Annotated in this window: 107 protein-coding genes and 2 tRNA genes (2 of these 109 cut by a window edge); 64 read left to right on the plus strand and 45 right to left on the minus strand. The window is 60.3% G+C overall.

Going from position 1 to position 115,343, the window contains the following annotated elements; genetic code table 11:
* Positions 1–1,283, plus strand: the 3' portion of a protein-coding gene (gene rlmD / locus MAIT1_RS05385; protein WP_085441283.1) for a 23S rRNA (uracil(1939)-C(5))-methyltransferase RlmD. It extends 61 nt beyond the left edge of the window; only the last 1,283 of its 1,344 coding nucleotides appear in the window; its start codon lies beyond the left edge, outside the window; its stop codon occupies positions 1,281–1,283.
* Positions 1,284–1,718: 435 nt separating this feature from the next.
* Here rlmD and MAIT1_RS05390 read toward each other — a convergent pair whose 3' ends face one another.
* Positions 1,719–2,549: a ferredoxin--NADP reductase gene (locus tag MAIT1_RS05390; protein WP_085441284.1), complete on the minus strand. Its 831-nt coding sequence runs from the start codon at positions 2,547–2,549 to the stop codon at positions 1,719–1,721.
* 103 nt (positions 2,550–2,652) lie between these two features.
* Here MAIT1_RS05390 and MAIT1_RS05395 point away from each other — a divergent pair, with 103 nt between their 5' ends.
* Positions 2,653–3,252, plus strand: a complete 600-nt coding sequence (locus MAIT1_RS05395) for a ClpXP protease specificity-enhancing factor SspB (protein ID WP_085441285.1) — start codon at positions 2,653–2,655, stop codon at positions 3,250–3,252.
* A 35-nt stretch (positions 3,253–3,287) separates the two neighbouring features.
* Here MAIT1_RS05395 and MAIT1_RS05400 read toward each other — a convergent pair whose 3' ends face one another.
* Both MAIT1_RS05400 and hemL read right to left on the minus strand, forming a co-directional pair.
* Entirely contained in the window at positions 3,288–5,219 is a 1,932-nt protein-coding gene (locus MAIT1_RS05400; protein ID WP_085441286.1) for a hypothetical protein, read from the minus strand.
* A gap of 12 nt (positions 5,220–5,231) precedes the next feature.
* Positions 5,232–6,512: a glutamate-1-semialdehyde 2,1-aminomutase gene (gene hemL, locus MAIT1_RS05405; RefSeq protein WP_085441287.1), complete on the minus strand. Its 1,281-nt coding sequence runs from the start codon at positions 6,510–6,512 to the stop codon at positions 5,232–5,234.
* Between the two features lie 254 nt (positions 6,513–6,766).
* Between hemL and MAIT1_RS05410 the strand changes: the two genes are divergently transcribed.
* Entirely contained in the window at positions 6,767–7,057 is a 291-nt protein-coding gene (locus MAIT1_RS05410) for an integration host factor subunit alpha (protein WP_085441415.1), read from the plus strand.
* 311 nt (positions 7,058–7,368) lie between these two features.
* Here the strand turns inward: MAIT1_RS05410 and MAIT1_RS21780 are convergent, their stop codons facing one another.
* A complete protein-coding gene (locus tag MAIT1_RS21780; protein WP_158089327.1) occupies positions 7,369–7,521 on the minus strand; it encodes a hypothetical protein in 153 nt (50 codons plus the stop codon).
* A gap of 783 nt (positions 7,522–8,304) precedes the next feature.
* On the opposite strand from MAIT1_RS21780, the gene MAIT1_RS05420 reads away from it, so the two are divergent.
* The 8 genes from MAIT1_RS05420 to MAIT1_RS05455 all read left to right on the plus strand — a co-directional run bounded on the left by MAIT1_RS05420 (position 8,305) and on the right by MAIT1_RS05455 (position 15,160).
* Positions 8,305–9,876 carry an AMP-binding protein gene (locus MAIT1_RS05420; RefSeq protein ID WP_158089328.1) on the plus strand — a complete coding sequence of 524 codons (1,572 nt, stop codon included), beginning with the start codon at positions 8,305–8,307 and terminating at the stop codon, positions 9,874–9,876.
* Between the two features lie 172 nt (positions 9,877–10,048).
* Positions 10,049–10,729: an ABC transporter ATP-binding protein gene (locus MAIT1_RS05425; protein WP_085441290.1), complete on the plus strand. Its 681-nt coding sequence runs from the start codon at positions 10,049–10,051 to the stop codon at positions 10,727–10,729.
* Between the two features lie 17 nt (positions 10,730–10,746).
* Positions 10,747–11,517 carry a TerC family protein gene (locus MAIT1_RS05430; RefSeq protein WP_085441291.1) on the plus strand — a complete coding sequence of 257 codons (771 nt, stop codon included), beginning with the start codon at positions 10,747–10,749 and terminating at the stop codon, positions 11,515–11,517.
* A 30-nt stretch (positions 11,518–11,547) separates the two neighbouring features.
* Positions 11,548–12,183 (plus strand): MarC family protein, encoded by a 636-nt coding sequence (locus tag MAIT1_RS05435; RefSeq protein WP_085441292.1) that lies wholly within the window; start codon positions 11,548–11,550, stop codon positions 12,181–12,183.
* Between the two features lie 513 nt (positions 12,184–12,696).
* Entirely contained in the window at positions 12,697–12,918 is a 222-nt protein-coding gene (locus MAIT1_RS05440; RefSeq protein ID WP_085441293.1) for a hypothetical protein, read from the plus strand.
* Between the two features lie 19 nt (positions 12,919–12,937).
* A complete protein-coding gene (locus MAIT1_RS05445) occupies positions 12,938–13,234 on the plus strand; it encodes a transposase (protein WP_085440023.1) in 297 nt (98 codons plus the stop codon).
* Between the two features lie 16 nt (positions 13,235–13,250).
* Positions 13,251–14,234 (plus strand): IS3 family transposase, encoded by a 984-nt coding sequence (locus MAIT1_RS05450; protein ID WP_085441294.1) that lies wholly within the window; start codon positions 13,251–13,253, stop codon positions 14,232–14,234.
* A gap of 26 nt (positions 14,235–14,260) precedes the next feature.
* Positions 14,261–15,160: a GGDEF domain-containing protein gene (locus tag MAIT1_RS05455; RefSeq protein ID WP_085441295.1), complete on the plus strand. Its 900-nt coding sequence runs from the start codon at positions 14,261–14,263 to the stop codon at positions 15,158–15,160.
* A gap of 322 nt (positions 15,161–15,482) precedes the next feature.
* Here the strand turns inward: MAIT1_RS05455 and MAIT1_RS05465 are convergent, their stop codons facing one another.
* The 7 genes from MAIT1_RS05465 to hslV all read right to left on the minus strand — a co-directional run bounded on the left by MAIT1_RS05465 (position 15,483) and on the right by hslV (position 22,762).
* Positions 15,483–15,722 (minus strand): phosphopantetheine-binding protein, encoded by a 240-nt coding sequence (locus tag MAIT1_RS05465; protein ID WP_085441297.1) that lies wholly within the window; start codon positions 15,720–15,722, stop codon positions 15,483–15,485.
* 243 nt (positions 15,723–15,965) lie between these two features.
* Positions 15,966–17,207 (minus strand): type III PLP-dependent enzyme domain-containing protein, encoded by a 1,242-nt coding sequence (locus MAIT1_RS05470; protein ID WP_085441298.1) that lies wholly within the window; start codon positions 17,205–17,207, stop codon positions 15,966–15,968.
* A gap of 504 nt (positions 17,208–17,711) precedes the next feature.
* Positions 17,712–18,587: a hypothetical protein gene (locus MAIT1_RS05475; protein WP_085441299.1), complete on the minus strand. Its 876-nt coding sequence runs from the start codon at positions 18,585–18,587 to the stop codon at positions 17,712–17,714.
* Between the two features lie 110 nt (positions 18,588–18,697).
* On the minus strand, positions 18,698–19,900 hold the full coding sequence (locus tag MAIT1_RS05480) for an NAD(P)/FAD-dependent oxidoreductase (RefSeq protein ID WP_085441300.1): 1,203 nt from the start codon (positions 19,898–19,900) through the stop codon (positions 18,698–18,700).
* A gap of 25 nt (positions 19,901–19,925) precedes the next feature.
* Positions 19,926–20,564, minus strand: coding sequence for a c-type cytochrome (locus MAIT1_RS05485; protein ID WP_143814674.1), 639 nt, complete (start codon positions 20,562–20,564; stop codon positions 19,926–19,928).
* A gap of 20 nt (positions 20,565–20,584) precedes the next feature.
* Positions 20,585–21,988: an ATP-dependent protease ATPase subunit HslU gene (hslU, locus tag MAIT1_RS05490; RefSeq protein WP_085441302.1), complete on the minus strand. Its 1,404-nt coding sequence runs from the start codon at positions 21,986–21,988 to the stop codon at positions 20,585–20,587.
* A gap of 228 nt (positions 21,989–22,216) precedes the next feature.
* Positions 22,217–22,762: an ATP-dependent protease subunit HslV gene (gene hslV, locus MAIT1_RS05495; RefSeq protein WP_085441303.1), complete on the minus strand. Its 546-nt coding sequence runs from the start codon at positions 22,760–22,762 to the stop codon at positions 22,217–22,219.
* 173 nt (positions 22,763–22,935) lie between these two features.
* On the opposite strand from hslV, the gene MAIT1_RS05500 reads away from it, so the two are divergent.
* From MAIT1_RS05500 to MAIT1_RS05550, 11 genes are all read left to right on the plus strand, one after another.
* The gene (locus MAIT1_RS05500; RefSeq protein ID WP_085441304.1) at positions 22,936–23,202 is read left to right on the plus strand and encodes a hypothetical protein; all 267 of its coding nucleotides are present in this window, start codon (positions 22,936–22,938) and stop codon (positions 23,200–23,202) included.
* Positions 23,203–23,395: 193 nt separating this feature from the next.
* Positions 23,396–24,163 (plus strand): arginyltransferase, encoded by a 768-nt coding sequence (locus MAIT1_RS05505; RefSeq protein WP_085441305.1) that lies wholly within the window; start codon positions 23,396–23,398, stop codon positions 24,161–24,163.
* A 44-nt stretch (positions 24,164–24,207) separates the two neighbouring features.
* Positions 24,208–24,768 carry a DUF302 domain-containing protein gene (locus MAIT1_RS05510; RefSeq protein ID WP_085441306.1) on the plus strand — a complete coding sequence of 187 codons (561 nt, stop codon included), beginning with the start codon at positions 24,208–24,210 and terminating at the stop codon, positions 24,766–24,768.
* 485 nt (positions 24,769–25,253) lie between these two features.
* Entirely contained in the window at positions 25,254–26,594 is a 1,341-nt protein-coding gene (locus tag MAIT1_RS05515) for a M16 family metallopeptidase (protein ID WP_085441307.1), read from the plus strand.
* A 785-nt stretch (positions 26,595–27,379) separates the two neighbouring features.
* Positions 27,380–28,495, plus strand: coding sequence for a hypothetical protein (locus tag MAIT1_RS05520; protein WP_085441308.1), 1,116 nt, complete (start codon positions 27,380–27,382; stop codon positions 28,493–28,495).
* A 41-nt stretch (positions 28,496–28,536) separates the two neighbouring features.
* Entirely contained in the window at positions 28,537–28,866 is a 330-nt protein-coding gene (locus tag MAIT1_RS05525; protein WP_085441309.1) for a (2Fe-2S) ferredoxin domain-containing protein, read from the plus strand.
* A gap of 127 nt (positions 28,867–28,993) precedes the next feature.
* Positions 28,994–32,272 (plus strand): AsmA family protein, encoded by a 3,279-nt coding sequence (locus MAIT1_RS05530; protein ID WP_085441310.1) that lies wholly within the window; start codon positions 28,994–28,996, stop codon positions 32,270–32,272.
* A 261-nt stretch (positions 32,273–32,533) separates the two neighbouring features.
* Positions 32,534–32,854: a TFIIB-type zinc ribbon-containing protein gene (locus tag MAIT1_RS05535; protein ID WP_085441311.1), complete on the plus strand. Its 321-nt coding sequence runs from the start codon at positions 32,534–32,536 to the stop codon at positions 32,852–32,854.
* A 188-nt stretch (positions 32,855–33,042) separates the two neighbouring features.
* Complete coding sequence (locus MAIT1_RS05540) at positions 33,043–33,690, plus strand: TetR/AcrR family transcriptional regulator (RefSeq protein WP_158089329.1); 648 nt, start codon at positions 33,043–33,045, stop codon at positions 33,688–33,690.
* A 129-nt stretch (positions 33,691–33,819) separates the two neighbouring features.
* Positions 33,820–34,464, plus strand: a complete 645-nt coding sequence (locus MAIT1_RS05545) for a DsrE/DsrF/DrsH-like family protein (protein WP_198947807.1) — start codon at positions 33,820–33,822, stop codon at positions 34,462–34,464.
* Between the two features lie 356 nt (positions 34,465–34,820).
* A complete protein-coding gene (locus MAIT1_RS05550; protein WP_085441313.1) occupies positions 34,821–35,048 on the plus strand; it encodes a sulfurtransferase TusA family protein in 228 nt (75 codons plus the stop codon).
* Between the two features lie 47 nt (positions 35,049–35,095).
* On the opposite strand, the gene MAIT1_RS05555 is transcribed toward MAIT1_RS05550, so the two are convergent.
* Together MAIT1_RS05555 and MAIT1_RS05560 are read right to left on the minus strand one after the other, a co-directional pair.
* Positions 35,096–35,953, minus strand: coding sequence for a hypothetical protein (locus tag MAIT1_RS05555; protein ID WP_085441314.1), 858 nt, complete (start codon positions 35,951–35,953; stop codon positions 35,096–35,098).
* 55 nt (positions 35,954–36,008) lie between these two features.
* A complete protein-coding gene (locus tag MAIT1_RS05560) occupies positions 36,009–36,341 on the minus strand; it encodes a hypothetical protein (RefSeq protein WP_085441315.1) in 333 nt (110 codons plus the stop codon).
* A 47-nt stretch (positions 36,342–36,388) separates the two neighbouring features.
* Here MAIT1_RS05560 and napF point away from each other — a divergent pair, with 47 nt between their 5' ends.
* The 7 genes from napF (at position 36,389) to MAIT1_RS05595 (ending at position 43,271) form a co-directional block, all read left to right on the plus strand.
* Positions 36,389–36,928, plus strand: a complete 540-nt coding sequence (gene napF / locus MAIT1_RS05565; RefSeq protein ID WP_085441316.1) for a ferredoxin-type protein NapF — start codon at positions 36,389–36,391, stop codon at positions 36,926–36,928.
* On the plus strand, positions 36,928–37,251 hold the full coding sequence (locus tag MAIT1_RS05570; protein ID WP_085441317.1) for a chaperone NapD: 324 nt from the start codon (positions 36,928–36,930) through the stop codon (positions 37,249–37,251). The genes napF and MAIT1_RS05570 overlap by 1 nt, the downstream gene beginning before the upstream one ends.
* Positions 37,248–39,794 (plus strand): nitrate reductase catalytic subunit NapA, encoded by a 2,547-nt coding sequence (napA, locus tag MAIT1_RS05575; protein ID WP_085441318.1) that lies wholly within the window; start codon positions 37,248–37,250, stop codon positions 39,792–39,794. The genes MAIT1_RS05570 and napA overlap by 4 nt, the downstream gene beginning before the upstream one ends.
* A gap of 352 nt (positions 39,795–40,146) precedes the next feature.
* On the plus strand, positions 40,147–41,049 hold the full coding sequence (napG, locus tag MAIT1_RS05580) for a ferredoxin-type protein NapG (protein WP_085441319.1): 903 nt from the start codon (positions 40,147–40,149) through the stop codon (positions 41,047–41,049).
* Positions 41,049–41,945, plus strand: coding sequence for a quinol dehydrogenase ferredoxin subunit NapH (gene napH, locus MAIT1_RS05585; RefSeq protein WP_085441320.1), 897 nt, complete (start codon positions 41,049–41,051; stop codon positions 41,943–41,945). Before napG ends, napH begins: the two co-directional genes overlap by 1 nt.
* A gap of 227 nt (positions 41,946–42,172) precedes the next feature.
* Complete coding sequence (locus tag MAIT1_RS05590; RefSeq protein ID WP_085441321.1) at positions 42,173–42,625, plus strand: nitrate reductase cytochrome c-type subunit; 453 nt, start codon at positions 42,173–42,175, stop codon at positions 42,623–42,625.
* 55 nt (positions 42,626–42,680) lie between these two features.
* Positions 42,681–43,271, plus strand: a complete 591-nt coding sequence (locus MAIT1_RS05595; RefSeq protein WP_085441322.1) for a NapC/NirT family cytochrome c — start codon at positions 42,681–42,683, stop codon at positions 43,269–43,271.
* Positions 43,272–43,785: 514 nt separating this feature from the next.
* Here the strand turns inward: MAIT1_RS05595 and hisS are convergent.
* From hisS to yihA, 11 genes are all read right to left on the minus strand, one after another.
* Complete coding sequence (gene hisS / locus MAIT1_RS05600; RefSeq protein ID WP_085441323.1) at positions 43,786–45,036, minus strand: histidine--tRNA ligase; 1,251 nt, start codon at positions 45,034–45,036, stop codon at positions 43,786–43,788.
* Between the two features lie 221 nt (positions 45,037–45,257).
* Positions 45,258–46,148, minus strand: a complete 891-nt coding sequence (locus MAIT1_RS05605) for a prephenate dehydrogenase (protein WP_085441324.1) — start codon at positions 46,146–46,148, stop codon at positions 45,258–45,260.
* Between the two features lie 426 nt (positions 46,149–46,574).
* A complete protein-coding gene (locus MAIT1_RS21470) occupies positions 46,575–47,531 on the minus strand; it encodes a hypothetical protein (RefSeq protein ID WP_143814676.1) in 957 nt (318 codons plus the stop codon).
* 437 nt (positions 47,532–47,968) lie between these two features.
* Positions 47,969–49,075, minus strand: coding sequence for a prephenate dehydratase (pheA, locus tag MAIT1_RS05610; RefSeq protein WP_085441325.1), 1,107 nt, complete (start codon positions 49,073–49,075; stop codon positions 47,969–47,971).
* Positions 49,076–49,177: 102 nt separating this feature from the next.
* Complete coding sequence (locus MAIT1_RS05615; RefSeq protein WP_085441326.1) at positions 49,178–49,504, minus strand: hypothetical protein; 327 nt, start codon at positions 49,502–49,504, stop codon at positions 49,178–49,180.
* 28 nt (positions 49,505–49,532) lie between these two features.
* Entirely contained in the window at positions 49,533–49,910 is a 378-nt protein-coding gene (locus MAIT1_RS05620) for a NifB/NifX family molybdenum-iron cluster-binding protein (protein ID WP_085441327.1), read from the minus strand.
* Positions 49,911–50,126: 216 nt separating this feature from the next.
* The gene (locus MAIT1_RS05625) at positions 50,127–51,122 is read right to left on the minus strand and encodes a DUF364 domain-containing protein (RefSeq protein ID WP_085441328.1); all 996 of its coding nucleotides are present in this window, start codon (positions 51,120–51,122) and stop codon (positions 50,127–50,129) included.
* A 202-nt stretch (positions 51,123–51,324) separates the two neighbouring features.
* Entirely contained in the window at positions 51,325–51,747 is a 423-nt protein-coding gene (locus tag MAIT1_RS05630) for a hypothetical protein (RefSeq protein WP_085441329.1), read from the minus strand.
* Between the two features lie 195 nt (positions 51,748–51,942).
* Positions 51,943–52,101, minus strand: a complete 159-nt coding sequence (locus tag MAIT1_RS21785; protein ID WP_158089330.1) for a hypothetical protein — start codon at positions 52,099–52,101, stop codon at positions 51,943–51,945.
* Between the two features lie 199 nt (positions 52,102–52,300).
* Positions 52,301–52,465: a helix-turn-helix domain-containing protein gene (locus tag MAIT1_RS21475; protein ID WP_143814677.1), complete on the minus strand. Its 165-nt coding sequence runs from the start codon at positions 52,463–52,465 to the stop codon at positions 52,301–52,303.
* Between the two features lie 372 nt (positions 52,466–52,837).
* On the minus strand, positions 52,838–53,479 hold the full coding sequence (gene yihA, locus MAIT1_RS05640; protein ID WP_085441331.1) for a ribosome biogenesis GTP-binding protein YihA/YsxC: 642 nt from the start codon (positions 53,477–53,479) through the stop codon (positions 52,838–52,840).
* 81 nt (positions 53,480–53,560) lie between these two features.
* Here yihA and dusB point away from each other — a divergent pair, with 81 nt between their 5' ends.
* The 8 genes from dusB to MAIT1_RS05680 all read left to right on the plus strand — a co-directional run bounded on the left by dusB (position 53,561) and on the right by MAIT1_RS05680 (position 62,359).
* Positions 53,561–54,577 (plus strand): tRNA dihydrouridine synthase DusB, encoded by a 1,017-nt coding sequence (gene dusB / locus MAIT1_RS05645; protein WP_085441332.1) that lies wholly within the window; start codon positions 53,561–53,563, stop codon positions 54,575–54,577.
* Between the two features lie 26 nt (positions 54,578–54,603).
* Entirely contained in the window at positions 54,604–55,677 is a 1,074-nt protein-coding gene (locus MAIT1_RS05650) for a two-component system sensor histidine kinase NtrB (protein WP_158089331.1), read from the plus strand.
* A gap of 59 nt (positions 55,678–55,736) precedes the next feature.
* On the plus strand, positions 55,737–57,257 hold the full coding sequence (ntrC, locus tag MAIT1_RS05655) for a nitrogen regulation protein NR(I) (RefSeq protein WP_085441334.1): 1,521 nt from the start codon (positions 55,737–55,739) through the stop codon (positions 57,255–57,257).
* A 260-nt stretch (positions 57,258–57,517) separates the two neighbouring features.
* Positions 57,518–57,985, plus strand: coding sequence for an AtpZ/AtpI family protein (locus tag MAIT1_RS05660; RefSeq protein WP_085441335.1), 468 nt, complete (start codon positions 57,518–57,520; stop codon positions 57,983–57,985).
* Between the two features lie 145 nt (positions 57,986–58,130).
* Positions 58,131–58,868: a F0F1 ATP synthase subunit A gene (locus MAIT1_RS05665; protein WP_085441417.1), complete on the plus strand. Its 738-nt coding sequence runs from the start codon at positions 58,131–58,133 to the stop codon at positions 58,866–58,868.
* A gap of 75 nt (positions 58,869–58,943) precedes the next feature.
* Positions 58,944–59,165: an ATP synthase F0 subunit C gene (gene atpE, locus MAIT1_RS22420; RefSeq protein ID WP_085441336.1), complete on the plus strand. Its 222-nt coding sequence runs from the start codon at positions 58,944–58,946 to the stop codon at positions 59,163–59,165.
* Between the two features lie 10 nt (positions 59,166–59,175).
* Positions 59,176–59,751, plus strand: coding sequence for a F0F1 ATP synthase subunit B (gene atpF, locus MAIT1_RS05675; RefSeq protein ID WP_085441337.1), 576 nt, complete (start codon positions 59,176–59,178; stop codon positions 59,749–59,751).
* Positions 59,752–60,142: 391 nt separating this feature from the next.
* Positions 60,143–62,359, plus strand: coding sequence for a CHASE2 domain-containing protein (locus MAIT1_RS05680; RefSeq protein WP_085441338.1), 2,217 nt, complete (start codon positions 60,143–60,145; stop codon positions 62,357–62,359).
* Positions 62,360–62,367: 8 nt separating this feature from the next.
* Here MAIT1_RS05680 and MAIT1_RS05685 read toward each other — a convergent pair whose 3' ends face one another.
* From MAIT1_RS05685 to MAIT1_RS05700, 4 genes are all read right to left on the minus strand, one after another.
* Entirely contained in the window at positions 62,368–63,177 is an 810-nt protein-coding gene (locus MAIT1_RS05685) for an AAC(3) family N-acetyltransferase (RefSeq protein ID WP_158089332.1), read from the minus strand.
* 142 nt (positions 63,178–63,319) lie between these two features.
* Positions 63,320–63,550, minus strand: coding sequence for a hypothetical protein (locus MAIT1_RS05690; RefSeq protein WP_085441340.1), 231 nt, complete (start codon positions 63,548–63,550; stop codon positions 63,320–63,322).
* A 213-nt stretch (positions 63,551–63,763) separates the two neighbouring features.
* On the minus strand, positions 63,764–64,333 hold the full coding sequence (locus MAIT1_RS05695) for a shikimate kinase (protein ID WP_085441341.1): 570 nt from the start codon (positions 64,331–64,333) through the stop codon (positions 63,764–63,766).
* Complete coding sequence (locus tag MAIT1_RS05700) at positions 64,330–64,590, minus strand: hypothetical protein (RefSeq protein WP_085441342.1); 261 nt, start codon at positions 64,588–64,590, stop codon at positions 64,330–64,332. Before MAIT1_RS05700 ends, MAIT1_RS05695 begins: the two co-directional genes overlap by 4 nt.
* Positions 64,591–64,903: 313 nt before the next feature.
* Between MAIT1_RS05700 and MAIT1_RS05705 the strand changes: the two genes are divergently transcribed.
* The 3 genes from MAIT1_RS05705 to MAIT1_RS05715 all read left to right on the plus strand — a co-directional run bounded on the left by MAIT1_RS05705 (position 64,904) and on the right by MAIT1_RS05715 (position 66,563).
* Positions 64,904–65,557 (plus strand): hypothetical protein, encoded by a 654-nt coding sequence (locus MAIT1_RS05705; RefSeq protein WP_085441343.1) that lies wholly within the window; start codon positions 64,904–64,906, stop codon positions 65,555–65,557.
* 54 nt (positions 65,558–65,611) lie between these two features.
* Positions 65,612–65,685: transfer RNA gene (locus MAIT1_RS05710), tRNA-Gly, on the plus strand.
* A 503-nt stretch (positions 65,686–66,188) separates the two neighbouring features.
* Positions 66,189–66,563, plus strand: coding sequence for a hypothetical protein (locus MAIT1_RS05715; RefSeq protein WP_085441344.1), 375 nt, complete (start codon positions 66,189–66,191; stop codon positions 66,561–66,563).
* Between the two features lie 106 nt (positions 66,564–66,669).
* On the opposite strand, the gene MAIT1_RS05720 is transcribed toward MAIT1_RS05715, so the two are convergent.
* The 7 genes from MAIT1_RS05720 to MAIT1_RS22425 form a co-directional block, all read right to left on the minus strand.
* A complete protein-coding gene (locus MAIT1_RS05720; RefSeq protein WP_085441418.1) occupies positions 66,670–69,387 on the minus strand; it encodes a CoA-binding protein in 2,718 nt (905 codons plus the stop codon).
* 109 nt (positions 69,388–69,496) lie between these two features.
* Positions 69,497–70,771: an ATP-grasp domain-containing protein gene (locus MAIT1_RS05725; RefSeq protein WP_085441345.1), complete on the minus strand. Its 1,275-nt coding sequence runs from the start codon at positions 70,769–70,771 to the stop codon at positions 69,497–69,499.
* Positions 70,772–71,093: 322 nt separating this feature from the next.
* Positions 71,094–71,570, minus strand: a complete 477-nt coding sequence (locus MAIT1_RS05730) for a ferritin-like domain-containing protein (RefSeq protein ID WP_085441346.1) — start codon at positions 71,568–71,570, stop codon at positions 71,094–71,096.
* 255 nt (positions 71,571–71,825) lie between these two features.
* Positions 71,826–73,787, minus strand: a complete 1,962-nt coding sequence (locus MAIT1_RS05735; protein ID WP_085441347.1) for an amylosucrase — start codon at positions 73,785–73,787, stop codon at positions 71,826–71,828.
* Between the two features lie 13 nt (positions 73,788–73,800).
* Positions 73,801–74,172 (minus strand): transposase, encoded by a 372-nt coding sequence (locus MAIT1_RS05740; RefSeq protein WP_085441348.1) that lies wholly within the window; start codon positions 74,170–74,172, stop codon positions 73,801–73,803.
* A gap of 129 nt (positions 74,173–74,301) precedes the next feature.
* A tRNA-Asp gene (locus MAIT1_RS05745) sits at positions 74,302–74,378 on the minus strand.
* Positions 74,379–74,533: 155 nt separating this feature from the next.
* Positions 74,534–75,616 (minus strand): hypothetical protein, encoded by a 1,083-nt coding sequence (locus MAIT1_RS22425; protein ID WP_143814678.1) that lies wholly within the window; start codon positions 75,614–75,616, stop codon positions 74,534–74,536.
* A 514-nt stretch (positions 75,617–76,130) separates the two neighbouring features.
* Here MAIT1_RS22425 and ndhC point away from each other — a divergent pair.
* The 19 genes from ndhC to MAIT1_RS05855 all read left to right on the plus strand — a co-directional run bounded on the left by ndhC (position 76,131) and on the right by MAIT1_RS05855 (position 96,935).
* Positions 76,131–76,487 (plus strand): NADH-quinone oxidoreductase subunit A, encoded by a 357-nt coding sequence (gene ndhC / locus MAIT1_RS05755; RefSeq protein WP_085441350.1) that lies wholly within the window; start codon positions 76,131–76,133, stop codon positions 76,485–76,487.
* Positions 76,478–76,987 (plus strand): NADH-quinone oxidoreductase subunit NuoB, encoded by a 510-nt coding sequence (locus MAIT1_RS05760; RefSeq protein ID WP_085441351.1) that lies wholly within the window; start codon positions 76,478–76,480, stop codon positions 76,985–76,987. Before ndhC ends, MAIT1_RS05760 begins: the two co-directional genes overlap by 10 nt.
* Complete coding sequence (locus tag MAIT1_RS05765) at positions 76,984–77,541, plus strand: complex I 30 kDa subunit family protein (protein ID WP_143814679.1); 558 nt, start codon at positions 76,984–76,986, stop codon at positions 77,539–77,541. The genes MAIT1_RS05760 and MAIT1_RS05765 overlap by 4 nt, the downstream gene beginning before the upstream one ends.
* Before the next feature lie 54 nt (positions 77,542–77,595).
* A complete protein-coding gene (locus tag MAIT1_RS05770; RefSeq protein WP_085441352.1) occupies positions 77,596–78,810 on the plus strand; it encodes an NADH-quinone oxidoreductase subunit D in 1,215 nt (404 codons plus the stop codon).
* A gap of 147 nt (positions 78,811–78,957) precedes the next feature.
* Positions 78,958–79,467, plus strand: coding sequence for an NADH-quinone oxidoreductase subunit NuoE (gene nuoE / locus MAIT1_RS05775; protein WP_085441353.1), 510 nt, complete (start codon positions 78,958–78,960; stop codon positions 79,465–79,467).
* An 88-nt stretch (positions 79,468–79,555) separates the two neighbouring features.
* On the plus strand, positions 79,556–80,836 hold the full coding sequence (nuoF, locus tag MAIT1_RS05780; protein WP_085441354.1) for an NADH-quinone oxidoreductase subunit NuoF: 1,281 nt from the start codon (positions 79,556–79,558) through the stop codon (positions 80,834–80,836).
* 25 nt (positions 80,837–80,861) lie between these two features.
* The gene (gene nuoG, locus MAIT1_RS05785; protein WP_158089333.1) at positions 80,862–83,246 is read left to right on the plus strand and encodes an NADH-quinone oxidoreductase subunit NuoG; all 2,385 of its coding nucleotides are present in this window, start codon (positions 80,862–80,864) and stop codon (positions 83,244–83,246) included.
* A gap of 83 nt (positions 83,247–83,329) precedes the next feature.
* Entirely contained in the window at positions 83,330–84,358 is a 1,029-nt protein-coding gene (nuoH, locus tag MAIT1_RS05790) for an NADH-quinone oxidoreductase subunit NuoH (RefSeq protein ID WP_085441356.1), read from the plus strand.
* A 13-nt stretch (positions 84,359–84,371) separates the two neighbouring features.
* Complete coding sequence (gene nuoI / locus MAIT1_RS05795; RefSeq protein WP_085441357.1) at positions 84,372–84,869, plus strand: NADH-quinone oxidoreductase subunit NuoI; 498 nt, start codon at positions 84,372–84,374, stop codon at positions 84,867–84,869.
* Positions 84,870–84,883: 14 nt separating this feature from the next.
* The gene (locus MAIT1_RS05800; protein ID WP_085441358.1) at positions 84,884–85,474 is read left to right on the plus strand and encodes an NADH-quinone oxidoreductase subunit J; all 591 of its coding nucleotides are present in this window, start codon (positions 84,884–84,886) and stop codon (positions 85,472–85,474) included.
* Position 85,475: 1 nt separating this feature from the next.
* Positions 85,476–85,781 (plus strand): NADH-quinone oxidoreductase subunit NuoK, encoded by a 306-nt coding sequence (gene nuoK, locus MAIT1_RS05805; protein ID WP_085441359.1) that lies wholly within the window; start codon positions 85,476–85,478, stop codon positions 85,779–85,781.
* A gap of 81 nt (positions 85,782–85,862) precedes the next feature.
* The gene (nuoL, locus tag MAIT1_RS05810) at positions 85,863–87,785 is read left to right on the plus strand and encodes an NADH-quinone oxidoreductase subunit L (RefSeq protein WP_085441360.1); all 1,923 of its coding nucleotides are present in this window, start codon (positions 85,863–85,865) and stop codon (positions 87,783–87,785) included.
* A gap of 42 nt (positions 87,786–87,827) precedes the next feature.
* Positions 87,828–89,321: an NADH-quinone oxidoreductase subunit M gene (locus MAIT1_RS05815; RefSeq protein ID WP_085441361.1), complete on the plus strand. Its 1,494-nt coding sequence runs from the start codon at positions 87,828–87,830 to the stop codon at positions 89,319–89,321.
* 290 nt (positions 89,322–89,611) lie between these two features.
* A complete protein-coding gene (gene nuoN / locus MAIT1_RS05825; RefSeq protein ID WP_085441363.1) occupies positions 89,612–91,057 on the plus strand; it encodes an NADH-quinone oxidoreductase subunit NuoN in 1,446 nt (481 codons plus the stop codon).
* Positions 91,058–91,569: 512 nt separating this feature from the next.
* On the plus strand, positions 91,570–92,745 hold the full coding sequence (locus MAIT1_RS05830; RefSeq protein WP_085441364.1) for a class I SAM-dependent methyltransferase: 1,176 nt from the start codon (positions 91,570–91,572) through the stop codon (positions 92,743–92,745).
* 115 nt (positions 92,746–92,860) lie between these two features.
* Positions 92,861–93,649 carry an enoyl-ACP reductase FabI gene (locus MAIT1_RS05835; RefSeq protein ID WP_085441365.1) on the plus strand — a complete coding sequence of 263 codons (789 nt, stop codon included), beginning with the start codon at positions 92,861–92,863 and terminating at the stop codon, positions 93,647–93,649.
* A 258-nt stretch (positions 93,650–93,907) separates the two neighbouring features.
* The gene (gene aroC, locus MAIT1_RS05845) at positions 93,908–94,996 is read left to right on the plus strand and encodes a chorismate synthase (protein WP_085441367.1); all 1,089 of its coding nucleotides are present in this window, start codon (positions 93,908–93,910) and stop codon (positions 94,994–94,996) included.
* A 218-nt stretch (positions 94,997–95,214) separates the two neighbouring features.
* Positions 95,215–95,724, plus strand: coding sequence for a Ros/MucR family transcriptional regulator (locus MAIT1_RS05850; RefSeq protein ID WP_085441368.1), 510 nt, complete (start codon positions 95,215–95,217; stop codon positions 95,722–95,724).
* A gap of 887 nt (positions 95,725–96,611) precedes the next feature.
* Positions 96,612–96,935 (plus strand): hypothetical protein, encoded by a 324-nt coding sequence (locus tag MAIT1_RS05855; RefSeq protein WP_085441369.1) that lies wholly within the window; start codon positions 96,612–96,614, stop codon positions 96,933–96,935.
* A gap of 104 nt (positions 96,936–97,039) precedes the next feature.
* Here MAIT1_RS05855 and MAIT1_RS05860 read toward each other — a convergent pair whose 3' ends face one another.
* Positions 97,040–97,204, minus strand: a complete 165-nt coding sequence (locus MAIT1_RS05860; RefSeq protein WP_085441370.1) for a rubredoxin — start codon at positions 97,202–97,204, stop codon at positions 97,040–97,042.
* Positions 97,205–97,287: 83 nt separating this feature from the next.
* Positions 97,288–97,767 carry a rubrerythrin family protein gene (locus MAIT1_RS05865; protein WP_085441371.1) on the minus strand — a complete coding sequence of 160 codons (480 nt, stop codon included), beginning with the start codon at positions 97,765–97,767 and terminating at the stop codon, positions 97,288–97,290.
* Positions 97,768–97,975: 208 nt separating this feature from the next.
* Here MAIT1_RS05865 and aroA point away from each other — a divergent pair, with 208 nt between their 5' ends.
* The 4 genes from aroA to MAIT1_RS05885 all read left to right on the plus strand — a co-directional run bounded on the left by aroA (position 97,976) and on the right by MAIT1_RS05885 (position 104,761).
* The gene (gene aroA / locus MAIT1_RS05870) at positions 97,976–99,304 is read left to right on the plus strand and encodes a 3-phosphoshikimate 1-carboxyvinyltransferase (protein WP_085441420.1); all 1,329 of its coding nucleotides are present in this window, start codon (positions 97,976–97,978) and stop codon (positions 99,302–99,304) included.
* Positions 99,301–99,984, plus strand: coding sequence for a (d)CMP kinase (gene cmk / locus MAIT1_RS05875; protein WP_085441372.1), 684 nt, complete (start codon positions 99,301–99,303; stop codon positions 99,982–99,984). Before aroA ends, cmk begins: the two co-directional genes overlap by 4 nt.
* 180 nt (positions 99,985–100,164) lie before the next feature.
* Entirely contained in the window at positions 100,165–101,892 is a 1,728-nt protein-coding gene (gene rpsA, locus MAIT1_RS05880) for a 30S ribosomal protein S1 (RefSeq protein ID WP_085441373.1), read from the plus strand.
* A gap of 631 nt (positions 101,893–102,523) precedes the next feature.
* Entirely contained in the window at positions 102,524–104,761 is a 2,238-nt protein-coding gene (locus MAIT1_RS05885; protein WP_085441374.1) for a hybrid sensor histidine kinase/response regulator, read from the plus strand.
* Positions 104,762–105,035: 274 nt separating this feature from the next.
* Here the strand turns inward: MAIT1_RS05885 and MAIT1_RS05890 are convergent, their stop codons facing one another.
* From MAIT1_RS05890 to MAIT1_RS05910, 6 genes are all read right to left on the minus strand, one after another.
* Positions 105,036–106,877: a methyl-accepting chemotaxis protein gene (locus tag MAIT1_RS05890; RefSeq protein WP_085441375.1), complete on the minus strand. Its 1,842-nt coding sequence runs from the start codon at positions 106,875–106,877 to the stop codon at positions 105,036–105,038.
* Positions 106,878–107,041: 164 nt separating this feature from the next.
* A complete protein-coding gene (locus tag MAIT1_RS05895) occupies positions 107,042–108,139 on the minus strand; it encodes a glycoside hydrolase family 3 protein (RefSeq protein ID WP_085441376.1) in 1,098 nt (365 codons plus the stop codon).
* A 319-nt stretch (positions 108,140–108,458) separates the two neighbouring features.
* A complete protein-coding gene (locus tag MAIT1_RS22430) occupies positions 108,459–108,584 on the minus strand; it encodes a hypothetical protein (protein ID WP_275531622.1) in 126 nt (41 codons plus the stop codon).
* A gap of 55 nt (positions 108,585–108,639) precedes the next feature.
* Complete coding sequence (locus MAIT1_RS05900; protein WP_085441377.1) at positions 108,640–109,173, minus strand: thioredoxin family protein; 534 nt, start codon at positions 109,171–109,173, stop codon at positions 108,640–108,642.
* A 1-nt stretch (position 109,174) separates the two neighbouring features.
* Positions 109,175–109,645 carry an NfeD family protein gene (locus tag MAIT1_RS05905; RefSeq protein ID WP_085441378.1) on the minus strand — a complete coding sequence of 157 codons (471 nt, stop codon included), beginning with the start codon at positions 109,643–109,645 and terminating at the stop codon, positions 109,175–109,177.
* Complete coding sequence (locus tag MAIT1_RS05910; protein ID WP_085441379.1) at positions 109,645–110,580, minus strand: SPFH domain-containing protein; 936 nt, start codon at positions 110,578–110,580, stop codon at positions 109,645–109,647. Before MAIT1_RS05910 ends, MAIT1_RS05905 begins: the two co-directional genes overlap by 1 nt.
* Positions 110,581–110,764: 184 nt before the next feature.
* On the opposite strand from MAIT1_RS05910, the gene MAIT1_RS05915 reads away from it, so the two are divergent.
* Entirely contained in the window at positions 110,765–112,288 is a 1,524-nt protein-coding gene (locus MAIT1_RS05915; protein ID WP_085441380.1) for an ion transporter, read from the plus strand.
* Between the two features lie 4 nt (positions 112,289–112,292).
* On the opposite strand, the gene mutY is transcribed toward MAIT1_RS05915, so the two are convergent.
* Complete coding sequence (gene mutY / locus MAIT1_RS05920; protein ID WP_085441381.1) at positions 112,293–113,375, minus strand: A/G-specific adenine glycosylase; 1,083 nt, start codon at positions 113,373–113,375, stop codon at positions 112,293–112,295.
* A gap of 331 nt (positions 113,376–113,706) precedes the next feature.
* Positions 113,707–115,343, minus strand: the 3' portion of a protein-coding gene (locus tag MAIT1_RS05925) for an SIR2 family protein (RefSeq protein ID WP_143814680.1). It continues 940 nt past the right edge of the window; only the last 1,637 of its 2,577 coding nucleotides appear in the window; the start codon falls outside the window, past its right edge — the gene reads right to left on this strand; the stop codon is at positions 113,707–113,709.

Consider the following 115,343-nt stretch of genomic DNA (forward strand, 5'->3'; position numbering starts at 1 on the left):
TGGCCGATGGCGGACGCGGACTGACATTTCATGATGGCCGGGTGGTGTTTATCCCCTACACCACGCCCGGCGACGTCATCGATGCGCGTCTGGTCACCATCAAAAAGCGCCACGCCATCGGTGAACTGGTCACATTGCGCGAGCCGGGCCCCCATCGCGTCGAGCCGCTCTGTCGTCACTACGGCGCCTGTGGCGGCTGCCAGATGCAGCATCTGGATGAAACCACCCAGCACGACGCCAAACGGCAATATGTGATCGACCCGCTCACCCGCATCGGCGGCGTGGCGCGGGATCAGGCCGAAGCGTGTGTTGAGCAAACCTGCATCGCTTCACCCGCCACCGGCTATCGCTGTCGCGCCAGTCTCAAAATCCGCTGGGTGCGCGACCGCGCATTGGTGGGTTTTTTCGCCCCCAACAGCCACCGGGTGACCGATCTCAAACAGTGTCCGGTGCTGGATCCAAAGCTGTTTGCGCTCATCGACCCTCTGCGGCGACTGATTGGCGAACTCTCCTTGCGCGAACGTCTGCCTCAGGCAGACCTGACGTGCGGCGACGGCGCCGATGAGGTTGCGGTGATTCTGCATGTGCTGCGCACGCCCAATGGACGCGATCGCGCCGCGCTGGAGCGGTTCGCCGAGCGCACGGGAATTGCGCAATTGTGGTTACAGACGGGGCGCAAAGAGGGGATGCAGGCGCTGATCAACCACCGCCCATTGCGTTATGGGGTAACGGATCTGCAGCTGACGTTCCAGCCCGGCGACTTCACCCAGGCCAACCCGGCGGTGAATCGTTGGATGGTGGCCAAAGCCATGGAGTGGGCGGGACGCGGCAAACGCGCATTGGATCTGTTCTGTGGATTGGGCAACTTCACCCTGCCGCTGGCGCAGCAGTTCGAGCAGGTGTTGGGGTTGGAGAGCTACGCCCCGGCGGTGGCGCGGGGCAAGGAGAACGCGCGGGCGCTGAATCTGACCAATGCGCGCTTTGAAGAGGCGGATCTGTTCAATGCGCAGCGGGTGTCTGGCATGAAGCTGGACGAGTGGGATCTGATTGTGTGCGATCCGCCGCGCGATGGAGCGACGTTGATTGCGCAGCGCTTGGTCGAGGCTGGGCCGGAGCGGTTGATCTGGATTGCGTGCGATCCGGCGGCGTTTGCGCGGGATGCGCGCACGCTGATAGGGGGGGGCTATACGCTGGAGGAGGCGATTCCGCTGGAGATGTTCCCGCAAACCGGCCATGTGGAGCTGATGGCGCGGTTTACAAAATGTTTGCGTGACGTAGATTGAGCTTGCGCTGACTATTGGCCGCCGACTGGTCGGCGGCGGGGCCTGGGGGCCGCGCCCCCAGCGGGGTGTGGGGCGGCGCCCCACGGTTTGGTTGTTGGGAGCTCGAGGGCAAAGCCCTCGATATCTTTCATTATCCAAAACCCGAACATGTCCGATTCTCGGTTTGACTTACTATATTGGCCGCCGACCAGTCGGCGGCGGGGTGATTCGGGCCATCCATGGCCCTCACCCTACGGGCTCGCTTACGCGAGTCCGATTCGGCAATCCTGCCGAATCGTCTGGGGGCCGCGCCCCCAGCGCCAATGGTGTGCAATCCAGGGCGGAGCCCACGGTGTAGAAGTTGGGAGCTCGAGGGCGAAGCCCTCGATATCTTCCATCGCCAAAATCACCAATGGCTAATTTTGAATTTGACTGACTGTCACTTCCAATCTCAGCTTACCAATACTTCTCCAAATGCAGTGAACCGGACTCCTTAGCGCTGCTCTTGACGTAGCCATATTGCTGAGTGAACACCGCTTCGGCGCTCTCCACCATGCCGGGATTACCACACAGGAAGATGTGGGTCTGACTGGGATCCAGCGGTAACTGCGCCACTTCACGCAATTTCTCTGGATCCTCAAACCAGGTGTTCAACCGCCCGGTGCGTCCGCTCCAGTCTGGGTCCTTCTCCGGGCGCGAGATGATGGGCGCATAGTGGAAATTGGGGCACTTCTCCGCCAACGACTGCAATTCGTTGCGATAGCCCAGATCCCACGAATAGCTGGCGCCGTGAACAATGGCCAACTGGGAGGCCGGACACCCCACGCCCATGGCCATGGTGCGCACCATGCTGATGTAGGGCGCCAAACCGGTGCCGGTGGCGATCATCAGAATCGATTTGCCCGGCGGGGTCTGATCCAGGGTGAACATGCCGCTGGCTTTGGGACCCAGCCACAGACGATCACCCGGCTGCAAAGCAAACAGACGCGGCGTGAGTTGGCCGCTCTGCACCATGGAGATATAGAACTCCAGGAACTCATTCTCATGACTGCCGGAGCTGATGGAGTAGGCGCGGCGAATCAAGCGCTCGGCCTTGGCCTCATCCACCGGCTCCTCCTCATCAGAGTCGGCGGCGCGCGGTGCGTTGTATTTCATCCCCAGCACGGCGAATTGCCCGGCGGTGAAGGCGAAATCCCCATCATCGGGTTTGACGCGAAAGATCGCCAAATGCGGGGTAATGTCCACCCGTTGAACCAAAGTGGCGTTGTACTCTTTGGATGCAGCCATGCCGAGCGCTCCTTTCCATTCACGGGTTTACTGAAATTTGGTTGGCTGATTGCGTTCAGGCAACCTTGCCCACGGGGCGATATCCTGTGCTAGAGTAGCCGCCATGGACGCCATGGAACAACCCGATAAACCCGATGTGATCCGTTATCTGCTTGAAGAGGAGGGGCGGGTCATGCTGTGCTTGGACGCCACCCGCGCCGGGGTGGAGACGCCGAGCCGTTTTCATAACGATCCCGGGCTGCGTCTGGTGCTCAACCGCAACATGCCGCAGCCGATTCACATCGGTCCCGATGGGGTGGAATCGGAGTTGCGTTTTGGCGGTATTCCGCACTACTGCATCATCCCCTATGACGCGCTGTGGGGCGCCTTCAATCCCGATACCGGCCACGGCATGTTGTGGCCCGAATCGATGCCCGATGAGATCCGCCAGAGCTACTGGCTCTCTCACTCGTTGCAGAACAAAGGCATCGACATGCCCGAAGAGGCGCGTCAGAAGGCGGTGCAGAGCGCCAAGAAAGCCAGCGAAGAGCCGACCCCCACGCCTGCGCCGGAACCGCGTCCCGCATTTCGCGTCATCGACGGCGCCACGCCCGCTGCGCCCGATTCCACCGCAGACGAAAAATCGCCGACGCCCCCCGATGGCGATGGTCCGCCCAGCGATCCCCCCCAACGCGGCAAACCAAACCTGCGCTTAATCAAATAGATTGCAAAACTCTATCGGACGTTTCCAAGGCTACATCACGACATCAAACGGGTGATGAGATAACGCGCGCCATCGCCCAGCGATGAGAAGTAGAGCAACGCCGCCGTCACCACAGTACTCAAGCGTTCGCCCCAAATGCGCGCTCCGCGCAGATAGACGGGACAGCTCACGCCAGAATCCACACTCCAAACGTAGCGACGCAGCGCCCAAACCCACACATCGCGCCACACACCGATAAACAGACGCCAGCCCGCAATCAGCAGGGCAAACAGCGGAACCAGTTCGCGCAGATCGCGCCAGATCATCTCCGGTTCAAACATCATGGCCAACGCCAATAGCGTGAATACGCCCGCCGCCAATCCCTGCACGGCAGCGGAAGATGCGGAGGGGGCAAACGTCGCCAATGCGCGGCGCGCCAGGGGAATCAGAGCCAATAACGCGCCCGCACCCGCCAGACGCTCCAGCGGAGCCGCCCACGCCACCGGCAACAGATCGCTCATAGCCAAACCGAACAGGGCGCCGCCCACGGCGACCAGGGCGATCCAACCGCTGTGCGGAATGAAATCCGGGAACAGGAAGGGGTCGCCCAACACCCGCGCGGCGCTCCACACCACGGCAAACCACAACATCACGGTGAGAATCGGGTTTTGAGGCGCCGGAAAGTAGAGGATGAACAGAATGACGCCCCAGGCGCTCCAGAAGCGGAAGTGCCGCTGCGCCAGACGTTGAAAGGCGTGGCCCAGGAGATCCACAAACCAACGTCGTCCCCTATACCCGCGCAGGTGTGGAATCCGCAGTCCAAACTGACGCACCGCCTCCCACACCGCCACCCACGCCAGCAGCAGAAACAGCACGCCCAGACTCAAACCCACGCCGCCGTTGATCCACCCTTTGGCCCAGTTGCGCGCACTCTGCATAACGCGATGGGGCAGAGTGGCGACGGTGGAGCGCAATTGCGCTCCCCACTGCGTCCACTGCTCCATCGAACGCGGCCAGCGCCACTGGGCGCGGGTATGATGCATCGCGCCGCGCTGCGCCGATTGCACAATCTGCGCGCGTGTCTGTGCGATCTGCGCAATCTGTCCACTGAGCGCCAGCAGATGCATCCTGTGGCCGTTATAGAGCGTATCCAAAAGACGCCGCGCGCGATCCACTTTATTCTGCAACTGCTTGTTTTGGGTTCTGTTCTGCTGTGTGTCGTTGCGCAAACCCTGACTCACCAATTGTGCGGAGAGCCCCCCCATCATACGCCGCTGCTGCGCCACCAGTTGCTGCTGTTTGCGCAACAACAGACGCTGCATGGAGAGCTGACTGGTCCACTGACTCAGGCGCGCCAGACGCTGATCCGCCTGTTCAGGATTGAGTGATGTGACATCAAACGCTTGCAGCTCGGTGGTCAAATGCGAACGGGCCAGATTCCACTGCCGCAAATTGGCCTGGAACAGACGCGTCATCTCCCGCGCCCGCATCACCCACACATCGGCCAAATCCGCGTCATCCTTGGGCAGCAACATCATGGATGGCGTGGTCACCGTGGGTGGGGCGTCCTCCGCCAAAGCGGCGTCATCAAACGCCATCACACGCCCACGGGCGCGCACCTGCTCACTCACAGCGAAGCGTTGCGAGAGCGCATCGGCCCAGCGTTGCGACTGCTGCAACGCCTGCTGCGCCTTGTGCGCTTGCGCGCGAAAACGGGTCACAGCGGCGTCATCGCCCTGCAGTTGCGCCTGGGAGACGCGCCACTGGGCGATCTCCCACTGCAGTTGCGCCCAATCCACCGCCAGCGCCGCGTTCTGCACATCCATGGCCATGGGGATGGCGCGTTGGAGCTGCGCCAACTTCTGCGTCAACGCCGCGTCGTCAGCGCTCTGCCCCCACGCGGGCGCAGTCCACAGCCACACAAAAGTCGCCAGCGCCATCCACACGCAGGTGGCGCGATTGCTGATCGCTCGCCTGTTGTCCACCATCGGCTCGATTCGTTACAGCGTTTTGGCCACCCGTTCCGCAGCCGCCAGGGTCTGTTCAATCAGGTCATCATCATGCACGGCGGAGACAAAGCCCGCTTCATAGCCGCTGGGCGCCAGATAGACGCCCTCATCCAGCATACCATGGAACCAGGTTTTGAACCGCTCATGGTCCGCCTTGGCCGCCTCGGAGAAGTTGCGCACAGCGCTCTGCTCGGTGAAGAACAGACCGAACATGGTGCCCACATGATACCCCAAATGGGGAATTCCCGCCGCGTCCAAACGCTGGCCGATACCTTCAACCAACTGCGCGCAGCGGGCGACAATAGGATCATAGAAGCCCGGCTGTGAAATCGCCTCCAGCGTGGCCAGACCCGCCGCCGTGGCCAGCGGATTGCCCGACAACGTGCCGGCCTGATACACCGGACCGGCGGGGGAGATCTGCTCCATGATATCGCGTCGACCGCCATAAGCACCCACCGGCAGACCGCCGCCGATCACCTTGCCCAGAGTGGTCAGATCCGGCTTGATGTCATACAACGCCTGCGCGCCGCCCAGGGCCACGCGGAAACCGGTCATCACCTCATCGAGAATCAACAACGCGCCGGATTGGTCACACACCTCGCGCAGCGCCTGCAGGAAACCCGGTTGCGGCAACACGCAGCCCATATTGCCCGCCACCGGCTCAACAATAATGGCGGCGATCTCGCCGCCGCGCTGGGCGAACAGCGCCTTGAGCGCGTCGATATCGTTATATGGCAGCGTCAACGTATCCTTGGCCGCCCCTTCCGGCACGCCGGGGGAGGAGGGCACGCCAAAGGTGGCTGCGCCGGAGCCTGCCGCCACCAACAGGGCGTCGGCATGGCCGTGATAGCACCCCTCGAACTTGACGATGGCGTCACGTCCGGTGGCCGCGCGAGCCAGACGCAGCGCGCTCATGGTCGCCTCGGTGCCGGAGTTGACCAGCCGCACCATCTCGATGGAGGGGACCAGTTCAATAATCTTTTCCGCCAGTTGAATCTCCGCCTCGGTGGGCGCGCCATAGGAGGTGCCCTTGGCGGCGGCCTGCTGCACAGCGGCGATCACCGATTGCGGCGCATGGCCCAGGATCATCGGACCCCAGGAGCCCACATAATCGATATAGCGTTTGCCATCCACATCGGTGACAAACGCGCCGCTGGCTTCGGCGATAAAACGGGGCGATCCCCCCACGCCTTTGAATGCGCGCACCGGGCTGTTCACCCCTCCAGGGATCACACGGGCGGCGGCGGAAAACAGCTCTAGGGATCGATTCATCCATTTTCTCCATTGGAAACGGCAAGTTGGCGTTGACACGCCGGTTCAGTCGTCCTAGTGTACAAAATAGCGAATGATATTTCTTAAGATACAGAAAATAGGCGCGCTTTCAGGGGCAATTCAAGCTCTCACCGCCGGGCGGGCTGTTTTGTGTCGTTTTGAACGCCTGGATTTTCCGGGCAAATCACTTAATTGGAATTTGCAACCAATTGAAATTGCAAATAACTCAATCCATGGGAGAGACTCTCGTGACCATGACAAAAGCGGACATCGTACAATCGGTCTATCAGCGCATCGGCGTTTCCAAGAAGGAATCCGCCGACATTGTCGAAGGCGTCTTCGAAGCCATTCGCACCTCCCTGGAGGATGGCGATCCGGTGAAAATCTCCGGATTTGGCAATTTTAACATGCGCGCCAAGCGCCCGCGTCAAGGCCGCAACCCCAAGACCGGTGATGAAGTGGAGATCTCCGCGCGCAAGGTGGTGACCTTCAAGGCCAGCCAGATTCTGCTCAATAAAGTGAACACCGGCAACGGTAAGGGGTAACCACCCCGTCTGGCCAGGGAATGTGATGATTTTGGCGCACTCTGTAACAGGGTTCGGTGCGCCATATAAAAAAAAGAGCCGCTGACCAATGGGGTCAGCGGCTGAAAACTGGCGGAAATCTCACATCTGGAATGCCGATCGAGCACAGTGCGCTCGCTTGGCGGTCCGAACGCCGCTATCCGTCCTGGCGCAGCGTTTGAAGATCCTATCCCGGATCCGTTCTCTCTCATCAATGCGACTTGTCCGTCCCAACTTCCCGAGGGTCGGCGCGTCAATGCGCCGAAGGACTGGCTAACTGCGCGTGTGACTCCTTACACGTACAGTTCGCCCAGCTTGCTGGAGGCGAGACTGAATCGCGCCACCAACTCACGTTGTTCCTGCCCAGATGCGGGCATATGGTTCAACGCTTCGGCCACCTTCTCCTCGATGGCCCGCCCTACACGCTCCGGAGCCCGCATAGTCACGGTCTCCTCAATGGAACGCCCGCCAACCGAATAATCAGCGCCTCGACCCTTCCCCGAAAGAACAGGGTGAGCGCGCCCATTGCGCGAAACAGCGGATTGCACGGCTTGCATTACGGCTTGCATGACTTGATCCTCCATATCGGTCCAGTGGATCATTTCTCGTTCACAATGTTTATCGTCCGCCAAATCCGCTCTCTTGAGGATTTTTTCCCTGCAAAACGCAAAAATATTTATCGTTTTCAATGTGTTGCGAATAGATAAACCATTGGGAAAAAGTCCCTGTTTGGTGCAAGAAAAGTCCCGCTTATTCGGAATATCCGGCCCAATTCATTCATTTATCAACATCATGATCATCTGATCATCGCCACCAATCCGGCGTAACGAACGACGCCTTTTGCGCGACTGAAAATTGCCGCATACTCACGAGGCAAATCTGCAACCGCCCATTGGATATAGTGAGTCAAAACCAAAACTGCACAGAACGTCCAATGTTTGCGTGACGCAGGTGAAACTCACGCTGACTGATTGGCCGCCGACTGGTCGGCGGCGGGGTCTGGGGTCTGCGACCCCAGCGGGGTGTGGGGCTGAGCCCCACGGTTTGGTTGTTGGGAGCTCGAGGGCGTAGCCCTCGATATCTTTCATTATCCAAAAGCCGAGCATGTCCGATTCTCAGTTTGAATTGCTATAGAAGTTGGGAGCTCGAGAGCGTAGCCCTCGATATCTTCCATTTCCCCGTTCATGAAATGTCCGATTCTAGCTTCCTGTAACTATAGAAAAGACGCCATGCTGCCTGATCTGCTGCGCCGCACCGCCGAAACCCGTCCCGACCATCTGGCCATTGCCGATGGCGCGCGCCGTCTTAGCTGGCGGCAGCTGCATATACTGGTGATGCGCATGGCGGCGGGATTGCGCGAACTGGGCGTGACGCGCGGCCAACGGGTGGGGGTGTGGCTGGATAAGGGGATTGAGCAGGCGGCGGGCTTCTATGCGCCGCAGCTACTGGGCGGCGTCACCGTGATGCTCAATGAGGGGCTGAAGATCGCCCAGGCGGAGCACATCGTCGCCGACTGCGCCATTGAAGTGCTGATCACCGACGCCAAGCGACTGCAACAGCATGGCGCGGCGCTCAAAGCGCGTGGCGCCGAGCGCGTGCTGCTGTGTGATGTGGACGCTCTGCCCGATGACGCTGCGCTTAGCGGTCTGTGCTTAAGCGCCACTGATGCCGCAGAGGAGCGCCGCGCCCCCGGCATCCCGGCGGACACCGCCCACATCATCTACACTTCCGGCTCCACCGGCCTGCCCAAAGGCATTGTCATCAGCCACCAGAACGCCCTGGATGGCGCGCGCATCGTCAGTGGCTACACCCAACTGGGCGATGACGAACGCATCCTGGGGCTGCTGCCGCTCAATTTCGACTATGGCCTCAATCAGTGGCTCAACGCCGCACATACCGGCTCGGCCTATTTTGTTCATCGCTTCGCCCTGCCCAATGAGCTGCTCAAGCAGATCGAACAGGAGCGTCTGACGGTGGTGGCGGGCATGCCGCCGGTGTGGAGCCGTCTGTTGGACCCCAAACTGGTCAAAGCCGAGCATGGGCGCGATCTCACCAGCGTGCGCGCAGTCACCAATAGCGGCGGGCGCGTGCCGGTTCCCATGGTGGAGAAGTTGCGCGCTCTGTTCGCGCCGCCGACACGCATCTACCTGATGTACGGACTCACCGAAGCGTTCCGCTCCACCTATCTGCCACCGGAGGAGTTGGCGCGCCATCCCGACTCCATGGGGCGGGCGATTCCCGAAGTGGAGATTCAGGTGGTGCGCCCGGATGGCTCGGCATGCGACGTGGGCGAGGAGGGGGAGCTGGTGCATCGCGGCGCGCTGATCAGCAAAGGGTACTGGAACAATCCGGCCAAGAGCGCCGAGGTGTTCCGCCCGGCGCCGGGATTGGACGCCGCCAACGCCCATCTGGAGCAGGCGGTCTACTCCGGCGATTTGGTGCATCGCGATGCCGAAGGGTTGCTCTACTTCCATGGCCGCCGCGACCAGATGATCAAGACCAAAGGCTATCGCGTCAGTCCCGAAGAGGTGGAGCGGCTGCTATTGGAGATCGATGGCGTCACCGGCGCCGTGGCGGGAGCATTCGATATGGGCGCCGACTATGGCGTACGCGCCGTGGTTACGTTGAGCGACGCCGCCCTGACGCCGCCGATCCTGCGGCGTCAGTGTCAGCAGCGCGCGCCTTTCTATCTGGTTCCCGATGAGATCGTCGCGTTAACGCGCTTTCCTCTGACCGCCAATGGTAAAATCGATCGCGCCGCCGCCTTGGCGCAGGCGGCGCCTGAAAATTCAATTGGATGATAAAAGAGACTGGGGCTTCGCCCCAGACCCCGACCAGGGCTTTGCCCTGGACCAACGAGGGCTCTGCCCTCGACCCGGCAGGGGAATGATTCCCCTGCACCCCCGTTAGTTTTACTTTGTGCACTCACTCAGTTTTGTACATGTTCTCAAACTGGTTCATAGCCACCATCTTATGACTCACATACCAAATATCTCGCTGATCACAGTGCGCAATCTGAGCGCCCATGCCGAGTATGGCAACGGCGCGCTATTCCAGGGCGTAAGCTTTGAACTGAATCCCGGCGAAAGCCTCGCCATCACCGCGCCCGAAGGGGGCGGCAAGAGCCATCTGCTGCGTCTGTTGGCGGGATTGGAGACGCCCAGCGCCGGGGAGATCCTGCTTGATGGCCGTCCCATCGCCAGCATCGCGGAACCTATCCGTGCGCGACGCTTAGGCGTCGTCTTCAGCCAACCGTGGGAGCAGTTCATCGCCCACGATCCTTGGCGTGAGGTCGCCATGGGCGTGCTGGCGCAAGGGGTGGAGAGCGAAGCGCTCAAACAGCGCGTCACCCAAGCGTTGCAGCAGACGCCACTGCCGCAATCCCTGTGGCGCGCGCCATTGGAGCGGCTCTCCCACGGGCAAGCCTATTGGGTGATGTTCGCCGCCGCCCTGGCCATGCAACCGGCGCTGCTGCTGCTGGATGAACCCGGCGCCCTGCTCTCCGAAACGGGGGAGGCGCATTTGGTTGATCTGCTCCATGCGCAACCGCAGATGGCGCGGATTGTCTTCACCAGCCGGGCCGCCCGCGCCCAACGCATGGCCGCCAAGCATCTGTCGCTTGGCGAAGGGCTAGGCGAAACAAACGTCAAATAATTTATTGAAAGAATAGAATGGAATCGCTCACTGCATTGATTTTTGATCCCACTGTATGGATGGCTTTGATCACATTGGTGGTTATGGAGGTGGTGCTGGGGATCGACAATTTGGTTTTTGTCGCCATCGTCACCAATAAACTGCCAGAGCATCAACGCGCATTAGGGCGCCGCATTGGCATTGGACTGGCGTTGTTACTGCGTCTGCTGCTGCTCAGCGTTGTGGCGATGATCGTTCAATTGACGCAACCGCTAGTTGTTCTTTTCGGTCATGAAATCTCCTGGCGCGATCTGATCCTCATAACAGGCGGGTTGTTTCTGGTTTGGAAAGCCACGGCGGAGATCCATCACACTGTGGATCCGGAACCCACGCCCACGCTGTTTGATCGGCAGACAAAAAGCGTAAGCTTTGGCGCCATTATCGGTCAAATCATCCTGTTGGACTTGGTGTTTTCCATCGACAGCATTATCACTGCGGTGGGTATGACCACACAGATTCCCGTGATGATGACCGCTGTGGTGATCGCCGTTGGCATCATGCTGCTGGCGGCGGATCCGTTGGCGCGTTTCATTGAGCGTAATCCCACCATCGTCATGTTGGCGCTGGGATTTCTGTTGATGATCGGCGCATTGTTGATTGCCGAAGGGTTTGGCGTTCACGTACCCAAAGGGTACATTTACACCGCCATGGCGTTTTCAGCCTTCATCGAAATGTTAAACATGCTTGCTCGGCGTCGTCACAAAACCAAAAATGGCGGCCAACAGACGGATAACCCTCTGTCTGCCTGATACAAAAAGCTTATTGCGTGGAATGCAGGGATGGAAAACTGGACCGAATACACGCGCTTTATCATCTCCCTGTTGGCGATTTTAGCGCCGTTTGCAGCGATTCCGATTTTCCTCTCACTAACCCATGGAGAGACGGAACGCAGCAAAGCCAAAACCGCCTTTATTGCGGTGACGACGGTGTTCAGCACATTGACCATTGCCGCGTTCTCCGGCGAATGGATTCTGACGCTGTTGGGCACATCGCTGGATGCGTTTCGCGTGGGCGGCGGCATCGTGCTGCTACTGATTGCGCTCTCCATGCTCAACGCCAAACTAAGCATGACCCAACACACCCGGGAGGAGCTGGACGAGGCGCAACAGAAGTCCGCCGTGGGCGCCGTGCCCATCGGCCTGCCGCTGCTGGCCGGACCCGGCGCCATCAGCAGCGCCATCATTCAGATGCAGCGCGGCGAGGGGGCGTTACATGCGACATTAATCATACTGTGCATCCTCATCGTATGCGCAATAGTCTGGCTGTTTCTGCGTTTTGCCAGCATTATTGGTCGGGCGCTGGGGGTGATCGGCCTGAATATTCTCAATCGCATTTTTGGTCTGCTGCTGGCGGCGGTGGCGGCGCAGATCATGGCCAATGGCTTCAAGGGGCTGTTCCCCGGCTGGGCGGGATAGCTGAATGGGTCGTCATCTACTGTCAGTTGAAATCAGAATCGGACAGTTTGGGTATTGGTCATGAAAGATATCGAGGGCTTCGCCCTCGAGCTCCTAAGGTCAAAATCCAAACCGTGATTTGGACCATCCCTGGTCCTCACCCTTTGGGCTCGCTGCGCGAGTCCGATTTGGCATTCCTGCCAAATCGTGGGCTCCGCCTAGATTGCATACCATTGGCCGCTGGAAGCGCGGTCTCCAGACCCGCCGCCGACTGGTCGGCGGCCAATAGTCAGCGCAAGTTCAATCTCCGTCACGCAAACATTAGCCGTTCTGTGCAGTTTTGGTTTTGACTCGCTATATTGTTTCAAGAGAAGCGGCATGCCCCTGGATATTCGCTCCATATCCATCATCTGCGCGGCGGTGTTTCTCACCCATGCGCTGGTGCTGTTTCTCTTCTGGCTCAAACGCCGCAGTCTGCGCAGCATCGGCCTCTAAGCGCTGGCCAATGGCGCCTATGCCGCCGCCATCTTTCTGGTGGCGCTGCGCGGCGCGATTCCAGAGTTTATCTCCATCGTCATGGGCAATCTCATCGGTGTGGCGGGCGGATTCCTGCTCCTGCGCGGCTCCCGGCGCATGCTGGAGCAGCCGCCGGACCGCAAACTGGAGATTCTCCTCACCGTCCTTACCGCTCTGGGGCTGATCTGGACTGTTTCGGTTCAGTTGGAAAATGACAAACAAGCCGTTTATAATGTGTAGATAATAAGCGGAGGTTTGTATGGAACGGAAGAAGCGGAGATTTACGGCTGAGCAGAAGGTAGGCTATGTGCGCCGTCACCTGGTCGAGAAGGTGGTTCTCTCGGATCTGTGTGACGAGGCGGGCATTCAGCCCAGCCAGTACTATCGCTGGCAAAAGGCTTTGTTTGAGAACGGCGAAGCGGCCTTGTCTGACAAACGCGGCCAAAAGGCTTGTGACCGACAGATTGCCGAACTAGAAGCGAAGTTGGCAACCAAAAATGAAGTTATGTCCGAGCTTCTTGAGGCGCATGTTGCGCTAAAAAAAGTCTTGGGGTGAGCTGAACGGCTGCTGGGTGGAGCCGGACATACGGGATTCGGTGGTGGATTTCGTGGCGTTTTGGTCAGACAAGAGCGAAATCGACACGAGCCGAATTATCAACTGGATAGGCGTGCAAAGGGGCAAGTTCTATTCATGGCGCAAGCGCTATGGAATGGTTAACGACCACAATGGCCGTATTCCCCGAGATTTTTGGCTGGACGATTGGGAAAGGGAAGCGATTGTCGCCTTTTTCCATGAACATCCGTCAGAGGGCTATCGGCGCCTGACCTACATGATGCTGGATGCAGGCGTGGTGGCGGTCAGCCCCTCTTCAGTGCTGCGTGTGCTCAGAACTGCCGGGCTGATGCGTCGTTGGAGCCCACCGCCCTCGCAGAAGGGCACAGGGTTCAAACAGCCTTCGGAGCCGCATAAACACTGGCATGTGGACATCTCCTATCTGAATATCCAGGGGACGTTCTACTATCTGTGCAGTGTCCTGGATGGATGTAGCAGGTTTATCCTCCACTGGGAGATTCGTGAGTCGATGAAGGAAGATGAGGTTGAAGTGGTCCTGCTCCGAGCTCAGGAGGCCTATCCGGAAGCTAAGCCGCGGCTGATCTCAGACAATGGGCCGCAGTTCGTTGCCAACGATTTTAAGGCGTTCATCCGGGAATCCGGCATGACGCATGTGAGGACTTCGCCTTACTATCCGCAGAGCAACGGAAAGCTGGAGCGTTTTCACGGTAGTTTGAAGCGTGAGTGCATTCGGCCTCAGACGCCATTATCGCTGGAAGATGCCCAGCGGGTTGTGGGAAAGTACGTCGAGCATTACAACACCCGGCGGCTCCATAGCGCCATCGACTACGTCACCCCACAGGATCGCCTGGAAGGGCGGCATGTGCAGATCCTGGCCGAACGAGATCAAAAGCTTGAGGCGGCCAGAGAACGGCGTCGGACGACGCACCAAAAGCAGTCTTTTCAGCCATCCCAAAAAATGGCTGAAAAGGCGAACAGCTAACTGATATTTTGGTTTAGACGGTTGTCATGTTTCCGCTGAACCAGCACAGGACCACCTACATCCAAGTTGACTACAAACTGCGCATTCTCATTGTCACCAGCGCCTATGTGATTCAATTTCTCCTGCTCACCCTCATTCATGCGCGCCGCATTCAAGGCGATTTCACCTCCCCCAACTTCATCACCTCTCTGAGCTTCGGCATATTTGGCGGCTATCTGTTGCTGCGCAACTTCTATACTCTGTTGCAGGATCACGCCGCGCCCTACCTACATGCGGGCGCGGTGTATGCGACCACCTACTTTATCGGCGCCCTGGCCACCACCGGTTGGACCCTGGGATTCCTCATGATCGGTTACGCCAACGCCGACGCCGAACGTCAGCGCATGCTCGATGAGGTGCAGCACCTGGCGCGCACCGACGCTCTAACCGGTCTATGGAACCGGCTGGCCATGGATGAGATCCTCACCGACGCCTTCAGCCGCGTCAAACGCAGCGGCAAGGGGTTGGCGTTGTTGGTCTTGGATCTGGATGGCTTTAAAGGGGTCAACGACACTCACGGCCACCATACAGGCGATGCGGTGCTGGTGGAGACGGCGCAACGCATCCAGAATGTGGTGCGGCAAACCGATAGCGTGGCGCGTCTGGGCGGTGATGAGTTCGTGGTGATTCTGGAAGGGATCGATAGCGCCGACCATGCAGGACGGGTGGCCGGGCTCATCGTCGAGCGCATCGCTGCGCCTTATACAGTGGAAGATCTTTCAGTCAGTATCGGCACGTCCATTGGCGTGGCGTTCTACGGACAGGATGGCGAAACCGGCGACGAATTGCTCAAAGCGGCCGATGGCGCGCTCTACGCCATGAAGGAAAAGGGCAAGGGAGGCTATGTGTTCGCCAAACAACGGAGTTTAAGCACCAATGAAAAATAAAATATATTATAATTATAAACCGAATAGTATTTACAATAGGAGAAATTTGGTTTATACTATTAAGTAAAGTGAGCTTTGGTAAGCAGAGCCAACAGTTGGTTCGTAAACCTCCACCTCCTTTTGGTCCCGTTGATTTTAATAGCCAACAACTATCTTATAATCAACATTAACCAAAATTTTGAAGGAGGGAAGCCTATGATTCTAAAGTGGATGTTAGCACTGATGGAGTTTGTTGGGGCCTTGGGAGCGAGTTTGGTTGCGAACTGGCTAGGTGAGGGCGCATCAAATGCGCTGCTCACCAAAGCTCATTTTGCATAGGATCTCAGCTAAAATTAGACATGATCAACCGTGTTACCGCTGTGATGGACTGGAAATTCTCCTGAGTGATCAAGTCCGGCTCCAGCTCCAGTTCAAAACGCTCCTCCAGGAACGCCAGCAGATCGACCACGCCGGTGGAGTCCAACGCGCCATTATCAAACAGGTTCTCCCCATCATCGGCGATCTTCACGCCAAACCCGGCAAAGTACCCGCGTAAAGCTTCTGCAACAGTGGCGGCATCCATAGGTGTTCTTTCTATAGTTTATAAGGGGTGATGAAAGATGTTGGGGCTTCGCCCCAAACCCCAGTCGGGCTCTGCCCGACACCCGCCAGGGCGCCGCCCTGGACCCGCCAGGGAAATGATTTCCCTGGACCCTCGTGAGTTTACCTTTGTGCGCGCTTATAACCATCGAAAGCATTCGCACCACTGAGCAAATCCATACGAACAGCAGCAAGAGACTAATTGCTTAACCTTCGGAAATCCAGGTTATCCCAGCTCGCCCAATCCCGAAGGATCCACCGGTTCGCGCAATGTCTGCAACGCATCCTGACTATCCAGCAGATACTCCCACGGCGTTTTATGCGACAGGAACAGCAACGGACTGGCGCTCAATCCATATGCCCCCGCGTGCAGAATCGCCAACCGTTCGCCCACCCGTGGAACCGGCAACTCCGCCTGCTGCGCCAGCACATCCAACGTGGTGCAGAGCGGTCCAGCCAAGGTCACCCGGGCAACCTCCCGTTCGGCGTCGGCGTCCAGATTCGCCACCCGATAGTTCTTGCGAATCACCTGACCAAAATTGCCGCTGGCGGCCAAATAGTGATGCATACCGCCATCGCAGACGCAGAAGGTCTGCCCATGAGCTTGTTTGACGTCGGTGACGGTGGTGAGATACCACCCCGCCTCCGCCATCAGATAGCGCCCCAACTCAATGATGCCCTCACACTGCGCCAGACGCGGCGACTGGCGCGCCTGCTCGAACAGATCACACATGGCGGGCAGCGCCTCGGCGGCGTCCAACTCCTGTTGGCCTTCATGATAGGCCACCCCCAACCCGCCGCCGAAATTGATCAACTCCGGGGAGAGATGAAAATCCGCCGCCAATTGGCCAATCATCTTCAGCGCATAGGCGAAATTATCGATCAACGTCTGCGGTTGTAGACACTGGGTGCCGGCATAGACGTGAAAACCGCGCAGATTCAAACCCGGGCTATCCAATATCTGCTGAATCGCCAAGGGCGCCTGCGCCTCCTCAATGCCGAATGGCGTCGGTTTGCCGCCCATCTTGATGGCGAAGCCGGGGAAGGGTTGGGCGGGGTTCAGGCGCAGTAGGATATTGGCGCTGCGGTGGGTCTCGCGAGCGATGCGTTGCAGGCGCATGGCTTCGGCCAGGGACTCCACGCTGATGGCGCCGACGCCCGCCAGCACGGCGGCGCGCAGCTCGGCGTCGCTCTTGCCAGGTCCGGCAAAGCTCATATGGGCGGGGTCGAAGCCGGTTTTGAGCGCGCGCTCCAACTCGATGCCCGAGGAGATATCCACGCCGCCCACATGCATGCGCAACGCGCGCAGGACGCCCAGAGAGGGATTGGCCTTGATGGCGTAGTAGAGACGCAGATGCTCCCCCAGATGGGAGGCGACCATGGCGCAGCGCTGCTGCATGGTGCGCTCGTCGTAGAGATAGGCGGGGGTTTGAAACGGCGCAGCGGCGACGCGAGGGGGTATGGACATGGAGATGGTCCTTTATTAAGCAAGGGGCTTCCCCATTTATGACATAGCCAAACGCGACATCAAAGCGAATGCCTTGATCAAACAACGATGAGCGCGCTGGACGGACGGCAGAGTGGAAAGCGGCAAGCCCTGCGCGGAAGGTTGTGGTCCAAGAGGTCCAGGAGGCTGGCCTCCTGGCGGGTCGAGGGCGGCGCCCTCGTGGGTGCAGGGCGAAGCCCTGCTGGGGTTTGGGGCAAAGCCCCAATATCTCAATGTGGGCAACGAAGTCTTTCAACAGACGACGATGAGCGCGCAGAACAAGAAGCCGAGTAGAAAGCGGCAAACTCTGCGCGGAAGATTGTGGTCCAGGAGGTCCAGGAGGCTAGCCTCCTGGCGGGTGCAGGGCAGAGCCCTGCTGGGGTTTGGGGCGAAGCCCCAATATCTTAACCGTTCAACGAATTTGTTATAAAAAAAGCCCCCCGCCAGAGTGACGGAGGGCTTTTTCTATTCCAATGAGAACCGGGCTTACTGCATCACCCGCTCCCACCAACGTTCGATGTGCTGGATGGGGTCGGGCGGGGCCGGTTGCGGATCGCCTGCGGTGAGGGGCGTGGGCTGACCGGCGCGCTCGTCACGATTGAACAGCGAGGTGATGATGTTGCTCTTCTGCGGCGGCGGCGCGGCGATGAGATCCTCAATATCGTGCTGGGCCAGGAACAGCACCTGACGCATGGCCAGCTCGGTCATCAGCTCCAGGGAGTAACCGGCCTCGGGCGGTTTTTCGTCTGCGGTGGCGGCGGCGGCGAAAGCGGTCAACGCAGTCTCCGCCGGATTGCTGAACAGCTTGCCAGCGGCCAGGGAGAGACCGGCCACAGTGGTGACGGCCTCGACGTCTTTTTTCTCACGATGGGGATTGGAGGTGACGCGAATGCGCATGGTGCGCATGGGCTTGCCCTCGCCGGTGAGCAGATAGGCGTCCCAATCCACCACGCCGGGGGTGCCGGCGCTGCTGTTGCGCAGCACGCGCGGGGCGATCCACAATGCGGTCTCCCACCCCTCCTGCTGGGTCATGTCCACCGCCTCTTCCAGATGGAAGGCGGGGCGCCACTCCTGCACCAGACGTTGGGTTAGATTGCTGGGCAGAATCTGCCGATAAAGGGCGCGGGTGTAGTCCACCAACACGCCATCTTCGCCAATGCCCCGCTGGGTAACGGGAAACAGATGCACTTCGGGATAAGGCGACATAGGCGCGTCGATCTCCGCCGAGGCTTCCCAACACACCTCCACATCCTTGAGGGGAAATTCACACCCCTTGCGATGGATGGCGTGGGCGGTGGAGGCGAAGCTCAGCGTCAACAGAGCGGCGCTTAGCGCCAAAGAGGCGATTCGTTTGCGGTTCATAACCACTCCTCACTACGGACCAGGTCAGGCCGACGGACGGGTCAGTCCGCCCATCACGGCGCGGGTCTGAGACCTGCGCCGTGATCGTAGAGAGCAGCGGCGAAGGCGACTCAGAGCGCGCGCAGGCGCTCCATCTGGTCGAACAGATAGCGCGAAAACGGCGGCGCGCAGGTAAATCCGGGCGAGACGGCGTTGAGGACGTGGAAGGAGCCGGTGTCTCCCTCATAGCGGAAATCCATCTCCAGCTTTTGCTGCTTCACATCAAACAGCTGCGCGCGGATTCCCGGTTTGCCCCAGCGCCGATACTGGCTCGGCTCCACCCCTTCAAGCAGTTTTGAGGCCAAAGCCACCATGTGGCCGCGACGATATTTGGCCAGCTCCTCGCGGGCCAGACGGCGGAAGTTGAACTCATTGCGCAGCCACAACCCCATTTCGCGCCCGACGATGTCGATGGCTTCGCCGAAATTGAAGTTGCTGAAGCCCTGATAGTGCTCGCGCCAGAAGGCGGGAATGGCGGTGGGACCCACTTTCACATGGCCATCGGCGGTGAGGGTGAAGTGCACCCCCAGGAACGGGTTGGCCAGATTGGGCACCGGGTAGATGTGGGTGCGTAGCGCCCCCACTGGCTCATCGCCATACAGATAGAGCCCTTTGAAGGGCAGAATCACGTGGTCCTGACAGAAATTGTACTCCCGTGCGATCTGGTCGGCGTAGAGCCCGGCGGCGTTGATCAGATAGCCATAGGCGTACTGCTCATTGCCCACCCGCGCCGCCGCGCCATCGCGACCGCGCCACGGCGCATCGACCACGAACTCAACGCCAGCATCGCGCGCATCCTGCTCCAAGGAGGCCAGCGCCTCACGCGGGTCCACCGACGCCGTGGCTGGAGAGAATAGCGCCCGCTCAACGGTTTTGACGCGCGGCTCCACCTCCTTGGCCTGCTGCACGTCCATGCGCTCCAGCTTCACGCCATTGGCCGCGCCGCGCCGCTCCAGCTCGTCCATGGCGGGCAGGTCGCTCTCCTCCTGCGCCACCACCAGTTTGCCGCATTGGTTGATGCGCAGACCCCGCTCCAGAGCGTACTCGGTCCAGGCGGCGCAACCATCGCGGGTAAAGCGCGCCTTGAGGCTGTCGGCGGTGTAGTAGAACCCGGCGTGCAGCACGCCGCTGTTGCGGCCGCTGGCGTGCAGCCCCAGTTTCGGCTCCTTGTCGGCCAGCACCACACGGGCGGAGGGTTGGCGGCGCTTGGCCTCCAGAGCGAGGCTGACGCCGATCACGCCGCCGCCAATAATCAAAAAGTCAGTTGTCTGCATGGGTCAGGTTTCGTCCAGTAAGGCGTCAAAACATGCTCTTGAACTTGTCAAACAGCGATTTCTCTTTGGGCGTTTCGCGCAGTTTATTCGCCAGTTCCGGGTAGGCCATGGAGGCGAAGCCATGGGCGATGCTCTCCACTTCGTCCGCTGACCACACCTGCATGAACTCGCGCATTTTATGCGGTTGCTCCAGAGTGGAGTTGGGCGCGTGGAACGCCTTGATGCGTCCGATCAGGTAGGGCAGCCACTGTCCGGCCAGACGCGGGTTGTCATCATACTGCTCCTGGCCGCCGTTTTTATGGCAGCGCTCGCACTTGGCCATCATGCCGTAGCCATCGGCGGCGCGCTGGGGATTGATGCCCTGTTTCTCCATCGGCGCGCTCTTCCAAGGCAACTCCGCATAGCGCTGGGCCAATTGCGGCAGGATTTTGCGATCCAACTTCGCGTGTGCCTGCGCGGGGTCGGGACGGCGCAGGCGGATGTACTGCATCAGCGCGTCTTTGAGGTAATAGGCGTTCATGCCGCCAAGGATGGGCGTGTTGGGATCGGTGGAGTAGCCGTTCTCCCCATGGCAGGAGTCACAGGTTTTCCACGCGGGCTCCATGGCGGAAGCGGAGGCTGGCAGGGCCAACAGAGCGATGACGACAACAAACGCGTTGAGCATGATGATCCATCCGTTCAAAGCTACAGAATGAAGCGCGAGAGATCCTCATCGGCGGCCAGATCGCCCAACTGCTGATTGACGTAATCGGCGTTGATAACGACCTGATCCCCGTGACGATCCGGGGCGTAGAAGGAGACTTCGTCGAGGAGTTTCTCCATGATGGTGTGCAGCCGCCGTGCGCCGATATTCTCGGTGGTTTCATTGACCCGGGCAGCGGTCTGCGCCAACGCTTCAACGCCGTCGGCGGTGAATTCCAGCGTCACATTCTCCACCCCCAACAGCGCAGCGTACTGTTTGGTCAGGGCGTTTTCCGGCTCGCCGAGGATGCGAATGAACTCTTCTGCGCCCAGACTCTCCAGCTCCACGCGAATGGGCAGACGCCCCTGCAGCTCCGGCAGCAGATCCGACGGTTTGGCCAGTTGGAACGCGCCCGAGGCGATGAACAGAATGTGATCGGTTTTGACCATGCCGTGCTTGGTGGAGACGGTGGTGCCCTCCACCAGCGGCAGCAGATCGCGTTGCACTCCTTCACGGGAGACGTCGCCGCCGCCGCGCATCTGCTCGCTGCGGGCGCACACCTTGTCGATCTCATCCAAAAACACGATGCCCGACTGCTCCACCCGCGCCACCGCCTCCTGACGCACCTTGTCCTGATCCAGCAGTTTGGCGGCTTCGTCATCCACCAACAGCGCATGGGCTTCGCTTACGGTGACTTTGCGTTTGCGCGTGCGTCCGCCCATCAAACCGCCCAGCATCTCCTGGATGTTGATCCCCTCCATGCCCTGAGGGGAGAACACTTCAATGGGTCCGCTGCTGCGTTGATCGCTGACTTCAATCTCGATTTCACGTTCGTCCAACTTGCCTTCGCGCAGCAGTTTGCGCAGCTTTTGGCGGGTGTTGGCGTTCTCCGGTTGCGCCGGTTGGCTGGACTGATTGCCGCTGTTGTTCATTACGTCGAAGAAGGCGCCCAGGGGATTGTTGGGGTCGTGCTGCGGAGCCTGGGCCGCCGGTTTGGGCAGCAGGGCGTCGAGCACGCGCTCTTCGGCCAGCTCTTCGGCGCGCAGACGCACCTGACGCTTGGCCTGTTCCGCCGCCATCTTCATGGCCATGTCGGTCAAATCGCGGATGATGGACTCCACATCGCGCCCCACATAACCCACCTCGGTGAATTTGGTCGCCTCCACCTTGATGAACGGCGCATTGGCCAGTTTGGCCAGGCGGCGGGCGATCTCGGTCTTGCCCACGCCGGTGGGGCCGATCATCAGAATGTTCTTGGGGTAGATCTCCTCGCGCAGCGCCGGGCTCAACTGCTGGCGCCGCCAGCGGTTGCGCAGGGCGATGGCCACCGCGCGTTTGGCGGCGTCCTGACCGATGATGAAGCGGTCCAGTTCGGAGACGATCTCACGGGGCGTGAATTCAGACATGTGACCCTAAGCTCTTGAGAAAAGATACTATTTAATCAATGCAAACGATGCGCTCTCATAGTCGCTATCTCACATTGAACACACACCAAACTATTTGTAAGCACACAGCCAAACTAACGAGGGTCCAGGGAAATCGGGTTTGTCCCAATTTGCCCTGGTGGGCGCCCGGCAAAGCCCTGGTCGGGTCTGGGGCGAAGCCCCAGCCTCTTGACTCTTCCATCACAGATTTCAATTCTCGTCTGACGACAGCTCTTCAATGGTCAGATTGCCATTGGTGTAGACGCAGATTTCGGCGGCGATGTTGAGCGCGCCCTCCACCACTTCGCGGGCGCTCAGTTCCGTATGCCGATGCAGCGCCCGCGCCGCCGCCAACGCATAGGGACCGCCGGAGCCGATGGCGATGATGCCCGCTTCGGGCTCGATCACATCGCCGGTGCCGGAGATGAGCAGGCTGCTTTCGCGATCGGCCACCGCCAGCATCGCCTCCAGACGCCGCAACATGCGGTCGGTGCGCCACTCCTTGGCCAGCTCCACGGCGGCGCGGGTGAGGTTGCCGCCATGTTTGGAGAGCTTGCCCTCAAACAGCTCAAACAGGGTGAAAGCGTCGGCGGTGGAGCCGGCAAACCCAGCCAGTACGCGGCCTTCCGGGCCCATGCGACGCACTTTGCGGGCGTTGGCCTTGGCCACGGTGTTGCCCAGCGACACCTGACCATCGCCGCCCATAACGACCTGATCGCCACGGCGAACAGAGAGAATCGTGGTGCCTTTGAACATCGCCCCGCTTTTCCTTGTCTGTGGATTGTAGGAGAATGGAAAATTCTGCGGCCCTGGCGACGCGAAAGCAAGCCCAAGCGGTCAAAGAGGGGATTTTCGCCTGCTTTGATCACAGCGAAAACGCCCGCATTTGGCCCCTATGGAAAACCTCTTGAGTGAAAAATTGAGTCCAGATGAGTGACCAAATTACCGATGAACAGATGCGTGAGCGCATTCTGAAACTGCTTCTGCCCAATGGGTCATTGGAGCGCAGACAGGTTGTCGCTTTCACCATGTTCTACCGCAAACTGTTCGGACGCAAAGGCGATGACCACAGCGCCGAGCGTTTGCAAAACGTGCTCAATCAGCTGGTCGCAGAGGGGGTGATCGCTCAATACCCCGATATCGGCGTGGCCGAGCCGCCCTATATCGCCTGCACCACCGGTGAAACGGAACAATAGAACCCCGCTGCGCGTCAACGCCGTCAAAATTGGCGCATCCAGACGGCGGATGTGGCAAACTGTGGTCAAGCGCTGATGGTGGCGCAACGCCGCAGCGTTATCGTAGGGGCTGTTTACACGATTCGGATGTTCGTTTCTGACGTCATTGAATCCGCATCGTGTTAACAGGCCCTGGCTTGAAGAGACCGACCCTATGAGCGACATTTCGCGCATCGACTCCAGCGCACAACGGTTAGACCTTCTTCTGACCCCGCCCCACGCCTGCAATTATCTTACAGATCGACAATCGGCGATTCTGTTTGTGGAGCCCAGCCTGCCCATGGAATCGCCGCTGTATGAGCATCTGCTCGAACGCGGTTTCCGTCGCTCCAGCGAGCACGTCTATCGCCCCTACTGCCCCCAGTGCGACGCCTGCGTCTCGGTGCGCATTCCGGTGGATCGCTTCCGCATGACCCGCTCATTCAAGCGCGTGATCAAGCGCAATGCGGACCTCAAGGCGATTCACGTACAGCCCGGTTTCCGCGACGAATGGTTCGCCCTGTATCAGCGTTACATCCATGTGCGCCACACCGATGGCCCCATGGATAACCCGGAGCCCGAGCAGTTTCTCGACTTTCTCGACTCCCCCTGGTCCGACACCCTGTTCATCGAATTCCGCCTCGGCGCGCATCTGGCCATGGTGGCGGTGGTGGACTATCAACCCAAGGGGCTGTCGGCGGTCTACACCTTCTTCGATCCCGACCTGACTTCCCGTTCGCTGGGCGCCTATGCCATTTTGTGGCAGATTGAAGAGGCCAAGCGGCTGAACAAATCCCATGTCTATTTGGGCTACTGGATTCATGAGTCGCCGAAAATGCGCTACAAAGCGCGGTTCCAACCCTTGGAGGCGTATCGGGATCGTCAATGGCGCGATTTGACGCCCGAAGAGATTGAAATGGGCGTCAAAGGCGCCAGCGCCTGACTTGGAATAGTCGTTTTCCCTTATTCACATTGCGGAGAGAATCTATGCGGTTTTGGATTGTGATGACGGCGCTGTGCGTGGGTTTGATGAGCGCTTGGAGCAGCGCCCGCGCTGAAACCCCCATCGTGGATATCACCCGCGATCTGGAGTCGGTCAAGCAGTTCGACGCCATCGAAGGGGTGACCCACCATGGCCCCGTACTCAAGGTGCCCATGCCCGCAAGCATGAAGCTCGAAGATGTGATCTTTGAGTTGGAGTCAGCCCTGGCGGAGGAGAATCTCAATATCGTCGGTCGCAACGAGATCGGCAAAGCCATCGGCAAGCGCAATGGCGAGCCGTTTCCCGCTTTTACCATTCTGCACATCTGTAATTTGACCGCTGGCGAAAAGATCATCCGCAATGAGCCCGCCTTCGGCGCCTTCCTGCCGTGCAAGGTGGTGCTGTATGAGGAGTCTCCGGGCGGCCGCGTGTGGATTGTCACCTACAAACCCACCTTCGCCATGATCTACTTCCCCGACATGCCCGAAGAGGCCAAGGCCGCCGCTGGCGAGATCGGCGATAAACTGTTCAACATCATCCATGAGTTGGTGGTGTCGAATATGTAAGCGGTGGGATATCTGAAAAATTTGGGATATTGAAAGATATCGAGGGCTCTGCCCTCGAGCTCCCAAGATCAACAGCGCTGTGGCGACATGGCGGCTGGAGTATTTGGAATGATGAAAGATATCGAGGGCTCTGCCCTCGAGCTCCCAAAGACCAAACCGTAGGGCGCCGCCCATTTCGTTAGATACGGCTTCGCCTGTGGCCGCTGGGGGCGCGGCCCCCTGACGATTCGGCAGGATTGCCGAATCGGACTCGCGCAAGCGAGCCCGAAGGGTGAGGGCCATGGATGGCCCGAATCACCCCGCCGCCGACCAGTCGGCGGCCAATAGTCAGCGCGAGCCGGGCTTACGTCACGCAAACATTGTACACTCTGTACAGGTTCGGTTTCGCATGACTATAAAAGGCTCCAGCCCCCCGAAAATCCGGACGTTCATGGCCGGATTTTCGACCTTTTGCGCCATGCTTATTTCACTCCTCTGAGACGCCATTGACTCCTATCTCCTCCACCTCCACCGCCGCCGTTAGCGAACCCGACTACGCCATCACCCAACTGGATAATGGCCTCACCGTGGCGGCGTTCCCCATGCCCTGGCTGCACGAAACCAGCGTCACCCTCTACGTGCGCGCCGGCAGCCGCTTTGAGCAGGAGAACGAAGCGGGCATCGCCCACTTTCTGGAGCATATGTTCTTCAAAGGCACCAAACGCATCCCCGACGCCACCCGCCTGCACGAACGGCTCGAAGAGCTGGCCGCCGATATGAACGCCTCCACCGGCCCCGAGAGCAACAGCTACTGGATCACCCTGCCGCCGCGCTTTCTGAGTGAGGGTATGACCCTGTTTTGCGAAATGTTCACCCAACCCCACTTCGGCGGGCTGGAGAACGAACGCCAGGTGATCCTGGCGGAGATGCGCGAAGATGAAAACGACGCCGGCGAGGTCAACAACGCCATGGTGTTGGGTTGCGCCAAACTGTGGGAGAACCACCCCCTGGGCCGCCCGGTGATCGGCTACCGGGAGTGCGTGAGCAAATTCAATAAAACTGACCTCACCGACTATCTGCAGCGCCACTATCGCGCCGATAACATGGCCATCGCCTTCTGCGGCCCCATCACCCTGGAGGAGGCCACCGAGCTGGCGCGGGAGAATCTGGGCGCGCTGCCCGGCGGCGCGGGGGAGACCACCACCACGCCGCCCGCCATGGAGCCCGGCCCCCACTGGCTGGCGGCCACCGACTCCGGCGCGCAGTTGGGCATCTCCCTGTTCTTTCGCGGCGTGGGTTATCGCGACGCCGACTTCTTCGCCATGGCGGCGCTACGGCGTCTGCTCGACGATGGTTTCTCCGCGCGCTTGCAAGCCCAGGTGCGGGAGAAGAAGGGGCTGGCCTATGACCTGTGGGCGGCCATCTCCGGCTATTCCGACAGCGGCGCGTTGGAGATCGGCGCATCGGTGGAGCCGGAGAAGCTTGATGCGCTCTTTGCCACCGTATTGGAGCAGTTACGTCTGCTGCGCGATGAGCCGCCCGCGCCCGCCGAGTGGCGCCGCTTGATGACCCGCTGGCGCGCCAATATGGACAGCGCGTTGGATCGTCCCGCCGAGTTGATGGATCGCTATGTGGGGGATCGGTTGTTCGCCATGGAAGAGCCGCTGTCGGCGGCGTGGGAACGTATTGAGCAGTTGGATCCGCAGCAGATTGTTGCGGCGGCGCAGAAGCTGTTCCGCCCGGAGAATCTGGTGACGGTAGTGGTGGGTCCCAACGCCCAGAGCCATGCGGATCGGCTCAAAAAACAGTTCTCCGCCACACTGGCCGGATTCTCAAAGCCCGGGTAAGTGTTCAAAGTCTTTTATTTGTCGGTGTCCTGACAGGACTTAATCACGCGGACAAAGTATAAGATAAGCTCCCAGGCAAAACTAACGAGGGTCCAGGGAAATCATTTCCCTGGCGGGTCCAGGGCGGCGCCCTGGTCGGGGTCTGGGGCGAAGCCCCAGTATCTCAACATCGTCCCAAATTACTATCCTGACTCCACCTGGAATCCAGCACCCATAACGGGGTCTGGGGCGAAGCCCCAGTATCTCAACAGCATTCCCATTTATGGATTTTTATCTCATCCAGCAGCATAATTTTCAAAAAAATCACCCTACTCAAACAGACACGCGCCGATGAGAACATATATATTACAATATGTTATATAGACTATTTCTCATCATAATTAAATTATATTCTAATATTTGAATTTTTAAATTGACGTTTAAGCAAATGCTTATTAACTTGTAATCAGCGTTGACCTGGAGAGAACGGCGCCGTGGCTCCGCTCCGCCCTTCCACGCCACCCCCCGTGGGCCGCAGCACCTGTTGATTGGGAACCGCGCTCCCGGGTCACGCACCCCCTCCCTAATGAAAAAAGCTCGTCTTTGACGAGCTTTTTTCTGTTTTGAGTCCGCAAACACTCCCACCGCACCGCTTTCGTTGGCGCTCAAGGCATCTTTTCCGCCGTTGCGCTGTCAAATTTGTCTGATAGATCAAAAAATTGAGCCGATACCAAAAAGACGGCGCCTGTTGACTGCATTTAAGCGGCCGGCTGGGTGAATCGACCATTTGAGTATGGGAATTTGATATGGAGCAGGATCATCAAGTCATTTTGACCGCCTGTGGCCGGGAGTTGGTGCGGCGGCGCTTTCAGCAGGTGGACATGACCTGCGGATGGATGGGTCAGGCGTGCGATATCCGCATGAGCGATGATCAGGCCACCGTGTTGCAACCGGAACTGGACGCTCTGCGCGAAGAGATGCTGGCGGCCAGCGCAGAGGAGTTGGCGCTGCTCTGCCCGGAGCTCAAATCGTGGATCCAGATCTATGAGGGGCTGCCCGAGGAGCGCTATGACCGTCACGTGCTGCTCTTCTCCGAGGCGTGGCCCGACGCCGAAGCGGCCAAACTGCTGGCCGAGTGGCTCAAGTCGCGCGGCATGGGCGCGCAGATGATGCCCATTCGCGGTTTGCGCGAAGGGGATATCCACTCCTTTGACCAAGCCATGTCCCACTTCACCCGCTGGTGTGGCGAAACCCTCTCCAACTATAAAATTTACGAATTTCACATCCTGTTCAATCCGGTGGGCGGTTCACGCATTCTGGTGGGTCTGCTGCAGACCCTGGCGCCGTTCTACGCCGATGAGTCGGTCTATCTGCTGGAGCCGGGGGAGCAGTTGGCGCGTCTGCCCATGCCGTCGGTGCAGGCGCGGGGGGAGAAGGCGCTGCGCAAGTGTCTGCACTGCATCCGCCGCTTGGCTGGCGGGTTGGAGGTGCATCCGGAAAAGCGCGCCAGCGTGCCCGAACCCATGCTGCTGATCGATACGGAGAACCAAACCGCGCAATTGTCGTTCTTCGGCGAACTGATGTGGGACCACAACCGTCGCGACATCTATGGCGAGGATCTACTGGAGCCAATCAGTGACCGGATTATTCTGTCGGAGGATTTCCGCGACGGCGCCGCCGATTTGGGGCGCGATCGCACCATTCTGCTCAATGAGCGTCTGGACCAGTTCGCCATCCTCATCGAGCAGGGCGAAGAGAGTATGGACGCCACGCTCAAGAGTTTGATTTCGTTTCAACAGTTGAGCGCCCCAGTGGGCGAATCCACACATCGTTGCCACGGCTGGGCCGATAAGCAGGTGTGGAAGCTGCTGGGGCACTTTGAAGGCAAACGCTATGTCATGGACGCCCTGGTCTCGGAGTAGACGAGAGCCGCGAAGGGGGCGCGCCATGGGGAGAGAGGATCATGCACGGAGCCAATGATAGCGCCTTTATCGTCTGTGTGAATCTGCGCGGCGCCCATCGCCAAACCTGTGGTTCGGTGGGCGGCGAAGCGGTGGCCCAGGCGCTGCAGGATGAGATGGCCGAACGCGGCGTCAATTTCGAAATCCGCAAATTCCGTTGCCTGGGACGCGACTGCTCCTTAGGTCCCAATGTGCGCCTGGCGCCCAGCGGTGATGTGGCCCACGGCGTTGACCCGCAGAATGTCGGTGGGTTGGTGGACCAACTCCTGCAGCAGCAGAAGGAATCCGGCGCCGATCCGGAAGTTTATGTGGGTATCTGTCCGGTGGAGTGACCCCCTGCGTTTTTGCGCATAAGCGTGCTATTTTCAGTGATGACGTCAAACTTTGACGCCATGTCCGCCACTGAAACCATCCACGCCCCGTCAACCGACGGGCGTTTTGCGCGCGGGGAGCATTTCCATGAAACGGATTTTCAACGCCCTTTTTATCCTGGTGATTCTGGTGATCGCCGCACTGGTGATCATCCCCCTGGTCATTGATCCCAACGACTACCGCAATGAGATCGCCAAGCTGGCCAAGGAGCAGACCGGCCGCAATGTTCAACTCAACGGTCCGCTGGAGCTCTCCCTGTTCCCCTGGGTGGGGGTGACCCTCAACGACGTGATTCTGGAAAACGCGCCGGGGTTTGGCGAAAAGCCCATGGTGTCCCTCAAACGCGCCGATGTGCGGGTGAAGCTGATTCCGCTGCTCTCCAAACAGGTGCAGGTGGCGCGGGTGGAGGTGGATGGCCTGCGCGCCTATCTGGCGCAGAGCGCCGATGGCGGCAATAACTGGGCGGATCTGGCCAAAGGCGGCGCGGCGGACGATAACAAATCCTCCGCCAGCAAATCGAGCAATAGCAGCGACGCTGAGGCCAACCCTCTGGCGGCGTTGGCGGGTCTGAGCATCGGCGGCATTGCCCTCAACGATGCGCAAGTGACCTTCGACGACGCCGTGGCCGGGCAGCGTATCGAGGTGACGCAACTCAATCTCACCACCGATTCGGTCACCCTGGGTCAACCGGTGGAGGCCGAACTCAAAGCCCGCGTGGTGACCATGGCGCTGGCCAATGGCGTGGCCGCCACCGCGCAGGATGACGTGACGCTGGACTTTCGCGGCGCTATCCAACCCGATCTGAACATGCGCTGGGTGGCGTTGAACAACGCCAACATCAGCGCCAATGGCTCCGCCCAACAGATGCCGTTTGCCCGCTTTGGCGTGGAGACGGCCCTGGACGGGCTGCGCTATGAGATCGTCGAGCGGCGTCTGGCCATTGAGAAGCGCAGCGCCACCGTCACCCTGGCGGAGCCGCGCACAGGGGAGCTGCCGCAGTCGGTCAAACTGACGGCGGACGGTCCCCTGGAGATGGTGCTGGACACCGCACAATACCTGCCGCGCGGAACGCTGAAAAATCAGAAGATTCATCTCAGCGTCAACAATGGCGCCACGCCCAATCCGGTGCAGAGCGCCGAGATCTCCTTGAGCGGCGATGTGTCGCTGGATCTGCCCGCAGGCAAGATCACGCTGCCTCAGGCCGATCTCTCCCTGAGTTCACAACTGCGTGAGCAACCGGCGCGCGCCGCCGCCGTCACCTGGCGCGGCGGGGTGGCGGTGGACCTCAACGCCATGCGTCTGACGGGCCGCGCCGAGCCGCTCAAAATCAGCGCCACCGGCGCCCCGGACGCCCCTTTTGGTCAGTTGGAGGCGACCCACGCCGGTCCGTTTGAGGTGGATCTGAACGGCCCCAGCTTCGACCTCAAAGGGTTGGATATCGCCATTGGCGTCTCCGGCGGGGCTCTGCCTATGGCGCGTCTGGACGCCAAGCTGCAAGGCGACCTCTCCGCCGACCTCAAAGCCGGGAAAATCAACGCGCCGAAAATGGCGCTACAAGCCAGCGGCAACGGCGGCGCCCTGCCCACCGAGAAGGTGGCCATCTTCCTGACCGCGCCGTTTGCCTTTGATCTGAACCGCCAGCGCATCGACCTGCCGGGCGTCGAATTGAAGGTCATTGGCGCTGGCAGCGAAACCGCGCAGACGCAGCTCAAGAGCCTGAACCTGACGCTCAACTCTCCGGCGGTGGTGACCCTGGGCGAAAAGGGCGCGCTGGCGCAATTGACCAACGCCAAACTGGACGTCAAAGCTGATGGCGGCGTCAACGGTCCGTTCCAAACCTTGGAAACGGCCTATCAAGGACGACTGGAGTTCGACGCCGCACGCAGTCTGCTCACGCTGCACAGACCCAGCCTCAGCGGCAAAATGACCGGCGCAAGCGCGCCGGGCGGTCGCGCCGATTGGCTGTTTAACGCCGCCTCACTGCAGTACGACCCCACTGCGGGCAACCTGCGGATGACGGACTTCTCCCTCACCGCGCTGGAGAAACTCCTCAATGTGAGCGGCTCAGTGCAGGCCAGCAGCCTGACCACACAGCCGCAATTGAGCGGCGACATCGCCCTGGCCAACACCCATGTGCGCAAACTCATGACGCGCCTGGAGCAGCCGATTCCGCTCACCGCCGATCCTAAAACCCTACAGAGTCTGACCCTCAAAACGCGCTTTAACGCCAGCGCACAAGCGTTCGCCCTGAGCGGCATGGACGTCACCCTGGACCAGACCCGCATCCGTGGCGCGATGTCGGCGCCGCGCTTTGACAAACCTTCAGCGCACTATGATCTGATTGTCGATTCCATCGATCTGGATCGCTATCTGCCGCCGCAGCAGAAGGGCAAAGGGGATAAGAAAGCCGCAACCAAGCCCGCCGCCAAACCGACTGAACCCGCCCAGAAAGAGGAGGATCCGTTCCTGGCGCTGCGGGAGCTGGATCTGGATGGCAAGCTGCAAGTGGGCCGCATGACGGTGAACAAAATGGACGCCCGTGATGTGATGATGCACGTGGTCTCCAAAAACGGCGTGTTGGAGGTCAAACCCCTCAGCGCCAAAATCTATGGCGGCGCCATCAACGCCAGCGCCTCTATCGACGCCCGCACCGACACCCCGCTGATGCGGGTGGAGAACCGCATGGACAATGTGGACATCGGCGCGCTGCTGCGCGGGCAGGCGGAAGTGGACCGCATCGATGGTCGTGGCGACATTCATCTGAAGCTCACCAGCCAGGGCAAGGAGGAGGCGCAGATCAAGCGACACCTCAACGGCGAGATGACCCTCACCGCCCGCGATGGCCGCATCAAAGGGCTGGACGTGCTGCGACAGATCTATCAGGCGATTCGCATCGCCATGGGCAAACAGGCCAAACCGGTGGGCGATGACACCGCTTTCGAACACTTCAGCACCACCGCCAAGATCGTCAACGGGGTGATGACCCATGACGATCTGCGCATGAAAGCCAAAGAGCTGCGCGCCACCGGCTCCGGCCAGGTGGATCTGGCCGCCGAAACGCTGGATTATCGTCTCACCGCGCAAGTGCTGCGCACCGATGACGGTCTGCAGATGGAGAGTGGCGAAACCGAGATCGCCGTGCCGGTGCGTTTCCATGGCCCCTGGAGCAACCCCAAAACCGAGGTGGACGCTGGCGCGCTGGTGCAGACGGTGCTGAAAACTCGTCTGGGCAACAAGCTGCGCGAAAAGCTGCAGGATAAGCTCAAGCCCAAGCAGCAGGAGAAGCTCAACGCCATTCAAAACGCCCTGCCGCCTGATGTGCAGGATGTGTTGAAAAACCTGCCGATCCCGCTGTTCGGCAACTAAACCGACCCAAGCCCGCGCTGAGCAGTTGGCGCGGGCTTTTTTGTATCTGAAATGCGCGGTCCCGCAGAGTGGATGCAAGGTGTGTCGTTTCTCATCGTCACTGTGAAATTCAGTGACTTTCCGATGTGTTATCCAACGCCTGAATTGATTCTGCGACGCATTTCGGGCACTATGCGGGGCGTTTTTACACAATCCCAGCGTCCCGGCGGCAGAGAATGATCGCCCGGGCGATTGCCCCACTCTTTATCAAGGACTGCAAAGATGACCGAACATGTGACCGTGAAAGTGCATTCGGAAGAGAGTTACTTCATTCAAGAAGAGATGGATCAGATTAAAAAGCTGCGCCAAAACTCCGAAAAATTGGCCACTGACGCCTATAAGAACGAGCATGAACTACACTGCTTCCGCTGCGGTACCCCGTCGCTGGTGGAGATCGAGCGCGGCGATATCACCGTTGATGTGTGCATCAACGAAGGCTGCGGCGCCATTCACCTGGATCCGGGCGAGTTGGATCAGATCGTCTCCAACGAAGCGGCGGTGAAGAAGATGCGCACCCAGTTGTTCAACATCTTCAAGAAGTAATCTGCGGCAAGGGGTGTCATACCCCATACCTGGATAGACAACGCTGAAACACAAACCGGGGGGTCCATCAACGGCATGGAATCCCCGGTTTGCGTCTGCACACACTTTTCTCTTGACCCCCGTGGACCGATCCGTCTATTGTCGAAATCACACTTTGTACGGACCAGTCTGTTTTGATGAGGCGGCGCGTGACCACCACTGCTGATGATGCGGGCAAACGCTTCTCGCCCAAGGCGATCATCACCCGCGAGAAGATTCTGGCTGCGGCCATGGATCTGTTCTATGTGAACGGCTATCACGCCACCGGGGTGGATCGCATCATCGCCCACGCCCATGTGAGCAAGGGTAATTTCTTTCACCATTTCAGCAACAAGGCCGAGTTGGCCATTGCGGTGCTGGATTGGTACAAGGAGCGGGCGATTCGCGAACTGGGCATTCGCATGCCCCATGAGACCGATACCCCTGCCGTGGAGTTGATGAATCTGCTCCGTGGCATGGCGCGACGCAGCGCCAACTATGGCGGCGAATGCGATATTCGCGGCTGCATTTTCGGCAACTTCGCACTGGAGCTGAGTGTGGAGAACGAGGAGATCCGGCGCCGCATTCAGGCTGCGTTTGACGATTTCCGCAGCTTGATCCGGGGCTATCTGGATCGCGCGGTCCAGTTGGGCGCACTGCGCAATGACTGGGATCTGGAAGTCACTTCCACGGTGATTCTCAGTCTGGTGGAGGGGGCGTTGCTACTGGACAAAACGGCGCAGCGTCCGCGGGATGTGTTGACGGTGCTGGATTACATCGAAGGGATGTTGCGGGATCACGCAGCGCCCACGGCGTAATCGGCGCTTTTCCGGGGCTGAGGCAGAGGCGGGGTGACCCGCCACTCTTTTGACCCTGATTATAAACGGGTCAGTCTGTCCAATTATATAAACGGACTGGTCTGTAGATATCAATTGAGAGGATAGACGATGGATGCGCAAACGGTGATGCAGCAGTCGATTCACAACGGTCAGAGCAGTGCGCCGCTGGACGCGAAGATGCAGTCTTGGGTGCAGGAGGAGTTGCGCAAGCAGGTGGGCGAACAGATGGGGGCGTTAAGCGAGCAGGTAACGCAGCGCCTGGACAAGCTGGAGAAGCGTCTGCCGCAGGACAAGGTGGCGATTGTGGTGTTCTCCGATGACATGGATCGGGCGTTGGCGGCGTTTGTGTTGGCCAATGGCGCGCTGGCCATGGGCATGGAGGTCTCCATGTTCTTCACCTTTTGGGGTTTGAGCGCCATCAAACGCACCACGCACCTGAAGGGCAAGGCGTTCAAGCAGAAGATGCTGGCGTTGATGACACCCAAGCGCAGCGAGGAGTTGGGCCTGTCCAAGATGAACATGCTGGGGATGGGTCCGGCGATGATGAAGTCGATGATGAAGCAGAAGAATGTGGCGTCTTTGGAGGAGCTGCGGGAGATCGCCCAGGAGATGGGCACGCAGTTTATTGGCTGCACCATGGCGATGGACCTGATGGGTGTGGACGCGGATGAGTTGGTGGAGGGTGTGGAGTTGGGCGGAGTGGCGGCGTTCATGGAGCAGGCGTTAAACGCGAGAACAGCGCTATTTCTCTAGGCCACCGGCACAAAGCAAAAGTGTGTGCGGAAAAGAGGTGGCGCCCAGGGTGACTATGGGCCTCCGGCTGGCCGGAGGCGGGGTCTGGGGCCTGTGGCCCCAGCGGGTCCAGGGCGGCGCCCTGGCGGGGTTTGGGGCAGCGCCCCAATATCTTTGATCTTAAGGCCGTTTCCCCACTAACCAAAATTCGAGCCAGTAAGAGGCGGCAAGAGAAGCGCAGGAGTAGGAGCCAACAAGGAGGCCGTTGGGGAAACGGCAGTGAGCGGTATGTCGGCGCAGCCGACAGGAGCGAATGCAGTAGAAGTCCGATTCAGCACAAAAGCGTATGTCGGTAATAATACAACAGGAGAGAAAACATGGAATTCCAACAGGATTTGGACGCCCGGGGCATGGCGTGTCCGATGCCGATTGTGAAGACCCGCAAACTGCTCAAAGGGATGAACGATGGCGAGGTGCTGCGGGTAACGGCCACCGATCCAGGCTCGGCGCAGGATATGCGGGCGTTCTGCGAGCAGACGGGCACGGAGATGATGTCGGCCACGGAGGAGGGGGGCGAATATCGCTTCCTGCTGCGTAAGCATTGAGAGAAGCTGGGTGCTGGCGTCATTGGACGTCATGAAAGCGCAGGCGTTCAGAGATCTGAAGGGTTTACCTTACAGACAAAAGGGCCTCCAGCGGAGGCCCTTTCTCTTTGAATAGGCGGCGCGTCAGGACAGCGATCTAAAGCGCGATTATAGGCGTCCTGCTGGGGATTTCCTGTGGATTTCCTCGGAATGGCGTTCTCCTCAATATTTGTTTGAGGAACTGAACTCTTATACGAATTTTGATCAGTTGCGTCAGATACTTCACTCTCTGGCGGCAAACCGCGCATTTCGCGCTGGAACGGCAATAGCGCCGGTTTTGGAAACAATCCTCTCTGTGACGCCGGGCTCTGCATGGGCACAGGCTGCTGCTGAAGCTGTGACGTTGCAACAGCTTGCGTGGGCGGCGCCCAAATCGATCCCGCGCCTGGAGCTTGTTGACCCAGCGCAGGCATTACAACCGACGCCGGGTCCACACCCTGCGCCGCTGCGGATTGAAACGGCAATCCCGTTTGATCATGAGCTGGGGAAGCACTCGACAAACCAGCGAATGGCTGCGGTGCGGGCGGCGCGGCGTCAGCCTGGGACGTCGAAATGGGCTGCGCCGTTGGTGCGGCGGGTTCGCCTACGCGTTCGGTATCGCCAAAGCGTTCATAATAGTGGGGCGTCAAATCGTGTTCCGGCCCCTGGCTGGGATGCACCCCCATCTTCATGGCGACTTGGTTCATCATGCCGCTGATGGATTGCTGTAACGACTGGGGTTGCGCCTCCTGCGGCGCCTCAACTTGGGCGTGTTGTTGCGCCACCAGCGCTTCATTCTCCGAGCGGGGACGCCACATGCCGTCGGGGCCACGGGTCATCTCTTCCTGCGGGTTTTGCCAAGTGGGTCGATTCCAGAATTCACTCATGACATGCCTCATTGTGTGGAGAGTTCTTCTGTATAGAAACAAGAAAAAGGATTCATCAAGCCGGATGCGTGGAAATCTTCTCCGGGATGCAGTTCATGACGGGCATAGCATCATGTGACCACGCAGATATCAATTGATATGATATTACTGTGCGCGTAGGGCGCATGCACTCGTCCATCGTGACGAAAATGAAAACACTCTTATATTTTATTATCCAGATTGAAATCCTGCGCAAAGCTGCGTAGCCTATGTGCAATATGCTGTTGAAATAATCAAAAATCGCCGATTCCAGAGTCTGCACCCCCTCTCGCAGCGTCTGCATGGAGTCGACGGCGCCGAAGTCCATCCGGGCTGCGGCGGTATTGTGCGCACCGAAATCGGCGCGCATACGCGGCCTGTTTGCCAGCGCCGCGCGCCAATTGAGAGGGGACACGGATGGGCCACGCCCAACCCGATTTGAGCAGACGCCAACTGCTGCGCGGCGCCATTACCCGGCCTGCGACGTCCGCCATTCGCCCGCCCTGGGCGCTGGATGAATCCGCCTTTCTCACCACCTGCACCCGCTGTGACGACTGCATCGCAGTGTGCCACGCCAAAATCATCCGGCGCGGCGACGGCGGCTACCCTGAAATCTCCTTCAAACGCGCCGGATGCGACTTCTGCGGCGACTGCTTGATCGCCTGCAAACCCGCCGCGCTGTGGCGCGATCCCAATCAGCCGGAAAACGCATTGCCGTGGTCGCTACAGATCACCATTGCGCCGCAGTGCCTACCGCTGAACGGCGTGGTGTGCCGTTCCTGCGGCGAAGCGTGTGAACCGCGCGCCATTCACTTCAAATTGTCCATCGGCGGACGCGCCGAGCCCCGGCTTGATGCAGATCAATGCACCGGCTGTGGCGAATGCTTTAGCGTCTGTCCTATCCATGCCATTTCCATCCAACCGGCTTCGCCCCCAACCGAGGAGTGCGCGTCGTGATGAGTCTGTCCCCCATTGAGTCGACGCAGGCGGAACAGAGCGCGTCCGCAGACCAGTCGATGAACATCTGCGGCGTACTGGTGCACGCGCGTCTGGACGCGGTGGAAACGGTCAAAACCGCCTTTGCCTATCTTGATGGCGTGGAGATCCACGCCGGTGAGGAGAGCGGCAAATTGGTGGTCACCGTGGAGGATCCCGATTATCGGCGCTGTATCGATACGGTGTCGGAACTGGCCTACGTGGAGGGCGTTCTCTCCACCGCGCTGGTCTATCAGCACATGGAAAACGACGAAGACGCTACCGAGGAGGAGTCGGCATCATGAAATTGTCACGCCGCCATTTCATCAAGGCCAACGCCATTGCCGCCACCGCGGCGGCGGCGGGGGTGACCATCCCCGACGCCATCAAGGAGGCCGCCGCCCAAGGCAGCGAGGCGATTCGCTGGGACAAAGCCGCCTGCCGCTTCTGCGGCACCGGCTGCTCGGTGCTCATCGGCGCCAAGGATGGCCGCGTGGTGGCCACTCAGGGCGACCCCGACGCCCCGGTCAATCGCGGTTTGAACTGCATCAAAGGCTACTTCCTCTCCAAGATCCTCTACGGCAAGGATCGCCTGCAGCAGCCGCTGCTGCGCAAGAAGAACGGCAAGTTCGACAAAGAGGGCGACTTCGAGCCGGTGAGCTGGGACGAAGCCTTCGACATCATGGCGGAAAAGTGGAAAGAGTCCATCGCCAAGGATCTGAAGAACAACGCCGGCAAACCGCCTGAAGAGGTGGTGTCATCGGTGGGCATGTTCGGCTCCGGTCAGTGGACGGTGTGGGAGGGCTACGCCGCCTCCAAGCTCTTTAAGGCAGGCTTCCGCTCCAACAATATCGACCCCAATGCGCGCCACTGCATGGCTTCCGCCGTGGCCGGGTTCATCCGCACCTTCGGCGCCGACGAGCCCATGGGTTGCTATGACGACCTGGAGCACGCCGACGCCTTTGTGCTGTGGGGCTCCAACATGGCGGAGATGCACCCCATCCTGTGGACCCGCCTCACCGACCGCCGTTTGAGTTCGCCCCATGTGAAGGTGGCGGTGCTCTCCACCTATGAGCATCGCAGCTTCGAGCTGGCCGATATCGGCATGGTGTTCAAGCCGCAGACCGACTTGGCGATTCTCAACTTCATCGCCAACTACATCATCGAAAACGGCGCGGTGAACAAAGAGTTCGTCGACAAGCACGTCAACTTCCGTGCGGGCAATGAGGATATCGGCTACGGCCTGCGCCCCACCGATCCGCGCGAGCAGAAGGCCAAGAACGCCAAGAAGGCGGGCGGCTCCAAAGCCATCGATTTCAAAGCCTTCGCCGAATACGTCAAGCCCTATACCGTGGACAAGGCCCACGAGCTCTCCGGCGTGCCCAAGAAGGATCTGTTGGAGTTGGCCAAGCTCTACGCCGACCCCAAGCGTAAGGTCACCTCCTACTGGACCATGGGCTTCAACCAGCACACCCGGGGCACCTGGGCGAATAATCTGGTCTATAACATCCACCTGCTCACCGGTAAGATCTCCGAGCCGGGCAATGGGCCATTCTCGCTTACCGGTCAGCCCTCCGCCTGCGGCACCGCGCGGGAAGTGGGCACCTTCGCCCACCGTCTGCCCGCCGATCTGGTGGTGGCCAAAAAGCCCCATCGCGACTTCTCCGAACAGGTGTGGAAGCTCCCCAGCGGCGTGCTGCCCGGCAAGGTGGGCTATCACGCCGTGTTGCAGAGCCGCATGCTCAAGGATGGCAAGCTCAACTGCTACTGGGTGATGTGCAACAACCAGATGCAGGCCGGTCCCAACATCAATGAGGAGATCTATCCCGGTTGGCGCAACCCGGCCAACTTCGTGGTGGTTTCCGACCCCTATCCCACCGTCTCGGCCATGGCCGCCGACCTGATTCTGCCCACCGCCATGTGGGTGGAGAAGGAGGGCGCCTACGGCAACGCCGAGCGGCGCACCCAGTTCTGGCGTCAGCAGGTGAGCGCGCCGGGCGAAGCCAAATCCGACCTGTGGCAGTTGATGGAGTTCTCCAAACGCTTTGTGGTCGATGAGGTGTGGCCCGCCGAGATTCTCGAAGCCAACCCCAGCTATCGCGGCAAGAGCCTGTTTGAAGTGCTCTACGCCAACGGCCAGGTGGACAAATTCCCCAAACAGGAGGTCAGCGACAGTCGCGGCAACGTCTATCGCAACGACGAGATGGCCCACTTCGGCTTCTACCCGCAAAAGGGTCTGTTCGAGGAGTACCGCATCTTCGGCACGAAGGGGCCCAAGATCGGCCATGATCTGGGCGAATTCGACGCCTACCACGCCGCCCGCGGTCTACGCTGGCCGGTGGTGGATGGCAAAGAGACCCTGTGGCGCTATCGCGAGGGCTTCGATCCTTTCATCAAGAAGGGCGAGGGGCTGCGCTTCTACGGCAAGCCCGACGGCAAGGCGGTGATCTTCGCATTGCCGTATGAGCCGCCCGCCGAGTCGCCGGACAAGGATTTCGACCTCTGGCTCTCCACCGGTCGCGTGTTGGAGCACTGGCACTCCGGCTCCATGACCCGTCGCGTGCCCGAGCTCTATCGCGCCGTGCCCGACGCGCTGGTCTACATGCATCCCGACGACGCCAAAAAGCGCGGCCTGCGCCGTGGCCAGATGGCGCGCGTCAGCTCCCGTCGCGGCGAATTGACCGCGCGCATTGAGACCAAAGGGCGCAATCGGCCGCCCGAGGGGTTGATCTTCATCCCGTGGTTTGACGCCGGGCGTCTGGTCAACAAACTGACCCTGGACGCCACCTGCCCCATCTCCAAAGAGACCGACTTCAAGAAGTGCGCGGTGAAGGTGGAGAAGGCGTAAGGCGTGGGTTTTTCCTCCGTGCGCTAGAGCGGACGAGAGGAACGCTTGCGGCCTGAATCGAGAGGGGATCAGGCCGCAAGCGCACTCTTACGATTTGTTTGGATGAGTAGAGAGACTGGGGCGTTGCCCCAGACCCCATGAGGGCGCCGCCCTCAACCCGCCAGGGCTTTGCCCTGGACCCACGAGGGCTCTGCCCTCGACCCGGCAGGGCGCCGCCCTGCACCCGCCAGGGAAATGATTTCCCTGGACCCTCGTAAGTTTTTGTTCTGCGCCAGCATGCAGTTTGGGCGCGTTCAACTCACTTGCGAGTTCTGCACGCAGGGATGCGTGAATCAGGAGAAGGAAACGTCGCATGAGCAGCAGCGCCCGCAATACGGGATCGGGCGTCACCCGTCGGCAATTTCTGTTGGACGCCACCCGCAGCGCCGCAGGCGTGGCGCTGGCTTCGGCGGCGTTGTCGCTGTACGGCGCCAGCGGCGCCCAGGCGTTGCCCGCCAGCGCTATCCGCCCGCCCGGGGCGTTGCCGGAAAAGGAGTTCCTCGGCGCCTGTCTGCGCTGTGGCCTGTGTGTGCGGGACTGCCCGTACAACACGCTGAAACTGGCGCAATTGGGGGAGGAAGTGGCGCTGGGCACGCCCTACTTTGAGGCGCGCAAAGTCCCCTGCGAGATGTGCGACGACATCCCCTGCGTGGCGGTCTGCCCCTCCGGGGCGCTGGACCCGCAGTTGAAGAAGATAGAGCTGGCCCGTATGGGGCTGGCGGTGTTGATCGACCATGAAGCATGCATCGCCTTCCAAGGCTTGCGCTGCGAGGTCTGCTTCAACGTCTGTCCGGTGCGCGGCAAGGCGATCACCCTGGAGTATCGCCGCAACCAACGCACCGGCATGCACGCCTTTTTCATCCCGGTGGTGCACTCGTCGGACTGCACCGGCTGCGGCAAGTGTGAAAAAGCCTGCATTCTTGAAGAGGCGGCCATCAAGGTGCTGCCCTTCGAGCTGGCCAAAGGGATGTTGGGCAAACACTACCGCTTGGGTTGGAAAGAGAAGCAGAAGGCGGGTCACGCCATCATCGGCGACGACGTCAAACACCGCTACAACCTGCCCGAGGGGATGCACTACGAACACGCCGGTCGCGGTTTGGTGATCGACCAGCCGCCAGGCGCTCCGGCGCCCCTGCCGGGAAGCGACGCGCTGCCGGATTCGCCCTTTCCGGACGATCCGCTCAAGCGGCTCAATAGCGGCAAGGGGGGCATCTGATGAGCGAATCATCGGCTGCCCGCGCCAAGCGTCGACCGGGTTTGGAAGCAGTGCAGGAGCAGGGGTGGTGGAAGGCGCATCGCTGGCTGCTGCTGCGGCGATTGAGTCAACTGTCGATTCTGCTGCTGTTTTTGGCCGGACCGCTGTGGGGGGTGTGGATCATTAAGGGCAATCTGGCCGCCAGCCTGACCCTGGATCTGCTGCCATTGAGCGATCCGCTGGTGGTGTTGCAGGAGTTGGCCGCCGGGCAGACGCCGCTGACCAACGCCCTGCTGGGGGCGGGCATCATCGCCCTGTTTTACGCCCTGCTGGGCGGGCGCGTGTTCTGCGCCTGGGTCTGCCCGGTCAACCCCATCAGCGATGCGGCCAACTGGCTGCGTCAGCGGCTGGGGCTGAAAGGCGGCGCCAAGGTGTCGCGCAGTGTGCGCTATTGGCTGCTGGCGGCAGTGTTGGTTCTGGCGGCGGTGAGCGGCGCGCTGTTGTGGGAGTTGATCAATCCGGTGCACGCGCTCTATCGCGCGCTGCTGTTCGGGGTGGGTTGGATCGGCTGGATGGCGGCGGCGCTGTTCGTGTTGGAGCTGGTCTCCGGGCGCGATATGTGGTGCGGCCATCTCTGTCCCATGGGCGCGTTCTATGCGCTGTTGGGGCGTTTCAGCCTGCTGCGCGTCACCGCCGACGCCCGGGCGCGCTGTAATGAGTGTATGGACTGCTACGCCGTCTGCCCGGAGCCGACCATATTGTCGAATCCGGTCAATGGCGCGGAGAAGGGCTTGCAGCCGCTGATCGATAGCGGACTGTGCAGCAACTGTGGCCGGTGTATCGATGTGTGCGCGCGGGACGTGTTCCGCTTTGCCCCGCGTTGGAACAGCGACCAGAACCCAAGCGTCGAACCCTAGTCGCTGGATGTCAAAATTGAACACACAAAACTTTGTGTTTGCGCAAAAGGTTAACTAACGAGGGTCCAGGGAAATCGGATTTGTCCCGATTGGCCTGGCGGGTCGAAGGAGATTTGTCCCGTTTTGGCCTCGTGGGGTCTGGTGCGAAGCCCCAGTCTCTTTGTGCTGCCACTACAGTGTTCAATTTTCAATTCGGGCGAGCTGAAGCAATGAGGAGAGGAAAGGTCATGAAAAAGAGCATCCTGTTCGGATTGACCCTGGCCATTGGCCTGCTGGGCGTGGCGCTGACGACGGTTCAGGCGGGAACGGTGCAATCGCTGCGCGGCGATGCGGCCATCAACGACAGCTCCAATAGCGCCATGATCACCCACTACAACAAGGATGGCGCGCCGATTCCTCGCGACTACCTGCAACAGCCGCCGCTGATTCCGCACTCGGTGGAGGGGTATCAGGTCAATTTGAAATTCAACAAATGTCTGAGCTGCCACAGCTGGAAGAACTACCGCGACCACAACGCCACCAAGATCAGTCAAACGCACTTTGAAAGCCGCGACGGCGCCATCATGGCCAACGTGTCGCCGCGTCGTTACTTCTGCCCGCAGTGCCACGTGCCGCAGACCGACGCCAAACCGCTGGTGCAAAACGAGTTCAAACCAGTGGATGCGTTGAAGATTCAGTAACCCCCCTCGGATTGCGCGAGAAGTCGGCGATAACGACCAGATGCGGAGAGATGTGATGACGAAACAGACGCGAGCGCGGGGCGAGCTGGGCGGCGTGGCGATTTCAGCGGGGGTGTTGATCGCCTTTGTGGTGGGCATTCTGTTCTGGGGCGGCTTCAACTGGGCCATGGAGATGACCAATAACGAAGCCTTCTGCATCTCTTGCCACGAGATGGAGGAGAACGTCTACCAGGAGTACAAGAACACCATCCACTACAGCAACCGCACCGGGGTGCGCGCCACCTGCCCCGACTGCCACGTGCCCAAGGAGTGGATCTGGAAGATCAAGCGGAAGATCCAGGCCAGCAACGAGCTCTATCACAAGGTGATGGGCACCATTGATACGCCGGAGAAGTTCGAGGCCAAGCGCATTGAGCTGGCCAAGCATGTGTGGCAGGCGATGAAGGAGACCGATTCGCGCGAATGCCGCAACTGCCACAATTTCGAATCCATGGACTACGTGAAGCAGGGTCGGCGCGCGGTGGATCACCACGAGCGCGGCTTGCAGGAGGGTCAAACCTGCATCGATTGCCACAAGGGCATCGCCCACCACCTGCCCAACATGGCCGAAGTGGATCCCAGCGCGGTGCTGAACAAAGGCGAGTAACCTCTCTGAAGTTTGGAACAGAAAAGCCCGCAACCTGTTTTGTTGCGGGCTTTTCTCTTATAGCAAGTCTAACCGAGAATCGGACATGTTCGGTTTTGGATAATGAAAGATATCGAGGGCTCTGCCCTCGAGCTCCCAACGACCAAACCGTGGGGCGCCGCCCCACACCCCGCTGGGGTCGCGGACCCCAGACCCCGAAAAATCGGGCCAATAAATGTCCCGTTTTCCACATTTTCGTTTCGCGTCAAATGTCCAGTTTTGGTTTCGATTTACTATATTAAGGATGGGAGATAGAAGATATTGAGGGCTGCGCCCTCAAACTCCCCTAAGATCAAAGGCCAAACCGTGGGGCTCCGCCCTGTTTGTTAGATGCGGCTACGCCTGTGGCCGCTGGGGGTGCGGCCCCCAGACCCCGCCGCCGACCAGTCGGCGGCCAATAGTTAGCGCAAGCCGAATCTGCGTCACGCAAACACTTGTCACTCTGTGCTAATTTGGCGTTGTATGACTTTCAACTTTAGGCGCTTTTCATCCGCGCAACGGCTTCCTCAATACTCAGCGTCCACTGTTCGCGCTGCTCCATATCCTTGAGGGTGACTTGCGCGTTTTGCGCTTCCTCTTCGCCGATCACCACGCTATAGCGCGCGCCGGACTTGCCCGCCTTCTTCATCTGCGCCTTCATGGAGCCGCCCTGCAACCCCATGGCCACCCGCAGGCCCGCCGCGCGGAACGCCTCGGCGGCTTTCAAGCCAAAGCTCTGCGCCGCCTCGTCACCCACCGCCGCCAGGTAGATATCCACCGGCGCGGCGCCGATCTCCTGCTGCTCCAACAGCAATGCCAGACGCTCCAAACCCATGGCGAAGCCGATGGCGGGGACGGGGTTCTTGCCGCCCATCTCGGTGACCAGCCCATCATAACGGCCGCCCGCCGCCACGGCGCTCTGCGCGCCCAGGGCGTCGGTGGTGACTTCAAACGCGGTGCGGGTGTAGTAGTCCAGCCCGCGCACCATCATGGGATTGACCACGTACTTCAGCCCCAGCGTATCCAGATGGCTCTTCAGGCCGGTGAAGTGGCTATCGCAGGTCTCGCACAGGTGGTCGAGCATGTGCGGGGCGTCGTGGGCGATCTCCTTGCAGCTCTCGTTCTTGCAGTCCAGCACCCGCAGCGGGTTGCGATGCAGACGATTCTGGCAGTTGCCGCACAGCTCCGGCTCTTTGGCCTCCAGGGCGGCAATCAGTTTCTCGCGATAGGCTGGGCGGCACTCGGGACAACCCAGGGAGTTGATCTCCAGGGTCAGGGTTCCGGCCAGGCCCACCTCTTCCAGAAAGCGCACGATCATGGCGAGAATTTCGGCGTCGGCCAGGGGGCCTTCGGGGCCGAACATCTCCGCGCCCGCCTGGTGGAACTGACGATAGCGTCCCTTCTGCGGGCGCTCGTAGCGGAACATGGGGCCGATGTAGTAGGCCTTGAACGGCAATTGGCGCTCGAAACCATTATTGAGGAACGAGCGCACCACCGAGGCGGTGCCTTCCGGGCGCAGGGCGAGGCTCTCGCCGCCGCGATCGGCGAACACGTACATCTCTTTTTCGACGATGTCGGTGGTTTCGCCCACGGCGCGGGCGAACAGCTCGGTCTTTTCGAAGATGGGAGTGCGGAGTTCGCCGTAATCGTATTGATGGAACACGCGGCGCACGGCTTGTTCGAGGAACTGCCAGCGGGCGGTCTCAATGGGGAGGATGTCACGGGTTCCACGGATAGGCTGAATCATGAGAAGTCTTTGAAAAGTTAAGCGTCAGAGTCGGAAGCGAAGGCAAAATGTCGCCGACACGTAGAAAGTAAAACTAACCGAGGTCCAGGAGGGCGTCCCTCCTGGTGGGTGCAGGGCAAAGCCCTGCCGGGTCCAGGGCGGCGCCCTGGTCGGGGTCTGGGGCGAAGCCCCAGTCTCTTTCATCTTCACATCACGAATTGCCAGATCACCATAATCACCAATCACTCACCACGCAGAATCTTATTCTCTTCCAACACGCGAGCGCGTGTGGCGCGGGAGCGGGCGAAGATGCCGTAGAGGCCATCCATATCGCCTTCGGCGACGCGCTTGGAGAGCTTCTCCAGATCGTTCTTGAAGCGATCCAGGATATCCAGAATGGCGTCGCGATTTTCGATACAGATATCGCGCCACATCACCGGATCAGAGGAGGCGATGCGGGTGAAGTCGCGAAAGCCGCTGGCGGCGTAGCGGAACACTTCGGCGCGGATATCGTCCTCCAGGTCCGACAACGTATTCACCACATTATAGGCCATCAAGTGGGGCAGATGGCTGGTGGCGGCCAGCACGCGGTCGTGATATTGGGCGTCCATGATCTCTACTGAGGAGCCCACGGCTTCCCAGATCTGTTTGGCGCGCTCCACGGCGGCGGATGAGACGCTATCGGACGGCGTCAAAATGGTGCGGCTGCCGTCGAACAGGTCGCCATAGGCGGCGCGCACGCCGGAGTGTTCGCGTCCGGCGATGGGATGGGAGCCGACGAAATTGACGCCGTCGGGCATCCAGGCTTCGCACTGTTTGACGATGGAGCCTTTGACCGAGCCCATATCGATCACCAACGCATCGGGCTCCAGGTGGGCGGCGATGGATTTCACTGTCGGCGCGATGGCGGAGACTGGGGTGGCGACCACCACCAGGGAGGAGCCTTTGACGCCTTCCTCGGCTTGAGTGTGGGCGTGGTCGATGACGCCCAGTTCCAGGGCGGCGTCGAGGGCGCTGCGGCGGTCGACGCCGATGATTTCGCCGACGAGGTCGCGTTCGCGCAGGCCGAGGGCCATAGAGCCGCCCATGAGGCCGACGCCGATGACGGTCATGCGTTTGATGAGAAAGGACATGGAGGCGATCCGTATCGAAGGCCGCAGAGCGGCAAAATTCCATGGACTGACCAGAATAGGCCCGCAAGGCGGAGAAGACAAGGAGGTCAAAGTGTGTGCGGGAAAGAGGTCGAGTCCAGTGTATCGAATGGGCCGCCGACTGGTCGGCGGCGGGGTCTGGGGTCCGCGACCCCAGCGGGGTGTGGGGCGGCGCCCCACGGTTTGGTCTTTGTCTTTATCCGTTTCCCCATTGAAGAGAGTACGAGCCAGTAGGGAAGTGGAGAGAGCACAAGAGGCGGAGCCAGCAAGGAGGCCGTCGGGGAAACGGAGGTGAGCAGGCCCGCAGGGCCGTCGTCCGCAGGACGGCGAACTGCTCTAAAAGCTGGGACTTGGGAAAGTTGGAGAGTATTTGGGGGAGAGAAAAAATGAAGTATCTATCTATAGAAATCAAGATCTTTCTGCTTCTTCCTTAAATACACACAATTTTTTCCCTAACCAAGTTAGCTTCCCAAGCGGGCGAAGCATGAAATCCATGATAGCAATAAGTATTGTAGATATCGCCAATAATGCAGTGTAACCCCAAACTTGCTCCAGTGTGATTGGTAGCGGCACAATAGGCCCTTTCAACATATCAAAATAATGGAGAGCTTTTGGTAAGGGCAGAGTGTTATCAAGTGTCTGTAGCGTGGCTGCAAGAACAGTGAACAAAAGGAAAAATGCCATGAATTGTGGCAAGGATGTTCTAAATAAAGGTTGATAGATCAATTTTTTGTTTTTCAGGGTGGTTGCTAGTTGGTCTCGTCGATCGTGTTGAAGATGACTATCATGATGAATAAAGGAACGTAATGCAGGGATCAATCGTGGATTTCTACGCTGTGCTGGATTCTGATAAATATCCAGCAAGAGTTGTGCTTCGGCTGTGCTTAGGCCACTCAAAGTAGTAATAAGTAGGTCAGTGTCAGTGTCTTGATTAGCCATGCGTTGTAATAATGAACGCCACAAGAGACGCACTTCGTCATTATCTAATTCTTGTTCAGATGCAGCATCAATAGCGTTGACCAAGCGTTCGGCAGCTTGGATTTTTTGCGCATCAGTGTCAGCATTTGATGAGATGACATCGATAACATCGCGGTTCTCCTCAATTATGCGTTGGGTATTTTCTTCTTTACGTCGTGCGCCTAGTAGCTGTTTGAGTTTAGTGATGCCAGCTTCTTCTAGGGCCGCAATTTCACGCGTGATTGGGTGCAAAACTGCACCCAATGCCTGATTGACAGTCACTTTGACAGCTTCAGTTGCGACGGTGTCTAACGGCGAAGTAGCGTTTCTGCTTACTGGAGTGTTAGGTGTTGCATCTGTTGTGTTATTAGCTTCATCTTCAGATGGCGTATCATTTGGTTGGCTCATCTGGTATGTTCCTGTTTGCATTTTGGTTGAATATTAATTAACTAGAGGGTGTTCTGATATAGCAATCCCTTCTAGAATATAAAGTGTAATCTCTATATTATAATAATTAACATAATAAATTACACTACTAAAAACATTTTCCAACTTTCCCAAGCTCCAGCTTCTAGAGCAGTTCGCCGCCTTCGGCGACGGCCCCTGCGGGCCTGCTCACCTGCCGTTTCCCCGACGGCCTCCTTGTTGGCTTACGTTCTGTACTCTCACCAACCTGCCTACTGGCGCGCACTTTCTACACGGGGAAACGGCCAAAGACGACTGCCAAACCGTGGGCGCCGCCCACACCCGCTGGGGGCAGCGGCCCCCAGACCCCGCCGCCGACCAGTCGGCGGCCCACTCGATACCGCTGGCTCGACCTCTTTCCCGCACACACTTTTACCCTTCTACAGCGCCCGTTTCGGGTATGAGCCCAATATCTTCTCCGTCACGCCGGGCAAATCCGCCAACGCCTGCAACGCCTCCGCCACCCTCGGATCATCCTGATGCCCCTCGCAATCTATGAAGAACAGATAATCCCACGTGCGCGTCTGGCTCGGCCGCGACTCAATCCGCGTCAAGTTGATGCCCCGCTCGGCAAACAACCCCAACACCTTGTGCAGAAAGCCCGGATGATCCTGGAACGACACCATGATGCTGGTCTTGTCATCCCCAGACGGCTTGGGCGGAATCCGCCCCACCACCAAAAAGCGATTCTCCTGCCCCGCACGATCCTCAATATGCTCCGCCAGCAGATTCAAACTCATGGAGTCGGCGGCATACTCGCCGGCAATGGCCGCCGCGCCCTCTTCATCCCGCGCCTTCAACGCCGCCGCCGCCGTGGATTCACTCTCCACCCGCTCCACATGGGGCAGATGCGCATCCAACCACTGATGGCAATCCGCCAATGCGCGACGATGGCCGTAAATCCGCTTCACGTCAGACAGGGAGTCGCGCCGGGAGAGCAGATTGTGCTGCACCGGTAGGAGAATCTCCCCGCAGACGATGAGCGGCGAATCCACAAAGCGATCCAACGTATGCGTCACCGCGCCCTCGTTGGAGTTCTCCACCGGGGCCACGCCAAAGTTCACACGGCCCACCTCCACCTCATGGAATACGGCGTCGATGGTGGGTTGCGCATACATATGGAAGGAGGAGCCGAACTGCTTGATGGCGGCTTGATGGGTGAAGGTCGCCTCCGGGCCCAGATAGGCCACGGTGAGCTGCTTCTCCATGTTCAGGGAGGCGGAGATGATTTCGCGATAGATGCGGTGCACCGCCTCGATGGGCAATGGACCGTGATGACGCGCCTCGATGCGGCGATGAATCTGCGCCTCGCGCTCCGGGCGATAGTAGACCGCTTGCGCGGCGCTGGCGCCTTTGACTTCGCCCACCTTCTCCACCAACTCGGCGCGCTGCATGAGCAGGTCATGGATATGGTCGTCAATGGCGTCGATGCCATCGCGCAGATCGGCCAAAGTGATGGGCTTACCGTTCAGTTCCGCACCGCTCATGGGTCCGCTTCTCCCGCTGCAAGAGTTGGCGTGTGGAACCGCACAGTCTCACAAGAAAACCGGCAATGAGCAAGGGCGCCGAGGGGTGAGACGCGGCCTTGCTTACAGCTTCTGTTGCGCTAGTCTCAGCCAATCCTTGAGGTCCGAGAGCAGGAAATTGCGATTGTCCGAGTCGCGGAAGTGTTTCAGCGTCACCGCATCGCCCGCCACATAGCGTTTGGCGGTCTCGCGAAACGGCAATGGCAGTGATGTGTTGAAGGTGGAGTGCCGCGCCATCATCTCCATCACCTGGCGGAACAGGAACTCATAGGCGTCGGAGCCCTTTTGCGGTTTGGTCTGCCAGAACTCCACGTCGGGGTAGAGTTCGAACAGCTTCAAGTAGGCGTCCAGGGTGGCTTGATGCGATGTGTTGGAGGTGTTCATCATCATGTTGCCGCTCACTTGTATCAACGGGGGGTCAATGATCCCCCGGGCAGGTTCCATCTTCGTTATGGGGGTGCGGATCGCTGGCGGGCAGCGCGTTTTGCAGATAGAGCCGCGCCGCCGTGGTGGGATCGGTCTCCGGGGTGATGCGCACGTCCACGTCGCGACGCGCCAGGCGTTCGGTGATCCCTTCCCCGGCTTCTCCGGTGATCATCACATGGCCGTCGATGGGGTGGGGGGTGACTTCATCTTCGTGCAGGTCGTGGTAGTCGGGTTGCTCCACGGCCAGCTCCAGACGCGCCATGAGCTGGGGTTCGCCGCCCATTTCGCCGCTGAAGATGAGAAACCGACGCGCTTTGCCGCATTTTCCGGTTACCTGTTTATAGTCGTCGCTCACCACTGCAATGCGCATGTGACTCTCCAAACTGTATAAGTAAGCTCAACCGTACAAGTTCCGCACAAAGCGTGAAGCGAGCACGGAGCAAAACTCACGAGGGTTCAGGGAAATCATTTCCCTGGCGGGTGCAGGGCAGAGCCCTGCCGGGTCGAGGGCGGCGCCCTCGTGGGTCCAGGGCAAAGCCCTGGCCGGGGTCTGGGGCGAAGCCCCAGTATCTTTCATCTTCCAAAATCACCCATTACGCGCGTCCCACTGCCGTTTGTAGCAGGTATCCAAGCGTGAGAGATGGGCGTCCAACGCCTGGAGTTCACCCTTTTTGACAAAAGGTTTGGCGCCGTGTTGCGCATACCACGCTTCCATCTCCGATTTTAACCCATCGCGCTGGGCAAATGTTTGCGCAATTTGCGCCTTCACGTTGGTCATGTTGTCGGCGCCGATATCTTGCAGAGCATATTCGGCGCCGCATTCGAACAGTCGCACGCCGCCCCCTTCGCAGGCTGCTTGATGCACGCCGTCACGGTTAGCGATGCGCACCCCGGCGAGGAAGTCCACACCGTAGTCGCGCCATTGGGGCAGCCACGGCGTGGTGGGGCCCATCAGCACAGTGACCGCATCTCGCGCCAATTCCAGTAAGCGTGGCAAGGACTTATTCACCAGCGCCGAGGCGGTGATAAAGGCCCAATCCACTTGCGGCAGCAGATACTCCGCAGCGGTATCGGGCAGATCGCCCGGGCCGGGTTGACGCTCCAACACATGCCACTGCCCTTCGGCGGCGTAACGGTCCAAACCGGGATAGCGGCCCACCACCGCCACACGTTTGCCGCGCAGACGGGATTGAAAGTGCTCAAACACCAACAGATTGGCCGAGGGGCCTTCAGTCAGTGGAACAGCTTCGGCGCTGAGGGGATTATTGACATTCAGCGCGCAGTTGCAGGCGGCCATGCCCACCACCGCTTCGAAGGGGTTCCACGACGTCAGCCAGGGGATGAGCGTATTCAATGGCGTCCCGCGCAGAGAGCCGGACCAGGGCAACACGCGGGTGGGCTCGGCAGGGCTCATGGCCAGACCGGCGCCGCCCGCGTCGTCGCGGCACAGGGTCCACACTTGCCCAATCACCAGATCCGCTACGCAGCGTTCGCCCGCCGCCTCCAGCGCAGCGTTGATGAGCCACGCATATAGGGGGTTGGATTGAGTGACGTCAGGTGAGGGGGGAGAAAGAGTTGGCATAGTTCAGTGACTTTTTTAGGCTATTGAAAATGAAAGATATCGAGGGCTTCGCCCTCGAGCTCCCAAGTACAACACCTTGGGGCGCCGCCCCAAACCCCGCTTAAGGGTCACAGACCCTTAAGAATCCCGCCTCCGGCCAGCCGGAGGCCAATAGATAGCGCTAGCTCAAGCTGCGTCACGCAAACATTTTTACTCCGCGCGATTACACCAACGCAGGCAGCAGTCTGGGGTCGGACTTGACGCTCTCCTTGTCCCCCCACGCCGTCACCGCCTCCACAAACCAACGGTTGGGCTTGGTCGGGTGCGGCAAGGCGATGTCGCACTCGGCGTGGAACGAGCCGTCCGGGTGGAAAATCAACTCCCCGCACTTGTCGCCGCGCGCATTGCGCCACTGGCCAAACAGACTGTCCTGACCATTGGCCGGATCGGTCTGCAACGACCACTGCGCCGAGTCGATAGGAGGAATGGTGAAGTCAGCGTCGGCAAAGCCCAGCTTCTGCGCAGAGGCGCGCAGGGCCTCACGAGCTTGTTCGATGCGCGGACGCAGAGCATCCAGAGCGGCAATGGTCGCCTCGCTCATGGCCGGGGGCGCCACCGGAGCGGCGGCGATGGGAATGGTGATCATAGTCTTCAGATCCTCGAACCCCGGGCGATTTCCGGGAGGATGCTGAAACAGAAGTCGGCAAGGAGCGGAACACGCGCGGGGAGGGGACAGCCCGGCAGAGTGGCGCGGACGATCCAGGTTGAGAGTGTGACGGCTCGGGAGCGCCTCGCCGAATGACAGGAACCTTAAATCAGATTGGCTTGAGAGCGCAACAATTCAGCAATCGTCATCGCCTCCAAAGAGAAAACTCAGGCCAAGCAGCACCAGGATGAACTGAATGGGTGAGCGGAAAAACAGCTTCACCATTTCGATCAGGAATATGAAAGCAGCCAGGAGAAAACCAGCAATAATAATAAACCCAAGAAACTCATCCATAATCATCCATCCAGGCAGGATGCTATTCGAATTATGCAAGTCCATCGGAGATTAACGCATTTATGATAACATAAATTGTGACATTTTTCTAAATTTTATTCTAAGCTGTGCAAACCTAAACAGTGTTCACCATCAACATGTCTGCATCGACACCCAACGCCGGAGCGATCTTCTTCGACTCGACGGCAATGCCTGAACGTTAACCCGTTTCCAGTTGGCTTAAGTCGGCTTTGGAGAGCCCACACTGTTCAGCCAATTGCTCCAAGGTAAGGCCGCGATACGCGCAGTAGACGCGAATGGGGTTCTCCCCATCGACGATACGATTGACCACCTCAGCCGGGAAGTACTCCTCATCACGCGCCATGGCTTCGTCGAAGATTTGAATATCCCTTTTATAGTCACCGCAATTCAGAATTGCACAGGCTCCTCAATGTTTGTGTGACACAGGTAAAGCTTGCGCTGACTATTGGCCTCCGGCTGGCCGGAGGCGGGATTCTTAAGGGTCTGTGACCCTTAAGCGGGTGTGGGCGGAGCCCACGATTTGGCAGGAATGCCAAATCGGACTCGCGCAGCGAGCCCGAAGGGTGAGGACCAGGGATGGTCCGAATCACGGTGTAGCTGTTGATCTTGGGAGCTCGAGGGCGGAGCCCTCGATATCTTCTCGCTTCAAATGTCTAATTCCCTTCTGTGGCGACTATATCTTCCAGTATATCAGACATCTGTATCTCTCAGTGTGTCACGTCTCCAGCACCTGCTTGATCAACGCGCGCAACTCCGGCATCCCCTTGCCGTCCAAAGAGGAGGTGGCCACGGGGGAGGCGATGAGCAGCGGCGCCTTCTCCTTGATCTCCGCTTTGAGCTTCTGCATGGCGGCGCGGCGGGGGTTGGCCTTGAGCTTGTCGATCTTGGTGGCGACGATGATCACCGGAATGCCGCGTTGGAACAGATACTCCAACATCTCCTCATCGTGGTCGGTCACCCCACGGCGGATATCCAGCAGCAGCGCCACCGCGCGCAGATTGCGCCGCGTGCTCAGATAGTCGCCGATGCCCTGCTCCCACACATTGCGCTGCCGCCGATCCACCCGCGCGAAGCCGTAGCCGGGCAGATCCACCAGACGCCAGCTTTTATCAATAAGGAAGAAGTTCAGCTCCCGCGTGCGCCCCGGCATGCTCGAAACCCGCGCCAGTTTGCGTCGATTCAGCAGACTGTTGAGCAGGGAGGATTTCCCCGCGTTGGAGCGTCCGGCAAAGGCGATCTCCGGCAGATCCTCCTCCGGGTACTGGCTGGGGCTCACCGCGCCGAGGAGAAACTCCGCCTGATAAGATGCTTCTTTGGGCGCTTTGCTGGATTGTGCGTCAGTTTTGGTAAGAGACATGCTTAGTCTGCCGTGTGATCTTGATGAAAAGGGCGGCAAATGCTAAAATTGCACAATAAATGTGCAACTCAGGATCCCGCAATGCCTAAAAATGACCCAATTGAAGCTCTGTTTGCATCAAAACAGGGCACGGGCGCTCCGCCGCTGATTCTGGCTCCCATGGCGGGCGTGACCGATGCGCCGTTTCGCTATCTGGCGCGCAAATATGGGGCCGATATGGCGGTCTCGGAGATGATCGCCTCTCAGGCCATGGTGCGCAATGTGGGCAAAAGCCTGCGCATGAGCGACACCCTGGCCGACAAACCGGAAACCCCTCTGGCGGTGCAGATCGCCGGCGGCGATCCCGAGGTGTTGAGTGAGGCGGCGCGCATGAACGTGGAGCGCGGCGCCGAGATCATCGACATCAACATGGGATGCCCGGTGAAGAAGATTGTCAAGGGTCAGGCTGGCGCGGCGCTGCTGCGTGACGAGGCCCTGGTGGCGCGCATCATCCGCGCGGTGGTCGCCGCTGTGGCGGTTCCGGTGACGGTGAAGATCCGGCTGGGCTGGGACGATGAGACCCGCAACGCCCTGCGCATCGCCGCTATTGCGCAAGAGGAGGGCGCGCGCCTGCTCACCGTACATGGCCGCACCCGCGCGCAGATGTATCGCGGCAGCGCCGACTGGGACGCCATCGCCCAAGTGAAGGCGTCCACGGCTCTGCCGGTGGTGGGCAATGGCGACATCACCGACGCCGAAGACGCCGCCGCCAAGTGGCGCGCCTCCGGGGTGGATGCGTTGATGATCGGCCGCGGCGCCATGGGCCGCCCCTGGCTGTTTCGGCAGATTGATGAGCTGTTGCGGTATGGCAAGCAGCCGCAGGAGCCTGGCGTGGCGGAGCGCTACGCCATCGCCCGCGAGCATCTGCAACTGCTGCTGGATTTCCACGGCGCGGTGAGCGGCAACCGCTTGGCGCGCAAACATCTGGCCTGGTACACCCGCGGACTGCGCGGCGGCGCGGCGTTCCGCGATGCGGTCAACCACAGCGAAGACCCGCTTGGCACGCTGCAACTGTTGGATGATTTCTTTGCGCCGCTGCTGGAGGCGCAGACGGTATGACGACGTCAGGAGGAAGTGGACCGCGTATGTATGATGACGCCCAGTTTCATCCGGTCGCCCTGTTTGATCAGGTCAGTTGCGGCGTTATGGCGCTGGACCGCGACGGCGTGGTGCGCGAGACCAACGCCGCCGCCGAGCGACTGTTTGGCCGCACCCGCCACCATATGGTGGGCAAGAAGCTGGAGGATCTGCTGCCCGGGCATCCGGTGGCGCTGGATCTGATCCGCCGCGCCGAGAGCCTCAACACCGTGTGTCGTTTTCGCGGCGCGGAGCTGTCGCCGGGGCCGGATATCCACCTCCACGTCTCGCTCACCGCCAACCCGATCCACGACGCCCACGGCGTGATCATCGGGTTGCTGCTGCAGATGGAGGAGACCAGCGCCGCCGACAAACTGGAGGAGGGGCGTCGTCTCAATGAGACATTGGACTCCATGGGCGCGTTGGCGCTGGCGGTGGCCCATGAGGTGAAAAACCCCCTGGCCGGGATTCGCGGCGCCGCGCAACTGCTGGAGATGGAGACCACCAGCGAGTCGGGCGCCGCCTGCACCACATTGATTCGCGCCGAGGTGGATCGGGTTAGCCGTTTGCTGGATACCCTGTTGGGGTTGGCCGACGATGCCCCCTCCATCTCCCAGGCGATCAATATTCATGAGGTGTTGCAACACGTCATCATGGCCAGCGGTTGCAAAGAGGAGCGTCTGGAGCGCGACTTCGACCCCTCATTGCCCGAGGTGGCGGGGGATCGCGACAAGCTGATTCAACTGTTCCTGAATCTGCTCAAGAACGCTGATGAAGCAGCGCGCGCAGCGCCCAATAATGCGGGCCGCGTGCGCATCAGCACGCGCATCTCCAACCAGGTGCGACTCAGTCAAGGACGGCGCAAAATGCACGTGATGGTGGAGATTCTGGATAACGGCGCTGGCGTGCCGCCGGAGTTGCGCAATCGGATTTTCATGCCCTTTGTCACCTCCAAGAGTCGTGGCCCGGGGCTGGGTTTGGCCATCTGTCAGAAGATCGTGCATGAACACGAAGGGCAGATCGAGTTGGAGAGTCAACCGGGCCGAACCGCGTTTCGGGTCTATCTACCGGCCAATGATTGAGTCTTCCAGAATGAATCCCCGGTCGCAGGCGTGATGAACAGACGGGAGTTGCAGGCGTGATGAGTGAATCGCAACCAGTAGTCTTGGCCGCCGATGATGATCAGGCGGTGCGGTTTGTCCTGGAGCAGTCGCTCAGCCGCGCCGGATTCCTGGTGCACACTTTTAATAATGGGCAGGATCTGCTCGAACACATCCATGCCGACGGCGCCGACCTGGTGATCACCGATATCGTCATGCCCGGACTCTCCGGGTTGGACTTGGCGCAGACCCTCAAATCCTCCCATCCCGACGTGCCGGTGATCGTCATCACCGCTCAGAGCACCCTGCGCAACGCGGTGCAGGCGTTCGAGCGCGGCGCCTTCGACTATCTGGCCAAACCGTTCGACATCAAGAAATTGGTGGATCTGGCCCATCGCGCCATGGATCTGCGTAAAAAGAGCGCCAAACCGGCGCCGCCCAAGCGGGTGGAGGAGGCGCAGCCCTCCTATAAACAGGCCGACGCCCATCTGGAGCGATTTGGCGGCTTCGTCGGCTCTTCGCGCGCCATGCAGGCGCTGTTTCGCACCATTGGCCGTCTCTCCAACTCCGAGATGACGGTGTTGATTCACGGTGAATCCGGCGCCGGTAAAGAGTTGGTGGCGCGGGCGGTGCACGACTACAGCCCACGGCGTAAGGGTCCGTTCACCGCCATCAACATGGCCGCCATCCCGCGCAACCTGATCGAAAGCGAGCTGTTCGGCCACGAAAAGGGCGCCTTTACCGGCGCGGTGTCGCGACGCCCCGGCCATTTTCAGAAGGCCGAAGGCGGCACCCTGTTCTTAGATGAGATCGGCGATATGCCCATGGAGGCGCAGACCCGCCTGCTGCGGGTGTTGCAGGAGGGCACCTTCACTCTGGTGGGCTCCACCGACGTGCTGCGCGCCAATGTGCGCATCATCGCCGCCACCCACCAATATCTGCCCGACGCCATCGCCGAAGGACGCTTCCGCGAAGACCTCTTCTATCGCCTCAACGTCATTCCGTTGCACGTGCCCTCGCTGCGTTCGCGCAAAGAGGATATCCCCATTCTGTGCGACTACTTCCTGGGCAAGACCGCCAAAGAGCTCAACATCCCGGTCAAGCGCTTCACCCCCATGGCCATGGAGCGCATGCTGGCGTATGACTGGCCGGGCAACGTGCGCGAGCTGGAGAATCTCATCAGCCGCATGATGGTGCTCACCCCCGATGATGAGATCGGCGCCGATCGGTTGGATCTTTCCAATCGCATGGTCAGACGCGTTGAGGAGGAGATGGCCCCGGCGCCAGCCGAAGAGAGCACAGTCCACAGCGGAGCGGAAACCCCGCGCGCATCCGCCTTCAAACAGGCGCTGTTGGAGGAGTTGGATGACTACTTCCTGGCGCTGAATGGACAGGAGGGGAGCAACCTCTACAGCGCGGTGCTCAAGCGCATGGAGGAGGTGCTGATCCCCCGCGTACTCAAGGAAACCCGGGGCAATCGGGTCAAAGCGGCGCTGGTTCTGGGCATCAATCGCAACACCCTGCGCAAAAAAATCCAGGATCTGGAGAGCAATCCGTTTTGATCAATATTGGGAAATGCTAATAAACTTATACAGGTCCAACAAAGAGTTAATCACATTGCCGTTTGGTAAAACCCGCAATACGGTCATTACATTTCCTTTCCCTATGTCCCCTATTGCGCGATAAGTCGTTGACACAAGCCGCAATGCGCCGCTACCCTGCCTCGGATAACTGGAGGGCGCGCCACGGGGCTGCCCGGATTCGCAACCCAGGTGCGCAGGGGTTACTCAATGCTGCGCGATGAGTTGGGAGCGTAATCCACATGTCCGATAAGTCGCCGACCACTCCCCCCGGAGAGGCTCCAGTTGAACCGCAAGCGCAGGCGTTGCAAAAGCGCGCGCAATCCGGCGAATCCCAGAGCGGCCAACCCATGTTGGGAACTCTGGAGAGCGACGCGGCGCAGGCGCTGAGTGAAGCCGAGCAGACGCTGGCGGCGCTACAGGCCAACGCCGACAAAAGCGAATCGGCGCGGAGCAAGAGCGCGCCAATTCCGCAGACGCGGCCCCCCAGCGGCATCGCCATCGGCATGCGCCTGGGTGTGGAGATGGTCTCCGCCACCGTGGTGGGGGGGGTTATCGGCTACGTGCTCGACTACTGGTTTGGCACCAAGCCGTGGCTGTTTTTGCTTTGGTTTCTGTTGGGCGTCATCGCCGGGTTTCGCAACCTGGTGCGCGCGGCCGATAGAATGTCTGATAAGCCTTCCGATGGCGATGACGCCAATGCAGGGTGATCGTTGGCAGCGAAGTCTGCTGATGATCCGGGATCGCCGAACCCGACTTTCGGCATGAACTGGAACGGACTGAACGCCCATGTCTCTGATCGCCGACGCCATGGCCTCTACTGCGGTAACCGCCGCCGACGCCGCCGCTCCGAAAATGGATCCGTTGCACCACTTCCAGGTGCATAACATCGTGGATCTGAACATCCTGGGGCTGGATATCTCCATCAGCAACTCCGTGGTGTGGATGTGGATTGCGGTGGGCGTGGCTTTCGCGTTCATGAAATTCGCCTCTCCCGGCTCCAAAAACGGCCGCGCCCTGGTGCCGGGCCGTCTGCAGAGCCTGGGCGAGATGCTGTTCCAGTTTGTGCGCGGCATCATCACCGACATCATCGGCCAGGAGGGGTTGAAGTTCTTCCCCGGCATCTTTGCGCTGTTCCTGTTGGTGCTGTTCTGCAACGTCCTGGGTCTGGTGCCGGGTTCGTTTACCCCCACCTCCCAGTTGATCGTCACCGCCACCCTGGCCATGGGCGTGTTTCTGTTCGCCACCGGTCTGGGCATCTACAAGCACGGCGGCCACTTCTTCAGCTTCTTCGTTCCCGGCGGCGTGCCCAAAGCGCTGTTGGTGCTGATGATCCCCATCGAGGTGATCTCGTACCTGTCGCGTCCGGTCTCCCTGTCTGTGCGTCTGTTCGCCAACATGACCGCCGGCCACACCGTGCTGGCCGTGGTGTTCTTCTTCATCGCCAACACCATTCCGCTGGGATTGAACCTGCTCCCCTTGGGCTTCACTGTGGTGTTCAATGGGTTTGAGCTGTTCATCGGATTCATCCAGGCTTACATCTTTACCATTCTGACTTGTGTTTACATCAACGACGCCATTCATCTGCACTGATCGCGTTGTGAAATCCGGGCTGCGGTCCGACCATCTTCAACCACTGAAATACACCTTCAAGATGAGGTAAAAACAATGGAAAGCGCTGCCGCCTCCTATATCGGTATGGGTCTTGCCGCCGCTGGCATGGCCGGTTCTGGCCTTGGTCTGGGTTTCCTGTTCGGTAAAGCCATCGAAGCCATCGCCCGTCAACCCGGGGCCGAGTCCCAGCTGACCAAGTACATGTGGATCGGTGCCGCCTTCGTGGAAGCGGTTGCGCTGTATGGCATGGTGCTCGCCTTCATCATGATGCCGTAAGGGTCGCATCATGTTGATCAGCGCCGCCCACGCAGCCGGGCAAGCCGCCGACGCGCACGCCTCGGGCGGCGGACTGCCTCAATTTGACTCCAGCTCGTTCTCGTCGCAGATGTTCTGGGTGATTGTCTCTTTCGTCGCCCTGCTGTTCTTGCTGCGCAAATACGTCGTGCCCGCCGTCAATGACGTGCTCGACGCGCGCGCCAAGCGTATCTCCGATGAGATCGAAGCGGCGGAAAACAGCCGCAAAGAGGCCGAGCGCCTGCTCGAAGAGCATCGCACTCAGCTGGCTGAAGCCCGCGCCAACATCAATCAGATGATGGAGCAGGCGCAGAAAGACGCCACCGCCAACCGTGAAAAAGCCATGGCCGAATTGGACGCTGATCTGTCCAAGAAGAAAGACGCCGCCATGGCCGAGATCGATACGGCGCGTAAAAAAGCCATGAGCGAAATCCGCGGCGTGGCCGTGGATGTGGCCATGGAAGTCGCCGAAAAGCTGATCGCCAAGTCTGTGGACAAGAAGCAGGCGGAATCGCTGGCCAATGAGGCCATCGAGAAGATTGGCGAAGCCAAAGACCAGGTGCATTGAGCGCTTAAGCACTCACCGCTCCAGTCATAGAAACCCCCTGATCATCCGGTCAGGGGGTTTTTTTATGGGAAAAATCAGCATCATGGGACATGTTATATACTCAGTCGGACTCAAAATTAGACATTGGCGATTTTGAAACTGGAAGATATCGAGGGCTTTGCCCTCGAGCTCCCAAGATCAACAACCACACCGTGGGCGCCGCCCACACCCGCTGGGGGCGCAGCCCCCAGACCCCGCCGCCGACCAGTCGGCGGCCAATAGTCAGCGCAAGCTCAACTTGTGTCACGCATACATTAGTTGCTTTGTACATATTGAATTCATGTGACTGTAGAGTGATGTGACCTCTCATGCCGGCAAGCAAAAGTGTCGATGAGAGTGCAGGAGGCGGTTGATGAAACGAATCCGATTCGCCATTCGCGCGGCAATTAGCGGCGCCATCGTGGCGCTGTTCATTTTGCACCTGCAGGGCGGCGTCGACCTGCCGCAGCTGCAGCGTTTCGAGAACGATCTGTATGATCTGCGCGTGCAGTGGACTTTAGAAGATGTCATCGACCCGCGCATCGTCATCGTCAATATCGACGACGCCAGCTTGCGCGAAGAGGGGCGCTGGCCCTGGTCGCGCAGTCGCATCGGGGAGTTGACCACCACCCTGTTTGACCACTATGGCGTGGCCGCCATCGGTTTTGACATCATTTTCGCAGAGCCCGACCCCAACGCCGCCGGGGGCGCGCGCATCCTGCGCCAACTGGGCAACCCCACATTGGAGCAGGCGCCATGGCTCAACGCCTTCCGCAGCCTGTTGGACGCTAATGATCCCGATAGGCAGTTCGCCGATGCGCTACGTGATCGCCCTGTCGCGTTGGGCTTCTATTTCAAAGGCAACGATGATGGCGGCGCCAGATCCATGGGCGTACTGCCGGAACCCATCATAGACGCCGGTTTGCTGCGCAGCGCAGGCATTACGCTGCCGCCCATGCTATCGCCCAATCACTTTGGCGGAATCGTCCCGACGCTGCTGGTGGATGGTGTTGAAGCAGGATTTTTGGATAACCCGCTGGTGGATGATGATGGCGTATTCCGTAAAACGCCGCTGCTGCAGCGCTCAGGCGACAAGATCTACCCCACCCTGGCGTTGAGTTTGGCGCGTATGCTGATTGGCTCCGGATATCCGCTATCGCTGGATGAGCAGGGACGTTGGATCAAGATTGGCCCGCTGAGTATCCCGTTATTGGAAAACGCCGCTACCTATATTCCCTTCCTCGGCCCTGTGGGTAGCTTTCGATATGTCTCTGCAGCGGATGTGCTCAATCAGCGCACGTCCCATGAGATTCTGCAGGGAACTGTGGTGTTGGTGGGCGCCACCGCGGCGGGCCTGATGGATATGCGCAGCACGCCGGTGGCCAGCGTCTACCCCGGGGTGGAGACCCACGCCAATCTGCTCTCAGGCATCCTTGATGGCCGTAACCCCTACGTGCCGGAAGAGTATAAAAAGAGCGAAGTATGGGCGCTGCTGGTCATCGGCGTGTTTCTGGGCCTGCTGATCCCCCATGCGCAACCGTGGAAGATCGTCGTCATGGCCATAGTGGTGCTGGGGCTGTGGGAAGGGCTCGCTTTGGCGTTCTGGCAGTGGGACCGCGCCATCATCCCCATGGCGGCGCCCCTGGCCATGGTGCTGATGCTGGTGATTAGCCACTTGCTGTTTGGCTTGATTGTGGAGAGTCGACAGCGGCGTCAAATCACCAAATGGTTTGGCCAATACATCCCGCCGGAGTTGGTGGCGGAGATGAGTGAAAACGAGGCCAACTACACCCTCGATGGCGAAAACCGCGAGATGACGGTGCTATTTGCCGATGTGCGACGTTTTACCGACATCGCCGAAAGCATGGGCCCCAGTGAGTTGACGCAGCTCATGAATGCCTATCTGACGCCCATGAGCGCCATCATCTACCAAAACCGCGGCGCCATCGACAAATACATGGGCGACGCCATTATGGCGTTCTGGGGCGCGCCGCTGGAGAACGCGCAACACGCCGCCACGGCGATCAAAACCGGACTGGAGATGCTGGAACAGATAGAGCAGCTGCATGAGCCGTTTGCGCAGCGAGGCTGGCCACAGTTGAAAGTCGGTATTGGTCTGGGCACCGGACGCATGCACGTGGGCAATATGGGCTCGGAGTACCGCATGGCCTATACGGTGATGGGCGATGCGGTCAATCTCGGCTCGCGCCTGGAGGGGTTGACCAGCGTGTATAAAATTCCCTTCATCGTCAGCCAGACGACGCGGGATGCGGCGCCAGAGTATCTGTATCGGAAAATTGATCGCGTGCGCGTAAAAGGGCGTACAGAGCCGGTAACGATCTATCAACCCATCGGGTTAACCGAAGAATGCGATGAACAGACCCGTCACCTCATAACGCGACATGAGCAGGCGTTGAGCGCCTACCAGAGTCGACAATTTGAGGCTGCGGAAGAGTTGTGGCGCGCGCTCAAACAAGACGATGAACGGTTAAGCGCGTTTTATCAGATATTTTTAACCAGAATTGAGATGCTGCGGCTGGAGCCGCCGCCTGCCGATTGGAGCGGCGTACAGAACTTCAGCCATAAGTAGAGCGGAGTTCAGGTGGGGGCTTGAAAACTCTTCAAACCGTGACGCAGTAACGTGGCGCAGCCAGCTACATAGGCGCGCGCATCGGCGCGCACGGCCAGCAATGGGCCACACTGTGAATAACGCGCCACGCCGCGTTGATGCAGCATCTGCTGCATGCGCATCAGATTGGGCCAATCCCGCGCCACGCGAAATGCGCGCAGGGGATACTCGCCAATCACCGCGCCCTTCTCTTTCAGGGTGATCAAACGCGGCTCAGGCTCCAACACCTGGGCCCGCACATCCGGATCCAGCTCCTCCGGGACGTAGTAGAGGGTAAACGGCTCGCGCACGCCCAGCCCCACCGTGACGCCATCACACTGAGTCAGGCGATAGAACGGCGAGGTTTCAGCCCCGAAGGTGAGGCCTTTGTGGTGATCTTCCAGCAAAGCCGACGCACGGGCGCCCCACCCCGCCACCGGGTGGGTGGGGTGCAGGCTGCGCATGACGCCGGGAAGACGCCGAAACACCTCCGGCAACAGACCCACCCGACACGGCGTGCGACGGCGATCGAACGCCTCCAGCGTGGCCGCATAGTCCCGTTGCAACCCACGAAATGGAAACGTGGGCATGAGCAGCGTTCCATCCGGTCCCAGCAGCTCCTGCATCATGCTGATGAGCGCCGTAGGGGTGATCTGCGGGACCGCCTCTTGAATCCGATCCATGGCGCTGTGCACGAACAGCGTTGCGCCCGGGGAAAAACCGAGCGCAACCAGGAACGCGCGCAACTGCTCCACGGTGATGACATCGCCCTGACGCCAGCGCAGCCAGCGTCCGCGCACGCGTGATACCCAATGCGCGCCTGGTCCGTGCAACCAACCGGAAATGGCCGGAGGCAAGGGCGCGGTAAGCAACGGGTCGAATTGAGCAGCCGTCATCTGATGCTGTGAGTGGGAATCCATTCCCGGCAATTCAGGCTTTGCTTTAGCGCAACTGCGCCAGAACCGGACCCGAGAACGGGGTGGCGGCGTTGGCGGTGTGCAGGTTCATCATCAGCGAGCCCATCAGGCTGCCAACGATGCCCACACTCAGCAGTAGCGCCAACATGGTGTCGCGCAGCGCGCGCTTCATATAGACGCGGCGATAGTGGGCGTTGCCGGGGACCAGGCGCTCCAACAGGCGCTCCAGTTGCGTTTTCACGGGATCACGAGACATAGCGACTCTCCATCAGGCACAGGGCCATCAATCACAGGGGCGGCCGCGCGGAAACCGCTCCGCGCCAACCTGCCGCAACAGAGGCCCGGTTCGGGGCCTAATCTGCCGTTAGCATGCGGCGCGCCAGTTTTTTAAGATGGAAAATCGCCAAAAATAGAATTGGTTAGAGCTAACAGTGCTGAAGGGCGACAGCGTCAAAAATACGCACAAGCGTCAAAGGGTCTGCTTCATCTCTGGCGGCGTGCGGTGTTGCAGGGCCGGAATATGTTCCACAATCTCTTCGGCCACCTGTTTGCGCTTTTTGCCCTCGATGTTAAAGATCTCATCGGCGGCTTGGATATAGAACGGCATGCGCTGACGCAGGATCTGCTCCAGATCCAGCGCATTGCTCAACTCGGGGCGATTGGGATCGCTGCTGACCTTATCAGCCAGGCGTTTGAGATCGCCATCGAGCAGCACCACGCGGCTCTCATGGCGCTTGAGCAGCGCCACTTTGCGATCGCTGAAGATCTCATTGCCCGCTTCGTCCAGATCCACCACCACGCCGCCGCCGCAGTCGAGAATCACCCCGTTCAGTTGCGAGGCTTTGCGCAGGGCTTCATACTCCAGGTTACGGAAGTGGGGCCAGCCATACCGCTCCACGATCTGCGGAATGGTCAGCCCTTCGGCCTCATAGGAGATCAGCAGGTCGATGCAGAGCACCGGCCACTTGGTGAGCATGGACAGACGGCGGGAGATGTTGGATTTGCCCGCCCCGCGCGGACCGATGAGGGCGATGTTCATGCTTTGGCGGCTCCCCCCATGACGAACTGGCGATACGCTTTCAGCAGCACCAGGACCACCGGGGTTGCGTGCATCACCAGGTCGAAGATATCGATGGGACGGCTGAGGGTTCCACTGGCCAGCATGCGCAGCTTCTCCACCAGATGCGGCTCCGGGTGCATGGGCGCCGAGCCGAGAAACAGCGCGGCAAAAATCAGAATGGGCCAGTCGATGCTATCAACCACGCGCCAGATCAGGGGAGGGGTCTGTTGGGCCATGAACGCCTCGTCTACGGCGGCGCGGGGATGAACTTTCGCCCCTGCGCTCACTCTGTTGTGAAGAACTGGAATAATGATATTGGCTAAACACTGAACAACGGTCGAAGAGGGAAGATATTGGGGCTCCGCCCCAAACCCCGCCAGGGCTCCGCCCTGGACCTGCGAGGGCTCTGCCCTCGACCCGGCAGGGGAATGATTCCCCTGCACCCCCGTTAGTTAACCTTCTGTGCGCACATGCAGCCTGGGGGTGTTCAACATGTCATCTTGCGATTATACAAAACCCGCATAACGCGGACATCATAAAGGAATTTGCATGAACGAGCAAAACGATCCCCTGGCGAAAATTCAAGCCGGTCTGCAGGCCAGCATCAATGCGGCCATCACGCCGGGATCGCTGGCGGCGCCCACGCCCCATGGGGAGCATCCCGACGCCATTCGCCCTAAGGATATCAAATGGGCGGCGCTCAAGGAGGAGGTCAAGGCCGCCAGCGCCGCTGGGGAGTGGGACAAGGCGCTCAAGCTGATGCTGGAGATGTCCAACAACGACCGCCACCCGGAGGCGTTTATGGCGCGGGTGCAATCGGCATGGTTGGTGGTGAAGATTCCGGCCCCGGTGACCGACGTGACGCTGGTGCTGTTCGACCTGTTGGCGTCGCTGGAGGCCAATCATCCGGCGGCGGGCGGTGTGGCGGCGTTGGCCAATCTGATGGCGATGCACCGCACCCCCGACCATCCGCAGCGGGAGTTGGCGCAGATGCAGGCGCAGCAGATGTGGCCCATGGCGGCGAAGATCATGGGGATCAATCCCGATGACAACGCGGCGTTTGAGGCGTGGCGCAGCGAAGAGCAGTTGGACGATCCCAACGCCTTCATTCCGCGGGTGATGGGGATGTTGGAGCGCATGGGCCCGGAGGTGTGGTGGATTGACCGGGAGCGGATTCAGGCGGAGATGATGCAGGGGGAGTGAGGGGGTCTTGACGAAACGGTGATCCTGACGCATAGTGCCAGTTCTCACGATGCTGCGGGTGTCGTCTAATGGTAGGGCCGAAGCTTCCCAAGCTTCTGACGAGGGTTCGATTCCCTTCACCCGCTCCAATACAAAAAAGCGCCTGACTGGAAACGGTCAGGCGCTTTTTTTTGTTTGTCCTGGCAAGAGGCAAAAGTGTGTGTGGGAAAGACAACGAGCCCACGCTATGTAAGGGGACAAATTGCCGCAGGCGATTTGGCGGGATTCTTAAGGGTCTGTGACCCTTAAGCGGGTGCAGGGCGGCGCCCTGGCGGGGTTTGGGGCAGCGCCCCAATATCTTTAATCTCTGAGGGTCAAATTCTCCGCCGTTTGCGGCGTTGAAAGGAAGATGACCAACGACTCTTGTCGCCGTTAGGCGGTGAGAGCCGTCATGATCATTTCGTGTCCATACCCCGCTGCTTGCGGGGGGGGGGTGGTTGATTTGCGCATTGCCAAGAGGGATCGCCATGGCGGAGTGTGAACTCAAGTTGTACAACGCGATTGCGAAAAGGCAAAACCTTTTGAGGTTATGCGGTACTTATGAAACAGTATCAACACAATCTGATCACCCAACCGAGTGGAGAAGAGAGTGATGAAAAAAGCGCAATTGATTTGGGTTCTGGCGGCCATAGCGTTACCAGCTCTGACCGTCCAGACGACCGAAGCGGCAAGCTTTGGCGGCGTTGCAGGCGGTTCACGCACAGCGACGCAATTTCAAGGAAACTCAACATTTGACCCCAGCCAACTCCAATTGCCCAATGGCGGCGCAGGAATAAACTTCCGCAACAACGCTGGCGACGCGGCTCCTCGCAGACTGGGCGGGGTCGCAGGCGCTCGGCAAGCGCCTTTGAAGTTGCAGCAGTCTGGAACGTTCGATCCCAGCCAGATCAGATCCCTTGGCCAAGGGCAGCTGAATTTGAATAGCAACAAAAACACCCCGAGTCGCCAATTCGGCGGCGCGCGCTGAATCCGTTCCTCCCTGTCGCCACGGCAAAAAAAAGCCCCTGGGAATGGTCCCAGGGGCTGAGATGATAGCAACGCCGCTCTAAACGGAAGCGGCTGCTATTGAGACATTATCCCACAAAGCTGCACTGGCTGGCGGCGGTGCGGGTGTCCATGTTCTTACCACGGTTGATGTGGTCCTCCACCTCGGCGGCGGTGCCAATCATGCGGCCAAACAGGAAGGTGGTGAAGGCTGCGCCTTCCAGAGCGGCGTTGCTGAACTTGCCTTCGCTGTAGGGCTGCCACAGCATCTTCAGCAGGATCACGGCGATCACCGCGTCCACGTTCACGCAGTAGACGTTCTTGGACACGCCCGCCTTGAACAGGGCGTTCACCAACGCATGGTAGTACTCCAGGAACACGTTGTAGTCGCCACGCTCCTTGAGCAGACCGTTGACGAACTGCTCGCGAGGATCGTAGTTGACCTCTTTGTTCTTGAACACCGGGTGGTTGATGCAAGGCACCTTGAAATAGTTGATGTTGCCCTCGGACTTGGCTTTGGCCTTGTACGCCTTGTACTCCTTGGCGTAGTTGAGAGCCATCTCCTCCAGATTGAGACTGGTGGCCGCGCCCGGATCCACCAAACCGCTGTCGCGGAAACGATCCACCAGGAACGCCACGGCCTCAAAACCGTTGCCGCCGTGGGCGTAACCGGTGTGGGTGAGGAAGCCCAGGTAGGCTTTGTTGATCTGCACCCGATCCGGCGCTTCGGGACCGTCGGCGGAGACCGCGCCTTTGGCGCCCTGAGCGGAGATGGTGCCGGGGCCGTTGGTGATGATCAGACCCAGCAGGATGGAGAAGTTGAACAGCTCGTCAGCGGAGGGACGGTTGCCGAACAGCGCCAGGAAGGCGGTCTCCGCGAAGCTCCAACCGCTCATCAGCTCGCTCACCGCCACGCCGCGGAAGGTGTTGGCGTCGGGCTGCGCCTCCGGCTCCACCGCCGACCCCACCAGGGTGGCGAAGACGTGCAGATGCCAGGGGATGTTCATCGCGGTCACGCGGGAGACGCGCTTGCGCATCAGATACTTCCAGCTCACGTGCAGCGCAGTGGCGGCGATCACTGCAGCCACGGTGGGACGCTTGCCGGTCTTCTCCGCCAGGGCGTTAAGGAAGTTGATGAAGGCGGACTTGACGCCGCGCTTGGCCATGGCGTCGAGCATGGCGTCGGCTTGGGCGTCGGCGTCGGTCAACAGCAGATCCACGCTGGTGGCGGCGGCGTTGACCGGACCGGAAACGTCGAAATCGGCGTCGCCGCCGTCATCCAGGCCGGAGCCGGTGAACAGGTCGATGATGGCGTCGGCGGCGGCTTTGCCCGCCGCCGTGGTCTTGGGGCCCACCTGAGCAATGGCGGCGGAGAGCGCGGTGTTGGGGCTACAGCCCGCATCCCGCGCGCCCTGGGCGGCGGCCAGACCCACTTGACCATGCTGGTTGACCAGACCGTTCAACACCACGTTGGTCATGGCCAGGCCGGAGGCGTCGGGATAGTCGCGCACCAACGAGCGGATGAGGTTGGCCTCAAAGCTCTGGGTGGCCGCTTCCAGCACGCTCTTGCCGTGGATCTGCGACACTTGGGTCTTGGGATCCATCTTCGAAGCGCCGGAGCAGTCCTTGAGGGTCTGACGCGGGAAGATGGCGCCGACTTGACGATTGAGCGCTTCAATCTGCTCGTCGTAGGGGGCGATCGCCTTGACCGGAGTTTGCTTGAGTTCGGCGGGCAGATCCAGGCCCAGGTCCTGGTTGAACCAGCACTTGAGCGAGAGGTCGCCTTTGGGCTCGAAGTCGGGATTCTGACCATTGAGCTTCATCACCGCCGTCAGCGCGGCGGGGATGTGGGCGATGTTGGTCACCACCGCGCCTTTGGCGGAGCAGACCGGGTTTTCCGGGGTGAACAGATCGTTCACGCCGAACATGTCCATGTACCACTGCTCTTTGGCGAAGGCGTTGTCGCCGGAACCGGCGATGGCGCCCGCATGGCCGCAGGAGCGGGTCAGTTTGGCTTTCCAACGGCCCACCACACAGGCCACCACAGGCTTTTTGAAGTCCAGCCCATGCTCGTAGTAACCGCCCGGCTCGGTGTAGAACACCGCCGCTTTGGAGCGGTCATCGTTATGGAAGGCGTGGGTGAATTCCGGCGCGGCGTAGTGGATGTAGACATCCTTACCCGACGACACCGAAGTGGTGGTGCCCCAACCGGCGGTGGCCAGATAGACGGCGATGGTGGTGGTGAAGTTGCCGGAGTTGGAGAAGATCGCCACCGAACCGGGGTTGAGCGACTCCTGCGGATGCGCGCCGCCCAGGGCGCCGCCCAGACGCACATGGTTGTGCGCGTCGGCCACGCCCAGGCAGTTGGCGCCCAGCACGTCCACGCCGCGCATCTGACAGTAGGCGCGGATGATGCGAGCGTCTTTGACCGCCACTTTTTCGGTGAGGATGATCACCTTGCGCAGTTCGGGATTGACGCGCACGGCTTCTATCACCGCATCCTTCACGCCCGAGGGGGGCACGTAGACCACCGCCACATTGAACTTGTGGCCGGCCTGCATCGCCTCCAGAACGTTGTTGTAGACGGGGATGTCGCCCGCTTTGGTCTTCAGGGCGGAGCCGCCGCGACCCGGCATGGTGCCACAGACGATGTTGCCGCCGGAATACTCGTGGCTGATGGGGGTGACGGTCTTGGACTCGCCGCCGGAGATATTCAAAACGCAGACGCGGTCATCCTTGGTGGCCAACTCCTTGAGGGAGTGGATGCCGACAAAATAGGGGAACTCCTTGACGCCGCGCGCGTGCATAAAATTGTAACCCTGATTCAACGTGGTTTCAGTCTCGCTCATGACACATTTCCTGTAACGTCGTTGGCAACGATTATCACGATAGGGGCGGTGGTATACCGTTGCCCGATTACGCGCTAATGCCCATTTTGGCCGCCACTTCGGCGCGACCGCCATTGGCCATCCAGGTATCGATCGCCTTGGCGTAGTTGACCACTTCGCTCATGGCCGAATCGTAGCCGAAGAAGCTGTAGGGCAGACCCAGGGAGTCCAGGGTGTCCTTGAAGTAGCTCATGCCGCGGATCAGGTTGGGACCGCCGCGACCCACCACCACATACAGCGGCGTGGGGCCATAGGCGCCAAAGTGGTCGCGCAGGGCGTCGGCCATGGCGCGGAAGGTCTCGAAAATGTCGGTGTTGTTGGCCTTGCCGCCGATCAGGAACAGCACGTTGCTCTGCTTGAGCCAGTACTTATAGGTGATGCGGCTGATGTCGTGCATCTTGGCGTAAGGGGGGTTGCCGCCGAAGTCCGAGGAGATGGTGGCCGCTTCGCCCAGCTGTTCGGTCACCAGGGCGTTGGCGCCGCCGCCGAAGGTCATGGCGGTGATGGTGCCCTGATCGTTGATCACGAACACGTCCGACTGGCCCTGATAGGTGCGCAGTTGGTTCACTTCCATCTCAAACGGCGAGTAGTCCACCAGATCCAGATCGGCCGGCAGGTTCAGACGCTCGGAGTTGGGATCGTCGCCATCGAAGGAGCATTTGAAGTCGCACGCCACCGGCACCAGACGGCCATTCTTGTCCGGTCCCATGCGGATGGGGTTCAACTCCAGGGTGGTCATGCCGTAGTTGTTGTACAGATCCCACAGTTTGGGCAGGTTCTGCACCAACGGGCTGATGATCTCGTTGGGCGCGCCCAGCTCCAGCAGGGCGTTGGAGACGATGAAGCCTTTGAAGCCGGTCAAGGGGTCGAACGGCACGGTGGCGATCTTCTCGGGGGGCAGCTCTTCGATGTCCACGCCGCCATGATGGGTAATGGTGATGGTGGGAGCGCGGTACTGGGTGCTGTCGGAGATGGAGAAGTAGACTTCGTACTTGGCTTCGACGAAGGATTCGAAGGTCACCCCTTCGGCCTTCTGGGTCACGTTGCCATGGGTGTGGGTGGCGAAGTAGAGGCGCTCTTTCTCTTTAATAGCGGTCTCCACGTCCTTGGCGATGCCCACCAGGCCCGCCTTGCCCTTTTTGCCCACGCCGCCCTTGAACACCGGTTTGACCAGCAGTCCGCCATGGTCGGTGATCATCTGTTGGATCTCTTGGACGGACGCCTCGGGACCCAACACTTGAGCCGTGGGGAAGCCCACGTAGTTGAGCAATTTGGATCCGTAGAGCATACCGGTTATTTGCATTGGTGCAACTCCCCATTCACCCGCTAAATGATGATAGGCGGACTTCCGCCCGCCGCAAACTTGATGCAGCCGATTGTCAGCGCCAAATTTGCGCGCTTTTCACCTGCTATGGCTTTCGAAACGCGCATATTAGCAGAATCTTCTATAGATCGCATAAATAAAATATTTGGCGCTTGAATAAAAATCTTATATGTGGGGTATGCCTGCGTCAATGTGACGAGGCGAATTGGCGGCAAACAAAAAGAGCGAACTCGTCGGAGTTCGCTCTTTGGGGTGATCGGTGGATCAACAGTCGCAGAAAACGCGGCAAAATTCCGGCGTGTTACAGATCCGGACGCTCTTCGATGCCCCAATCCAGAGACAGCAGGGTGCGCTCAATCTGTTTGACGTGATCCTCCTCCTCCTGCACCAGCTCCTGGCATAGGATCTTCATTTCGTTGCTCTGCGCCATCTCCAAAAGAGTCCGATAGTTTTGCACCGCCTCCTGCTCGAAGCGCAGGGCGACATTGAGCACGCCGCGCATATCGCCGTTGGCGATCTCCTGCAGCATCTGCGGGGGCGCGGGCTTCTCCTCTTCGGCGTCGACGAACTGTTTGAGCTCGTCACAATCCACATCGGCGCCCGCTTTGGCGGCGCGATCGATCAACTGTTTGGCGTGGCCCTCCTCCATCTGCGCCAGTTCGAGAAACAGCATACGGGATTCATCGTGGGTGGTGATCTCAGCGGCTTGGCTATAGATGGCGGCGCCTTGGGTTTCATGCGCCAGAGCCTGCTTCAGAATCGATGTCACAGTGGTCATTCTACGCTCCTCTTGCACACAGTCCGCAATCGCCAACGGCGGCCAAAGCGCCACACGTCTGGCGTCCTACTTAAGTGGGAATCGTAGAATGCGTGAAAGTTCAGAAAATTACGCCACAGCATCAATTTCACTGAATAGAGGGTATTTCCAATAAAAATGATGAATGGGGCTATAGAATCCCTGAGCGGGCGGATCCACCGACGTCAGCAGGGTGTGCGGTAGCGAACGTCGTTGCAGAGTGGTCACAGCGTGGTGTTAGAGCGGGCGTCCCAGCACCATGAACTGATAGGGCTCCATCACCAGCTCCTGCATTGCGGTGATGACGCGCCCGGCCACCAGATCCACCACCGATTTGCGCAGCCCCATCTGCCGCAACTTGCGCGCCTCCAGACGCTGCTCATGCTCGCTGAAGTTGGCCAGCACCAGAATCATGTTCTGATCGTGCATACGGAAGTAGCCGAACACATGCTTGTTGCCGGTATCGAGAATCTCCGTCTCCGAGCGGGTGAAGGCGAGATTCTGATTGCGCAGTTGAATCAAGCGCACCAGACCCATGTAGATGCGGCCAACGGGGGTCTCCGGGTCGCGGCGCTGCTCGGCGCGCTCCCAATCGAATTGGCCCCGATGCAGCCAGCGCGAATCGCCGAACTTATCCGGCTGCTGCTCATAGTCGTAATCGTTCAGAGCGCCGATCTCGTCACCCAGATAGATCAACGGGATGCCGCCAATGGTGAGAATGATCCCGTGCAGCAGCAGAATGCGGCGGATACTGAACTCCAGCTCCTTCTCATCATTCTCCTGCAGCGCCTTCTCCATGCCGGTCAACGAGGCGCAGGTTCCCGAAACCCGCGCATCGCCGGTCTGCGGATTCTCCTGGAACGGGGCGCCGCGGGCGAAGCTGCCGTCGAATTTGCCGGTGTAGAATTTGGTCAGGAAGCGGCGATGCTCATCGGGATTGATCCCCACCGCTTCCAGATCGTCATTGGCGAAGGCCCAGCCGATGTCATCGTGGCAGCGCACGTAGTTGACCCAGGCGCAGCCCTGGGGGATCTGGAAACGGTGCTGCATGGCCTGCAGCAGCACGCTTACGTCGCGGGTGGCCAGCGCCTCCCACAGCAGCGCCATGAGGCCCGGATTATAGGAGAGCTGGCACTCCTCCATGCTGATGTACTTGGCCACCTCGTCGGGGTGCACGATGGCTTCGGATTTGAACACCATGGCCGGGGCGGCGATGCTGGCCACGGCGTTGAAGGCCTGAATCACCCAGTGCGCCTCGGGCAGATTCTGGCAGTCGGTGCCCAGTCGCTTCCAGATGAAGGCCACGGCGTCGAAGCGCAGAATCTCCACCCCCAGATTGGCCAGATAGAGCATCTCCTCGATCATGCGATTGAACAGCGCCGGGTTCTCGTAGTTCAGATCCCATTGGAAGTTATAGAAGGTGGTCCAGATCCACTTCTTCAGGCGCGGACGGTAGGTGAAGGCGCCGGGGCGATCATCGGGGAAGATCTCGCTCATGCTGCGTTCAAAGGCGTCGGGCATCTCGCGATTGGGATACATGCGGTAGTAGGCTTGATGCTCTTCGTCGCCTTTGAGGGCCTGAATCGCCCAGTCGTGCTCATCGGAGGTGTGGTTGAAGACGAAATCCAGCACCAGGGAGATGCCGTGCAGACGCAGCTCCGAGGCCAGCGCCTCCAGCTCGTCGATGGTCCCCAGATGCGCCATGACCTCACGGTAGCTGCTCACTGCGTAGCCGCCGTCGTTATCCCCGGCGGGCACTTTGAAGAATGGCAGCAGGTGCAGATAGGTGATCCCCAGTTCGGTCAGGTAGGGGATCTTGTCGCGCAGTCCCTGGATGTCGCCGGCGAACACGTCCACATAGCACATGGCGCCCACCATACGGTGGGATTGATACCAATTGGGATCGGTTGCGCGCAGGGCGTCCAGCGCCTTGAGTTCATCGGAGCGGGCGATCCACATCTCGGTGGTGGAGGCGAGGATGCTCTCAAGATGGTAGAAGAAGTCGTAGTGATGGCTGTAGAGGGCGAACAGGCGCTCGAACAGACGCGGAAACTGAGTCTTCAGTCGCTGCGCATAGGCGTCCCATTCGGCGGGGTCCACTTGGTCTTTAAAACGCGCTTCGATGCGGGGAAACACGCGCGCCAGTGAGGTTTGGCACTCCTTGCGCGTACAAGTGGTGAGTTTACTGACGTCAGGCATGGGGGAAGCATCCTCAATTCGCGATGGCGAAGGAGTTGGACAAAACTTTCGACCATCGTTGATCATACAGAGTTTTTTCCGTGATCAAAGCCCCGCGTCGATTTTTCCCCATGGGCGCCAGAGGGCGGATTTGAACTTTCCCCGCCTTCGCGGACAGTGATTTAAGCTGCTTTTTACTGCTCCTCGAATGCGATCGGGCTGAGAAATCCGAGTGTGGAGAGCCCAAACCATTGGCGTTTTCAGAGTTCTGCTTCCAGCGCCGCAGTTGGATCTCATGAACCCCAAGATCCCGCGAAACTTGCGCCAGACCGCGCCGCCCTTCCTGCACGAGGCGAACGGCCTCATCCTTGAAATCCTGCGTGTGCGTCTTCCGCTTCCTCGACACCGTGACGCCTCCTCCCGAAGCATCTTAAGCTCGGGGCAAAGTGTCGACAATTGCGGGGGGAAGTCCAACTGGGATGCCCATAAAAAAAGCCAACCACCCAAGAGGTGATTGGCTTTTTGGTCGCGTAAGTGGCGGGAGCGACGGGACTCGAACCCGCGACCTCCGGCGTGACAGGCCGGCATTCTAACCAACTGAACTACGCCCCCGCAGGCGTTGAGAAGCGTGAATCTACGGATTTCCCCGGTTATTGTCAAGCAGTTTGTGAAAAAAAATTCATATCCAACGACATCGCAAATTCACAAGCCGTCAACGCGCTGCTCTCAGGGGTGGTTCACACCCTGCCGCCAGCGCGCCATAGACGTCACTCGGCAGCAGGGATGCGCAGACTGGCGGGCGCCGCCTGCTGGCGCTGGGCCTCAGCGGCGCGGCGCCAGAGCGTGAGGTAATCCTGCGCGCAATCCGAGGCGCTGAACGATTCGGTGGGGGTTTTCAGCAGCGTGGCGCCCTCCAGATCCACCCAACAGATGCGACTGCCGAAGCCCGCCAATCCCGGCGAACCCGCCACGCCGTCGCGGGGGGAGAAGGGGGTGAGGGCGCCCTGGCGGGCGGGATCGGGTCCGACGCCGCCTGCGCCGCCTGCGCCGCCCAGTCCACGGCTGGCCAGACAACGCAGCGCGCCTTGAGCGGCGGATTTGTCGGTGATGATGAGCACATCGCCGCCATTGCCGCCAGCGCCGCCCTGACCGCCATTGCTGCCGGTATCGAGAGTCGCGTCTGCATGGCCCAGGCTGGCGCCATTGCCGCCAGCGCCGCCGTGGCCGCCGCGACAGATCACCGCCGTCTGTCCATGCAGACGCGAGATGCGCAGAGTACTCAGCAGCGGCGCGTGGCGTCCCGCTTCGCCACAGCCGCCGGACGCCATTGCCCCCGCGGCGTCTTGGCCCGGCGCGCCATCGTGGCCGCCGATGATGATGTGGGCGGGTTTTTCGCCTGCTTGCGGCGCTTGCAATTGATCAATCCACACCGGCATGGCGGTTTCGATGATCAACCGCGCGCCCGGGCGCAGGATGACGCGACCGAGGAGATGCACGGCGCCCTGTTCGGCCAAGGTGAGTGTTTGACCGGGGGCGATCTCCCAGGCGCCGCCGACGAGGATGGGCATGGGCTGACGCGAGGGAAACAGCGTGCTGTTGAGCGCCTCTTTCAGGCTGACCGAGAGCAGGGCGCGGTTATGCAGGTAGAGCGCAAGCATGTAATACAGGGTGGCGTGGCGATTCTGCCCCAAATGGCTGGGCGGTTCCGGCGCTGTGGTGAGGGTGGTTTTGGGCAGCGGCGGGAACAGGGGGTCGAGCGCATATTGCAGCGCAGCCAGATCGGGCCAGGAGGCAAACTGCAGCGCGCCCAGCTTATTACGTTGACGTGAGGTGAGCTTTTCAAGCGTCAACACTGTTGGCCGAGAGAATTGGAATATATTAGAGAAATCAACACTATATGAAACATTAAAGCGTTGAATAGCCTCAAGGAATATCGGTTCTGGCCCTGAATCAATAACAGATTTCATGGAAAATAACCACTCAACGGTTTGTGACTCGCCTTGTACAACATTACTATTACAATCCAACCATACAGAGGCCGAAGCGAAAATTCCAGTAATATGTCCAGCCATTGGCAAGCAAAGGAAAGCCACTGCGAAACAGTCGGCTGCGGCACGCCCCGCACACGTATGCGCACAGAATTCAAAGAGTACACAAGTTTGCCTGCGACGTAATGGCGTAAACAGAGAAAAGCGAGCAAAAAGCTGCAATTGCACGCACAATAAGCGTGAGTTATCGGTAGGATTCTGTTGACTCGGGGTGGAATAGAGTGTTAGGTACTCCCACGCCCATTACCAAGTCCGAGGCGACGACCATCCGTGTCGTCAGCGGTCGGGCGCCCGAAATTCCGCTGGGAGGAACGGCATGCTGGAAGGATATTTCCCGGTATTGATGCTGGTGTTCGTCGCCCTGGGCATCTCGGTTTTCATGATGGCCGCCTCATATATCTTAGGCGTCAAGCGGCCCTATTATGAAAAGCGAGACCAGTACGAGTGCGGCTTTGCGCCGCTGGCCCGGGTCTACATTCAATTCGACGTCCGCTACTATCTGCTGGCGATCCTGTTCATCATCTTCGATATCGAAGCGGCGTTCTTGTTCCCCTGGGCCGTCGCTTTCACCGATATCGGCCTGATCGGCTTTGTGGAGATGATTCTGTTCCTCGCCGTGCTGCTGGTGGGTTACGCCTACGCCTGGAAGAAAGGGGCTCTGGAATGGGAATGATCGAAGAGATCCGCCAGGAGGTGGACGAGCGCGGCTTTGTGCTCACCACCGCCGACAGCCTGGTCAACTGGGCGCGCGCCTCGTCGCTGTGGCCCATGACCTTCGGCCTGGCCTGCTGCGCGGTGGAGATGATGCAGGCCGGCGCCAGCCGCTACGACCTCGACCGCTTCGGCGTGGTGTTCCGCGCCAGCCCGCGTCAATCCGACGTGATGATCGTGGCCGGCACCCTGACCAACAAAATGGCCCCGGCCCTGCGCAAGGTCTATGACCAGATGCCCGAACCCCGCTGGGTGATCTCCATGGGCTCCTGCGCCAACGGCGGCGGCTACTACCACTACTCCTACTCGGTGGTGCGCGGTTGTGACCGCATCGTGCCGGTGGATGTCTACGTGCCCGGCTGCCCCCCCACGCCGGAGGGGCTGATCTACGGCATCATGCAGCTGCAGAAGAAGATCCACCGCGATGGCCGCATCTACTCGGGCTGGAGGAAGCGCGTATGATCAGCGTGATGTCGCAAGAGAAGATCGACGCCATCGAGGAGTTGGTCAAAGGGCGGGTCAAAACCGCCGAGCGCCTCGAGCGTCTGCCCGATATCCTGGTGGTGTGGACCACGCCGGAGAATCTGCTGGCCACCCTCAAGACCCTGCGCGACGATCCCGATCTGAACTTCCGCGCCTACATCGACTGCACCGCCGTGCACTGGCCCGAGCGCGACAAACCGTTCGAGATCGTCTATCAGCTGCTGTCGATCCATAAGAACCAGCGCATCCGCGTCAAGACCGCCGTGGCCGAATATGAGCCGGTTCCCTCGGCCACCCCGCTGTGGTTCTGCGCCGACTGGTTCGAGCGCGAAGCCTACGACATGTTCGGCGTGATCTTCAGCGGTCACCCCGATCTGCGCCGCATCCTGTGCGACTACGACTTCGACGGCCACCCGCTGCGCAAGGACTTCCCGGTGCATGGCAAGTGGGAGCTGTTCTACGACGAGAACCAACAGCGCATCGTGCGTAAGCCGACGCAATTGACCGTGCCCAATCGGGAGTTCTACGGCTAAGCGCCGTCGTCCCCCGAGCCGGATCGCCCGATCAAGAGTAGGAAGGAAGCGTATATGGACGCCGCCAGCGCGCAAATCACGCAAAACGCCGCCGAGCGCAAAGAGTTCCAGAACTACACCGTCAACTTCGGTCCCCAGCATCCGGCCGCCCACGGCGTGCTGCGTCTGCTGCTGGAGCTGGATGGCGAGGTGGTGGAGCGCGCCGATCCCCATATCGGCTTCCTGCATCGCGGCACCGAAAAGCTGCTGGAGCACAAAACCTACGTGCAGGGGCTGCCCTACTTCGACCGTCTGGACTACATGTCCATGATGAGCGAAGAGCACGCCTGGGTCATCGCTGTGGAGCGTCTGGGCGGCATTGAAGTGCCCGAGCGCGCCCAGTATATCCGCACCATGTTTGCGGAGATCACCCGCATTCTGAACCATCTGCTGTTCATCGGCGCCCACGGTCTGGACGTCGGCGCCATGGCGATGTTCCTCTACGCCTTCCGCGAGCGCGAGGAGTTGATCGACTTCTACGAAGAGGCCAGCGGCGCGCGCATGCACGCGGCCTACTTCCGCCCCGGCGGCGTGGCGCGGGACATCCCGCCGGAGCTGGAGAAGAAGATTCTCGCCTTCACCGAGTCGTTCCCCGGCAAGGTGGACGAGTACGAGGCGCTGCTGACCGAAAACCGCATCTGGAAACAGCGTCTGGTGGACATCGGCATCGTCGATGGCGACAAGGCGTTCGATCTGGGTTTCGTCGGCCCCATGCTGCGCGGCTCCGGCCACGCCTATGATCTGCGCAAGGCCGAGCCCTACGACGCCTATGACAAGGTCGAGTTCGACATCCCCACCGGCAAGAACGGCGACTCCTGGGACCGCTATCTGGTGCGGGTGGAGGAGATGCGTCAGGCCAACCGCATCATCCGCCAGTGCTTAGAGCAGATGAAACCAGGCCCGGTGCGCAACGAGAACTTTAAAACCTCCATCCCCTATCGTGAGGATATGCACGACGGCATGGAGTCGCTGATCCACCACTTCAAACTCTGCACCGAGGGCTTCAACCTGCCCGCGGGCGAGGTGTACGCGGCGGTGGAGACGCCCAAGGGGGAGTTGGGGGTCTATCTGGTCTCCGACGGCTCCAACAAGCCCTATCGGGCGCGCATCCGCGCGGCGGGCTTCAACCACATGCAGGCGTGTAAGGAGATGTGCGTGGGCCATATGCTGGCCGACGTCACCACCATCGTCGGCAGCATTGATATTGTGTTTGGCGAAATCGACCGCTGAAGGTTTGTTTGATGTGGGGGCGGGCCCCCCACACCCCCTCGCCGTGACGCGTCACGGCGTGATGATCATGGACATTTTCGACGTGGCAAACGCTCCACGTTCGCGACCGTAACAGGCGCGGTAAACGGAAGAAGGCGACGACGTCTCATGAACAACGCACCCATCAGCACCGGGCAGGCCGTGCAGTTTTCCGCCGACGCCCTGAAGCAAGCGGAAACGATCTTCAATCGCTATCCGCCCGAGCATAAACTCTCGGCCCTGCTGCCGTTGTTGGACTTGGCGCAGCGCGAGTTCGGCGGCTGGCTCTCCCAGGAGGCGATGGACTACGTCGCCACGTTGGTGGACGCCGCCCCCATCCGCGTGTACGAGGTGGCCACCTTCTACACCATGTACAACCTCAAGCCGGTGGGGAAATACCATGTGCAGATCTGCACCAACATCTCCTGCTGGCTGTGCGGCTCCGACGCCATCAGCGCGGCGGTGAAGGAGAAGTTGGAGCTGCAGTTCGGCCAATCCTCCGAAGATGGCCGCTTCACCCTCACCGAGGTGGAGTGCCTGGGCGCGTGCGTGAATGCGCCGATGTTGCAGATCAACGACGACTATTACGAAAATCTGACCCCCGAATCGGTGGTCGGCGTCATCGACGGACTGGCCTGAGCAGCATTTCAGGACCGGTCACGGGTTAGAATTTTCAGCTGGATTGCCCGGGCGCAGCGCCCCGGCAGCGGGTGAGAGGAGTCTCTCCATGAGTCAAGCCAACGACGTGCAGGTGACGTTCAAGAACATCCACCTGCCCGATAGCCACACCTACAAAGTGGCCGAAGGACGCGGGGCCTACACCGCCGCCGCCAAAGCGTTGGGCATGCCCCCGGGCGACGTCATCGAACAGGTCAAGACCTCCGGTCTGCGCGGCCGCGGCGGCGCGGGCTTCCCGGCGGGTCTGAAGTGGTCCTTCATCCCCAAGGATGATCCGCGACCCAAGTACCTGGTGTGCAACGCCGACGAAGGCGAACCGGGCACCTGCAAAGACCGCGACATCATGCGCTACGATCCCCACATGCTCATTGAGGGGATGATCATCGCCGGTTATGCGGTGGGCGCGCAGCGCGGCTACATCTACATTCGCGGCGAATTCTATCGCGAGGCCGAAGTGCTGCAGGCGGCGGTGGACGAAGCTTACGCCAACGGCAAGCTAGGCGAGAAGATCATGGGCACGGAGGTGACCTTCAACCTCTACGTGCATCGCGGCGCGGGCGCTTATGTCTGCGGCGAGGAGAGCGCGCTGCTGGAGTCGCTGGAGGGCAAGAAGGGCCAACCGCGTCTGAAGCCGCCGTTCCCGGCCAACGTCGGTCTGTATGGCTGCCCCACGGTGATCAACAACGTCGAGACCCTGGCCTCAGTGCCCGCCATCATCGAAAACGGCGGTCAGTGGTACGCCGATCTGGGGGTGGAGAAGTCCAGCGGCACCAAGATCTTCTGCGTCTCCGGCCACGTCAACAAACCGGGCAACTACGAAGTGGAGCTGGGCACGCCGTTGAAGACCCTCATTGAGGAGTATGCGGGCGGCGTGCGCGGCGGCTGGGACAACCTCAAAGGGGTGATCCCCGGCGGCTCCTCCACCCCGGTGCTGACCCGCGAGCAGTGCGAAACGGTGACCATGGATTACGACGCCATCGCCAAGGCCGGCAGTATGCTGGGCGCCGGTTCGGTGATCGTCATGGACCAGTCGGTGTGCATCGTCAAAGCCATCGCGCGGCTGTCCAACTTCTATCGCCATGAGTCCTGCGGCCAGTGCACCCCCTGCCGCGAAGGCACCGGCTGGTTGGCCCAGGTGGTCAACCGCATCGAGGATGGCCAAGGTCAGATGAAGGATCTGGAGCTGCTCGAGAGCGTCTGCGCCAACATCTCCGGCAAGACCATCTGCGCGTTGGGCGACGCCGCCGCCATGCCGATTCAAGGCGCGATCAAGGCGTTCCGGGACGAATGGGTCCATCACATCGAACATGGCCGCTGCATGGTCGGTTGACCGGCGCATCAGGAGACTCGAGACCATGCCCACTCTGATCATCGACAACCAGGAAATCAGCGTCCAAGCCGGCGCCACCATCATGGATGCGGCGCGTAAACTGGGCGTCTATATTCCGCACTTCTGCTACCACCCCAAACTGAGCATTGCGGGCAGCTGCCGCATGTGTCTGGTGGAGGTGGAGAAGATGCCCAAGCCGGTGGCGTCGTGCGCCATGCCCGCAGGCGACGGCATGGTGGTGAAGACCAACAGCCCCATGGTGCAAGAGGCGCGGCGCGGGGTGATGGAGTTCCTCCTCATCAACCACCCGCTGGATTGCCCGGTGTGTGACGAGGGCGGCAACTGCGACCTGCAGGATCTGGCCATGGGCTACGGTCCCGACCGCGCCCGCTTCCATGAGACCAAGCGCGAACCGGTCAACATCGACATCGGCCCGCTCATCGAAACCGAGATGGATCGGTGCATCCACTGCACCCGCTGCATCCGCTTCTCCACCGAGGTGGCGGGCGTGGAGCAGATGGGCGCCACCTATCGCGGCGACCACATGAGCGTGGGCACCTTTGTCGAGGCCTCGCTGGAGACCGAACTGGCGGGCAACCTGGCGCAGATCTGCCCGGTGGGCGCGCTCAACGACAAGCCGTTCCACTTCAAGGCGCGCAGCTGGGAGCTCAAGAGCAAAGAGGGCGTCTGCACCCACTGCGCCGTCGGCTGTCACCTGAAGCTGGACTACGACCAGAACGCCATCAAGCGGGTGCAGGGCGCGCCGTGCGAGTCCATCAATGAGGGCTGGACCTGCGATAAGGGCCGCTTCGCCTTTGATGGTCTGACCCAGGGGCGTCTTGCCGCGCCGATGATCAAAGGCGAAGAGAAGGCCGACTGGCAGGGCGCGTTGGATCGCGCCGCCGAGATCCTCAAAGGGGTCAAGCCCGAAGAGGTCGCCGGTCTGGCCGCCGAAGATCATACGGCGGGCGAGGAGCTGTTTGCGTTCCAGGACTTCCTGCGCCACTCGGTGGGCACGCCGCACATGGATCACCGTCTGCGCCAGCGCGACTTCTCCGGCGATGACGCTGGGCTGACCCGCGCCGACCTGTTCATGAACACGCCGATTGCGCAGTTGCAGGATGCCGATTGCATCGTGCTGGTGGGGGCCAACACCCGCTATGAAGCGCCGATTCTGAACTTGCGCCTGCGCAAGGCTGCGCGCGCCGGGGCCAAATCCTTCGCCATCGGTCCGCGCAATCAGGATATGGCGCTGCCCAAACTGCAATCCCTCACCGTCGCCCCCGGCGGCGAAGCGGCCAAACTGGCGGAGGTGCTGGCGGCCCTGGGCGGTTCCGGCTCCGGCGACGCCGGGGCGGTGGCCGAAGCGCTGAAAGGCGCCGAGCGTCCGGTGCTGATTCTGGGCGAAGGCGCCATCAACCACCCCCAGGCCGAAGCGCTGCGCCGCACCGCGGTGGCGATTCTGGACAAGCTGGGCAAACTGGGCGGCGAGTGGAACGGTTACAACCGCGTCTCCGCCCGCGCCGGAGCCTGCGCCGCGCAGGATCTGGGCGTGGTTCCGCACCGTGGTCCGGGTTACGCCCGCGCCCAGCACAGCGGCATGAACGCGCGCCAGATTCTGCAAGCCGCCGCCGATGGTCAGATCAAGGTGCTGTTCCTGCTGGGCAGCGACCCGCTCACCGAGGCCGCCGACGTCAATCTGGCCCGCGCCGCGCTGGAGAAGGCGCAGGTGATCAGCCTGGGTGCGTTTGAAAACGCCTCCACCGCCCTGGCCGACGTCTGCCTGGCCGGTCAGAGCAATCGTGAAAAGTCAGTGACGGTGACCAACGCCGAAGGGCGCGCCCGGCGCAGCCCGGCGGTGGTGAGCGCCCCCGCTGAGGCCAAAGAGGATTGGCGCGTGCTGCGCGCGCTGTCCGATCGCTTCTCCAAACCGCTGGGTTACAACACCGTCGAAGCGCTGCGCGAGGCCATGGCCAAAGCGGATCTGCGCTACAACCTGGAGGTGTTGAGCGACTGCGACGTCACCCGCGCCTGTGATCACAAGCCGGTCACCACCGGCCTGCCCGCCATCGAGGCGACCGCGCCGGTCAGCGGCAGTGGTTATGCGCTTGCGCTGGAAGCGCCGTTCTATCGCGGCGACGCGGTGGCGCGCAACTCCAGCGTGATGGCGGAGTTGGATGGCGGCAATCTGCTCTATATCAACCCCGCCGACGCCGCCAAGCTGAAGCTGGCCGAAGGCGGACGGGTGCGGGTGATCCAGGGCGATCGCTCCATCGAAGCCGCCGCCAAGGCGCAGGCCGACGTGCCGGCGGGGGTGGTGGTGGGGATGCTGGGAACCGGCGAAACGCCGATTCAGAGTTTGTGCGACTGGGACGGCGGTTTCCCCGCCGTGAGCTTGACCGCCATTTGAGCGGATACACGATTGCTGGCGGCGCGCGCGCCGAGGCTTTTGCGGGGAGAGGACTCCCCATTAGCGGACTGGGATAACGGGCGATGACGGAATTCCTACAGCCGATACACGCATTTGGCAACGACACATTCGGCGTCTTGTGGCCGGTGGTGTGGAATCTGGCCTGCATCATGATTGTGGTGGGTCCGATGCTGGGCGCAGTCGCCTATCTCACCTATGTGGAACGCCGCGTCATCGCCTTCATGCATGTGCGCGTCGGTCCCAACCGGGTCGGTCCCATTGGACTGCTGCAGCCCATCGCCGATGCGGTGAAGCTGATGTTCAAGGAGACCCTGATCCCGATTCACTCGCGCCCCATGATCTTCCTCATCGGGCCGATCCTGACCATGGGTCCGGCGCTGCTGGCGTGGGCGGTGATTCCGTTCCAGCCGGAGATGGTGATCGCCGATCTGAACATCGGCGTGCTCTACGTGCTGGCGATCTCCTCCATCGGCGCCTACGGCGTGTTGATGGGCGGTTGGGCCTCCAACACCCGTTACTCGCTGCTGGGCGGGATCCGCTCTTCGGCCCAGATGATCTCCTACGAAGTCTCCATGGGCTTCACCATCATCCCGGTAGTGATGCTCTCCGGCAGCCTCAATCTGTCCACCATCGTTGAGGCGCAGAAGAACATGTGGTTCGTGATTCCCCTGTTCCCCATGTTCGTAGTCTACTTCATCTCGGTGGTGGCGGAGACCAACCGCGCCCCGTTCGACCTGCCCGAAGCCGAGTCCGAACTGGTCTCCGGCTTCATGACCGAATATTCGGCGCTCACCTACGGCATGTTCTTCCTGGGTGAATACGCCAACATGATTCTGGTCTCGGCGCTGGGTTCGGTGCTGTTCCTGGGCGGCTGGCTGCCGCCCATCGCCGCGCTGGACTTTATCCCCGGCATCCTCTGGTTGGCGATCAAGATGAGCTTCCTGCTCTTCGTCTTCCTGTGGATCCGGGCCACCTTCCCCCGCTATCGCTATGACCAGCTCATGCGCTTGGGGTGGAAGGTCTTCCTGCCGTTGTCGCTGTTCTGGATTTTCGTCACCGGCAGCGCCATCCATCTGCTGAATCTGCTGTAAGGAGCGGCGAGCGATGCTGGGCGTCAAATTCAAAGAGATACTCGACAGCCTCTTCCTCAAGGAGCTGGTCTCCGGCATGGCGATTACCCTTCGCTACATGTTCAAGCCGAAGATCACCATCCAGTACCCGGAGGAGCGCACCCCCACCTCGCCGCGCTTCCGCGGCGTGCACGTGCTGCGCAAGTACGAGGATGGCGAAGAGCGCTGTGTGGCTTGCAAACTGTGCGAGGCGATCTGCCCGGCGCAGGCGATCTACATCGAAATCGATGAGACCAGCCGCGCCGAAAAGCGTCTCACCAAGGTCTACGACATCGACCTGTTCAAGTGCATCTACTGCGGCCTGTGCGAAGAGGCGTGCCCGGTGGAGGCGATTGTGATGGGGCCCTATCTGGACGTGGCGTTCGAGAATCGCGAAGATCGCTTCTACCACAAGGACAAGATGTTGACCAACGGCGACAAGTGGAAGCCGGTGGTGGACGCGCGTCTGCAAGCCGACGCCAAATACCGTTAAGGAGCGCGAAGGATATGATGGTCGCCGATTTTGTCTTCCTCATGCTCGCCACGGTGCTGGTGGTCTCCGGCGTCATGGTGATCACCACGCGCAACCCGATCCAGTCGGTGCTGTGGCTGGTGCTGGCGTTCTTTACCAGCGCCGGGCTGTTCGTGCTCATCGAAGCCGAGTTCATCGCCGCCATTCTGGTGATGGTCTACATGGGCGCGGTGGCGATTCTGTTCCTGTTCGTGGTGATGATGCTGGATGTGGACTTCGCCGAGCTGCGCAAAGGCGCCATCGACCATCTGCCCATGGGCTTGATGGTGGGTCTGGTGGTGCTGGTGGAGTTGGCCGCCGTGGGCGGCGCCTACCATCTGGAGGCCCCCGTGGCCGCCGCCGCCGACTACGACAACACCCTGGCCATCGGCAAGATTCTCTACACCAAGTATCTGTTCCCGTTCGAGCTGGCCTCGGTGGTGCTGCTGGTGGCGCTGATCGGCGCCATCGCCCTGACTCACCGCGAACGCAAGGACGTCAAGAAGCAGCGGGTCAGCCATCAGTTGAATCGCAAGCGCGAGGACGCCTTGGTGATCAACAAGGTCAAGTCCGGGGAGGGTGCGTAACATGATCACCATCAACGCCTATGCGATCCTGTCGGCGATCCTGTTCGTCATTGGCGGTTTCGGCATCTTCCTGAACCGCAAGAACATGATCATCATCATGATGAGCATCGAACTGATGCTGCTGGCGGTGAACATCAACTTCGTCGCCTTCTCGCACTTTCTGCACAATCTGACCGGGCAGATCTTCACCTTCTTCGTGGTCACCGTGGCCGCGGCGGAGGCGGCCATCGGTCTGGCCATTCTGGTGCTGTTCTTCCGCAACCGCAGCACCATTGATGTGGAAGAGATCGACTCTCTGAAGGGCTGATGGACGCGCCACAGGGCGCACGAGGGGTTGCACGCGAAAGCGGCGACCGCCAGCAACGTAAAGAGCAACGGCGAATCAAATATGAGCACTTACAAACTCATCGTACTGCTGCCGCTAATGGGATCGATCATCGCCGGTCTGTTTGGCCGTCGACTGGGCAACCAGATGAGCCAGATCGTCACCATCGGCGGCATCGGCCTGGCGCTGTTGCTCTCCATCAAGGCGTTCTTCGAGATCGCCCTGGGCGACGCCCCGGCGGTGCATGAAACCTTCTTCACCTGGATCCCCTCGGGCGACTTCGTGGTCACCCTGGGGGTGCTGGTGGATCGCCTCACCGCCATCATGCTGATCGTGGTCACCGGCGTCTCCACCCTGGTGCATATCTACTCGGTCAACTACATGGAGGAGGATCCCGACGTTCCGCGCTTCTTCTCCTACCTGTCGCTGTTCAGCTTCGCCATGCTGTCGCTGGTCACCGCGCCCAACTTCCTGCAACTCTTCTTTGGTTGGGAAGGGGTGGGCCTGGCCTCCTATCTGCTGATCGGCTTCTGGTTCAAAAAAGAGTCCGCCTGCAACGCCGCCATCAAGGCGTTCCTGGTCAACCGCGTGGGCGACTTCGGTTTCGCCCTGGGTGTGTTCGGCGTGTTCATGGTGTTCGGCACCCTGGATTTCCTCGGCGACAAGGGCGTGTTCGCCATGGCGCTGACCAATCAGTACCAAGCCACCATGATGTTCCTGGGCCATGAGTTCAACACCATGACCCTGATCTGCCTGCTGCTGTTCATGGGCGCCATGGGCAAATCGGCGCAGTTCTTCCTGCATACCTGGCTGCCCGACGCCATGGAGGGCCCCACCCCGGTCTCCGCCCTGATCCACGCCGCCACCATGGTGACTGCGGGCGTGTTCCTGGTGTGCCGCGCCTCGCCGCTGTTCGAGCAGTCGGAAACCGCCCTGATGGTGGTGACGGTGATCGGCGCGGTCACCGCGATCTTCGCCGCCTCGGTGGGTCTGGTGCAGAACGATATCAAACGGGTGATCGCCTACTCCACCTGTTCGCAGCTGGGCTACATGTTCTTCGCCGCCGGCGTCTCCGCCTATGCGGCCTCCATGTTCCACCTGATGACCCACGCCTTCTTCAAGGCGCTGCTGTTCCTCGGCGCGGGCGCGGTGATCCACGCCATGCACCACGAGCAGGACATGCGCAAAATGGGCGGGTTGTGGAAGAAGATTCCGCTCACCTACGCGCTGATGATGATTGGCACCCTGGCGCTGACCGGCTTCCCCTATCTGGCCGGTTGGTGGTCCAAGGACGCCATTCTGGAGTCGGCCTGGGCCGCCCACACCGGCGTCGGCACCTTCGCCTGGGTGATTGGCCTGATCGCCGCTTTCATGACCACCTTCTACAGCTTCCGTCTGGTGTTCATGACCTTCCATGGCAAGCCCCATGACGAGCACCACTATGACCACGCCCACGAGGCGCCGTGGTTCATGCGCGCGCCCAATCTGCTGCTGGCGGTGGGCGCCCTGTTGGCGGGCTACCTCGGCCACGGCATCATCGAAGCGGGCTGGTTCAAGGACGCCATCTTCCTGGCCGAAGGCCACGATGCGTTGGCCCACGCCCACCATGCGCCTGCGCATGTGAAGTGGCTCCCCTTCGTGATGTTCCTGGGCGGTCTGTTCCTGGCGCTGCTGATGTACATCTGGGTTCCGACCCTGCCGAAGAAGGTGTCAGAGCTGTGCCCGCGCGGCTATCAGTTCCTGCTCAACGCCTGGTATTTCGACAAACTGTATGACGCCATCTTCATCAAGCCCGCCAAAGCCATTGGCAAAGGGCTGTGGCAGACCGGCGACGCCACCATCATCGATGGCTACGGCGTGAATGGAACCGCCAATCTGATGGTGCGCATGGGCGCTGTGCTCAAACGCATGCAATCGGGCTATGTGTATCACTACGCTTTCGCCATGCTGGCGGGCGTGCTGGTGCTGATCACCTTCTACGCCTGATCGGGCGCTGACGATACACGGTTTTATGGAGGCCACAAGGCGATGCTAACATTCGTCACCTTCTTCCCCCTGCTGGGCGCGCTGGCGATCCTGGTGCTGATCAACGGCAAGGACGCGGACAAAGCGCGCCTGTGGGCGCTGGGCGTATCCCTCGTCACCTTCGGCGCGTCGCTGCTGCTGTATGCGGGGTTCGACGCCGCCAACCCGGGCTTCCAATACATGGAAGAGGCGCCGTGGTTGCCGTCGCTGGGCATCCACTATCGCATGGGGATTGACGGCATCAGCCTGCCGTTCATCATCCTCAACGCGCTGCTCACGCCGCTGTGCATCCTCGCCTCGTGGGAGAGCGTGCAGAAGCGGGTGAAAGAGTACATGATCGCCTTCCTGGCGCTGGAGGCGTTCGTCAACGGCGTCTTCTGCGCGCTGGACTTCGTGCTCTTCTACGTGTTGTGGGAGGCGATGCTGATCCCGATGTTCTTGATCATCGGCGTGTGGGGCGGCAACAACCGCGTGTATGCGGCGCTGAAGTTCTTCCTCTACACCCTGGCCGGCTCGGTGCTGATGCTGATCGCCATGCTGGCGCTCTACTTCAAGACCGGCACCTTCAGCATCCCCGAATTGATGCTGGCGCCGCTGGACTTCAAGTTCCAGTTGATGATCTTCCTGGCCTTCTTCGTCGCCTTTGCGGTGAAGGTGCCCATGTGGCCGGTGCACACCTGGTTGCCCGACGCCCACGTGCAGGCGCCCACCGCCGGCTCGGTGATTCTGGCGGGCATTCTGCTGAAGATGGGCGCCTACGGCTTCCTGCGCTTCTCGCTGCCGATCCTGCCCGACGCCACCCAGTACTTCACCCCCATGGTGTATGCGCTATCGCTGGTGGCCATCGTCTATACGGCGCTGGTGGCGTTGATGCAGGAGGACCTGAAGAAGCTGATCGCCTATTCGTCGGTCTCCCACATGGGATTTGTCACCATCGGCATCTTCGCGCTGAATCAAAACGGCGTGGAGGGCGGCATTCTGCAGATGATCAACCACGGCATCGTCTCCGGCGCGCTGTTCCTCATCGTCGGCGTGGTGTATGACCGTCTGCACACCCGCGAGATCGCCCGCTTTGGCGGTCTGGCCCTGCGCATGCCGGTGTATGCGGTGATCTTCATGCTGTTCACCATGGCTTCGGTGGGTCTGCCAGGCACCAACGGCTTTGTCGGCGAATTCCTGATTCTGCTGGGGGCGTTTCTGGACAACACCTGGGTGGCGTTTATCGCCGCCACCGGTCTGGTGCTGGGCGCGGCCTACATGTTGTGGATGTACAAGCGGGTGGTGTTTGGCGAGATCGTGCATGAGGATGTCAAAGCCCTCACCGACGTCACTCGTCGCGAGGTGCTGGTGTTTGCGCCCCTCATCGTCATCACCCTGTGGATGGGCTTCTATCCCGGGCCGGTGCTGGATGTGATGAGCGCCTCGGTGACCAACCTCATCGAGCAGGCTCATGTGGTCAAGAGCGGCGTCGCCACGGCGGCGGCCATGGCGCACTAAGGCGTAAGTCCCTCGATGGGTTTTGCGCATGCAATGCAATGAAGTTGAGAGTTGCCCCGGAGCGTAAAGTCGAAAATTCGGACATTTATGGCCGAATTTTTGGGGGTCTGGGGTCCGCGACCCCAGCGGGGTGTGGGGCGGAGCCCCACGGTTTGGCTTTTGATCTTAGGGAGCTCGAGGGCATGGCCCTCGATATCTTCCAACATCCGAAGCCATTGAATTCTGATGAAATATAGCGTGATTTTGACTGTGCGTTGCTAACGGCGCGCTGTGACACGGAGCGAGACAACATGCTGCCCGATATCAATCTTGGCTTGATGCTGCCGGAGATCCTCATCGCCGTGGTGGCCATGGCGCTGCTGCTGGCCAGCGCTTGGTGGAGCGGTGAAGAGGGCAAGCGCCGCATCAACGGCGTGGCCACCATCACCATTCTGGCGGCGGCTGTGATCGGCCATTGGGCCATCGGCCCGGATACGCGCACCACCTTTGGCGGCATGTTCGTGCAGGACTCCTTCGCCGCCTACATGAAACTGCTCATCCTGCTGGCCACGGTGGCCCCGCTGATGATGTCCTGGGACTACATCGAGCGCACCGGCATCGGCAACGGCGAGTATGTGGTGCTGACCATGTTCGCCATGCTGGGCGGCATGATCATGGTCTCTTCCGGCGGCTTCATTACCCTGTATATGGGTCTGGAGATGATGTCCCTCTCCATCTATGTGCTGGCTGCCTACAAGCGCGATGATCCGCGCTCCAACGAGGCGGGTTTGAAGTACTTCGTGCTGGGTTCGGTGGCCTCGGCGCTGTTCCTGTATGGCGTGACCCTGATCTATGGCGCGGTGGGCGATGTCTCCTTCACTTCGGTGACGCAGTTCCTGGCCACCGATCACCATCTGCAACTGCCCATCAACATGGGTTTGATCTTCATCATCTCGGGTCTGGCGTTCAAGATGGCCGCTGCGCCGTTCCACATGTGGGCCCCGGACGTCTATGAAGGCGCGCCCACCTCAGTGACCGCGTTCATGGCCGCCATGCCCAAGCTGGCCGCCTTCGGCGCCATGTACCGTGTGTTGATGGATGGCTTCGCGCCGCTCGCAAGCGTGTGGGTTCCGGTGCTGCAGGTGGTGGCGCTGCTCTCTATCGGCGTGGGCGCCCTGGCGGCGTTGCGTCAGGAGAACATCAAGCGTCTGTTGGCCTACTCCTCGGTCAGCCACGTCGGTTATGCGCTGATCGGTCTGGCGGTGGGCGGCGAGATGGGGCATAAGGCGGTGGTCACCTATCTGACCATCTACATCGTCATGAGCATCGGCGCGTTCGCCCTCATCGTCGGCCTGAACAAAGCGGGCGTGGGCGAGAAGATCGACGACTACAAGGGTCTGTATCAGAAGCGTCCGGCCATGGCCTTGGTGATGGCGGTGTTCATGTTCTCCATGGCGGGGATTCCGCCGCTGGCGGGCTTTATCGCCAAATTCCAGATCTTCATGGCGGCGGTGCAGGCGCACATGTACCTGCTGGCCATTGTGGGTATTCTGTTTAGCGCGGTGGCGGCCTATTACTACCTGCGGGTGGTGAAGGTGATGTTCTTCGATGAGCCGGAGAGCGAGCTGGACACCCCGGTGGGCGGCTACAACACGGCGTTGATGGCGGTGAGCGCGATTCTAGTGTTTGTGTGGGGCATCATGCCTGGCGCGATGATGGGATGGAGCGCGGCGGCGATTCAGCCGTTCCTGCAGTAAGCGGCAGATTCAGTAAGTCGAGCACACAGGCGCCCAGTGGGCGCCTGTTGCATTTGAAGTATAAGAAGAAACTCGATCTGCTCGGTATTATGGTGAGTCAAAACCGAAACTGCGCAGAATGTCCAATGTTTGCGTGACGCTGAAAGAGCTTGCGCTGACTATTTGCCGCCGACCAGTCGGCGGCGGGGTGATTCGGGCCATCCATGGCCCTCACCCTTCGGGCTCGCTAGCGCGAGTCCGATTCGGCAATCCTGCCAAATCGTCAGGGGGCTGCGCCCCCAGCGGGGTTTGGGGCGGCGCCCCAAGGTTTGGTTTTTGACCTTGGGAGCTCGAGGGCAAAGCCCTCGATATCTTTCAGCGCCCATATGTTAACTTTTGAATGCTAGCGACCATAGCGCCCAGTATAAAAGCAAACTAACGAGGGTTCAGGGCGGCGCCCTCATGGGGTTTGGGGCGAAGCCCCAATATCTTCCATCACCCCATTCCTCATCGAACAAAATCACCTCAACACTATGAGCCACCACCCCATCCACGAGATTCTGCGCACCACCGCCGAACAGAACGGCGGCGCGCTGCTGTTTCGGGATTTCATGGATCTGTGCCTGCACCATCCCCAGCACGGCTATTACAATGCGCAGAAGGCGCGTATCGGGCGCAGCGGCGACTTTGTCACCGCGCCGGAGCTGACCTCGCTGTTTGGCGAGTTGATCACGCTGCAACTGGTGGAGATCTGGGGCCGCATGGGCGCGCCATCGCGCTTTGACGTGGTGGAGATGGGCGCGGGCGTGGGACGCATGGCGGCGGACATTCTGCGCACGGCGCGGCTATTCACCGGCTTCAAAGAGGCGATCCGCTACGCCATTGTCGATAGCAGCCCGGATTTCCGCCAACGCCAGCATGAGACCTTGGCGCAGGCGGGAATCGAAACAGATTCGGTGCGCTGGGGGGCGTCGTTGCTGGAACTGACCGTAGAGGCGCCCATTGACGGGGTGATCCTGGGCAATGAGTTTCTCGATGCGTTGCCAGTGCACGGCGCGGCGGTGACCGATCAGGGATTACGCGAAATTGTGGTGACGTGGGATGCGCACAAGGGCGCCTGGCGCGAGCAGTTGGAGCATCCCAGCGCGGCGCTAGCAGGATATTGCGAGCAGCATAATATAACCGCCGAAACGTTACAGCCCGGCTGGCGCTTCGAAGCCCATGTGGCGGCGGACGGTTGGATGCGTCAAGCGGCCAACACGCTGGGGCAGGGGGCGCTGCTGTTTATCGACTATGGCGAAGCGGCGCGGGAGATGCGCTGCGCCGGACGCGCCGGGGGCACGCTGATGGGACACTATCGCCATAAGCGAGTGGATGATCCGCTCAAATATCCTGGCGAGATGGACATCACCGCCCATGTGGACTTCAGCGCCATGGCGCGGGCAGCGGAGGCGGGCGGCGCAGTGCGCACGGGCTTTACCACCCAAAGCTGGTTCCTCATGGGGCTGGGAATCCTGGAGCGGCTGGAGCAGATGCAGCGCATGGTTCCTGACGCTGCGCAACTGGGCGCTATCAAACAGGCGGCGTCGCGTCTGTTGATGCCCGGCGCCATGGGCGACTTTAAAGCGCTGTTGCTGACCAAGGGAATCGCCCCATCAAACGAACCATTGGCAGGATTTCGCCTGAATAATCGCCTGAATGCGTTATAGTATGGGGCCAAAGGCTGGACATGCATCGCCGAGAGCATTAAAAGACGATGGTGTTCATCAAAAAGAATACCGAGACGTCAACCGGCGTCCAATAGCGTTTTGACGGAGAGCAAGCATGGGCATGATGGAGGGCAAACGCGGCATTATTCTGGGCGTGGCCAATGAACGCAGCATCGCTTGGGCCATCGCCGAGGCGTGCGCGCGCGAGGGGGCCCAGCTGGGCTTCACCTTCTTTGGCGAAACCATGGAAAAGCGCGTGCGCCCGTTGGCGGAGAAGGTGGGCGGCGTGTTCTGCTGCCCCTGCGACGCCACCGATGACGCCGATGTGCAAGCGGTGATCGATGAAGCCGCCAAGCATTGGGATGGCATCGACTTCATCGTCCACTCCATCGCCTACGCCAAGAAAGAGGAGCTGCGCGGCAAGTTTTACGATACCTCCAAAGAGGGATTCGAGACCGCCATGATCAGCTCCGCCTACACCATGGTAAACCTGTGCCGCAGCGCCGCGCCCATGCTCACCGAAGGCGCCTCCATCGTCACCCTCTCCTATCTGGGCGCCGAGCGGGTGCTGCCCCACTACAACGTCATGGGCGTCGCCAAGGCCGCGCTGGAGGCCTGCGTGCGCTATCTGGCGGTGGATCTGGGGCCGCGCAACATCCGCGTCAACGCCATCTCCGCCGGACCCATCAAGACTCTGGCGGCGGCAGGCATCGGCGACTTTAAAGAGATCCTCAACTGGAACCGTGATAACTCGCCCATGCGCCGCAATGTCACCCAGCAGGAGGTGGCCGAAACCGCCCTCATGCTGTTGGGTCCGGGCGGCAGCGCCATCACCGGCGAGACCCTGCACGTGGATTGCGGCTACCACGTGGTGGGCATGCGCGCGGTGCCGGAAGAGGATTGAAGTTCCTGCTGCTCAAGTGGTATGAGCGAAATTGGATGATGAAAGATATCGAGGGCTTTGCCCTCGAGCTCCCAAAAGATAAAACCGTGGGGCGCCGCCCCACGCCCCGCTGGGGTCGCGGACCCCAGACCCCGGAAAATCGCGCCAGTAAATGTCGCGATTTTCCACCTGTCACGCTGCTCCCTGTCCGCAATCATTTACGCGCATTCAAGACTTGTCTACCGCACGATTACAGACCTTTTGGCTAACGGAACGCTCATGGCTGGCAACACCATCGGACAACTCTTCACCCTCACCACCTTTGGCGAAAGCCACGGTCCGGCCATCGGCGGCGTCATCGATGGCTGCCCCCCCGGTTTGGAGATCAGCGAAGAGGAGATCCAGGTGGATCTGGACCGGCGCAAACCCGGCCAATCCCGCCACACCACCCAGCGTAAGGAAGCGGATAAAATCCGCATCCTCTCCGGCGTGTTCGAAGGCAAAACCACCGGTACCCCCATCGGACTGGTGATCGAAAACAGCAACCAACGCTCCAAAGACTACGGCGATATCATGGAGCTGTTCCGCCCCGGCCATGCGGACTTCACCTATTGGCGCAAGTATGGGATTCGCGACTATCGCGGCGGCGGCCGCGCCTCGGCGCGGGAGACCGCCATCCGCGTGGCGGGCGGCGCCATCGCCAAAAAACTGCTCAATCATGTGGCGGGGGTGCGCATTCGCGCCGCGCTGATCGGCATGGGCGATGTGATGATCGACCGCGCCAACTGGGATTGGGAGCAGGTGGAGCAAAACCCCTTCTTCACCCCCGACGCCCAAGCTGTGACCAAAATGGAGACGCTGCTGGACGCCATTCGCGGCGCAGGCGACTCCGTGGGCGCGACGTTGGAATTGGTGGCCGAGAATGTGCCCGCTGGCCTCGGCGAGCCGGTATTTGATCGTCTGGACGCCGACCTGGCCAAAACCATCATGAGCATTAACGCCGTCAAAGGGGTGGAGATCGGCGCAGGTATGGCCGCAGGCATGGCCACCGGCGCGGCGTTCGCTGACGAGATGATTCCGGGCGAAGATGCGCAACATCCGCAATTCTTGGCGAATAATGCAGGCGGTATTCTGGGCGGAATCTCCAGTGGACAAGATATTGTGATCCGTTTTTCCATCAAGCCGACGAGTTCTATTACAATTCCGCGACGTACGGTGGATAAACAGGGCAACGCCCGTGAAATTATCACCAAAGGGCGTCACGATCCGTGCGTGGGCATTCGCGCCGTGCCGGTGGCGGAAGCTATGGTGGCGCTCACCCTGGCCGATCACTGGATGCGCGCGCGGGCGCAAAGCCCTGTGGGGTAATCACCTGACGCAAATACGGCGAATACAAGAGAAACTCCACGATTATGCGATGCGGATAAGCGGATGTTGCGCGCTTATTGGATGGGGATTTTGATATTCGCAAATAAACATCTTTCGACATTCGAAAGAAAAGGTTGACTTTCGTTCTATTCTGCCCAGAATGTGCGCAGTTGTACTTCACTTTTTTATATGAACTGATTGGGTAAGGAGCCTGGGCAATGTCTTCGGAATTGGTGAAAAAAGCGGCGGAAATCGTTCAAGCGTATGTCAGCAATAATACGTTGGACGCCAAAGAGCTGACTGGTTTGATGACGCAGGTGCACGTTACGCTGCAACAGATGGACACCGGCGCGCAGAGCGAAGCGCCTGTGGCCGAAGCCCCCGCGCCGATCGCTGAAGCGGCTTCGGAAGAGGCCAGCGCCGAGGCCGCCACGCGCGCTAAAAAGCCCGCCGCGCCCAAGCCCGCGCTGCCGGTTGAGGAATCAGTCACCGAAGATGCGGTGTTCTGCCTGGTGTGCGGCAAGTCCTGCAAGACCCTCAAAGGCCACCTGACCCGCTCCCATGGTCTGAGCCTGAATGACTATCGCGCGCAGTTCAATCTGCCCAAGGACTACCCCACGGTGGCCCCCAGCTACTCCAAAACCCGCCGCCAATTGGCCATCGACGCCGGTTTGGGAGAGAAGCTGCAACAGTCGCGTAAAAAGAGCGCAAGCAAGAAGAAGTCCTAACGTCCTCGCCCGGCCGTCATTGAAAAAGCGCCTGAAGCCTGCTTCAGGCGCTTTTTTTATGGTCCGAGGCCAGGCGCGCAGAGATATATATAGTCGCTAGCATTCAAAAGTGCACATATGGGCGCTGAAAGATATCGAGGGCTGCGCCCTCGAGCTCCCAAGATCAAAATCTAAACCGTGATTCGGGCCATCCATGGCCCTCACCCTGCGGGCTCGCTGCGCGAGTCCGATTCGGAAATCCTGCCGAATCGTGGGCGCTGCCCACACCCGCTTAAGGGTCATAGACCCTTAAGAATCCCGCCAAATTTCCGTTGGAAATTTGTCCCATAGTCAGCGCAAGACCAACCAGTGTCACGCAAACATTGAGCGCTTTGGATTTGTGTCATTCTGGATTCAAGCGGCTATACAAAACCAAAACCGCAGAGAACAGCCAATGTTTGCGTGACGCAGGCCGAGCTAGCACTGACTATTGGCCGTCGGCTGGTCGGCGGCGGGGTGATTCGGGCTATCCATGGCCCTCACCCTTCGGGCTCGCTTACGCGAGTCCGATTCGGCAATCCTGCCGAATCGTCAGGGGCTGCGGCCACAGCGGGGTGTGGGGCGGCGCCCCACGGTTTGGTCGTTGGGAGCTCGAGGGCGGAGCCCTCGATATCTTCCATTTCCTCGTTAATGAAATATTCGATTGGAGCTTCAGGCGACAATAGAAATGGCATGTTTGGTGCATAAGGGTTTGGCAGAGACAGTTTGATAAAGACATTCAAGATTGGTCCACGCCGTCTTGAACGCCGCAGCAAATGCGGCTATCAATCATGTTGGTCACGACTGCGGCAGGGAGAACCGAACGGTCTGGCCAATGGGGTTCATGCCATCCCAAGAGGGGAAGCACCATGGACATTTCCGTCGGCAAATATCCCAATGCCAAGGACTATCTGGCGCTGTTCGATCTCTACCCCGAGGTGGAGTTCTGGCTCACCAAATCGGGCCGCAGCGGAGATCCCTACCTATTGTTGTTCCGCCAGGTGATGAGCCTGCTCACGCAAAGCTCGCAACTAAATCTGGATATGCCGCGCTCCTTCCGCGACGCCGCCATGCGCTACGCTGAAGAGGATTGGGTGACGCGTCGCCACTTCAGCGAGCCCAACAATCGCCACATCCTGTTGTCGGATCTCAAAGATTGGTTGCTCTACTGCATGCGGCGCAAAAGCGCCTGAGTTTTGCAATCGACTGTGCAATTTGCAGCGCAATAAAAAAGCGCCCGCCTGGATTCAGGCGGGCGCTTTCCATTTTCCACGCCGTAGCGGCGCTGTTGGAGAGATTACATCTCCACCATCTCGAAGTCGGATTTGGAGACGCCGCACTGCGGGCACTCCCAATCGTCGGGCACGTCTTCCCATTTGGTGCCCGGGGCGATGTCATCTTCGGGCATCCCTTTGGCTTCGTCATAGATAAAGTCACACACGGTGCACTTGTAGCGTTTCATGGCGTCATCTCCTCGTTGTGGCCCAATGGCCGGATGCTCTGTTTGTCAATCTTAGGCGAATTTTGTTCCGCCAAATCGTCTGTTTAAGCGGCGTTGTGCTTATCCAGGGTCTGTTGGTAACGGTTGGCGTGGCGCTCCTCCACCGAGGCCAGGGCGCGGAAGCGCTTGGCCGCTTTCTCCAGCATCTGCGCAAACTGCTCGGCATGTTCGCGGGATTCGGCGATCTGCTCATCGATCTCCGCCACCGCCGCGCCGTTCTTCTCCTCCAGCGCCGTGGTGCGAAACGCCGGATACATTTCGGTATACTCGTACGTTTCCCCCTCAATGGCCAGTTGCAACATTTTGGCGGGCGTCAAGGTGTCGGCGGGGAACAGCAGATCCAAGTGGCCAAAGGCGTGTTCGGTCTCCTGCTCGGCGGTGCGCTCGAAAATTTCCGCCACCTCATCGGCGCCCATGCGACGGCACAGACGGGCGAAGTAGAGATACTTGCGGTTGGCCATGGATTCACCAGCAAAGGCGGCTTCAAGATTCTTCACGGTCTGGGAAACAGTTTGCTCACTCATGGTGCGAACTCCTCAAAAGTGGAAGTGTGCGTTGTCGTTGGAAAAGAGATTACGACGATCCGCTATAATCGGTCCAATGAGTTGTTTTCATAATGCTAATCGGATTTAACGATTACAAATTCCCCGCCGCCTTGCTCGCAGCGGCAAGTGCGGTCATTCTATGCAGCTGACACACTTTGGATTCCCTTTCTCAGAGGCCAAACCGCCCATGTCCATCACTTTGCGCACCCTGACCGGCGACTCCCTCACAGGCGAAATCACCCCGGCGGGGGATAAGTCGATCTCCCACCGCACCATTATTTTGGGCTCCCTGGCCGAGGGGACCACCCGCGCCACCGGACTGCTGGAGGGCGAGGACGTGCTGCGCACCATTGGCGCCTTCCGCGCCATGGGGGCGGAGATCGTGCGCCAGGGTCCGGGTCAATATGAGATCACCGGGCAAGGGGTGGATGGACTCAAAGAGCCTGGGGATGTGCTGGATATGGGCAACTCCGGCACCGCCATGCGGCTGCTGTCGGGCCTGCTGGCCAGCCAGCCGTTCTACTCGGTGCTCACCGGCGACCACAGCCTGCGCTCGCGCCCTATGGGGCGGGTGGTGACGCCGCTGCGCAAAATGGGCGCGCGCATCACTGGCCGCGATGGCGGTCGTCTGGCTCCGCTCACCATTGAGGGCGGCGAACTGGTCCCCATCACCTATGAGAGCCCGGTGGCCTCGGCGCAGGTGAAGTCCTGCGTGCTGTTGGCGGGACTCAACACCGCAGGCGAGACCACGGTGATCGAACCGGCCCCCACTCGCGACCACACCGAACGCATGCTCACCGCGTTCGGCGCCGAGGTTGAGCGCGACGGCTTGAAGGTGACCGTGGATGGCTGGCCGGAGCTGAAGGCGCAGAGCATCGAAGTGCCCGCCGATATCTCCGCGGCGGCGTTCCCCATGGTGGCGGCGCTGATCACCCCGGGTTCGGACATCATCATTCGCAATGTGGGCATGAACCCCACCCGCACCGGCATTCTGGCGCTGCTGGACTTGATGGGGGCGAACATCGAGCGCATCAATGAGCGCAATGCGGGCGGCGAGCCGGTGGCGGATCTGCATGTGCGCTACAGCGAACTGCGCGGCATCGACGCCCCGCGCGAGGTCGCCCCGGCGGCTATTGATGAGTACCCCATCTTCTTTGTCGCCGCCGCCCTGGCTGACGGCGTCACCGAAGCGCGCGGCATCGAGGAGTTGCGGGTCAAAGAGAGCGACCGCATCAGCGCCATGGCCAAGGGCTTGACGGCGTTGGGGGCGGAGTTCACCGAGTATCCCGACGGCGCGCGCATCGTTGGTAACCCCAACGGGCTCAAAGGCGGCGCCACGGTGGACTCCGATACCGACCACCGCATCGCCATGTCGCTGTTGGTGGCGGGGCTGCGCTGCGCCGAGCCGGTGACGGTGACCCGCTGCGACAACATCAACACCTCGTTCCCCGGCTTCGCCACATCCATGGGCGCGCTGGGCATGCGCGTTGAAGAGGTAGCGGAGCCGCAGTCATGAGCGACCGCTTCCTGGTGGCGGTGGATGGTCCGGCGGGGGCGGGCAAAGGCACGGTGTGCCGCGAGGCGGCGCGCCAGTTTGGCCTGGCCTATCTGGACACCGGCGCGCTCTATCGCGCCGTCGGACTGCACGCCCTGCAGCAGGATCAATGGGATCCCGAGGCGCTGGCGCAGTGGGCTGCGCAGATGGACTTCACCTTCCGTGATCTGGGCGCCGAAGTGGGATTCCACGCCTTTTTGGATGGCGTCGACGTGCACGAGCAGTTGCGCCGCGAAGAGAGTGGCGTGGCGGCGTCCAAGGTGGCGTCGATGCTCCCGGTGCGCGCCGCGCTGCTGGATTTCCAACGCGCCTATGGCGCGCCGGGGGCGGCGATTCTGGATGGCCGCGACGTCGGCACGGTGGTGCTGCCCGATGCGCAGGTGAAAATTTTTCTCACGGCGTCCCTTGACGCACGGGCAAAACGCCGGACTTTGGAGTTGCAGGAGAAGGGAGAATCTGTTAGCTTCACTCAGATTCGGGACCAGATGGCCCAACGCGACGAACGGGACGCCAAAAGAAGTCATGCGCCCATGGTCGTCGCCGCAGGGGCCACGGTAGTGGACACCAGCGAACTGACCCTGCCCCAGAGCGTGCAAACGGTGGCGCGGATCATCGCCCGCCAACGCGACGCCGCCGACTGAAGCCTCAGTGCGGTCGGCGTTCAACTCGCAAAGCCCGTCCCGACACATAGTCATCGCGCGAGAGTCCGTTTTGCGGACTCTCGTTTTTGTCTGTAAACCGCGGCTTGCTCCAGATTCAAGAGGAGCTGGCTGTTTTGGATCAACTTCAACCCGTATCGGCAAGGCGCAGAGGAAACTCAAGTGGGAGACATTATTCTAGACTCGGAAATCGCGGATGAAGACTTCGAAGCTCTGTTGGAGGAATCCTTCAGCAAGGGCGTCGGCAAAGAGGGCCAGGTGGTCACCGGCTCCATCATCCAACGCGAAGGGGACGAGTTCGTTGTCGATGTGGGTCTGAAATCCGAAGGCCGCCTCTCCATCCGCGAATTCTTTGATGCCGAAGGCAATCTGCCCGTCGGCATCGGCGACTCCGTGGATGTGTTTGTGGAGCGCTGCGAAGATCAAAACGGCCTGGCCGTGCTGTCCCGTGAAAAGGCCAAGCGCGAAGAGGCGTGGCAGGCTCTGGAAGCCGCCTTCAACGATCAACAGACCGTCGAAGGCCGCATCATGGGCAAGGTCAAGGGCGGCTACACCGTCGACATCGGCGGTCTGGCGGCGTTCCTGCCCGGCTCGCAGGTGGACGTGCGCCCGGTGCACGACATCAGCCGTCTGCAGGACGAGACGCAACCCTTCGACATCCTCAAAATGGATCGTCGTCGCGGCAACATCGTGGTCTCCCGCCGCACCGTGGTGGAGAAGCAGCGCGAAGACGCCCGCAAGGCCCTGCTCGAGACCCTGCACGAGGGCATGATCCTCGACGGCGTGGTCAAGAACATCACCGATTACGGCGCCTTCGTCGACCTGGGTGGTCTGGACGGCCTGCTGCACATCACCGACATGTCCTGGAAGCGCGTCAAGCATCCTTCCGCCGTGGTCAACGTCGGCGACACCGTGTCGGTGCAGGTGATCAAGTTCAACTCCGACACCCAGCGCATCTCTCTGGGCATGAAGCAGTTGATGACCGACCCCTGGGAGGGCATTGGCGCCAAGTACCCGGCGGGCACCAAGTTCCGCGGCACCGTCACCAACATCACCGACTACGGCTCGTTTGTTGAGCTGGAGCCCGGCGTTGAAGGTCTGGCCCACGTCTCCGAACTGACCTGGACCAAGAAGAACATCCACCCCTCCAAGATCCTTGAAGTGGGTCAGGAAGTGGACGTCATGGTGCTGGACGTCGACGCCGATCGCCGCCGCATCTCCCTGGGCCTGAAGCAGTGCCAGGAGAACCCCTGGGAGGCCTTCGCCACCCAACATCCGGTGGGCAGCATGGTGGCCGGCGAGATCAAGAACATCACCGAATTCGGTCTGTTCGTGGGTCTGGAAGGGGACATCGACGGTCTGGTGCACCTCTCCGACGTGACCTGGGACGCCAATGCCGGCGAAGAGGTCCTCAAGGAGTACCAGAAGGGCCAGGAAGTCGAAGCGGTGGTGCTGTCGCTGGATCCCGACAAGGAGCGCATCTCCCTGGGCATCAAGCAGGCTTCCCCCGATGAGTGGAGCCAGTGGGCCGACGCCAACGCCAAGGGGACCATTGTTAAGGGTTCCATCAAGGAAGTGCAGAGCTCCGGCGTACTGGTGGAGTTGGGTGAAGGCGTCGAAGGCCACATCCGCAAAGCCGAGTTCTCCCAGGACGACCGCGACGGCTCCCACCTGACCGTGGGCGCTGAAGTGGAGGCGCGCATCACCGGCGTGGATCGTCAGAAGCGTAAGATCAGCCTCTCCATCAAGGCGTTGGAAGTGCAGCAAGAGCGCGACGCCATCAAGGAGTATGGTTCCGAAGGCGCCGCCGCCGACGGTCCCATGGCTGGCGCTCTGGGTCAGGCTCTGAGCCAAGCTCTGGAGAACGCCAAGAGCAACAACGCCGAATAAGCGTTCCGCTCTGCAGTGAAGTGAAACGGCCCGCCCGGGCATCCTGGGCGGGCCGTTTTTTTCTGTGTGGCGGCAGAGGCGCGTGGGCTGGATCCCAACTGTACAGAGTGTTGAATGTTTGCGTGACGCAGGTGGAGCTAGCGCTGACTATTGGCCGCCGACAGGTCGGCGGCGGGATTCTTAAGGGTCCATGACCCTTAAGCGGGGTGTGGGGCGGCGCCCCACGGTGTGGTTATTGACTTTTGGGGAGTTTGAGGGCGCAGCCCTCAATATCTTCTCTTTTCAAAATCCTTTTTTTATTTTGCGGCGACTATATTTTGGAGCTCGAGGGCTATGCCCTCGATATCTTCCATCGCCAGAATCGCCCATGCCCAATTTTGAATGCGACAGGGTGTCTTCCTCTTTGCGCCGCGTGGGGCGCAATCATATTGACGCGCCGCCTTGCCACGGCTTACCGTAGATCTATTGAACTCGACCGGCAAAAGTCCACGATTTATCGCATTTCTGGACGCTACGCGCCGGTTGTCTGTTTGTCAGCATGGCGCCCGTTGCAAATGCTCCAACCGTGGCGCACGTCGACATGCAACGCGATTTCGCACCCATCCGCTCTTCTGACCATATGACGTAAACCATGGCGGCAAAACGGCAATATCTGACGATTTTCGTGATCATGGCGGCCACGCTGGTGGCGGACATCGGCCTGAGCCTGTGGATCATCAAAATCGGCGACGACTCAGCCTACGCGGTGGATATCGCCGGGCGTCAGCGCATGCTCACCCAACGCATCGCCAAACATCAGCTCTACTATCAACTCAGCCGCGAAGAGCGCTGGTTCTATCGCATTCAGAACGATGTGCAGCTGTTTGACGCCTCATTGCGCGCGTTGCGGTTTGGCGGCGTTGTGTCGGCGCAGATCGATGGCGGAGATGTGCGGCAAGTGCATTTGCAAGCGCCCTCCACTGCGGTCAAAAAGAGGCTCGATGAGGTCGCCGCGCTGTGGGCTCCTTATGCGGAGTATATATCCCAGCCGCACAATTGGCTGCGGGAGGTCCCACGCATTGATGAAACCCGCGCGCGGGAGAATGCTGAGCTGCTGCAGGCGATGCACGCTTCGGTGGAGAAGCTGGTGCAGGTGCGTTCGCTCAACGAACGGTTCGCCATCCGCCTGATTGTTCTGATCTCCATAGCCAGCCTGTTGCTGACTGCGTTTCTCACCCGCAATCAATATCACGAGCAGCGCCAGAGCCGCCGCGCCCTGGATGAGGCGCAGCAGCAGATGACGCTGTTCAAAGAGATGGTGGAGAGCGCCGATGACCCCTTCTATATACTGAATCTGGCCGAAGGGGGGCGCATGGTCTACGTCAACCAGGCCGCCGCCGACCACTTTGGCGCGCCGCGGGAGGTGATCGCCTCCTGGCGCTTGCCGGATTGGGATGCGGAATTCACCTATGAGATGATTGGGCCCATCACCGAACGCATCCAGCAGGGGGAGGGGTTTACCCTACAGCGCACCCACCGCTTGGCGGATGGCGCCCTCGTGCCGGTGGAGGTCTCGGTCAACCGGTATATCGATTCCGACGATAACCTCTGCGCCTACGGCTGGATTCGCAATGTCAGCGAACGGTTGAAAACGGAGAGCCTGCAAAAAGAGGCCATTGAGCAAGCTGAATTGGCCAATCAGGCGAAGTCGGAGTTCCTGGCCAACATGAGCCATGAGATTCGCACGCCGCTGAATGTGATCATCGGCATGAGCGATCTGATTGATGACGGCAATCTTGATCATACCTCGAAGGACTATTTGCGCGTGATCCACGACGCCGGAGAGGCGCTGCTGGCGCTGATCAACGATATTCTGGATCTCTCCAAAATCGAATCCGGCCAATTGGAACTGGAAGCCGAGTGTGTGGATCTGTTCGATCTGAGCCAGTCGGTGGTCAACATCTTCCGTCATGTGGCCAGCCAGAAGGGCGTCACAGTGGACTCCTTCTACGATCCTGAGCTGCCCGAGTTCATCATGGTCGATGCCCAACGTCTGCGGCAGGTGTTGATCAATCTGGTGGGCAACGCCATGAAGTTCACCGAAACCGGCGGCGTGTGGCTGGGCCTGCGCGCCTCCCCGCATCACCGCGTGATGTTCGAGGTGATGGACACCGGCATCGGCATCCCCGCCGAGCGCATGGAAGCGGTGTTTCAACCGTTTGAGCAGGCGGACTCCTCGGTGACGCGCAAATATGGCGGCACCGGTTTGGGGCTCTCCATCTGTCGGCGGCTGGTGGATAAAATGGGCGGACAGCTGCTGGCCACCAGCGAACAGGGCTCCGGTAGCGTCTTCTTCTTCAGCATTCCCCTGGCGGCGCCCAGTGACGAGCAGATTGCGGCGCTGCGCGACGGACGCAAGCAAGCGCGCATGACGCGGCAGGGCGACAAGCGCAAGCGGCCGCGCACGGACCATGGAGCGTCGCACACGCCGCGTCGCGTGCTGGTGGCGGATGACTCGCCGGACAATCAAAAATTGATCCGCGCCTACTTGGCAAAATCGGCGCATTCGTTTGATATCGTCGGCAATGGCCGCGAGGTCATTGAGATGTGGCGGCGCAACGCCTACGACATCATTTTCATGGATGTGCAGATGCCGGAGATGGATGGATTGAGCGCCGCCAAACGGATCCGTCAGCAAGAGCGCGAAATGGATCAGGCCCCGATTCCCATTGTCGCCCTGACCGCACACGCCATGCGCGAGGATGAGGCCAAATCACTGGCTGCGGGGTGTGATTTCCACGTCACCAAGCCCATCAAGAAGGCGCGCCTGCTGAACATCATCGAGGATTGCGCGCGCCTGCCGGACGCGAGCCAGGAGAGCGATGCTTAGAGCTTCTTTCAAAAAGGAGCCCTGCCCGCCTCAACAGCCCAATGTTTGCCTGACGCAGGCCCGGCTTGCGCTGACTATTGGCCGCCGACTGGTCGGCGGCGGGGTCTGGGGGCGTTGCCCCCAGCGGGATGTGGGGCGGCGCCCCACGGTGTGGGTGTTGGGAGCTCGAGGGCGAAGCCCTCGATATCTTCCATCGCCAAAACCGCCAATGTCCGATTTTGAATTCAACTGAGTATAGTGACTATAAGACGACGCGCTTTGGTGATTCCTTTGACTACACCATGCGCTTGAGTCTCTGCGCGATGCCGTTGAGGTTCTGCAGCCCGGTTTTGACCTGGGAGATGCCGTCGCCGCTCTCCTTGGCGCCCACTTGAATGGTGGACATGGCGCTGACGATCTGCCGGATGGCGGTGGACTGCTGACGCATATTCAGCGAGATCTGCTGCGCGCTCTCGGCGGCGGATTGCACCGATTCGGCCACCCCCTGGAAGGCGTCGGCGGTCTGGCGCGTCACCGCCATGCCGCCGTGTATGCTCTGAGCGCCCGCATCGGTGGCTGATACCGCATCGCTGGCGGCCTGTTGAATTTCATTCACCAGGGTGCTGATGCGCTCGGCCGATTGCTTGCTCTCGCTGGCCAGTTTGCGCGTCTCCATGGCCAATACGGTGAAACCCTGCCCATGTTCGCCTGCGCGCACCGCCTCAATGGAGGCGTTGATGGCCAGCATCTTGGTCTCATTGGCGAAATCCACCATCAGTTTGGAGATATCGGCAATGGCGCCGGTGCGCTCGGAGAGCAGAGTGATCTGCGCCGAGATCGCCTCCATGCGCGCCATCACCTCCTCCATCTGCTCCAAACTCTCCTCCACCAGGGTCAAGCCCTGGTGCGAACGGCCCAAGGCGCGCTGCGCGCTTAAGGCGGAGGCGTCGGCCTGATCCGACGACTGCCGCGCCGACGCATTGAGCTCCTCCAAGGTGACGTTGATCTCATTGACGGCGGTAACCTGCTGGGCGGCGACGCGCTCCTGCTGGGTGGCGGAGGCGGAGATTTGGGTGGAGGAGGCGGAGAGTACGGTGGAGATCTCGTGCACCGGTTGGCTGATGGCGCGGCTCAGGAGCCAAGCCAGGAACGCGCCCACAATCAGTGCGGCAATCACCGCCAGAATGATCACAAAGCGGGTCTGTTTGGCGTTGGTCACCATCTGCTGCTCACTCAGCAGGCTCTTCTGGATGACGCTACCCATCTCATGGAAGTGACCTTTGAGCAGATCCAGTTGCGGTTGAGTCTCCTGAGTGAAGATGCGCTCGGCTTCCACCTTGCCCGCCAGATTGCTTTGTGCGCGTTCGCGCATCTGTTTGAGCAGATTGCGGGTTTTCTCCAGAGCAGGCGTTACGGACTGACGGTAGATTTTGGCCGCTTGCTTATAGTTGCCTTGGCGCAGGGCGTTACGCGCTTTGCGTCCAGCGGCGTGCAGCGCCACATGTTGCGGTTCAATGGCGTCCAGAAGATGTTTGAGAACGGGATCGGTTTGCAGGGTGGCGCGGTTCTCCCCATGGGAGAGGAAACGTCCCAAGGCGCACTGTTTGGGATTCCACTCCACGGAGATATCGCGCTCGCGCAGCATGATGCTCTCGGCGATTTTGGCCGACCACGCCATATGATCAGCTACGGCGGCGGCCAGCACTCCCGGTAGTTCCGGGTTCGCGTGTTGATACACCTCGGAGATCTTCCAGGCGGACAGATGCAGCAGACGGTGGGGCTCCTCCACGGCGGTGAGGATCGGTTTGAGATCCGGCGCCAGCTCCTCGGCGTGGGCGCGCGCGTCGCCGTAGTACCATTGGCCAAAGCCGCAGCGGGTGTGGTCCAGCTCCACGCCGATCTCATTGACCGCCGGGTCATGAATAAAGGCGCTGACGCTGTTGACCCAGTTGAGGTGGTCCAGCTCCCGTTGCAGCACGCTGCCCTGCAGGCGATTGCTGGCGGTAACCTCAACGCCGTCGGCGACGATGCGCGAGACGCCAAACAGGGACCAACCGGCAATGATCGCCAGCAGCGCCAGAATGGTTGCGATGCTGGAGAGAATCTTGGCGCCCAGGGTCAACTGCTTCCAGATCATTGCCTTCGCCGCTCCATCATCTGCGTCAATAGCGCCGCTCGGCTCTATTGCAAAAGAGAAAAAACAGTCTATTCAGAGTAAGCATTGATGGCTGAAAAAACCAGCAATCACTGGTGTTATGACAACGCTTGGGCGGGCTATTGTGATACGCCGTACGCCTCACTTCACAGCGAACATGCAGTGTTGGCGCCGTTCAGCCGCTGTTTGAGGGCCGCCACCCGCGCAAACGCCTGATCAATGCGCGCCACAGACAGCACGCCGGAACGCACAGCCTGCACGACACGGCGCGCGATGCGCGCGGGCAGGTGGCGGTCAAAGGCGAAGAAGTTGGACAGCAGCACCAAGTCATTGCCCGCCGCCAAGGCCGCCAGCGCCGCTTGTTGCGGCGTATTGGCGTAGCTCTCCACGGCGACGACCATCTGCAGATCGTCGGTGATCACCACGCCATCAAAGCCGATCTCATGACGCAGACGCCCCTCGATCACCCGGGCCGATAACGACGCGGGCGCGTCAGGATCCAACTCCGAAACGAACACATGCGCCGTCATCACCAAGTCCACCGTATTGGCCTGGGTCAGAAGCCGATAGGGGCGCAGCTCCTCGGCGCGCCAGTCGGCGCTGGCGTTGACCGCGCCTTTGTGGGTGTCGCCGCAGGCGGTCCCGTGGCCGGGGAAGTGTTTGAGGGCGGTGAGAACGCCCGCATCGCGATGGCCCTGCACGAACGCCTGGGCGTAACGGACTACGCTGCGGGCATCGGCGCCGAAACTGCGCCCCCAACGGCCAATGATGGGGCTGTTGGGATTGAGATTAAGATCCACCACCGGGGCCAGATTCAGCGTCACGCCATAACGGCGCAGCTCACACGCCATCTGTTGGTAGAGCGCGCGCGCCTGCGCGGGGGAGTGGGCGGCGGCGACGCGGGCGGGAGCGGGGAATCCGCTGAACCCATTGCGGGCGGCGAGGCGGGAGACGCGCCCGCCCTCCTGGTCGATGGCGATGAGCGGGCGGGGAGTTGCGCCGGGCGGCGCCAGCGCAGCGGTGAGTTGAGACAGCTCGTCGGGGGTGTGAAAATTGTAGTCGTGCAGCAGCACGCCGCCGATGCGTCCGGCGGCCAGATCCCGCCGGGTCTGCTGCGCCCAGGGCGCATCGGGGCCGACGCCCCGATACCCCACCAGGATCAACTGGCCGACTTTGCGCGCCAGGGCGATCTCATCAGGGTCGGTCAAGCGCGGCGGCGGGGGCCAGTCCAACGCCCAACGCATCCTGCAGCGCCACAATGGCGTCGCCGCTGGCGTTGATCACGGTAATATAGTCACCCCAATTCAGAATTGCACAGGCTCCTCAATGTTTGTGTGACACAGGTAAAGCTTGCGCTGACTATTGGCCTCCGGCTGGCCGGAGGCGGGATTCTTAAGGGTCTGTGACCCTTAAGCGGGTGTGGGCGGGCCCACGATTCGGCAGGATTGCCGAATCGGACTCGCGCAGCGAGCCCGAAGGGTGAGGGCCATGGATGGCCCGAATCACGGTTTGGCCTTTGGGAGCTCGAGGGCGGAGCCCTCGATATCTTCTCGCTTCAAATGTCTAATTCTCTTCTGCGGCGACTATAGGATGGCGCTGGGCGTACACTACCGCTCCCAGCGCCCCGGCCAGCAGCAATAGCGCCGTCACGCCATAACGCCAGAGACGCCGCGCGGGGCGCGCCGCCATTAGCGCCGCCGCCTCTGTCTGTGATCACTCCAGGCGGCAGCGCCGTGGGCGCAACTCACTCCAGGCCGCCCTCCTGGCGCACCAACTCGCGGATCAGGTCCTGGAAGTTCTTGCTCTTGTAGTGCCCTTCCTTCACAAAGCGCATGCTGGCCAGGAAGTGAAACGGGCGCCAGTAGCCGCTCAGGCGGAATAGCTCCTCGCCCTTGGCGTTGAAGTAGACCACGGTGGGGGTGAACATCACCTTGTGGTTGCGCGCGAACTGCTTCTCCGGCGCGGTTTTGCCATCGAAATCGACGCTTTCGCGGGCGCCGAAGATATCCACCTGCACCGGATAGAAGTAAGTCTCCATATAGGTGCGCACTTTGGGATCCTGCAGAGTGGTTTCGTGCAGCTGCTTGCAGTAGGGGCACCCCTCCTGCTCAAAGAACAGCATCAGGATCTGATTGCTCTCGCGGGCGGTGAGCAGATCCTCCTGCATGTCCAGGAAGGTCTCTTTGAAAAACGGCTCATTGGTCAACGCCGCCGCCGGTTTGCTCTGGACCACGCCCAGCACACAGACCAGCGCCAGCAGGATGAAGAGTTTGCGCATCTTAGGATTCCCTCTCTGACTGTGTGGACGCCGCCTCCACGCGCAGCGTCACCCCCTCCACCGCCACCACCGTCACCACTGCGCCTGCGGGCAGATCCGCGCCGTGAATGCGCCAACTGGCGTCATCCACCCGAATCCGGCCCATGCCGTTGACGATGGGTTCGATGAGGGTGAATTGTCGTCCCACGTACTGCGCGCCGCGTTGATTCAACTGCGGCGCGTCGCTCTCTTGGGGATGATGTTTGATCACCCGATGCCAGATGTAAAGCGCCGCCAGCGACAGCCCTGCAAACAGCAGGGTCTGCCACTTCCAATCCAGTTCAGGAAACAGCAGCAGCGCCGCGCCGGTCACCCCGGCGGCCACTCCCAGCCAGAGGAAGAAGAACGCCGGGCTGAGCAGTTCGATGATCAGAAACAGCGCCCCGGCGATCCACCAATGCCAGTGGCTGATGACGCTCCACTCCAGCTCCATCAGGCGTCCCCCCCAGATTTATCCGGCCGCATCGCCTCTTTGGCCAGCTCCGCCACCCCGCCCAGGGAGCCCAGCACGCCGGTGGCTTCGATGGGCAGGAACATCACCTTCTGGTTGTCGGCGCTGGCCATATCCCGCAGCGCCTCCACATACTTCTGCGCCACGAAGTAGTTGATCGCCTGCACATTGCCCCCGGCAATGGCTTCGGAGACCATGCGCGTGGCTTCGGCTTCGGCCTGAGCCAGACGTTCGCGCGCCTCGGCTTCGCGGAAGGCGGCCTCTTTCTGCCCTTCGGCTTTGAGGATCGCCGCGCGCTTCTCCCCCTCGGCTTGCAGCACCGCCGCTTGGCGCACCCCTTCGGCCTGCAACACCGCGGCGCGTTTGTCCCGTTCCGCCTTCATCTGCCGCCCCATGGACTCCACCAGATCCTTGGGCGGCGAGATGTCCTTGATCTCAATGCGGGTCACCTTGATGCCCCACGGATTGGTCGCCTCATCCACCACCGACAGCAGGCGCATATTGATCTCATCCCGGCGCGAGAGCAGTTCGTCCAGATCCATGGAGCCCATCACGGTGCGGATGTTGGTCATGGTGAGGTTGAGGATGGCGTAGTCCAGATTGTTCACCTCATAGGCCGCCGCCGCGCTCTGCACCACCTGAAAGAAGACCACGCCATCCACCTGGATCATGGCGTTGTCCTTGGTGATCACCTCTTGTGAGGGCACATCCATCACCTGTTCGCGCATATTGATTTTGTGGCCGACGCGATCAAACACCGGCGTAATAATATTCAGACCCGGTTTGAGGGTGCGCTGATAGCGGCCCCAACGCTCCACCGTGTACTCCATTCCCTGCGGCACGACCTTGATGGCCATCAACATAAAGATCATGGCCAGCACTAAAATGACGATAACTAAGGATGCAATGGGCTCCATTTTCTCGATTCCTCTATATGCAACAAGGGGGATTGATTGCGGATTCATCTGGTTGCTTCAGGCCAGATGGTCCCTATAATGCGTAGCAGTATACCGACGGCGGTTGCGGTGGGCCATCGTTTGGCGGTGATTTGCAGGCATTTGTGAACTCATTTCAGGCGCATCATTTGCGAGACCGGCATTTATGAACGACCGTCCCAGTCTGTTGCGGCGCATCAAGGCGCTGCTCCATCACCTGCTCGAGGCTTCCGATAGCCGCGCCCGCCAAGTGTTCAACTTGGTGATGATGATCGTGGTGCTGGCCTCGCTCACCCAGATGGTGCTGGAGGTCAATCCCGATCTGACCGAAATCGAACGGCAGTTCTATCAAGAGCTTGAAGAGCTGTTCGCCATCATCTTCCTGATTGAGTATCTGCTGCGCTGGTGGGTCTGTTCGGACCTGTATGATGACTTCCAGCATGCGCGCAATCGCTATATACGCCGCCACCATCGCGACGCCCCGGTTTTGATCACCGCACATGCGCTGCGGGTGGCGTTGGCGGCCAAATGGCGCTGGATGAAGCAGCCGCTGTCGGTGGTCGATCTGCTGGCGATTCTGCCGTTTTTCCGTGTTTTCCGACTGCTGCGGGTGCTCAGAGTGTTGCGGGTGCTCAAGCTGTTCCGCTACTCCAAGCGTCTGACCTTCTTTAGCGACGTCATCGCCGAGCGCGCGTTTGAACTCACCTCGCTGCTGACCATTGCGGGGATCATTTTCGGCATGGTGGCGGTGGCCTTCTATGTGGTGGAGCATGGACAGAATCCCGACGTCACCAATCTGTGGGAGGCGGTCTACTGGAGCCTGATCACCATCACCACGGTGGGCTATGGCGACATCACCCCCGCCACCAGCGCCGGTCAGGTGGTGGCGGTGACCGGCACCGTGCTGGGCATGTGGGTGACGGTGTTCATGACCTCCATCGTGGTCACTGCGGTCAACGAACGAATGTTTCATCTCAAGGAGCAGCGCATGGAGCGCATGGCGGAACGCCTGAAGAACCACTACATCGTCTGCGGCATGGGTCGCGTGGGCCATGCGGTGTGCGAAACTCTCAAAGCCGAGGGCTGCGCGTTTGTGGCCATGGACAGCAAACAGGAGTTGGTGGACGAAGCGATCAATCGCGGCTGGACCGCGCTGTGCGGCGATGTGACCGAGGAGGAGAACTGGGCGCGGTTGGGGTTGGCCAAAGCGCGCTGCGTCATCAGCACCATCTCCGAAGAGGCCTCCAACATCTATCTGATTCTGGCCATTCGCGAACGGCGTCCCGACGTTTTCCTCATCGTCACCGGGGTGGATGACAACTCCGAGAATCGCCTGCTCAAACTGGGCGCCGACCGCGCCATCTCGCCGGAGCATGACGGCGGCCAGCACATGGCGTACACCGCGCTGCGCCCCACCGCCATCAATCTGTTCGATCTGGCGCTCAAGCGCGATCATATCGAGCTGGACATGGAGGAGATCTGCGTGCCGGCGACTGGCGATTTTGTCGACGTGACCGTGGCCGAGGCGGAGATTGGGCAACAGTTCGGCATCATCGTAGTCGCCATTGTGCGCGGTCAGGAGACCTTCTTTCCGCCCGCCAACAAGAAGATGCTGGGGGGCGATACATTGGTTTGCCTGGGGCACTTGGACGATCTGGAGCGTCTGCGCCGCACCATCCAGAGTAGTTAGCAGATCAGCGGCGCAGCATGGCCAACGCTTTGCGGTGCAGGGTGGCCATGGGGGTGGCGTCCAGATCCGCCCACGCCGTCCAGCGGTGCGGCTGCTCGGGAAGATCCTCCGTAGGGTGCGCATCGGTCAGGCGCGTCTGATAGGGCGTGAGCGCCAAGTGGAAGTGGGTAAAGGTATGCTGGACCGTCTCCAGAGTGTGCAAGGTGGATGAACAGACGCCATAGAGCGCGCACAGCGCCGCCACATCCACACCCTCCCCGTTATCAGCCATCGCCGATCCCGGCGGCTCCCACATCCCCGCCAGCAACCCTGCATTGGGGCGTTGGCGCAACAGAATCCGCTCGCCGGACGCATCCACAATCAATAGACACGCCTGATGACGCTGCGGCTTGGCGGCGCGTTTGGGCGCTTTTACTGGGTAGCGCGTGGGCTCCCCCGCCTGATGCGCCCGGCACCACGCCGCCCAGGGGCAGAGCGGGCATTGGGGTTTGCTGCGGCTGCACAGGGTGGCGCCCAGATCCATGATCGCCTGGGCGTAATCGCCGGGGCGTTGGGGGCAGGTGAGCTGCTGCGCCAGCGTCCACAACGCGCGTTTGGCGCCGGGTTTGTCCGGCGGCTCGGCGCAGGCGGTGAGGCGGGTGAGCACCCGTTTGACGTTGCCGTCGAGAATCGCCAGATGGTGATCGCGGCCAATGGCCAGGATCGCCGCTGCGGTGCTGCGTCCCACCCCCGGCAGCGCCTCCAGCATCTCGGGGCTCTCCGGAAAACAGCCGCCATATTGCCCGGCCACCTGCTGAGCGGCGCGGTGCAGATTGCGCGCGCGGGCGTAGTAGCCCAACCCCTGCCACAGCCGCAACACATCCTCCTGCTGCGCCGCCGCCAGGCTCTCCACATCGGGAAAATGTTGTAGAAAGGCGGTGTAGTAGGGGATCACCGCCGCCACGGTGGTCTGCTGCAGCATGATCTCCGACAGCCAGATGCGATAGAGACTGCGCTCGCCGCGCCACGGCAGATCGCGGCCATGGCGGTCGTAGTGGGCCAGCAGGCGTTGCGCCAGTTGCGCGGGGTTGTGGGGCGGAGTTAGCACGGGATGGGCTCATGATGTGAAGTGCGGGCGAATGCCGCGCATCATATAGTTGCTTGAATCCAGAATGACACACATCCAAAGCGCTCAATGTTTGCGTGACGTAGGCTGAGCTTGCGCTGACTATGGGACAAATTTCCAACGGAAATTTGTCGGGATTCTTAAGGGTCTGTGACCCTTAAGCGGGTGTGGGCGGAGCCCACGATTTGGATGTTGACCTTGGGAGCTCGAGGGCATAGCCCTCGATATCTTTCAGCGCCCATATGTTCACTTTTGAATGCTAGCAACTATAGCAGAACCCAGGCGCGCCGCGCCATGCGGCGTCGAATGGGGGTTAGGCGTCGGGATTGGGTTCGCGCTCCAGCGCCTTCCATTCTGGCCAGGCATCCAGGGACTCCAGCGGGGCTTTGTCGTTGATCACATCAGCCAGCGGTTGCAGCCACTCCGCTTTCGGGTGCGGCAGCTCCTGACCTTTTTGCACAATCTGGTGGAAGTTCCAGCCTGGATCACGCAGCGAGGGGTTACCTAAGAGTTGTTTCAGGCTGGAAAGGGCCTTACCCTGTTCGCTCTGCGGCGCAAACACAAAGCGCAAGCACCAATAGATTAGCCAATACTCTTCTTTCAACCCGCTTTGTTGAATCAGCTGTTCCAGTTGCGCCAGCCCCGCTTCAGTTTGCTCTTTGTGCAGCAGAAGAAATTCAGCATAATTTCCAAGATTGTTTGCATATTTAGGGTCGGCATCGATGGCGCGGAGATAGAAAGCTTCGGCCTGCTCGTGGTCGTGGCGGATATTTGTTAAGAAATTGGCATAATTTCCAAGATTGTTTGCATGGTTAGGATTAGCATCGATGGCGCGGCGATAGAAATCTTCGGCCTGCTCATGGTCGTGGCGGATATCTGTTAAGAAATTGGCATAATTTCCAAGATTGCTTGCATGTTTAGGATCAGCATCGATGGCGCGGAGATAGAATGCTTCGGCCTGCTCATGGTCGTGGCGGATATTTTTTAAGAAGGCGGCATAATTTCCAAGGGCGGTTGCATATTTAGGGTCGGCATCGATGGCGCGGAGAAAGAATGTTTCGGCCTGCTCATGGTCGTGGCGGATATCAGTTAAGAAGACGGCATAATTTCCAAGGGCGGTTGCATGTTTAGGATCAGCGTCGATGGCGCGGAGATAGAACTGCTCCGCCTTATCGGAGTCATTGCGGATATTCTCTAAGAAAAGCGCATAGTTACCGAGATTATTGGCATGATTAGGATCAGCGTCGATGGCGCGGAGATAGAACGCTTCGGCCTGCTCATGGTCGTGGCGGATATTTTTTAAGAAGACGGCATAATTTCCAAGAGTGTTTACATGTTTAGGATCAGCATCGATGGCGCGGAGATAGAATGCTTCGGCCTGCTCATGGTCGTGGCGGATATCTGTTAAGAAATTGGCATAATTTCCAAGAGTGTTTGCACGTTTAGGATCAGCGTCGATGGCGCGGAGATAGAACTGCTCCGCCTTATCGGAGTCATTGCGGATATTCTCTAAGAAAACCGCATAGTTGACGAGATTATTGGCATGATTAGGATCAGCGTCGATAGCGCGGAGATAGAACTGCTCCGCCTTATCGGAGTCATTGCGGATAGTCTCTAAGAAAAGCGCATAGTCGCCAAGGATATTAGCGTCGTTAGGGAAATCCGTGATCCCCTGAAGATAGATGGCATCGGCTGCATCGGGATCGGATTTCTTCAAACGGTCCGCTTTCAACAGCACCTGCCGCCAACTCTCAAACTTCTTGTCCGTCTTCTTCACGGCTTCGGCCATGGCGGATTTTGCCGCATCATCCGGGGCTTGGCTCGCTTCTTCGTTCGCCTTTTTGGAGAGCGCCTTATATTGATCAAATACATTGTCGAAGACGTGATCAAAACGCTTTCGATCCGGCTTAGGAAGGTCCAACTCCTCCTGCAGCAGCAACATGGCGGCGT

This window comes from Magnetofaba australis IT-1, assembly GCF_002109495.1.
GTDB lineage: Bacteria > Pseudomonadota > Magnetococcia > Magnetococcales > Magnetococcaceae > Magnetofaba > Magnetofaba australis.

Coding starts and splice junctions, on each gene's coding strand:
- MAIT1_RS05390 (WP_085441284.1), bottom strand. CDS start 2,549: ATGGCTGCATCCAAAGAGTACAACGCCACTTTGGTTCAACGGGTGGAC.
- MAIT1_RS05395 (WP_085441285.1), top strand. CDS start 2,653: ATGGACGCCATGGAACAACCCGATAAACCCGATGTGATCCGTTATCTG.
- MAIT1_RS05400 (WP_085441286.1), bottom strand. CDS start 5,219: ATGGTGGACAACAGGCGAGCGATCAGCAATCGCGCCACCTGCGTGTGG.
- hemL (WP_085441287.1), bottom strand. CDS start 6,512: ATGAATCGATCCCTAGAGCTGTTTTCCGCCGCCGCCCGTGTGATCCCT.
- MAIT1_RS05410 (WP_085441415.1), top strand. CDS start 6,767: ATGACAAAAGCGGACATCGTACAATCGGTCTATCAGCGCATCGGCGTT.
- MAIT1_RS05420 (WP_158089328.1), top strand. CDS start 8,305: ATGCTGCCTGATCTGCTGCGCCGCACCGCCGAAACCCGTCCCGACCAT.
- MAIT1_RS05425 (WP_085441290.1), top strand. CDS start 10,049: ATGACTCACATACCAAATATCTCGCTGATCACAGTGCGCAATCTGAGC.
- MAIT1_RS05430 (WP_085441291.1), top strand. CDS start 10,747: ATGGAATCGCTCACTGCATTGATTTTTGATCCCACTGTATGGATGGCT.
- MAIT1_RS05435 (WP_085441292.1), top strand. CDS start 11,548: ATGGAAAACTGGACCGAATACACGCGCTTTATCATCTCCCTGTTGGCG.
- MAIT1_RS05445 (WP_085440023.1), top strand. CDS start 12,938: ATGGAACGGAAGAAGCGGAGATTTACGGCTGAGCAGAAGGTAGGCTAT.
- MAIT1_RS05455 (WP_085441295.1), top strand. CDS start 14,261: ATGTTTCCGCTGAACCAGCACAGGACCACCTACATCCAAGTTGACTAC.
- MAIT1_RS05465 (WP_085441297.1), bottom strand. CDS start 15,722: ATGGATGCCGCCACTGTTGCAGAAGCTTTACGCGGGTACTTTGCCGGG.
- MAIT1_RS05470 (WP_085441298.1), bottom strand. CDS start 17,207: ATGTCCATACCCCCTCGCGTCGCCGCTGCGCCGTTTCAAACCCCCGCC.
- MAIT1_RS05475 (WP_085441299.1), bottom strand. CDS start 18,587: ATGAACCGCAAACGAATCGCCTCTTTGGCGCTAAGCGCCGCTCTGTTG.
- MAIT1_RS05480 (WP_085441300.1), bottom strand. CDS start 19,900: ATGCAGACAACTGACTTTTTGATTATTGGCGGCGGCGTGATCGGCGTC.
- MAIT1_RS05485 (WP_143814674.1), bottom strand. CDS start 20,564: ATGCTCAACGCGTTTGTTGTCGTCATCGCTCTGTTGGCCCTGCCAGCC.
- hslU (WP_085441302.1), bottom strand. CDS start 21,988: ATGTCTGAATTCACGCCCCGTGAGATCGTCTCCGAACTGGACCGCTTC.
- hslV (WP_085441303.1), bottom strand. CDS start 22,762: ATGTTCAAAGGCACCACGATTCTCTCTGTTCGCCGTGGCGATCAGGTC.
- MAIT1_RS05500 (WP_085441304.1), top strand. CDS start 22,936: ATGAGTGACCAAATTACCGATGAACAGATGCGTGAGCGCATTCTGAAA.
- MAIT1_RS05505 (WP_085441305.1), top strand. CDS start 23,396: ATGAGCGACATTTCGCGCATCGACTCCAGCGCACAACGGTTAGACCTT.
- MAIT1_RS05510 (WP_085441306.1), top strand. CDS start 24,208: ATGCGGTTTTGGATTGTGATGACGGCGCTGTGCGTGGGTTTGATGAGC.
- MAIT1_RS05520 (WP_085441308.1), top strand. CDS start 27,380: ATGGAGCAGGATCATCAAGTCATTTTGACCGCCTGTGGCCGGGAGTTG.
- MAIT1_RS05525 (WP_085441309.1), top strand. CDS start 28,537: ATGCACGGAGCCAATGATAGCGCCTTTATCGTCTGTGTGAATCTGCGC.
- MAIT1_RS05530 (WP_085441310.1), top strand. CDS start 28,994: ATGAAACGGATTTTCAACGCCCTTTTTATCCTGGTGATTCTGGTGATC.
- MAIT1_RS05535 (WP_085441311.1), top strand. CDS start 32,534: ATGACCGAACATGTGACCGTGAAAGTGCATTCGGAAGAGAGTTACTTC.
- MAIT1_RS05545 (WP_198947807.1), top strand. CDS start 33,820: ATGGATGCGCAAACGGTGATGCAGCAGTCGATTCACAACGGTCAGAGC.
- MAIT1_RS05550 (WP_085441313.1), top strand. CDS start 34,821: ATGGAATTCCAACAGGATTTGGACGCCCGGGGCATGGCGTGTCCGATG.
- MAIT1_RS05555 (WP_085441314.1), bottom strand. CDS start 35,953: ATGAGTGAATTCTGGAATCGACCCACTTGGCAAAACCCGCAGGAAGAG.
- MAIT1_RS05560 (WP_085441315.1), bottom strand. CDS start 36,341: ATGCGCGCCGATTTCGGTGCGCACAATACCGCCGCAGCCCGGATGGAC.
- napF (WP_085441316.1), top strand. CDS start 36,389: ATGGGCCACGCCCAACCCGATTTGAGCAGACGCCAACTGCTGCGCGGC.
- MAIT1_RS05570 (WP_085441317.1), top strand. CDS start 36,928: ATGAGTCTGTCCCCCATTGAGTCGACGCAGGCGGAACAGAGCGCGTCC.
- napA (WP_085441318.1), top strand. CDS start 37,248: ATGAAATTGTCACGCCGCCATTTCATCAAGGCCAACGCCATTGCCGCC.
- napG (WP_085441319.1), top strand. CDS start 40,147: ATGAGCAGCAGCGCCCGCAATACGGGATCGGGCGTCACCCGTCGGCAA.
- napH (WP_085441320.1), top strand. CDS start 41,049: ATGAGCGAATCATCGGCTGCCCGCGCCAAGCGTCGACCGGGTTTGGAA.
- MAIT1_RS05590 (WP_085441321.1), top strand. CDS start 42,173: ATGAAAAAGAGCATCCTGTTCGGATTGACCCTGGCCATTGGCCTGCTG.
- MAIT1_RS05595 (WP_085441322.1), top strand. CDS start 42,681: ATGACGAAACAGACGCGAGCGCGGGGCGAGCTGGGCGGCGTGGCGATT.
- hisS (WP_085441323.1), bottom strand. CDS start 45,036: ATGATTCAGCCTATCCGTGGAACCCGTGACATCCTCCCCATTGAGACC.
- MAIT1_RS05605 (WP_085441324.1), bottom strand. CDS start 46,148: ATGTCCTTTCTCATCAAACGCATGACCGTCATCGGCGTCGGCCTCATG.
- MAIT1_RS21470 (WP_143814676.1), bottom strand. CDS start 47,531: ATGAGCCAACCAAATGATACGCCATCTGAAGATGAAGCTAATAACACA.
- pheA (WP_085441325.1), bottom strand. CDS start 49,075: ATGAGCGGTGCGGAACTGAACGGTAAGCCCATCACTTTGGCCGATCTG.
- MAIT1_RS05615 (WP_085441326.1), bottom strand. CDS start 49,504: ATGATGATGAACACCTCCAACACATCGCATCAAGCCACCCTGGACGCC.
- MAIT1_RS05620 (WP_085441327.1), bottom strand. CDS start 49,910: ATGCGCATTGCAGTGGTGAGCGACGACTATAAACAGGTAACCGGAAAA.
- MAIT1_RS05625 (WP_085441328.1), bottom strand. CDS start 51,122: ATGCCAACTCTTTCTCCCCCCTCACCTGACGTCACTCAATCCAACCCC.
- MAIT1_RS05630 (WP_085441329.1), bottom strand. CDS start 51,747: ATGATCACCATTCCCATCGCCGCCGCTCCGGTGGCGCCCCCGGCCATG.
- MAIT1_RS21785 (WP_158089330.1), bottom strand. CDS start 52,101: ATGGATGAGTTTCTTGGGTTTATTATTATTGCTGGTTTTCTCCTGGCT.
- MAIT1_RS21475 (WP_143814677.1), bottom strand. CDS start 52,465: ATGGCGCGTGATGAGGAGTACTTCCCGGCTGAGGTGGTCAATCGTATC.
- yihA (WP_085441331.1), bottom strand. CDS start 53,479: ATGTCTCTTACCAAAACTGACGCACAATCCAGCAAAGCGCCCAAAGAA.
- dusB (WP_085441332.1), top strand. CDS start 53,561: ATGCCTAAAAATGACCCAATTGAAGCTCTGTTTGCATCAAAACAGGGC.
- MAIT1_RS05650 (WP_158089331.1), top strand. CDS start 54,604: ATGTATGATGACGCCCAGTTTCATCCGGTCGCCCTGTTTGATCAGGTC.
- ntrC (WP_085441334.1), top strand. CDS start 55,737: ATGAGTGAATCGCAACCAGTAGTCTTGGCCGCCGATGATGATCAGGCG.
- MAIT1_RS05660 (WP_085441335.1), top strand. CDS start 57,518: ATGTCCGATAAGTCGCCGACCACTCCCCCCGGAGAGGCTCCAGTTGAA.
- MAIT1_RS05665 (WP_085441417.1), top strand. CDS start 58,131: ATGGATCCGTTGCACCACTTCCAGGTGCATAACATCGTGGATCTGAAC.
- atpE (WP_085441336.1), top strand. CDS start 58,944: ATGGAAAGCGCTGCCGCCTCCTATATCGGTATGGGTCTTGCCGCCGCT.
- atpF (WP_085441337.1), top strand. CDS start 59,176: ATGTTGATCAGCGCCGCCCACGCAGCCGGGCAAGCCGCCGACGCGCAC.
- MAIT1_RS05680 (WP_085441338.1), top strand. CDS start 60,143: ATGAAACGAATCCGATTCGCCATTCGCGCGGCAATTAGCGGCGCCATC.
- MAIT1_RS05690 (WP_085441340.1), bottom strand. CDS start 63,550: ATGTCTCGTGATCCCGTGAAAACGCAACTGGAGCGCCTGTTGGAGCGC.
- MAIT1_RS05695 (WP_085441341.1), bottom strand. CDS start 64,333: ATGAACATCGCCCTCATCGGTCCGCGCGGGGCGGGCAAATCCAACATC.
- MAIT1_RS05700 (WP_085441342.1), bottom strand. CDS start 64,590: ATGGCCCAACAGACCCCTCCCCTGATCTGGCGCGTGGTTGATAGCATC.
- MAIT1_RS05705 (WP_085441343.1), top strand. CDS start 64,904: ATGAACGAGCAAAACGATCCCCTGGCGAAAATTCAAGCCGGTCTGCAG.
- MAIT1_RS05715 (WP_085441344.1), top strand. CDS start 66,189: ATGAAAAAAGCGCAATTGATTTGGGTTCTGGCGGCCATAGCGTTACCA.
- MAIT1_RS05720 (WP_085441418.1), bottom strand. CDS start 69,387: ATGCACGCGCGCGGCGTCAAGGAGTTCCCCTATTTTGTCGGCATCCAC.
- MAIT1_RS05725 (WP_085441345.1), bottom strand. CDS start 70,771: ATGCAAATAACCGGTATGCTCTACGGATCCAAATTGCTCAACTACGTG.
- MAIT1_RS05730 (WP_085441346.1), bottom strand. CDS start 71,570: ATGACCACTGTGACATCGATTCTGAAGCAGGCTCTGGCGCATGAAACC.
- MAIT1_RS05735 (WP_085441347.1), bottom strand. CDS start 73,787: ATGCCTGACGTCAGTAAACTCACCACTTGTACGCGCAAGGAGTGCCAA.
- ndhC (WP_085441350.1), top strand. CDS start 76,131: ATGCTGGAAGGATATTTCCCGGTATTGATGCTGGTGTTCGTCGCCCTG.
- MAIT1_RS05760 (WP_085441351.1), top strand. CDS start 76,478: ATGGGAATGATCGAAGAGATCCGCCAGGAGGTGGACGAGCGCGGCTTT.
- MAIT1_RS05765 (WP_143814679.1), top strand. CDS start 76,984: ATGATCAGCGTGATGTCGCAAGAGAAGATCGACGCCATCGAGGAGTTG.
- MAIT1_RS05770 (WP_085441352.1), top strand. CDS start 77,596: ATGGACGCCGCCAGCGCGCAAATCACGCAAAACGCCGCCGAGCGCAAA.
- nuoE (WP_085441353.1), top strand. CDS start 78,958: ATGAACAACGCACCCATCAGCACCGGGCAGGCCGTGCAGTTTTCCGCC.
- nuoF (WP_085441354.1), top strand. CDS start 79,556: ATGAGTCAAGCCAACGACGTGCAGGTGACGTTCAAGAACATCCACCTG.
- nuoG (WP_158089333.1), top strand. CDS start 80,862: ATGCCCACTCTGATCATCGACAACCAGGAAATCAGCGTCCAAGCCGGC.
- nuoH (WP_085441356.1), top strand. CDS start 83,330: ATGACGGAATTCCTACAGCCGATACACGCATTTGGCAACGACACATTC.
- nuoI (WP_085441357.1), top strand. CDS start 84,372: ATGCTGGGCGTCAAATTCAAAGAGATACTCGACAGCCTCTTCCTCAAG.
- MAIT1_RS05800 (WP_085441358.1), top strand. CDS start 84,884: ATGATGGTCGCCGATTTTGTCTTCCTCATGCTCGCCACGGTGCTGGTG.
- nuoK (WP_085441359.1), top strand. CDS start 85,476: ATGATCACCATCAACGCCTATGCGATCCTGTCGGCGATCCTGTTCGTC.
- nuoL (WP_085441360.1), top strand. CDS start 85,863: ATGAGCACTTACAAACTCATCGTACTGCTGCCGCTAATGGGATCGATC.
- MAIT1_RS05815 (WP_085441361.1), top strand. CDS start 87,828: ATGCTAACATTCGTCACCTTCTTCCCCCTGCTGGGCGCGCTGGCGATC.
- nuoN (WP_085441363.1), top strand. CDS start 89,612: ATGCTGCCCGATATCAATCTTGGCTTGATGCTGCCGGAGATCCTCATC.
- MAIT1_RS05830 (WP_085441364.1), top strand. CDS start 91,570: ATGAGCCACCACCCCATCCACGAGATTCTGCGCACCACCGCCGAACAG.
- MAIT1_RS05835 (WP_085441365.1), top strand. CDS start 92,861: ATGGGCATGATGGAGGGCAAACGCGGCATTATTCTGGGCGTGGCCAAT.
- aroC (WP_085441367.1), top strand. CDS start 93,908: ATGGCTGGCAACACCATCGGACAACTCTTCACCCTCACCACCTTTGGC.
- MAIT1_RS05850 (WP_085441368.1), top strand. CDS start 95,215: ATGTCTTCGGAATTGGTGAAAAAAGCGGCGGAAATCGTTCAAGCGTAT.
- MAIT1_RS05855 (WP_085441369.1), top strand. CDS start 96,612: ATGGACATTTCCGTCGGCAAATATCCCAATGCCAAGGACTATCTGGCG.
- MAIT1_RS05860 (WP_085441370.1), bottom strand. CDS start 97,204: ATGAAACGCTACAAGTGCACCGTGTGTGACTTTATCTATGACGAAGCC.
- MAIT1_RS05865 (WP_085441371.1), bottom strand. CDS start 97,767: ATGAGTGAGCAAACTGTTTCCCAGACCGTGAAGAATCTTGAAGCCGCC.
- aroA (WP_085441420.1), top strand. CDS start 97,976: ATGTCCATCACTTTGCGCACCCTGACCGGCGACTCCCTCACAGGCGAA.
- cmk (WP_085441372.1), top strand. CDS start 99,301: ATGAGCGACCGCTTCCTGGTGGCGGTGGATGGTCCGGCGGGGGCGGGC.
- MAIT1_RS05885 (WP_085441374.1), top strand. CDS start 102,524: ATGGCGGCAAAACGGCAATATCTGACGATTTTCGTGATCATGGCGGCC.
- MAIT1_RS05890 (WP_085441375.1), bottom strand. CDS start 106,877: ATGATCTGGAAGCAGTTGACCCTGGGCGCCAAGATTCTCTCCAGCATC.
- MAIT1_RS05895 (WP_085441376.1), bottom strand. CDS start 108,139: ATGCGTTGGGCGTTGGACTGGCCCCCGCCGCCGCGCTTGACCGACCCT.
- MAIT1_RS22430 (WP_275531622.1), bottom strand. CDS start 108,584: ATGGCGGCGCGCCCCGCGCGGCGTCTCTGGCGTTATGGCGTGACGGCG.
- MAIT1_RS05900 (WP_085441377.1), bottom strand. CDS start 109,173: ATGCGCAAACTCTTCATCCTGCTGGCGCTGGTCTGTGTGCTGGGCGTG.
- MAIT1_RS05905 (WP_085441378.1), bottom strand. CDS start 109,645: ATGGAGCTGGAGTGGAGCGTCATCAGCCACTGGCATTGGTGGATCGCC.
- MAIT1_RS05910 (WP_085441379.1), bottom strand. CDS start 110,580: ATGGAGCCCATTGCATCCTTAGTTATCGTCATTTTAGTGCTGGCCATG.
- MAIT1_RS05915 (WP_085441380.1), top strand. CDS start 110,765: ATGAACGACCGTCCCAGTCTGTTGCGGCGCATCAAGGCGCTGCTCCAT.